The organism is Sphingomonas sp. BL-S-30 (assembly GCF_055521475.1).
Genome location: NZ_CM145481.1, coordinates 4,959,675 through 5,070,177, shown reverse-complemented (window position 1 = coordinate 5,070,177; position 110,503 = coordinate 4,959,675). Strand labels below are relative to the sequence as shown.

Sequence of the window (110,503 nt, the reverse complement as noted above, 5' to 3'; positions counted from 1 at the left end):
CCGTAAAGGCGAACCGTGTGGTCCGTCGCTGCGGTGGAGCTCATTTAGGTGGGGGGTCCCGGACCGTCAACGGCTTTTTGCAATTTTCTTACAACGGCCAGCGAAAACCACGGATTTCCGCGGGTTTGCGGCGGCGCATGAGCCCGGGAACCGGTGCCTGCTCCGATCGAATCGCCCGCCAACCGCTCGAATCGCCCCGCTGAGTCGCGCCCGAAGCAGGTCGGGAGGGCCGATTCACGGCACCCGGCGGGAATCGCCCGGAGTCGTTTCAGAGACACGGCGCCGGCCCGTTCCCGCAACGCCGCCAATTTCAGGCCGACTGGATATAGCTCCGCATCGCCTCGGCATCGGCCTCGATCCGGTCGATGCGGTATTTGACGAGGTCGCCGATCGAGACGACCCCGATCACCCGGCCGCCCTCGACCACCGGGAGATGGCGGATGCGCCGCCGGGTCATCAGCGAGAGCGCCCCGATTGCCGCCTCGGACGGGCTGACCGTGATCGCGGGCGAGGTCATCACATCGCCCACCTTGCGATCGAGCGCGCCTGCGCCATGGCTGCTCAGCGCGTGGATCACATCGCGTTCCGAAAAGATGCCGACCACTTGCTGACCGTCCATCACCGGTACCGCGCCGATTCGCCGGTCGGCGAGCAGCGTCACCGCCTCGCCCAGGCTTTGATGCGCGGTGATCGAGATCACGTCGCGTCCCTTGCCGGCCAGGATCGCTGCTATCGTCATCATCCATACTCCCCATGCACGACCCGGTTGCTCCCGAGTCTCTGAGGCGCTTGAGGATTCCACGTTTGCGGCCATATGGGAAGCATGAGCGAACACGCCTCAGGACTTGATGACCCCGAACAGGCGGCATTTGCCTGGCGCCGCTATCGCCGGATGCTCGGCTGGATGAGCCTGTTCTCGCTTGCATGCGGGCTGGTCGCGGCATTCGGGCTGCAGCAACTCTATGGGCCGCTGTCCTGGGTCGCGGTCGCCGCGGCGATCGGCGGCATCGGCGGATCGGTGCTGATGGCATCGGCGCTGATGGGGCTGGTGTTCCTCAGCTCGGGCACCGGCCATGACGAATCGGTCGATGCGCGGGATCCCGAAGGCCCCGCCGGTCCGCGGCACGACCGGCCCTAGCTTTCCGGCTCCAGTTTCAGCGCGAAGTCCAGCTTCGCCTCGCCATTCGCCGGGACGATGACGCGCCAGGTCTTCACCCCCTTGCGCTCGATCAGCTTCTCGCTGGATGAGCCGACCTTATAGGGAATCTCCAGCTCGAAAAGCTCCGGCGTGGCGCGCGCATTGGTGACGCGGACCCTATAGGGTTTGCGCCGTTCCGATCCCGGGCGCGCGACGACCGTGTAACGCAGATCGGGGCTCTGCCCGGCGCCGATCTCGACCTCGTCGCCGACCGCGCGGTCGGCAAGCCTGCTTTCGGCGACCAGGATCGGGGCGCCGTCCACTGGCTCGAACAGGGCGACGCCGCCTGCCGGCAAGGGCAGGCCAAGCCCGTTCGTCGCGCGATTCTCGGTGCGCAGCACGACCTCGGCCGGTGCGCTCTCGGGCTCGTCGTCCTTGTCGTAATCGAATTCCTCGAACGCGCCTTTATGGATCCGTTCGAACCGTATGTTCGGCTGATCGATCATCGCGACCTGCTTGCTGCTCTTCGCGGCGACGGTGACGCGTTCGGGAATACGGTAGAGCTTCAGGTCGCCCAGTTCCTCCAGCTTCGCCTTCATCACCACACTGATCGCCATCGGCACCTCGTATAGGCCCTGGCGTCGTCGCTGGGCCGTCACGACGATATCCTCATAGGATTCAGCCGCGACTTCCGATGGCGGCTCAGGCGGAGCAGGCCGATCGATATTCCAGCGCGCATGGGTACTGGTGATGTCCATCGGCCAGCATTGCAGGCGCAGCTCGGGTGGTGGCCCCTTGGGCAGCGCCGCATTGGCTTCCCTGTTCGGCGCGCCGGCGACGGCCTGGGTATGGGCGTCGGCAAAGCCCTGGCTCCCGCCATTGGCGATGGTCATCCAGGCGAACAGGTCGAGCGTCTTCCCGTCCCCACTCAGCCGCGCGACATAATTGGCCGACCAGTCGAAGCCCTGGGACAGATAGGAAAGCTGCACCGTCGCCGTCGCCGCCACCGCGCTGTCGGTGACGACCGACAGAGTCGGTTTCGCGGAGAGATCGGCCGGCACCCCCGAATAGGAGAGCGCTTCGGGGAGCCCCGAGCAGGACAGAGCCTCGACGCCTTCCGGCGTAGTGAGCAGCACCCCGCCGCCGGGGCCCGACTGGATGATCGCCTCGCCCGTCGTCGTCAGGCCGGTGCGGCGATTGGTACGGCGGAGCGTGACACGGCGCTTGAGATAGGCGTCGACCAGTGCCGCGGGCGAGAGGAGCCGGGCATCGCGATTCTTCTCTTTCACGCCGCGCGGCAGGCCGGTGACGATCGCGCTTTCGGGCAGCATGCCCTCCGACACGTCCTCGAACCGGATCACCGACCGGCCGGCGGGCACGCGGATCGTGCGTGTCTCGGCGATCAACGCATAGCCGCCGGGCCAGCCATTCTGCGCCGCGCGCTCGCCGCGATAGAGCGTAACCGACACTGAATCGACATGGTCCGAGGCGATGATGGCCTGGGCCCCGGCCGAACCAGCGGCGAGCAGGGCGACCGGCGCGAACAGGATGGCCACGCCGCGCATGGTCAGGATTTGAGGTCGAACGTCACGTTCAGCTCTACGGCGCCATTGGCGGGCACGACGACGCGCCACACCTTGCCACCCTTGCGCTCGATCATCGTGTCGCTGGCCGATCTGATCTTGAGCGGCAGGGGGAGCTCGAACGTCTCGGGCGTCGACCGCGCGTTGGTGACACGCACGGTGAAAGGCGCCGTGTCCTTCGTCCGCGGCAGGCTGGTCGTGACATAGCGGACGTCCGGGCTTGCGCCCCCGCCCAGCTCGACCTCCTCGCCGACCGCGCGATCCTTCAGGTTGCTTTCCCCGACGAGCAGCGAAGCGCCGCCGCCCTTCTCGAACACCGCCACGCTGCCCGCCGGCAGCGGCAGGCCGAGGCCATTCGCCTCGAGATTCTCGGTGCGCAGGGTCAGCCCGGCGGGCTGGCTCGGCATGGCGAAGGCCAGCCCATAGAACGAGCCGTTGAAAGTGCCGGTATAGATACGCTCGAAGCTCACGCCCTTGCGATCGATCATCGCGACCTGCTTGCGGCTGAGCGCGGCGACGGTGACGGGTTCGGGGATGCGATAAAGCTTGAGGTCGCCCAGATCCTCCTGCTGCGCCATCATGGGCGGCGGCGCGGGGGGCGGTGGCGCGGGTACCATCATCATGGGCAAGGGCATGGACATCACCTCCATGAGGACGCCGTCCCTTGCTTCTTCCTCCATCACCATCTCCGGTGGCGGTGGCCGGTCGATTTCCCAGGCCGGATACGTGCTGGTGATGTCCATCGGCCAGCATTGCAGGGTCAGCCTGGGCGGGAGGCCCTGAGGCAATTGCGCCGCCGCCTCTCGGTGAAGGCCGCCGGCGACCGCCTGGGTCTTGGCGCGGGCAAAACCCTGGCTGCCGCCGTTCGCGACGGTAAGCCAGGCGAACAGATCGAGCGTCTTCCCGTCATCGGCGACACGCGCGACGTAGTTGGCCGACCAGTCGAAGCCCTGGGACAGATAGGAAAGCTGCACCGTCGCGGTCGTTGCCCTGGCCGTGTCGGTGACGATCGACAAAGTCGGCTTGGCGGACAGATCGTCGGGCACGCCGCGATAGCGCAGCGATTCGGGCAGGCCGGAACAGGAGAGCGCCTCGACGCCCGCCTCGGTGGTCAGCAGCACGCCGCCGCGCGGGCCCGACTGGATGATCGCTTCCTCGGTCCTGGCCTTGCCCGTCGCGCGGCTGGTGCGGGTGATCATCACCCGGCGCTTGAGATAGGCGTCGACCAAGGCGGCCGGCGACAGCAGCCGGGCATCGCGATTCTTCTCGTTCACCGGCCGCGGCAGGCCGGTGACGATCGCGCTTTCGGGGAGCATGCCTTCCGCCACGCCCTCGAACCGGATGATCGAACGGCCGGCGGGCACGCGGATCGTGCGCGTCTCGGTAACCAGGGCATAGCCGCCGGGCCAGCCGGGCCGGATCGCCCCTTCGCCCCGGCCCGGCTCGCGGTAAAGCGTCACCGACACCGCATCGATCCGGTCGGATTGCACGATCGACTGCCCCGCCGCGGGCAAGGCAGCGAGAAGCGCCATCGGGAAGGCGAGACGCCGCACCGTCAGTACCGCGTGTCGAACACCACGTTCAGCGACGCCTTGCCATTGGCCGGCACCGGCACCTTCCATTCCATCCGGTCGGCGGAGATGCGTTCGCCGGTGATGGTCTGATCGGTCACGCGCACGTCACCCCACAGCCCGTCCTGCGCCAGATCGACCGTTACCGGTTCGGGCCGGGCATTGGTGAAGTCGTAGCGCATCGTCGTGCGCCAGCGGCTCGACGACAGGCGCTTGCGCTCGACGATCACCGCCGCACCCTTCACGTCGAACGCGTCGCCGGTGCGGATCGACATCTGCGATCCCATCGGTGTCGCCGGGATGCGGTTCTCGCCGATGAACTGCGGGTCGCCGCGCGCATCGCGCATATAGACGCGGATCGTGCCGGCCGGGAGCTGATCGCCGAGCCCGCCGCTCTTCGAGGTCGAGAATTTCAGCACGGTCGAGGCGCTGCGCGGGTCGGCCGTGGTGCCGAGCCAGCCATTGATCCATTCATAGGCCTTGCGCGCCGGCGCGCCCTTCACGTCGAGGAAGCTGACCTGCTTCTGCTGGGCATTGGCGATCGTGGTGCGATCGCTCAGCGGGTAGAGATAATAGTCGCCGAGCCGCTCGCGCGTGCCCGTCTCAGTGCCGGCCTGGTCGATCGCGCCGCCCCCGAGCCGCTCGAAGCTGCCGGGGTTGCGATTGGGGTTGCCGGCGACGAGCAGCACATCAGCATTGCTGTAGGTCGTGCCGGTGCTGTTCGTCAGCGTGACCCAGCCCTGCACGTCGATCGCCCCCTTGGGCTCGTCGAACAGCATGACATAATCGCTGGTCCAGCCGAGCCCGGGCGTCAGGTAGGATAGCGTGGCGGGGATCCGCCCGGCGCGCGCGACCTGGAGGGTGACCGACAGAGTCGGCCGGGCGCGCAGATTCTCCGGCACCTTGTCGAACACCACGCGCACCGGCAGCCCGTCGTCACGCAGCACCTCGATGCGGTTGCCGATCTGCAGGACGATTCCTCCATTCGCCGCCAGCACTTTCGCCTGCTCGCGCGTCTCGGCGCCGGTCGCGGGATTGGTACGGACGATGGTAACGACCGATCCGACCGCCTTTTCCATCAGCTTGTCGGGCGAGAGCAGGTCGAAATCGAAATTCTGCTCGACGATGCCGATGCCCGGCCCGCCGAGCGTGACCGTTTCCGACCGGATCTGCGCCGAGACATCGGGGAATTCCTGGCGGGTCCGGCCGGCGGGCAGATCGAGCTGGCGCACGTCCTGCACCAGCGACTGGCCGTTCTGATAGATGGTGACCGACAGGTCGCCCTGGGCGCTGGGGCCCGTCGGCAAGGTCGGTGTCGTTTGCGCCGCAGCCGCCGAGGGCAGCGCCGTCAGCGCCAGCAAGGTCCAGAACCGCATCCCCGTCCTCCCAGTGTTATGAAATATCATCTTAGCCGGGCGCTGCCCGGCGTCAACCGCGGATCCATGGTCTCGAACGCCCTCAGCGGCGGATGCTGCTGGGAGGATATTATTCCACCGTCTGTTCGATCACCCCGAAGATCGGGTGGTGCTTGTCGTCCTCCACCCAGATGCGGACGGTGTCGCCCTTTTTCAGGAATGGCGTCGCCGCGGCGCCGCCCGTGATCGTCTCGACCATGCGCACCTCGGCGATGCAGCTATACCCCACGCCGCCACCGGCGACCGGCTTGCCCGGGCCGCCGCCCGAATCGCGATTGGAGACGGTGCCCGAACCGATGATCGTCCCCGCCCCCAGCGCCCGCGTCTTCGCCGCATGCGCGATCAGCGTGCCGAAATCGAAGGTCATGTCCTCCGCGGCTTCGGCCCGGCCGAATGCCTTGCCGTTGAGATCGACCATCAGCCGACGGTGGAGCTTCCCGTCCTTCCACCATTCGCCAAGCGACTCGGGCGTGACGAACACCGGCGAGAAGGCGCTGGCCGGTTTCGACTGGAAGAAGCCGAAGCCCTTGGCCAGCTCACCGGGAATCAGGTTGCGCAGCGACACGTCGTTGGTCAGGCCGACCAGCAGCACCGCCTCGAGCGCCTGCTCGCGGCTCGCGCCGAGCGGCACGTCGCCGGTGACGACCACCACTTCGGCTTCCATGTCGCAACCCCAGCTTTCGTCCGCCAGCGGGATCGGGTCGCGCGGCCCGAGAAAACCGTCCGAGCCGCCCTGATACATCAGCGGATCGTGCCAGAAGCTCTCGGGCATCTCGGCGCCGCGCGCCTGCCGGACCAGCGCGACATGATTCACATAGGCCGAGCCGTCCGCCCATTGATAGGCGCGTGGCAAGGGCGCCGCCGCGCCATGTTCGTGGAAGCGGCGCATCGGGATCATCTCATGCTCGAGATCGGTCGCGAGGTTCCTGAGATCGGGCAGCAGCCGGTCCCAGTCGTCCAGCGCCGCCTGCAGCGTGGGGGCGATGTGCCCCGCATCGGCATACCAGGCCAGATCGTTCGAAACGACGACAAGCTTGCCGTCGCGTCCATGCTTTAGGCTGGCCAGTTTCATGCACTCTCCTGTGTTTGCGCCGAGCATAGTCCGATCGCTCGGGCTGTCGAGCGCCAGCGAGCTTGACGTTCGCGTAAACTGCCCGCAACCTCTCCCGAAACAGACCAGGAGAGAAGAATGTCCCTCGACACCGTGCAAGGCCGCTTTGCCTATACCGAGGATCACGAAGCGTTCCGCCAAAGCGTGCGCAGCTTCCTGCAAAAGGAAGCCGTTCCCCATGTCGCCGCGTGGGAAGAGGCGGGAATCGTCGACAAGTCGATCTGGACCAAGGCCGGCGCGATCGGGATGCTCTGCCCCACGGTGCCCGAGGCCTATGGCGGGCTGGGCCTGGATTTCGGCTATAACGCGATCATCGACGAGGAGATCAGCTATGCCGGGACGCCGCTCGGCTTCTCGCTCCAGTCCGATATCGTCTGCGACTATATCGTCCAGTATGGCTCCGAGGAGCAGAAGAAGCAGTGGCTGCCGCGCCTCGTCTCGGGCGAGACGATCACCGCGATCGCGATGACCGAGCCGGGCACTGGATCCGACCTGCAGGGCATCCGCACCAGCGCAAAGAAGGACGGCAATCATTATGTCGTCAACGGATCCAAGACCTATATCACCAACGGGCAGAATGCCGACCTGATCCTGGTCGTCGCCAAGACCGATCCCGACGCCAAGCCGGCGTACAAGGGCATGTCGATCATCCTGGTGGAAAGCGACCGGGAAGGCTTCAAGCGTGGACGCAACCTCGACAAGATCGGCCAGGACGCGGCCGATACCTCGGAGCTGTTTTTCGAGGATGTGCGCGTGCCGATGACCAATTGCCTGGGCGAAGAAGGCAAGGGCTTCATCTATCTGATGAGCCAGTTGCCGCAGGAACGGCTGTCGATCGCGGTCGGCGTACAGGCGTCGGCGCAAAAGGCGTTCGACGAGACGGTCGCCTTCACCAAGGAGCGCAAGGCCTTCGCCGGCGTGGTGTTCGATTTCCAGAACACGCGTTTCGTCCTCGCCGATCTGAAGGCGAAGCTGCAGGTCGGCTGGGCGCATCTCGACTGGGCGATCAAGCGGCACCTCACCGGCGAGCTGACCCCGACCGAGGGCGCTGCGGCCAAGCTATGGCATAGCGAGCTGCAATGGGAGGTGATGGACAAATGCCTCCAGCTCCATGGCGGCGCCGGATACATGAACGAATATCCGATCGCGCGGGCCTGGCGGGGCGCGCGGGTCAGCCGGATCTATGGGGGGACGAACGAGATCATGAAGGAGCTGATCGGGCGATCGCTCTGAGGCGTCAGCGCGGCGCGACCGCCCGGAATGCCTCGCGCACCCTGGCATCGACCATCGGCTTGCCCAGCACGATCGCCGGTGGGCCGCAGGTCGTGCAGGCTTCGGGCGTGGCGGTGATGAAGATCACCGGGAGCGGTCCCATCTCGTCCTGGATCAGCTCCACCGCATGCGGCCCGGTGCCCTCGCGCAGCATCACGTCCGACATGATCACATCGGGCCGATGCGCGCGGGCGGCATCGAGTGCCTCGCGCTCGGTTTCGGCAAAGGAAAAGGTGGTCGCCCCCGCCAGCTCCAGCATCTCCTGAAGATCGAGCGCGATCAGCGCTTCGTCCTCGATGATCAGCACATGGCACACGGGCGGTCTCCCAGACCCATGGTAACGTACCACATCGACAAACGGGTACGGGCCGGGAGCGGTATTTTCAGGCGAGCGGCATCAGGAAGGTGAAACAGGTCTGCATCGGCGACGACGCGACACGGAGCGATCCGCCATGCGCCCGGGCGATTTCCGACGCGATATAAAGGCCGAGACCGAGACCTGCCTGGTCAGGCCGCACCGCACCGCGCGCGAAGGGCTGGAACAGGCGTTCGATCGCGGCGGGCGGGATTTCCTCGCCGGCATTGCTGACCGACAGCTCGAAGGCGGCGCCGCGCATCACGGCGCGCACCAATACGGGCCGATCGGCGGCGCCATGAGTCAGCGCGTTGCCGAGCAGGTTGGACAGGAGCTGCGCGATCCTGCCCCGGTCGCAATCGACCTCGGCATCGAGCTCGATCACTGCTTCGACCTGCTGGTCCGGATGGCTGGAGCCCAGCTCATCGATCACCTGGCGCAGCACGGGTTCGAGTTGCACCGGTGCGCGCTGAAGCGTGAGTCCGCCGCCGAGCCGCCCGCGCGCCAGATCGAGCACATTGTCGATCAGCCCGGCCATGCGCACCACGCTGCTCTGCATCAGCGCCAGCACCATTGCTGCCTTTTCGGGCGACGGGTCGCGCGCGAGAAGCCGCGTGCCCGCGTCGATCGAGGCGAGCGGATTGCGCAGGTCATGGCCAAGCACCGCGATGAACTGCTCGCGCAACTCGGCGGTCTTGCGCTCGTCGAGCAGGATCGCCGCGCTCCGCTCGATCTGGGCCTGGGCGTCGAGATGGAAGGCGATCATGTCGGCGAACATGCGGAACATGCCGATCGTCTCGGGATTGTTGAGCCGCGCGGGGCGCGGGTCGATCGCGCACAGCGTGCCGAAGAAGCGGCCGTCGGGCAGCAGGATCGGCATCGAGATATAGCTCTGGAAGCCGTAGGTCGCCGGGGTGTGGTGATGGCGGAATTCGGGATGCTCGGCGACGTGATCGATCACCACCGGCTCGCGGCTGTCGCGGATTTCGTTGCAGATCGTCGTCTCGACCTTCAGCTCGCCGCCCGGCGTCAGCCCGAAGGCGATGTCGTCGCGCACGCTGCAGGCGATCCAGCGATCCTCGGTGACACGCGCGACCGCGGCGAAGCCCATGCCGGTGGTGCGGCACACGACGTCGAGGATCGTCGGAACGGCCTCGATCCGCTCGATCGCCGCGATATCGAGCTCGAACGCCGTCGGCTGAGCAAGGTCCCCCGTCTGCACCGCGCCAGCCTAGGCGCGATCAGGCGCCGCGTCACCCCGCACCATGATGATCCGGATCAAGCGGTTCGCGGCACCGTCGTTTTCGCCACCGATCTTGACTTTTTGCACCGCAACATGCATATGCCGCCCATCGAGGCGTCATGCAGCGTGATCGGATCTTAGGGTCCAAGCTCCGCCTCGGTCGTTTTTAACGGGCTTCCCTTTTCACGCGGGGTGTCATTCTCCCCCGCCACTCGTGCGTCCGCCGGACTCGCGAGCCCGGCTAATATTGGACTATAATTCTCATGTCTTTCGCACATCTCGGCCTTGCCGAGCCGCTCGTCCGCGCGCTCGAAGCCAAGGGCTACACCACTCCCACCCCGATTCAGAAGCAGTCGATCCCGACCCTGCTCGACGGCCGCGACCTGCTCGGCATCGCGCAGACCGGCACCGGCAAGACCGCCGCGTTCGTCCTTCCCTCGATCCAGCGCCTCGTCAACGCGCCCAAGAACGTGCTGCCGACGCATTGCCGCATGCTCGTCCTGGCGCCGACGCGCGAGCTGGCCAGCCAGATCGCCGACAGCGCCCGCGATTACGGCAAGTTCTCCAAGATGTCGGTCGCGACCGTGTTCGGCGGCACCAGCATCAACAAGAACCGCCAGGACATGGCGCGCGGCATCGATATCCTCGTCGCCACCCCGGGCCGCCTGCTCGATCTGATCGAGCAGCGCTTCGTCAGCCTGGCCACGCTGGAGATCCTCGTCCTCGACGAGGCCGACCAGATGCTCGACCTCGGCTTCATCCACGCGCTCCGCAAGATCGTGAAGATGGTGCCGCGCGATCGCCAGACTCTGTTCTTCTCGGCGACCATGCCCAACGCGATCCGCGAGCTGGCCGACCAGTTCCTGAAGGACCCGGCGACCGTGAAGGTCGCGCCGGTGTCGACCACTGCGGAGCGCGTCGAGCAATACGCGACGCTCGTCAACCAGTCGGAAAAGCAGGCGCTGCTCACCATCCATCTCCGCAACCCGGAGATCGAGCGCTGCCTCGTGTTCACCCGCACCAAGCACGGCGCCGACCGCGTCGTGAAGCTGCTCGGCCATGCCGGCATCGCCGCCAACGCGATTCACGGCAACAAGAGCCAGCCGCAGCGCGAACGCGCGCTGGGCGAGTTCAAGTCGGGCAAGGTCAAGGTGCTGATCGCGACCGATATCGCCGCGCGCGGCATCGACGTGTCGGGCGTGAGCCATGTCTTCAACTTCGAGCTGCCCAACGTACCCGAGCAATATGTCCACCGCATCGGCCGCACCGCGCGTGCCGGCGCATCGGGCGTCGCAATCAGCTTCGTGGCGGATGACGAGCGCGCCTATCTGCGCGACATCGAGAAGCTCACGCGCGTGAAGCCGACCCCGATGCCGCTCCCCGAGGGCTTCACTGCCGAGGCGGCGAAGATCAAGGCACAGCGCCCGGCCGGATCGGACGACGATCGTCGCCGCGACGATTCGGGCCGCCACCGTGCGCCGCCGCGCGCGACTCACGCTGCGCGCCCGACCGGCGCCCGCCCCGAGGGCCAGGCTCGCCCGCAGGGCGCGCGTCCCGAAGGTGCCGGCCGTCCCCAGGGCGCTCGCCCCGAGGGTGGTCGTCCCTACAATGCAGGTCGCCCCAATGGCGGCGGCCGTCCGGGCGGCCAGGGCCGTCCCGGTGGCGGCGGTCGCCCCGGCGGCCAGGGCCGCAACCATTCGGGCGGCGGTCGCCGTTCGCCCGCGGCGGGCTGAAGGATATAGCGACGGCGGGACAGATGTTCCGCGCTCCAAGCCCCTCCCCCACCCGCTGAAGAAGCGGGTGGTCCCCCTCCCCGAGCAAGCTCGGGGAGGAACTAAGAGCTGCGCCGCTCCAGGCTTACCGACAGCGCCAGGATCGCCAGCCCGCCCAGCGCGAGCGCGCAGCCGACCCAGCCGGTCGACGTCCAGCCGAACCCCGCCGCGATCGCCAGCCCGCCGAGCCACGGACCCAAGGCATTCGCCACGTTGAACGCGGAATGGTTCAGCGCCGCCGCCAGCGCCTGCGCGTCGCCCGACACGTCCATCAGCCGGGTCTGCAGCACCGTGCCCAGCGCGCCGCCGCATCCGATCGCGCAGACGTCGATCAGCATCGTCCAGAAATTCTGCGCCGCGAGCGGATAGAGCGCCAGCGCCACGAGACTCCACACCAGCAGCGCCGCCGCGGTCGGCATCAGGGCGCGGTCGGCGAAGCGCGGGATCACCAGATTGCCCGCCGTCATGCCCACACCGAACACCATCAGCGCGACCGGCACCATCAGCGGCGACACGCCGGTGACCTCGGTCAGGGTCGAAGCGAGATAGGTATAGACCGCGAACAGCCCGCCGAATCCGATCGCGCCGATCCCGAGCGTCAGCCACACCTGTCCACGCTTCAGCGCATCCAGCTCGGCGAGCGGGCTACGCGTCCGGTCGGGCAGATCGCGCGGGGCGTAGATCGCGACAAGCGCCGCGGTCAGCAGCGCCAGCGCGCCGACAATGGCGAAGCTCCAGCGCCAGCCGATCGTCTGGCCGAGGAAATTGGCCAGTGGCACCCCGGCGATCGTCGCCACCGTCAGCCCGAGCAGCACGCGCGCCACCGCCTGGGTGCGCTTGCCCGGCGGTACCAGCGACGCCGCGACCAGGGTCGCGATCCCGAAATAGGCGCCGTGCGGCAGGCCGCTGAGGAAGCGCAGCCCCATCATCATCGTATAGCTCGGCGACAGCGCGGTCAGGACGTTGGCGACCGCGTAGAAGCTCATCAGCAGGATCAGCAGGGTACGGCGCGACATGCGCGCGGCGAGCACCGCGATGGTCGGCGCCCCCACCACCACGCCCAGAGCATAGGCGCTGATGACATGGCCGGCGGTCGGCGCGTCGATGTGCAGATCGCGCGCGAAATCGGGAACGAGACTCATCGTCGCGAATTCGGTCGTGCCGATCGCGAAGCCGCCGACCGCGAGCGCGAGATGCGTCAGGCCGACACGGTGGGCCGGGGCGGCGGGTTCGGCGAGCAGCGCCGGCGCGGTCGGATCAAGCATCGGCCACAGGTGGCGATGCTGCAGTGCAGCGTCAATTGCAGAGTTGGGACTACGGCAGGCATTGGGCGCAATCGCCTCAATTCCTCCCCGGAACGGGGAGAGGGACCAGGAAGTGGTAGAGGGGCTTGGAGCGCAAGATGCGAACCCTTTGCGCCGGCTTTGCGAATTGCGATGGAGAGTTCCGGGCACGCACGCCGCGCTCCAAGCCCCTCCACCGCGCAAGCGCGGTCCCCCTCCCCGCTGTGCGGGGAGGAATAGAGGGAGGATCAGGTGTGTACCGCCAGCCATTCCTCTTCCGGCGCCCGCGCGGTGCGCAACCGGTTCGCCGGTTCCTTCTCATCCTCATGGCCGATCGCCATGCCGCAAAAGAGCATCCGCTCCGCCGGCGTGCCGAGGAAGCCGGTGATCGTCTCGGGATAGACCGCCCAGCATTCCTGCGCGCAGGTCGCGAGACCCGCCTCCACCGCCAGCAGCATCACATTCTGCAGATACATGCCGAGATCGGCCCATTGCGGCGGACCCATCTGGCGGTCGACGGTGCAGAACAGGGCGGCCGGAGCACCGAAGAACTGGAAGTTGCGTGCGAACCACATCCGCCGCGCCGCCTTGTCCTCGCGCGGGATGCCGATCTCGGCATACATCGCCTCCCCCACCGCGAAGCGCCGGTCGCGATAGGGCGCGGTCAGGTGCGGCGGATAGATCGCATAGGCATGCTCCTCGGTCTCGCCCGCGATCAGCTTCGCCATCATCAACGCCTTGAGGCTGGCCAGCGACTCGCCGCTCACCAGATCGATATGCCAGGGCTGGAGATTGCCGCCGGTTGCCGCCCGCGCTGCCTTCGTCACGATCTCTTTCAGGATTGCGCCGTCGACCGGCTTTTCCAGAAATCCGCGTACAGAGCGGCGTGCCGCTACGGCTTCCGTCACATTCATCGCGCAGCTCCATGTTTCGACGATCGGGTATGGCTTGTCACCCTTGCCCACCCGCCGGGATTGGGCAAGTATGGGTTGCAAATAGGAACTTTATGGAGAGTCGAGCATGGCTGAGGCCTATATCGTGGAAGCGGTGCGCACCGCGGGCGGCAAGCGTGGCGGCAAGCTCGCCGGATGGCACCCGGCGGATATGGGCGGCGCGGTGCTCGACGCGATCGTCGACCGCTCCGGGATCGATCCTGCCGCGATCGAGGATGTCATCATGGGCTGTGTCAGCCAGGGCGGCGAACAGGGCTTCCAGGTCGGGCGCGGCGCGGTGCTCGCGTCGAAACTGCCCGAGAGCGTGCCCGCCGTGTCGATCGACCGGCAATGCGGCAGCTCGCAACAGGCGATCCAGTTCGCGGCGCAGGCAGTGCTCTCCGGCACGCAGGACGTGGTGATCGCCTCCGGCGTCGAGAGCATGACGCGAGTCCCGATGGGTTCCACCGGCATGTTGTTCGCGCAGGCCGGCCTCGGCAAATCCAAGTCGCCGCGCCAGGAAGCGCGCTATCCCGGCGTTCAGTTCAGCCAGTTCCTCGGTGCGCAGATGATCGCCGACAAATATGGCTTCGATCGCGACCAGCTCGACCGTTATGCGCTGGAGAGCCATCGCCGCGCTGCCGCCGCGACCGAGCGGGGTGATTTCAGGGACGAGATCGTCGGACTCGAGATCGTCACCCCCGAAGGCGAGGCCTGCCATCTGGTCGACGAAGGCATCCGTTTCGACGCTACCTTCGAGGGCATCCACTCGGTCAAGCTGTTGCAGGACGGCGGGGTGATCTCCGCCGCCAATGCCAGCCAGATCTGCGACGGCGCGAGTGCGGTGCTGGTGGTGAGCGAACGCGCGCTGAAGGAGCATGGCCTGACCCCGCTGGCGCGCATCCACAACCTCACCGTCACCGGTGGCGATCCCGTCATCATGCTGGAGGAGCCGCTGTTCGCGACCGACAAGGCGCTGAAGCGCGCGGGCATGAAGATCGAGGATATCGACCTCTACGAGGTTAACGAAGCGTTCGCGCCGGTGCCGCTCGCCTGGCTGAAGCATGTCGGTGGCGATCCCGAGCGGCTGAACGTCAATGGCGGCGCGATCGCGCTCGGCCATCCGCTCGGCGCCTCGGGCACCAAGCTGATGGCCACCCTGGTACACGCGCTGCACACGCGCGGGCTTCGTTACGGATTGCAGACGATGTGCGAGGGCGGGGGCATCGCCAACGTCACCATCGTCGAGCGGGTTTGACATATTTGTGTCCCCGCGAAGGCGGGGACCCAGTCTGGGCTCCCGCCTTCGCGGGAGCACAAGGAGAATGGAATGAAACTCGACACCAATATCGCCGCCGTCGTGACCGGCGGCTCTTCCGGCCTTGGCGAAGCGACTGCGCGGGCGCTGGCGGCGAAGGGCGTGAAGGTCGCCATCTTCGATCTCCAGGCGGAGAAAGGCGAGAAGGTCGCGGCCGAGATCGGCGGCATCTTCTGCGAAGTGAACGTGACGTCGGACGAGAGTGTCGATGCCGGCTTCGCCAGGGCCCGCGCCACGAACGGGCAGGAGAGCATCCTGGTCTGCTGCGCCGGCACCGGCAATGCGATGAAGACGGCGAGCCGGTCGCGGGAAGATGGCAGCATCAGGCATTTCTCGCTGGAGGCGTTCAACTGGCTCATCCAGATCAACCTGGTCGGCACGTTCCGCTGCGTCGCGAAATCCGCCGCCGGCATGCTGACGCTGGAACCGGGCGAGGATGGCGAGCGCGGCGCGATCGTGATGACCGCGAGCGTGGCTGCCGAGGACGGGCAGGTCGGCCAGGCCGCCTATTCGGCGTCGAAGGGCGGCGTGGTCGGCATGACCCTGCCGATCGCGCGCGACCTGATGGGCGAGGGCATCCGGGTCAACACGATCCTGCCCGGCATCTTCAACACGCCGCTGATGCAGGGCGCGCCGCAACAGGTGAAGGACAATCTCGCCGCTTCGGTGCCTTTTCCGAAGCGGCTGGGGAACGCACCGGAATATGCGCAGTTGGCATTGGCGATGATCGAGAACAGCTATTTCAACGGCGAGGACGTCCGCCTCGACGGTGCCATCCGGATGGCGCCGCGGTAACCGCTTCCCTCCCCTTTCGGGAGGGGCTTGAGAGAAGGAACGATGGCCCGACCCGATCCATCCCGGCTGAACCCGGCGGCCTATCCGCACAGCGAGACGATCCAGACGCGATTCCAGGATCTGGATCCGCTCGGTCATATCAACAATGTCGCGATGGCGGCCTTGTTCGAAAGCGGGCGGGTGCGGTTCAACCAGGCGATGGAACTGTCGGGCTGGGCGGGGCATCGCTGGCTGGTCGCGCGGATCGAGATCAATTACCTCGCCGAGGGCAGTTTCCCGGCGGATGTCGAGATCGCGACCGGCATTGGCGAGATCGGCACCAGAAGCTGGCAGATCGTGTCCGCGGCCTTTCAGCAGGGGTTCGCGATCGCGACCTGCGACGCCTTGCTGGTGATGAGCGCCGCCTCGGGCGCGACCCGGCTGCCCGACGATTTCCGTGCCGGGCTGGAGAAATACCAGTTGCTGGTCGGCGCGCCCCTCCCCAATCTCTGAAGCGCCTCAATCTTTGAAGCGGGGCGCGCGCTTTTCCATATTGGCCATCACTGCTTCGACCTGATTGGGCTGGCGGATCACGCGCAACTGCTCGACCGTTTCGGCGTCGAGAATCGCCTTGGGATCGGCATCGGCGGCGAGGTTGAACAGCCGCTTCGACCCGCGCACCGCATGCGGGCTGCGCCCCGCGATCTCGTGCGCCAGCGCCATCGCGGCTTCGTGCGGATCGTCCGCAAGACGCGTGACAAAGCCATAGCCCAGGGCTTCCTCGGCGGTGAATTCGCGCGCGGTATAGGTCAGCTCGCGCAACACATCGTCGCGCGCCAGCGTCCGCCACAGCGCGATGCCACCCATGTCCGGCACCAGCCCCCAATGCCCCTCGCGGATCGACATGCGCGTGCCGGGCGCGGCGATGCGGATATCGGCACCCGACATGATCTGGAACCCGCCGCCCAGCGCCACGCCGTGCACCGCCGCGATCACCGGCATGGGCAGCATGCGCCAGCCCCAGGACACCTGCTGCACCAGATTGGCGCCGTCCGGCCGCCGGCTGCCGAGATCGATGCCCGATCCACCGCCCGCCATGCTCTGCATGTCGAGCCCGGCGCAGAAAGCGCGCCCTTCGCCCGACAGCACGACGACGCGGACATTGGCCATGCCGTTCAGCTGGTCGATCGCAGCGGCGATGCCCTTGAACATCGCCGGATCGATCGCGTTCATCTTGTCGGCGCGAGTCAGGCGGACATCGGCGACATGGTCGGCAACGGTGATCGAGACGCGGTCGTTCATGGTCTTGTCCTTAATCCTCGCTCCCTCTGCCGTTCGTGTCGAGCGAAGTCGAGACACCGTTTTCCCAGAAAGGCGTCCCGACTTCGCTCGAAGCGAACGGCTGGCGGAAACCTAAACAATCCGGCCCCCGCCGACACCCCAATAGCGATCGCGCAGCAGGCGTTTGTAGAGCTTGCCCGTCGCGTGGCGCGGCAGTTCCCCGGTGAAATCGATCTGGCGCGGCGTCTTCACCCCCGAAAGCTCGGCGCGGCACCATGCCGTCAGCTCCTCCGCCAGTGCCGGGCCGGCCTCCGCCATGTCGACTGGCTGGACCACTGCCACCACCCGCTCCCCCATTTCCGGGCACGGCCCGCCGATCACGGCGACGTCCGCAACCCTGGGATGAGTGATCAGCCGGTTCTCGATCTCCTGCGGATAGATGTTCACCCCGCCCGAGATGATCATGAAGCTCTTGCGGTCGGTCAGGTAGAGATAGCCCTCCGCGTCGATCCGCCCGATATCGCCGAGCGTGGTCCAGCCCCGCGCGTTGCGCGCCTCGGCGGTCTTGTCCGGATCATTGTGATATTCGAACTGGCCCCCGCCCTCGAAATAGACCAGCCCCTCCTCGTCCGGCCCGAGCGCCTCCCCCGCTTCGTTGCAGATGTGCAGCACGCCGTATGCCGCCTTGCCGACCGACCCCTTGTGCGCCAGCCACTCCTCCGAGTTGATCGTGGTCAGGCCGTTCCCTTCCGATCCGGCATAATATTCGTAGAGCACCGGCCCCCACCAGGCGATCATCGCTTCCTTGATCGGGATCGGGCAGGGCGCAGCGGCGTGGATCGCCACCTTCAGGCTCGACAGGTCGAAGCGGCTGCGATCCTCCTCGCTCAGCTTCAGCATGCGCACGAAATGCGTCGGGACCCATTGGCTGGCCGTCGCGCCATAGGTCTCGATCGCGGCGAGCGCGGTCAGCGGCGAGAAATGCTGCATCATCACCACGGTGCCACCGAGCCGCAGCACCGTCATCGACCAGCGCAAGGGCGCCGCATGATAGAGCGGTGCCGGGCTGAGATAGATCGTATCCGGCCCGAGCCCATAGAGCCCGCGCGCGAGCATCATCAGCACGTTCGGCGCGGCGATCGCCGGATCCTCGGGTAGCGCGACACGAACGCCCTTGGGCCGGCCGGTCGTGCCGGAGGAATAAAGCATGTCGATCCCGGCGCGTTCGTCGGCGATCGGCGAGTCCGGCATCGCCGCGACCGCGTCCTCCCAGCGCGACCAGCCCGGTACCGCGCCACCGATCGTATAGCGCGCGACCCCGGCCAGTTCCGCGGCGAGCGGCCCGGCGACGTCAAGCCCGGCCGAGGCGACGACCAGCTTCGCGCCGCTGTCGCGGACGATATAGGCGACTTCGGGCGCGGTCAGCTTGGTCGAGATGCAGACATAGAACAGCCCGCTGCGCTGTGCCCCCCAGGCGACATCGTAGAATTCCGGCACATTCTCCAGGAACAGCGCAACCGTATCGCCGACGGCCAGCCCGACAGAGCGGAACAGGTGCGCCGCGCGGTTCGATCGCCGGTCGAGCTCGCCGAAGCTCACCGTCTCGCCGGTCTCCGCCACAATCAGCGCAGGCTTGTCCGGCGTCTCCGCGCCATGGATGCTGGGGTGCATCCGCCTCTCCTATCCGTTGTTCTTTGCAACCGAAGCTATACGGCGCCGGCCACCCCTGCAATCGCCCAAATAAGTCGATCGTGCGGACGGCTTTGCGGTTCACGCTGCACTGCGGTAGGGATTGTCGGATGACGATAATCGACGCCTTTCGTTTCGACCCCGAACGCTTCCTGCGCAACGGCGCCGGAGGCCATGGCAGGCGGCTGGGCCTCGACTATCATGCGCATGGTGCGGATTGGGTCGAGCTCGCACTCCCCTATAGCGAGGAGCAGATCGGCGAATCCGAAACCGGGGTGATCGCCTCCGGCCCGATCCTGTCGATGATGGACATGGCGACCAGCATGGCGGTGTGGCTGAAGCTCAACGCGTTCCGGCCGCACGCGACCTTGGACCTGCGCGTCGATTATCTCCGGCCGGCAACGCCGGGCAGGACGGTGATCGGGCACGGCGAATGCTATCGCATCACCCGCTCGATCGCGTTCGTGCGCGGCCAGGCGCATGATGGCGATCCCGACGATCCGCTGGCGCATGTCGCGGGTACGTTCATGGCGCCGGAGGGCTATTTGTGACCTTGCCCCCCTATGCCGACCTGCTCGGGCTGAGCATCGATCCCGATGACGATAGCATCTTGATCATGCCGTTCGAGGACGGGGTGCTGGGGCGTCCCGGTTTCCTGCACGGCGGCGCGATCAGCGGGCTGATGGAGATGGCGGCGATCGTCGCGGTGCAGCAGGCGCTTGCCGAGGAAGGCGGCGGCCGGATCAAGCCGATCAACGTCACGGTCGATTTCATGCGCGGCGGGCGCGACAAGCCGACCCGGGCGCAGGGCGTGGTGACCCGGCTGGGTACGCGTGTCGCCAATGTCGAGGCGACCGCCTGGCAGGACGATCGCACCAGGCCGATCGCGGCGGCGCGGCTCAACTATCTGATCGCGCGGCCATGAGCGACGCGCGGGCACAGGCCGAGACCTATGCCCGCGAGGCGCAACGCCTGCGCGATGCCGGCGATCATCATGAGGCCTTGAGCCGCCAGCGCCGCGCGGTGGTGCTGTGGCGCGATGTCGGCGACGTCGCCACATTGGCTCATGCCGTCCGCCATGTCGCCGACATCCTGATCGAAGCCGGGCGCGGCGAGGAAGCCGGCGCCGCGATCACCGAAATGCTCGCGCTCTACCGAGCCGCGGCCGACGTCCCACCGCTCGACGTCGCCAATGCGCTGCGCAGCGCGGCGCTCCAGGCCGAGGCGATCCAGGACAGCGACACCGCCTGGATCTTCTGGATCCAGGCCCGGGCGCGCTACAAGGAGCTCGACGCGCTATTCGAGGAAATGACCGGGACGCCGGGCAATCCGGGCGTCGCGGAGGCGGACGCGCATCTCGCGCGGTTGCGGGGCTAGATCGGCCGACGACCGATGTTTGAAGGTACCCCTCTCCACCGTTCGCCTTGAGCCTGTCGCAAGGCTGTTCTTCCTCGTCCAACCGGCGAATGGAAGAACAGTGCTTCGACAAGCTCAGCACTAAATGGGGGTCCGCCTGCTTCAGCGCGGCGTCAGCCGCATCAGATGCCCGCCGCTGCCGCGGCCGTCCTGCAACAGCCAGATCGCCCCATCGGGCGCCTGCGCGACATCGCGGATGCGCATGCCCATGTTCCACTGATCGGCCTTGGCCGCCTTGTCGCCCTCCAGCGAGACGCGGATCAGCGCCTGGCCGGACAGCGCGGCGATGAACGCCGAACCCTGCCAGGCCGGAAACATCTTGCCCGAATAGATCATCAGCCCGCCCGGCGAGATCGAGGGATTCCACCAGATTTTGGGCGGCTCGAACCCGTCGCCCGGCGCGTGATCGGGGATCGGCGTGTCGTCGTAATTGCTGCCGTTCGACGCCTTGGGCCAGCCGTAATTCTTGCCGGGCTGGATCAGATTGACTTCGTCGCCGCCCTTCGGCCCCATCTCGATCTCCCAGAGCCGGCCATCCTTGTCGAAGGACAGGCCATAGGGATTGCGATGGCCGATCGACCAGGTTTCCGCGCGGGCGCCGCCGGCGGCATAACTGGGATTGCCCGGCGCCGGCTTGCCATCGAGCGTCAGGCGCAGGATCTTGCCGATCGCCTGATCGGGGTCCTGCGACGGGGTGAAGCGCTGACGCTCGCCGGTCGAGAGATAGAGCAGCCGGTGGTCGGGCGAGAAGGCGATGTTGCCGCCGAACTGTTCGCCCGTACCGTCCGAGCCGGCACGGAAGATCACCTGCAGCCCCTGGAGGCTCGGCGCGGCGCCGTCCTTCAGGGTCGCGCGGGCGAGCGCCAGGCTCCGGCCGTTCGGGCGCGGCTCCGAATAGGACAGGTAGATCGTTCGGCTCTTCGCGAAATCGGGCGCGAGCGCGACGTCGAGCATGCCGCCCTGCCCGCCCGGCGCCACGGCCGGTACGCCGGCCACCTCCTTCACCCCGCCATCGGTCGCCCGCAGCTTCAGCTTGCCGGCCTTCTCGGTGACGAGGATTCGGCCATCGGGCAGGAAGGCGAGCGCGAAGGGCGTGTCGAACTTGCCCTGTTCGCTCACCGCGAAGGGCAGACCGTCCGGCACCTTGAAGGCGGCAGGGGCGTCCTGCGCAACGCTGGCGGTAGTAGCGCCGGCCAGGGCGAGAAAAGGCAAGGCGTACAAGGAGAATCGAGTCATGCCGGGCGAACTTTCATCGGGAGGTGTCGGCGCAACGATCCGATGGGCGGATCGCTGCATTCCGTTATACTATTGTCAGGCGTTGGCCGGCGTAAGCCTGATCAGACGCCCGGCGGCGCCGCGTGTGCCATCCTCGATCAGCCAGATCGCCCCGTCCGGGCCCTGCTCCGCCTCGCGGATGCGGTTGCCCATCGGCCATTGATCGCCCTTCCTCGCGCTGGTGCCGTCCAGGTCGATGCGCAGCAGCGACTGGCTGGAAAGCCCCCCGATGAACGCATCACCCTTCCAGGCCGGGAACATGTCGCCCGAATAGATCATCATGCCGCCGGGCGAGATCGACGGGTTCCACCAGACCTTTGGCGCTTCGAAGCCGTCGCCCGCCGCGTGATCGGGAATATCCCGGCCGTCATAATGGCTGCCGTTCGACGCCTTGGGATAGCCGTAATTCCTGCCAGGCTGGATGAGGTTGACCTCGTCGCCGCCCTTCGGCCCCATCTCCTGCTCCCACAGATTGCCCTGCGCGTCGAACGCAATGCCGAGCAGGTTGCGGTGACCATAGGACCAGATTTCCGGTTGTGCGCCGGCCTGCCCGGCGAAGGGATTGCCGGGCGCCGGCTTGCCGTCCGGGGTGAGGCGCAGCACCTTGCCGAGCGTCATGCTCAGATCCTGCGCCGGATCGAACTTCTGGCGCTCGCCATTGGTGAAGAACAGGTGTTGGCCGTCGGGCGAGAAGGCGATGCGGCCCGAATAATGGCCATTGCCTTCAACCGCGTGGCTGGCGCGGAAAATGACCGAGACATCGGCCAATGCCGGTGCCGCGCCCTTTTCGTCGAGCCGCCCGCGCGCGAGCGCCACTGCCTTGCCGCCGTCACGTGCCTCCGAATAGCTGAAATAGACCAGGCGATCCTTCGCGAAGCCGGGCGAGAGCACCACGTCCATCAGGCCGCCCTGGCCGGCGCTGTCGACGCCGGGGATCGTCGCAAGCGTCGCGACCTGCTTCGCATCGGCGGAGACGATCAGCAGCTTGCCGGCCTTTTCGGTGACCAGCAGCCGGCCGTCGGGCAGGAAGGTCATCGCCCAGGGCGACTCGAAATCCGCCATCACGGTTTCGGTGAAGGGCTTAGCGGCCGCCGCTGCATCCTGCGCCGGCGCGGTCGACGCTGAGCATGCGGTGGCGATGACCGCGGAGAGCGCCAGGATTGCATAGGAGGAGAATCGCGTCATGCAGGCAGCCTCTCGGTTCTTGAACCAGTCGCGGGCGAGTCGCGCACGTCCGCGAGCGGCGAGTTGCCGTATAGCCTATAGGATCATATCGCAGGATCAAGGCAGTCGGGCTGTCACTTTCGCCTCGTTGCGGGGGGCCTTGCCGCGCGGGCCATCCCGCCGTATATCGCCCTCACATTCTCTACATCGTTGTTGGTGAAGAGGTCGGGGCCACACGGTCCCGGCGACGAGAAGGCATGTTTCGAACCTGATGACGGACACCACGAAGCTGGCACAACTGATCGAGCCCGAGGCGAACGCCCTGGGATTCGATCTCGTGCGCGTGAAAATGTTCGGCAACCGGGACGACCTGACCCTGCAGGTGATGGCCGAGCGGCCCGACACCCGCCAGCTGACGATCGACGATTGCGCGGAACTGTCGCGTCGCATCTCCGACCTGTTCGACGAGAAGGACCCGATCCAGGAGGCGTACCGTCTCGAGGTCAGCTCGCCGGGGATCGACCGTCCGCTGACTCGGCTCGCCGATTTCCAGGATTGGGCGGGTCATGAGGCGCGCATCCATCTCACCGCGCCGGTCGATGGCCGCAAACAGCTCACCGGCTTCTTGAAGGGCGTCGAGGACGGGCGCATCACCATCGACGTGAACAAGCATGAGCCGATGACGATCGGCTTCGATCAGGTCGCGAACGCCAAGCTGCTGCTGACCGACGCGCTGATCGCCTCCACCCGCCCGCTGTCGCTGGACGGTGTCGAGGAAGAAGAATTCGAAGACCTAGAAGAGGCGCCGGAAGGCGCCGAAAGCAACCCGGATGATATCATGAACGAAGGGCAAGACTGATGGCCACCGCCGTTTCCGCCAACAAGGCCGAGCTGATCGCGATCGCGAATGCCGTCGCCGCCGAGAAGATGATCGACAAGGGCATCGTGATCGAGGCGATGGAGGACGCTATCCAGCGCGCCGCCCGTGCCCGCTACGGCGCCGAGAACGACATTCGCGCGAAGCTCGATCCGACCTCGGGCGATCTGCGCCTGTGGCGCGTCGTCGAAGTGGTCGAAGCGGTCGACGATTATTTCAAGCAGGTGAACCTGAAAGAAGCCCAGAAGCTCCAGGCTGGCGCTGTCGTCGGCGACTATATCGTCGATCCGCTGCCCCCGATCGAGTTCGGCCGCATCGCCGCACAGGCAGCGAAGCAGGTGATCTTCCAGAAGGTTCGCGATGCCGAGCGCGAGCGGCAATATGAAGAATTCAAGGACCGCATGGGCGAGATCATCACTGGCGTGGTGAAGCGCGTCGAGTTCGGTCACGTCGTGGTCGATCTGGGCCGCGCGGAAGGCGTCATCCGCCGCGACGCGCAGATTCCACGCGAGATCGTGCGCGTCAACGACCGCATCCGTGCGCTGATCCTCAACGTGCGCCGCGAGAATCGCGGGCCGCAGATCTTCCTCAGCCGCGCGCACCCCGACTTCATGAAGAAGCTGTTCGCGCAGGAAGTTCCCGAAATCTACGACGGCATCATCGAGATCAAGGCTGCCGCCCGCGACCCGGGCAGCCGCGCCAAGATCGGCGTGATCAGCCATGACAGCTCGATCGATCCGGTCGGTGCGTGCGTCGGCATGAAGGGCAGCCGCGTGCAGGCCGTCGTGCAGGAAATGCAGGGCGAGAAGATCGACATCATCCCCTGGTCGCCCGACACCGCGACCTTCGTCGTCAACGCGCTGCAACCGGCCTCGGTCAGCCGTGTCGTGATCGACGAGGAAGAGGACCGCATCGAAGTCGTCGTGCCCGACGATCAGCTGTCGCTCGCCATCGGCCGCCGCGGCCAGAATGTCCGCCTCGCCAGCCAGCTGACCGGCAAGGCGATCGACATCCTGACCGAGGCCGACGCGTCCGAGAAGCGCCAGAAGGAATTCCTCGAGCGCACCGAGATGTTCCAGACCGAGCTCGACGTCGACGAGACGCTGGCCCAGCTGCTGGTCGCCGAAGGCTTCGGCGCGCTGGAAGAAGTCGCTTATGTCGAGGCCGACGAAATCGCCTCGATTGAGGGTTTCGACGAGGATCTCGCCGCCGAGTTGCAGAGCCGCGCGACCGAGGCGCTCGAGCGCCGCGAGGAAGCCAACCGTACGCTTCGCCGCGAGCTTGGCGTGTCGGACGATCTCGCCGCGATGCCGTACATCACCGAGGCGATGCTGGTGACGCTCGGCAAGGCGGGCATCAAGACGCTCGACGATCTCGCCGATCTCGCGACCGACGAGCTGGTGCAGAAGAAGCGCCAGGAACCGCGCCGCCGCAACGAGGACGCCCCCAAGCGCCCCGAGGACAAGGGTGGCGTGCTCGGCGAATATGGTCTGAGCGAAGAGCAGGGCAACGAGATCATCATGGCTGCCCGCGCGCACTGGTTCGAGGATGAGGAGGCACCCGCCGCCGAACCCGCGACCACGGACGAGGAAGCGTAAGCGCAGATGCCGTTCGTCAGCATCCGGATCGCGGGCACCGCGACGCACGACCAGAAAGCGGGGATCGTCGCTGACGTGACGCGTTCGCTGGTCGACCGTCTCGGCAAGCCCGCGGGCGCGGTGCAAATCGTGATCGAGGAAATCTCCACGGAGAATTACGGCGCTGGCGGTCTGCTTCTGGCCGACCGCGATGCGCCGAAGAGGGAGGACGCGCATGCGGTTCCCTCACAATGACGCGCTAGGGCTTCAGACAGGTACTGGCTCCCTTTCCTACTCCTCCCTTTCAAGGGAGGGGCAAGGGGTGGGTGAGCACCGCGCCGGGCTCGATGCCCGGCGCGGTGCTTCGCCGCGAGCGCTGAAGATTCTTTTGGGCGCGCAGACGCGCGCACCCACCCCCGTCCCCTCCCTTGCAGGGAGGGGCGAAGAACAATGACTGCCGCTGACCCCATCCGCCGCTGCATCCTGATCGGCGACCGCGCGCCGCGCGCCGCGCTGGTGCGCCTCGCGCTGTCGCCCGACGGCCATGTCCTGCCCGATGTCCGCGCCAAGGCTCCTGGCCGCGGGGCGTGGATCGGCGTGACCAGGGCCGAGCTCGAAACCGCGATGACCAAGGGCAAGCTCAAGGGCGCCCTCGCCCGCGCGTTCAAGACCGGCCCGGTGCTCATCCCCGACGACCTGCCCGCGCTGATCGAGGCCGCGCTCGAACGCGCTGCGCTCGACCGGCTCGGCCTCGAATCCCGCTCCGGCGGGCTGCTGATCGGCACCGAAAGGATCGAGACCGCCGCCCGTTCCGGCAAGCTTCACCTGCTGCTCCACGCCGCCGATGCGGGCGAGGACGGCAACCGCAAGCTCGACCAGGCCTGGCGCGTCGGAAAGGACGAGGAAGGCAGCGGGCTCAGGGGGTTGGCGCTGCCGGTATCACGCACCATATTGGCCGTGGCACTAGGACGGCAGAATGTGGTACATGTCGGCCTGACTGATCCCGATGCGGCGAAGCGGGTGGGCGAAGCGCTCCATCGCTGGCTGCATTTTATCGGCCCTGACCCGAGTACAGCGCCTTGCGAAACGGTCTCGCAGGGCGCAACGCCGTTTGAAACACAGCCGACGGATGGTGGCGCGTCCGATACGGCCGAAGATTGATCTACGAGGAATTTGAGTGAGCGATACCGACAACGAAAAGCCGAAACTGGGCATGCGCGCGCCGCTGGGGCTGAAGCGCACGGTCGAGACGGGCAAGGTGAAGCAGAGCTTCAGCCATGGCCGTTCCAACACCGTGGTCGTGGAAGTGAAGAGCCGGCGTGTCCTGCGGCGCCCCGGCGAGCCGGAAGCGCCCGTGGTCGAGGAAGCACCGGCGCCAGCGCCCGTCGCCGCCGCCCCGGTGCGCGCGCCCGAGCCGCCACGTCCGGCGCCCGTCTCGCCCGCCAATTCGCTGCTGTCGCGCCAGGAGTTGCAGACCAAGCTGCTCCGCGAGGCCGACGAGGCGCGGATGAACGCGCTCGAGGAAACCCGCCGCCGCGAAGAGCGTGATCGTCTCGAGGCAGCCGAGGAAGAGCGCCGCCGCGCCGAGGAAAATCGCCGCGCCGGCGACGCTCCGGATTCGCCCGCCGCCCCCGAGCAGCCTGCCCCTGCGCCCGCACCGGCCCCTGTCGAAGCAGCGGCACCCGAAGCGACCGCAGCGCCCGTAGCGGCAGCGGCACCTGCCGCGGCGCCTCCGGCCCCCGCGCCCGTTGCACCCGCAGCGCCGCCGCAGCCAATCACCGTTTCGCTCGATCCGAGTATGCCAGCGCCGCGCCGCTTCACGCCGGTTGCGCGCCCCGAGCGTCCGCGCCCGGCGCCTGCTCCCGTGGCGGCAGCACCCGCCGCGACGACCGCAACGCCAGCCGCCTCACCTGCCGGCGCGCCAAAGCGCCCCGGTCCGGTCAGCGCCGCGCCGAGCAATGACGGCCCTGGCCGTCCGCAGCAGCGCGACCGCAAGGGCGATGACCGCCGAACCGCCGGCAAGCTGACCGTCAACCGCGCCCTGGGCGACGGCGACGGCGCGCGTGCCCGTTCGCTCGCGGCGCTCAAGCGCGCCCGCGAGAAGGAACATCGCCGGATGGGTGGCCCGCGCGAGGCGCAGGCCAAGCAGATCCGCGACGTCGTCGTTCCCGAGGCGATCACCGTCCAGGAACTCGCCAACCGCATGGCGGAAAAGGGTGCCGACCTGGTCAAGGCGCTGTTCAAGATGGGCATGCCCGTCACGATCAACGCGACGATCGACCAGGACACCGCCGAGCTGCTGGTGACCGAATTCGGCCACAACATCACGCGCGTCAGCGATTCGGACATCGATCTCGCGAACGACACGCATGAGGAAGAGGACGGCGCCGCCGTGCCGCGCCCTCCGGTCGTGACGATCATGGGCCATGTCGATCACGGCAAGACCTCGCTGCTCGACGCGCTCCGCGGCACCGACGTGGTGAAGGGCGAAGCCGGCGGCATCACCCAGCATATCGGCGCCTATCAGGTCACCCTGAAGGACAAGTCGAAGATCACCTTCCTCGACACGCCGGGCCATGAGGCGTTCACCGAAATGCGCGCACGCGGCGCCAACGTCACGGATATCGTGGTATTGGTCGTGGCGGCGGATGACGGCCTGAAGCCCCAGACGATCGAGGCGATCAACCACACCAAGGCGGCCGGCGTGCCGATGATCGTGGCGATCAACAAGGTCGACAAGCCCGACGCCAATCCGCAAAAGGTCCGCGAGGCACTGCTGCAGTATGAAGTCGTGGTCGAGGAGATGTCGGGCGACGTCCAGGACGTCGAAGTCTCGGCGCTCAAGAAGACCGGTCTCGACGAGCTGATCGAGAAGATCCAGCTCCAGGCCGAACTGCTCGAGCTGAAGGCGAATCCGGACCGCGATGCCGAGGGCACCGTGATCGAGGCGAAGCTCGACAAGGGCCGCGGCCCGGTCGCGACCGTCCTCGTCAACCGCGGCACGCTCAAGGTCGGCGACGTGTTCGTCGTCGGCGCCGAGAGCGGCAAGGTCCGCGCGATGACCAACGACAAGGGCCAGCAGATCAAGGAAGCCGGCCCGTCCATGCCGGTCGAAGTGCTCGGCCTGTCCGGCGTGCCGCGCGCGGGCGATCAGCTGACGGTGGTCGAGAACGAGGCGCGTGCCCGCGAAGTCGCGGAATATCGCCAGAGCGTGATTACCAGCAAGCGCACGACCTCCGCGCCCGCCAGCCTGGAGAGCATGTTCTCCGCGCTGAAGGACAAGCAGGCGATCGAATATCCGCTCGTCGTCAAGGCCGATACGCAAGGCTCGGTCGAAGCGATCGTCAGCTCGATCAACAAGATCTCCACGGACGACATCAAGGCCCGGGTGCTGCACTCGGGTGTCGGCGGCATCACCGAGAGCGACGTCACCCTGGCGGGTGCGTCGGGCGCGCCGATCATCGGCTTCAACGTCCGCGCCAATGCCAAGGCACGCGAGATCGCCGAGCGTCAGAAAGTCGCGTTGAAATATTATGACGTGATCTACGACCTGATCGACGACATCCGCGCCGGCATGGCGGGCGAGCTTGGCCCCGAGGCGTTCGAAACGGTCGTCGGCCGCGCCGAAATCCGCGAGGTCTTCTCGGCGGGCAAGCATGGGCGCGCCGCCGGTCTGCTGGTGGTCGAGGGCTATATCCGCAAGGCGCTCAAGGCCCGCATCACGCGCGACGACGTCATCATCTACAATGGCGAGATCGCGTCGCTGCGGCGCTTCAAGGACGACGTGGCCGAAGTTCGTGCGGGTCTGGAGTGCGGCGTGACCTTCGCCAGTCACACCGACATCAAGCCCGGCGACTTCCTCGAAACCTATGAAGTCGAGCTGCGCGAACGGACGCTGTAAGATGCGAATGATGCAGACCGGCACGGCGCTGGCCCTCGGGCTCGCGCTGGCCGGCTGCGGCGAGCCGACGATCGAATGGCAGCGCGCGATATCGCGCGACGGCCAGTATATCGCGACCGCCGAATATGATGCGCCGGTGCTCGACCGGAAGGACACTTATGTGTTCCTGCAATCGGGCCGGCCGTTCACGCGCGAGGCGGTGTATCAGAGCCCTCAGCACGATTGCGTCGTGCTGCGCTGGACGGGGCCGCGCGCACTGACGATCAGCCATCTGTCCGGCGTGCCGACACTGCGCAAGCCGGAATGGAAACCGCGCTGGGGCGGTGAGCCGGTCAAGATCAGCTACCGCGATTTCAGCCTGATCGGGCTGGCGCTGCCCCCCGAATGTATGGTGATGAAATGAGACCCGCCGAAACCCCCGAGACACGCTCCGTCCGCCTCCTCCGCGTCGGCGAGCAGGTGCGCCATACGCTGGCCGATATCCTCGCGCGCGGCGACGTACATGACGAGACCCTGGCGAAGCATGTCGTGACCGTCACCGAGGTCCGCATGTCGCCCGACCTGCGCCACGCCACCGTCTTCATCAAGCCGTTGCTCGGCAAGGACGAGGAAGCGGTGCTGAAGGCACTGCGCACCAACACCGCCTATCTCCAGCGCGAGGTCGCGGCGCGGGTGAACACGCGCTACGCGGCCAAGCTGAAATTCATCGCCGACGAAAGCTTCGACGAGGGCAGCCATATCGACAAGCTGCTGCGCGACCCGCATGTCGCCCGAGATCTCGAGCAGGACGAGGGCGAGGCCTGATCAGATCGCCGGCCGGTCTTTGGCCTGACGGATCAGCAGCGTACAGCTGAGCCACAGGATCGCGGCCGCCGAGAGGCCGACCACGCCCATGCGCTCATTCCCGGGTAGCACGAGCGCGCCCAGGCCGAGAACGATCAGCGCGGCGCCGGTCGCATAATAAAGAGGCACCGGGATACCGCGCGCCAGGGGCAGGAAATGCAGCCCGACGATGATGGCGATCACCGGCACGACAGCATCGCGCGCGCCGATATTCTGACAAATGGTGACCGCAACGAAGATCGCCACGCCTTCAACCGCGCTCCAGATCCCGACGAGCCGCCCGACATGGCCGCCCTGCGCGGCGGGCTCGCCGGCAGCGCGACGTCCCCACACGAGCAGCGTGCCGGAAATCGCCGCGGGAATCACCAGCGCCGCCCAGGGCAGGCCTTCTCCCGCCGCGCCCACAACGAACCAGATCGCAGCAAAGATTGTGAGAACCCAGATACCGCCGCGCATCGAAAACGCTCCTGAATTAGGGGCGCCAGTCTAGCATCCGGTGCCGCACCGTCCATCGGGATCGACGGTATTCGTTGCCGTCTACATGCCCGGCGCTATATTCTGATCCATGAAGGCCCAAATTCGTCTCTCTTCTCGGGGTAGAATCACGATTCCCAAGACCAATCGAGAGGAGCTTGGCTGGGCCGCCGGCACGAAAGTGATGTGGATCCGTCACCCCGACGGCTCGATCGAAGCGCGACACGCAGGGCTTTCGGGAAGCGGTGCATGACCGACCTGCGGTGGGCCTGCTAGATGGCGAAGCTCTATTTCTACTACGCCTCGATGAATGCCGGGAAATCGACCACTCTGCTCCAGGCCGATTTCAACTATCGCGAGCGCGGCATGCGCACCCTGCTGTTCACCGCGGCGATCGATGATCGGTTCGCGGCGGGAACGGTCACCTCGCGGATCGGGCTGGGGGCGGATGCCATCGCGTTCGACCGCGACACGGATCTCGCCGCGATCGTGGTGCGTGACGGCAAGGCGCCGCCCGCCTGCGTGCTGGTCGACGAGGCACAATTCCTCACCGCGGCGCAGGTCGACCAGCTCGCCAGTCTTGCCGATTTCCACGGGGTGCCGGTGCTCGCTTACGGCCTGCGCACCGATTTCCAGGGGCAATTGTTCGAAGGGTCGGCGCGGCTGCTCGCGATCGCGGATTCGCTGATCGAGATAAAGTCGGTCTGCGCCTGCGGGCGCAAGGCAACGATGAACATGCGCGTCGATGCGGAGGGGAATGCGATCCGCGAGGGCGCGCAGACCGAGATCGGCGGCAATGACCGTTATGTCGCGATGTGCCGGCGACACTTCATCGAGCGTACAGCCGGACTGGCGTAAACAACGCCCACTCCGGGTCCCGAGTCGAGGAATCGCCATGTTCAACCGCACCCTGCTTGCCCTGCCCCTTGCGGCGCTGTGTGCCGCCGCTGCGGTTGCGCAAACCACGCCGCCCGAGACCGGCAAGCCCGCCTCAATTCCGTTCGTGCAGTTCGATGGAATCCAGGACTTCCAGCCAGACGGCGACCGCGCGATCTATCTCCAGGATCGCGGCCGCAAATGGTATCATGCGACCATTCTCGGCCCCTGCCTCGGCCTGTCCTTCGCAACCAGGATCGGGGTGAAGACCAGCGGATCGAACTCGCTCGATCGCTATGGCTCGCTGCTGGTCGATGGCCGGGAATGCCGGATCGACGAGCTGGCGATGAGCGGCCCGCCGCCGAAAAAGGCGAAGAAGCCTAAGAAGGGCTGAGGGCCACGCTGGCGCATATCCGGTCGCATCCCTAGATGCAGGCAATGGACATTCCCAACATCCTCTATTCGGCCGCGGTCTGGATCATCCCCCTGACCATCGCGATCGTGCTGCACGAGGTATCGCATGGCTGGGTCGCCAATGCGCTCGGCGATCCGACCGCGAAACGGCTCGGGCGCCTGTCGATCAACCCGGTCACGCATGTCGATCCGGTCGGCACGATCCTGCTGCCGCTGTCGCTCGCCATCGCCAACCTGCCGGTGTTCGGCTGGGCGAAGCCGGTGCCGGTGGTGGCGAGCCGGTTGCGCAATCCGCGCATCCACATGATGCTGGTCGCGCTGGCCGGTCCAGGCATGAATATCGCGCTCGCGCTACTCGGTACCGTCGCCATCGCGATCTTCATGGCATTCTGGCCGGGCGGTACGCCAACCGGTGCGAGCGCCTTTCTGTCCGAGAATCTGATCAATTTCGTGATGATCAACGTGTTCCTGGCGATCTTCAACCTGCTGCCGATCCCGCCATTCGATGGCGGTCACGTCGTGCAGGGCCTGCTGCCCCGCCCCCTCGCGGCGCAGTATGCGCGGATCGGCCGTTATGGCTTCCTGCTGCTGATCTTCCTGCTCGTCATCCTGCCGATGATCGCGCCGAACGCGAATATCGTCGGGCGCCTGATCGGCCCGCCGGCCTGGGCGGTGATCAGTTTTTTGCTCGGGTCCGCCGGCCTGTCGGTCTGATCCGGTGCATGGCTGGATCATTCTCGACAAACCGCTCGGGCTCGGCTCGACTCAGGGCGTGTCGGCGGTCAAGCGCGCGCTTCGCGCCGGCGGCTATGGCAAGCTGAAGGTCGGCCATGGCGGCACGCTCGACCCGTTGGCGACGGGGGTGCTGCCGATCGCGATCGGCGAAGCGACCAAGCTCGCCGGGCGCATGCTCGACAGCGACAAGGTTTATGACTTCACGATTCGCTTCGGGGTGCAGACTGACACGCTCGACCTGGAGGGCGCGGAGATCGCCTGGTCGGACGTACGGCCGACACTGGCGGCGCTCGAGGCAGTGCTGCCCCGCTTCACCGGCCCGATCGAACAGGTGCCGCCGGCCTATTCGGCGCTGAAGGTCGACGGGCAGCGTGCCTATGATCTGGCGCGGGCGGGCGAGGAGGTGGTGCTGGCGAGCCGGTCAGTGACGATCCACAGTCTAAGCTCCTCCGGGGAGGAGCCAAGGGAGGAAGTTGAAGAGGCCACCCTCACCGCCCATGTCTCGAAGGGCACCTATATCCGCAGCCTCGCGCGCGACATCGCGCTGGCGCTCGGCACGGTCGGGCATGTCACCATGCTCCGCCGCGTGAAGGCCGGCCCGTTCACCCTGGCGGACTCGATATCGCTGGACAAACTGGACGAACTCGGCCATGGGCGCGCCCTTGAAGACAAACTCCTGCCCTTGAGGGCGGGGCTGGACGACATCCCGGCTCTCTCCCTCACCCCCGATCAGGCAGGGCTGCTCCGACAGGGGCGGGTGTTGATCGGGATCGCCGCAGACGATGGCCTCCACTTCGCGATATCGGACGATGTTCCGGTCGCTCTGGTGGAAGTTCTGGACCGCGAGGTCCGCGTCGTTCGCGGTTTCAACCTCTAAGCGAAAGGATCACGATGTCGATCACTCAGGAGCGCAAGGAAGCGCTCGTCAAGGACCATGCCCGCGCCGAAGGCGATACGGGTTCCCCCGAAGTTCAGGTCGCGATCCTCACGGAGCGAATCCGCAACCTGACCGAGCACTTCAAGGACCACAAGAAGGACAATCATTCGCGCCGCGGGCTGCTGATGATGGTCAACAAGCGTCGGTCGCTGCTCGACTATCTCCGTCACAAGGACGGTCAGCGTTACACCGATCTCATCGCGAAGCTCGGCCTTCGCAAGTAAGAAACCGGCGCCCTCGGGCGCCGTTTTCATATTCCAGATAAACCCCGCCATGCGCGGGGCCGCCAGCTCATCGACGAGACTGGACCCCATCAAGGGGACACAGGACAGGATGCAATTCGGCTGATTGTCCAGAGGCCGTGAAAGACCTCAAACCGCGCGGGCCGGTCAAGCCCGCACATAGGCCCCGGCACGCATTTGGCGGCCGGAGTTGAAGGAAATAAAATGTTCGATACCAAAACCGTAAGCATCCAGTGGGGCGGCAAGACCCTCACGCTGGAAACGGGCCGCGTTGCCCGCCAGGCCAATGGCGCCGTCATCGCGACGCTCGGCGAAACCGTCGTGTTGTGCGCGGTCACCGCCGCACGCTCCGTCAAGGAAGGGCAGGATTTCTTCCCGCTCACCGTCCACTACCAGGAAAAATTCTCGGCTTCGGGCCGCATCCCCGGCGGCTTCTTCAAGCGTGAGCGCGGCGCCACCGAAAAGGAGACGCTGACCAGCCGCCTGATCGATCGCCCGATCCGTCCGCTGTTCCCGGAAGGCTTTTACAACGAGATCAACGTCATCGCCCAGGTGCTGAGCTATGACGGCGAGAACGAGCCGGACATCCTCGCGATGGTCGCCGCCTCGGCCGCCCTCACCATCTCCGGCGTGCCCTTCATGGGCCCGATCGGCGCGGCCCGCGTCGGTTATGTCGATGGCGAGTATATCCTGAACCCGACCCTCGAGCAGACCAAGGAAGGCGATCTCGACCTGGTCGTCGCCGCCACCGGCGGCGCCGTGATGATGGTCGAATCCGAAGCCAAGGAGCTGTCGGAAGACGTGATGCTCGGTGCGGTGCAGTTCGCCCACAAGGCGTGCCGCGAAGCCGTCAACGCGATCATCGATCTCGCCGAGCAGGCCGCCAAGGAGCCTTGGGAGATGGCCGAGCAGGCCGACCTGACGGCCGCCAAGGACAAGCTGAAGAAGCTGATCGGCAAGGACATCGCCGCCGCCTACAAGGTGACCGACAAGTCCAAGCGTTCGGACCTGCTGAACGAGGCCCGCGCCAAGGGCAAGGCGGCGTTCGCCGACGCGGCCCCGCAGGACCAGATGGCCGCCGGCAAGCTGATGAAGAAGCTGGAAGCCGAGATCGTCCGCGGCGCCATCCTCAAGGACGGCCAGCGCATCGACGGCCGCACCACCACCCAGATCCGTCCGATCGAGGCGATGGTGCACTTCCTCCCGCGCACGCACGGCTCGGCCCTGTTCACGCGCGGCGAGACTCAGTCGATCTGCACCACCACGCTCGGCACGCGCGACGCCGAGCAGATGATCGACGGCCTGACCGGCCTGTCCTACGAGCATTTCATGCTGCACTATAACTTCCCGCCCTATTCGGTCGGTGAAGTCGGCCGCTTCGGCGCGCCGGGCCGCCGCGAAGTCGGCCATGGCAAGCTCGCCTGGCGCGCGCTGCATCCGGTGCTGCCGTCGAAGGAAGAATTCCCGTACACGATCCGCGTCCTCTCCGACATCACCGAGTCGAACGGCTCGTCGTCGATGGCGACGGTGTGCGGCGGTTCGCTGTCGATGATGGACGCAGGCGTGCCGCTGAAGCGCCCTGTCTCGGGCATCGCGATGGGCCTGATCCTGGAAGGCAAGGACTTCGCGGTCCTGTCCGACATCCTGGGCGACGAGGATCACCTCGGCGACATGGATTTCAAGGTGGCTGGCACGTCCGAGGGCATCACCACGATGCAGATGGACATCAAGATCGCCGGCATCACCGAAGAGATCATGCGCGTCGCGCTGAACCAGGCCAAGGAAGGCCGCGCGCATATCCTGGGCGAAATGGCCAAGGCGCTCGACCATACCCGTGAGGAACTGTCGGCGCACGCACCGCGCATCGAGACGATCACGATCGACAAGTCGAAGATCCGTGACGTCATCGGCACCGGCGGCAAGGTGATCCGCGAGATCGTCGCCACCACCGGCGCGAAGGTCGACATCGACGATGAGGGCGTGATCAAGGTCAGCTCGTCGGATTCGGCGCAGATCGACGCCGCGATCGCCTGGATCAAGGGCATCGTCGAGGAAGCCGAGGTCGGCAAGATCTATGACGGCAAGGTCGTCAACCTGGTCGATTTCGGTGCGTTCGTGAACTTCATGGGCGGCAAGGACGGTCTCGTCCACGTCTCGGAAATCAAGAACGAGCGCGTCGAGAAGGTTGCCGACGTTCTCAGCGAAGGCCAGGCCGTGAAGGTCAAGGTTCTCGAGATCGATCCGCGCGGCAAGGTCCGCCTGTCGATGCGCGTCGTCGATCAGGAGACCGGTGCCGAGCTGGAAGACACCCGTCCCGCCCGCGAGCCCCGCGAAGGCGGTGATCGCGGCGATCGTGGCCCCCGCGGCCCGCGCCGTGATGGCGACGGCGGTCGTGGCCCGCGTGGCGATGGCGGCGGTCGTGGCGATCGTGGCCCGCGCCGCGATGGTGACGGCGGCCGTGGTCCCCGTCGCGATGGCGGCGGTGCCCGGGACGAGGGCCGCGGCCCGCGCCGCGAGCGCAGCGAAGGCGGCAATGATGACGGCCCCGCGCCGGAGTTCGCACCCGCCTTTCTGACCGGCGACCGCGACTAAGCGATCCCGGTTCCGCAAGGACAAATGAAGAGGGGCCCGGGAAACCGGGCCTTTTTTTCTTTGATGAAGGATGGCGCCAGCCCACCCACAACCGTCACCCCGGACTCGTTCCGGGGTCCATCGTTCCGCAAGCGCACCCTATTCGACGCAATGCTGCGCCCGGCCGCAGAACGGATGCCGGAACAAGTCGGCATGACGGTGTGGCTTAAACCATCACCATCGCCCGCACCGGCCTCGGCCGCCGGTCCTGCCCCACGGCCACGAACGCGAACGCCGCCTCGGTCACCTTGTTCGCCTCTTCCGAATGCCGGTCGCGAGCCCAGGCTTCGACCCGGACCCGCATCGACGTCCGCCCGACCTTGATCAGCCGGGCGAACACCGACACCTCGTCGCCGACGAAGACCGGGCGGTGGAAGGCCATGCCCTCCACCGCGATCGTCACTGCCCGGCCGCCCGCGTGACGCGAGGCGACCGAGGAAGCGGCGAGGTCCATCTGGCTCATCAGCCAGCCGCCGAAGATATCGCCATAGACATTGGCGTCGGCCGGCACCGCCGTCACGCGCACGGCGGGCTGCTCGTCCGGCATCGTTTCGAGCGGGGTCTCAGGCCGCGTCATAGGCACCCCGCACGCGCATGCGCTGCGCCGCCGCGACCATCGCGATCAGCGCCGGGCGAACTTCCTCCCATTTGCGCGTCTTGAGCCCGCAATCGGGGTTCACCCATAGCTGCTCGGCCGGCAGGCGCTTGCCCGCGAGCGTCAGCAGCCCCGTCATCTCCGCTTCGGCGGGGATGCGCGGTGCATGGATGTCGTACACCCCCGGCCCGATCTCGTTGGGATAGGCATAATCGGCAAAGGCATCGAGCAGCTCCATCTGCGACCGGGCGGTCTCGATCGAGATGACGTCGGCGTCCATCGCGCCGATCGAGGGCAGGATGTCGTTGAACTCCGAATAGCACATATGGGTGTGGATCTGGGTGTCGTCGCGCACGCCCGACGCGGTCAGGCGGAAGCATTCGACCGCCCAGTCGAGATAGGCCTGCCAGTCGGCGCGGCGCAGCGGCAGCCCTTCGCGCAGGGCCGCCTCGTCGATCTGGATCACCGCCGCGCCAGCCGCCTCCAGGTCGATCACCTCGTCGCGGATCGCCAGCGCGATCTCGCGGCAGCTCTGCGAGCGTGGCTGGTCGTCGCGCACGAACGACCAGTTGAGGATCGTGACCGGCCCGGTCAGCATGCCCTTCATCGGCTTGCTCGTCAGCGACTGGGCATAACGCCACCACTCGACCGTCATCGGCTTCGGCCGCGCGACATCGCCGTACAAGATCGGCGGCCGCACGCAGCGCGAGCCATAGCTCTGCACCCAGGCGCTGCGGGTGAAGGCGAAGCCGGATAGCTGCTCGCCGAAATACTGCACCATATCGTTGCGCTCGAACTCGCCATGCACCAGCACGTCGAGGCCGATCTTTTCCTGCCACTCGACCGTCGTGGCGGTCTCGACGCGCAGGAACTGCTCATAGGCCAGGTCGTCGATCTCGCCCTTGATGTGCGCGGCACGCGCCTTGCGCACTTCCGGCGTCTGCGGGAAGGACCCGATCGTCGTGGTCGGGAAGCTCGGCAGGCCCAGCCGCCCCTGTTGCGCCACGCGGCGATCCGCGAAGGGCGACGTCCGCCTGGTCATGTCGAGATCGACCGCCGCCAGCCGCGCCGCGACGGCGGGATTGTGGATCAGCGGCGACGTCTTGCGCGACTCGACCGCCGCCCGGGCCAGCGCCAGCGGCGCGGCAACCGTCTCGGCGCCCTGGTTCAGCGCCTGTGCCAGCACTGACAATTCGCCGATCTTCTGCACGGCAAAGGCAAGCCACTGCTTCACCTCAGAGTCGAGCGCGGTCTCGATCGTGAGATCGACCGGCACGTGCAGCAGCGAGCAGGACGGCGCGAGCACCAGGTTGCGCTCGGCCGCGACGGGCGCAATCCGCGCGATCAGCGCATCGAGATCGGCCCGCCAGACGTTCCGCCCGTCGATCACGCCGAGCGACAGCAGCAGGTCGGGCCGGGCACGCTGCCACACCGGCTCGAGCTGCTCCGGCGCACGGACCAGATCGATATGCAGCCCGTGCACCGGCAGGTCGGTCGCCAGTTCCAGATTGTCGCCGAGCGCGCCGAAATAGGTCGCGAGCATCACCTTCGGCCCGTTCACTGACAGGCGCCTGTACGCTTGCTTCAGCGCCGCGCGCTGATCGTCGTCGAGGTCGAGCACCAGGCAGGGTTCGTCGATCTGGACCCAGTCGGCACCCGCCTGTGCAAGCTGCGCCAGCACTTCCTCATAGACCGGCAGCACTGCCTCGAGCAGCGACAGCGGGGCGACGTCCTTGCCCTTGGCCAGCGTCAGCCAGGTCACCGGCCCGAGCAGCACCGGCCGCGTATGGTATCCGAGTGCCTTGGCCTCGAGAAATTCGTCGACTGCCTTGCTCGTCGACAGCGCGAATTGCTGTCCTGCGCTCAGTTCCGGCACCATGTAATGATAGTTGGTGTCGAACCATTTGGTCATTTCCTGCGCGGTGCTGTCCAGCCCATGCGCGCAGCCTTCATGCCTCTTCGCGCTCTGCGTCCCACGCGCCATGGCGAAATAAGTGTCGAGGCCGACCTTGCCGCCGTTCCAGCCATAGCGCGCCGGCACCGCGCCGAGCATCGCGGAGGTATCGAGCACATGGTCGTAGAGCGAGAAGTCGCCGCTGGGGATGATGTCGGCGCCCAACGCCCTTTGCCGCGCCCAGGCAGCGGCGCGCAAGCCCTGTGCCGCGAGCGACAGAGCGTCGGCATCCGATTTGCCCGACCAGAAGCTTTCGAGCGCGAACTTCAGCTCGCGGCGCGGGCCGATACGGGGGAAACCGAGGGTTGCGACTGAGATGGTCATCGTCTTGGCCTTGCGTTGGGCAAGGTGAAGGCCGGACGCACGGCAACGGGCACACGCCCTAATGACAAGCCGGGGCGCGGTGTTGCACGCGGCCTGACCGGGCACCCCGCCGGAGGACGTTATCTGACGAGGCAGGTCTCCTGGCTCGCGGGTCAATGCGACGATCCGGCCTTCCCGGTCCCTTGTCCGGACCAGTGACGCAAAATGGACCGCCGCTCACCGCTCACAGTTGCGGGGGCAGCGCCGGAATAAGCCCAAGGGCCGCACCGGCTTCCCGTCTTAGCTCCGACCGGGCAACCGGGCGAAGAACCTCGACCATCACAGGATAGAGGTTACGACGGGCGCGTCAAGCATCATATAAAGAATTCTTTATATGATGCTTTCAATACCGAACGGCACATGGACGCGACCATGACGAGCCTCCATAAGCCCCGCAACGTCAGCCGGAGCCAGAACCCATGTCCTTCTCCCTTTACGATGCCGTCGTACCGTCCAACCTCCAGATCCTGGGCGCGGTCGATGCGCTGGTCGACAAGGCGGCGGCATTCTGCGCCGAACAGGGCAGGACGGAAGCGGAGCTGATCGACACCCGCCTCGCACCGGACATGCTGCCCTTCGGCTATCAGGTGAAATCCTGCGCCGCCCATTCGGTCGGCGGAATCGAGGGGGTCCGGGCCGGCAGCTTCTCGCCCGACCGATCGGCCTGGCCGACCGACTTTGCCGGCCTGCACGGCATCCTGCAGACGGCGGTCACCAGCCTGAAAGCGCTCGATCGCGACGCGTTCGACGCCCTGGCGGACTGCGATACGCAGTTCGCCTTCGGGGAAACCATCATGCCCTTCACGGGCGCGAACTTCCTGCTCTCCTTCTCGCAGCCGAACTTCTATTTCCACGCGACAACGGCCTATGCGATCCTGCGCGCGCAAGGCGTGAAGCTGGGCAAACGCGATTTCATGGGAACGCCGCGTATCAAGCGGTAGGGCGTGACGAAGGTCTGGCCCGACCTCGTCGTTATCGGCGTCTCGCGCTTTATGCGTCGAGGTGGCGCAGATCACCGCCGCGCGTCTCGCGCCCGAACCAGGCGACCAGGCCAAGCGCGACCACCGCCGGCGCCATGATGATGACCGCCGCCAGTCCCATGGACGGGATCAGCGCGGCGATGCTCAGTCCTTGCGCAAACAGCCCGCCGGCCTTGGTGCAGGCGGCGACCCATCCGGTCGCCCGGCCGCGCACACGTAACGGGAAGCTTTCGGCGGTATAGGGCAGCAGGATGGCGAGGATGCCGTTCGAGCCGACGATCAGCAGCGCGACCGGCAGCACCGGGCTGCCCGTTCCCGCCAGCTCCAGCCTGAGCACGCCGAGCAAGCCGGCAAGCGTCACGCCGATCATGGTGACGAGCAACCATTTGGTGCTCCAGCGGCTGTACATGAGCGCCGCCAGAAACACGGTCGGAAAAGCAATCAGCGAGCTTTCCGCCAGCAGCCGGCTCGACACCGCGACTGAATAGCCCTTGGCGACGAGATCGGCCGGCAGCCACAGCAACAGGCCGAAATTGATCAGGCCCCAGGTCAGTGCGGCCACGGTCAGCGCGGTGAGCTTGCCGATCATCCGCCTGCCCGTCAGCGGCCCGTGGTTGACCCCGGTCGTCGTTGGCGGGGGCCCGCGCCGCACAGTTGCCCCGAAGCGCCGCATCACTGCTTCCGCTTCCACCTTGCGCCCCCGGGCGAGGAGGAACTTGGCCGATTCAGGGATGAGCGCGCCCAGCAGAATGAGGCTGAGCCCGGTCGGCAGGTTTGCCAGCCACAATATGCGCCAGCCGAAGATCGGCTGCAGCACCGCCGAGAGCCCGCTCGCCGCGAAATAGCCGCCGACCGCGCCGAGCCCGCCGACCAGCACCAGGCTCCAGCCGCGATGCCGGTTGGGCATCATCTCCGCGAGCAACGCGTATGTCACCGGCAACATGCCGCCCGCCGCCGCGCCCATCATGAAACACATGCCGATATTCCAGGCGAGCGACGGCATCGCGCCGCAGATCGAGGTGCCGACGAACATCACCGCCGAGAGCAGGATCGAGGCCTTGCGCCCATAGATATCGGCGATCACGCCCCACACGACCGACCCGACCACGGTGCCCATCAGCGCGAAGAACGGCACCAGCGACACGGTCGATCGCGGCACATGATATTCGCCGATCATGCCGGGCACGGTGAAGCCGAGCGAGGCCGGCTTCATCACATCGATGATCAGCGCGACGACCAGCACGATCATCAGCCGCCAATGCGCCCAGCCGAGCGCGGCATCCTCGGGCGCGGCGATGGTGATGTCCTCGGCCGCCGCGCGCTGTGCCGCGAGATTGCGCGGCAGCAGGCCATAGGCCGCGACGATCACGCCCCCGACGATCAGGAACATGCCGAAGATCATGCCCGAATCCATCGGCATGCCGGCGAGGTGATAGCCCATGTCCTTCGCCATCAGGAACATCGGGATGTGGAGCACTACCCCCGCCGTGACGGCCGCGCAGCCGAGAATGAACGCCCACAAGGCCTGGCGATCGGACAGACTGTTCATACGTGTTGCCATGCGACATCCCCACTTCGCCGCTTGTCGTCGCGGCGCCCCGGGCAATCGATACCGCTATCATCGCGGGCTGGCCATGCCCGACACGACGGGCGTCAGCCCTCGTCGCGCACGCGCTCGTGATGACGGATTACTTCGTCGATGATGAAGCGCAGGAATTTCTCGGAGAAATCGGGATCGAGATCGGCCTGTTTGGCCAGCCCGCGCAGCCGCGTGATCTGCGCATCCTCGCGGCTCGGGTCCGCAGGCGGGAGCCCGGCGGTCGCCTTGTAGCGGCCGACCGCCTGAGTCACCTTGAACCGCTCGGCAAGCAGGAAGACCAGAGCCGCGTCGATATTGTCGATGCTCTGGCGATAGCCGCTGAGCGTTTCGTCGGTCACCTTGCCGTCCTCACCAGTTCGCCCGGCCTTTTGCGGACGTCGCGCACGACGCGCAACCCCGAAAGGCGGGCGTTAACCCCGCAAAGGCTTGCCTTTACCCGGTCATACGGCCACATCGCACGCACCATGAGCGCCACGATCCACCGCCTCGATGCCCAGCGCCAGCCGTCGCTAGAACCGATGGTGCAGCTTGTCGCCGGCGATCTCAATCTCGTCAACGCGGTGATCCTGTCGCGGATGCAGTCCGAGATCCCGTTGATTCCGGAGCTGGCCGGGCATCTCATCGCCGGCGGCGGCAAGCGTATGCGCCCGATGCTGACGCTCGCGAGCGCGCGCCTGCTGGGCTATACCGGCGCGCGGCACCACCGCCTCGCCGCGGCGGTCGAGTTCATCCACACCGCCACCTTGCTGCACGACGATGTGGTCGACGGGTCCGATCTGCGCCGCGGCAAGCGCACCGCCAATCTGATCTGGGGCAATCCGGCGAGCGTCTTGGTCGGCGACTTCCTGTTCAGCCGCTCGTTCGAGCTGATGGTCGAGGACGGCAGCCTCAAGGTGCTGAAGATTCTGTCGGGCGCCAGCGCGATCATCGCCGAGGGCGAAGTCAATCAGCTCACCGCCGCGCGCCGCATCGATATCGGCGAGGAGCGCTATCTCGACATCATCGGCGCGAAGACCGCCGCCCTGTTCGCCGCCGCCTGCCGCATCGCGGCCGTGGTGGCCGAACGGCCCGAGGCCGAGGAAATGGCGCTGGACGCTTATGGCCGCAATCTCGGCATCGCCTTCCAGCTGGTCGACGACGCGATCGACTATGTCTCGGACGCGGGCACGATGGGCAAGGACGCCGGCGACGATTTCCGCGAGGGCAAATCCACCTTGCCCGTCATCCTCGCTTATGCGCGCGGCAGCGCCGAGGACCGCATATTCTGGAAAGCGGCGATCGAGGGGCATCGCTCCAGCGACGAGGATTTCGCGCACGCCGTCTCGCTGATCCGCTCGACGCGCGCGGTCGACGACACGCTCGCCCGGGCGCGCCACTATGGCCAGCGCGCGATCGACGCGATCGGCGGCTTCGCGCCGAGCCAGGCCAAGGCGGCGATGGTCGAAGCGGTCGAATTCGCGGTGGCGCGGGCCTACTGAGACGGCGGATTGCCCACACGCCGTTCGTGTCGAGAGAGACCGGGCTTGTCGAGGGCTCGTATCGAGACGTGGTTGGAGCGCGTGACGCCTGTCCCTCGATACGCCATCTCGACAAGCTGGATGGCACTCGGGACGAACGGCAGCGGGAACCGGCCTGAATCAGTGCCGGTACGTTTCCACCGCGGGCGCGCAGGGCAGCGGATCGCTTTCGCTGCCGATGATCTCCACCTGCAGCGTCGCGTGGCCGATGTCGAAGCGATGCTTCAGCATGTCCTGCGCCTCGCCCAGAAACGCGTCGCCGGGGTGACCATCGGGCATCACCAGATGCGCGGTCAGGACCGTCTCGGTCGTGCTCATCGGCCAGATATGGACGTGATGGACCCGCGCTACGCCGGGCAAGGTGCGTAGCGACATGCGCACCTTGTCGTAATCGATCCCGCGCGGCACCGCGCCGAGCGACATCTCGACTGATTCGCGCAGCAGACCCCAGGTCTGCCAGAAGATCAACGCAGCGATCGCGATGCTGACGATCGGGTCGATCCACAACTCGCCCGTCCACAGGATGGCGAGCCCGGCCAATACCACGCCCGCCGAAACCGCAGCGTCCGCCGCCATGTGCAGGAAGGCGCCGCGGATGTTGATGTCGTTCTTGCTTCCCCGCACGAACAGCAAGGCGGTCGCGACGTTCACCACGATGCCGATCGCGGCGACGATCGCGACGGTGCCGCCCTCGACCGGTGCCGGCGCCGCCATGCGCTGCGCCGCCGCCAGCACGATCGCGCCGAGCGCGACGAGCAGCAACAGTGCGTTGGTCAGCGCGGCGAGGATCGTCGTGCCCTTGAGCCCATAGGTGAAGCGCTTCGTCGCTGCCTTGCGGCCCAGCGCCACCGCGCCCCAGGCGACCGCCAGCCCGAGCACGTCGGACAGATTGTGACCGGCATCCGCGAGCAGCGCGACCGAGTCGGCGACGAAACCGAACGCTGCCTCGGTGACGACGAAACCCAGATTGAGTGCGATACCGATCGCAAAGGCGCGGTCATGGCCCGAAGCGGGCGCATGGGAATGGCCATGATGCCCATGACCATGACCATGACCATGACTGTGGCCCTGTCCATGGGAGTGCCCGTGCGAATGGCCGTGATGATGGCTATGATCGGCCACGCGATTCTCCGTCTATTGTCAGGGGCGTACCATCGCTTGCCCGCGATATGCTAGGACATCGAGAATGAGCGACGAGATCGAGACAGTCACCTTGTGGCGCCCTGTCGGGCCGCATGAGCTCGCCCTGATCGAGGAAACGGGTTTCAGGGCTTTTCCTCCGCGCCTGCCCGAACAGCCGATCTTCTATCCGGTGCTGACCGAAGCCTATGCCGTGAAGATCGCGCGCGACTGGAACGTCAAGGCGAGCGGATCGGGCTATGTCACGCGTTTCGAGGTGCGGAAGGACTATCTCGACGCGCATGCCGCGCAGGAAGCGGGCGGTCGCGCGCATCTGGAATATTGGATTCCAGCCGAAGATTTGCCCGCGTTCAATGCCGCGATCGTCGGTGAGATCGTCGTGACGCAGGAATTCCGCTGATTTCCCTCCCTATCCACGCCGTACTGCCCGACCTGCTCGCCGCGTTGCAGGTCGGGTCGAACGCCGTGCTCGTCGCGCCCCCCGGCGCGGGCAAGACGACGGCGGTGGCGCCTGCCTTGCTCGGCGAGGACTGGTGCACCGGCGAGATCCTCCTGCTGTCGCCGCGCCGCCTGGCCGCGCGCGCGGCGGGCGAGCGCATGGCGATGCTGGCGGGCGAGCCGGTCGGCAGGACCTTCGGCTACGCCACCCGGATGGATTCGAAGCGGTCGGCGGAGACGCGCGTCACGGTCGTCACCGAGGGAATCTTCGTCAACCGCATCCAGGCCGATCCCGAACTGGCCGGCGTCTCGGCGGTGCTGTTCGACGAGGTGCACGAGCGCAGCCTCGACAGCGATTTCGGCCTCGCGCTGGCGCTCGACGCACAAGGCGCGCTCCGGCCCGACCTGCGCATCGTCGCGATGTCGGCGACGCTCGACGGCGCACGCTTCTCCGTATTGATGGGCGGCGCGCCGGTGATCGAGAGCGAAGGGCGCAGCCATCCCCTCACGCTCCGCCATATCGGCCGCGCGGCCGAAGCGCGGATCGAGGATTCGGTCGCGGGCGCGATCAGGCTGGCGTTGCGCGAGGAGACCGGCGGCATCCTCGCCTTCCTGCCCGGTGTGGCGGAGATCGAGCGCACCGCTGAACGCATCGAGGGGCTCGGTGACGATATCGTCCTGCACCGGCTGCACGGCAGTCTCGACCCAGCCGCCCAGCGTGCCGCGATCGCGCCCGATCCGCAGGGACGGCGCAAGATCGTGCTCGCCACCTCGATCGCCGAGACGAGCCTGACGCTCGACGGCATCTCCGTGGTGGTCGATTCAGGGCTCGCCCGCCGCCCGCGATACGACCGCGCGGCGGGCATGACGCGACTCGTCACCGAGCGCGCAAGCCAGGCCGCCGTGACTCAGCGCGCCGGCCGCGCCGCGCGGCAGATGCCGGGCGTGGCCTATCGGCTGTGGGAGGAAGCGGCGACCGCCGGCCTGCCGCGCTTCGATCCACCCGAGATATTGGAGGCCGATCTGTCGGCGCTGACGCTCGACTGCGCGCTGTGGGGCGTGGCCGATCCGCGCACCCTCGCCTGGCTCGATCCGCCACCCGCCGCCGCGATCGACGAGGCGCGCAGCCGCCTGACCGTGCTGGAGGCGATCGATCCGGACGGCAGGCCGACGCCGCACGGCAAGGCGATCGCCCGGCTGCCGCTGCCGCCAAGGCTCGGCCACATGCTGGTGCGCGCGGGCGAGATTGGGCTGGCGGCAACCGCCGCTGATGTCGCGGTGCTGCTCGGCGAGCGTGGACTCGGCGGGAACGATGTGGACCTGGAGAGCCGCCTCAGGCGCTGGCGAACGGAACGTGGGCCACGGGCGGAGGGCGGACGCAAACTGGCAAAACGCTGGGCCTCTCTTGCTCCCCTCCCGCTTGCGGGAGGGGATGGGGGTGGGCACCCGACCTCCACGACCGCACCGCTGCCGGATCGCGGTACGGGAGACGAAGTCGCAGTCGCCATCGCCCTCGCCTTCCCCGATCGCATCGCCAAGCGCCGCGACGCCAGCGGCGAGACCTGGGCCTCGGCCGGGGGTCGCGGGTTCAAGCTCGACCCCACCTCCTCGCTCGCCCGCAACGAATGGCTCGCCGTCGCCGAGACCCAGGGCATGGCCTCGGGGGCGCGTATCCTCTCCGCCGCGCCGATCGACCTCGCCACAGTCGAATCGCTGTTCGGCAAGCGCATCGAAACAAGGCGCAGCGTGCGCTTCGATGCGGCGACCGGCGGCGTGCAGGCGCTGCGTGAGCGCCGGCTCGGCGCCATCCGCCTGTCGAGCGGGCCCGACGCCAACGCCGATCCGGAAGAAATCGCCACAGCCCTGTTGGAAGGCGTACGGACTGTCGGCCTGTCGCTCCTGCCCTGGAGTGAAGCGGCGCAGGCCCTGCTCGACCGCATCGCCTTCATCCGAGAGGCGGGCGCCCCGGTGGACGAGATTGACGAAGCGCATCTGCTCGCCCGCGCCGACGAGTGGCTCACGCCATTGCTCGTCGGGAAACGCCGCCTCGACGCGCTCGACGCTGGCGCGCTGGCCGAATCGCTGCGCGCGGTGATCGGCTGGGATACGCTCCGCACCCTCGACTCCCTGGCGCCGACGCATTTCCATTCGCCCGCCGGCACCAGCCACCCGATCGACTATGCCGCTGAGGGCGGCCCCCGGGTCGAGCTCCGCCCTCAGCAATTGTTCGGCCTCGCCACTCACCCGACCGTGGCGGGCGGCCGCGTGCCGCTGGTGCTGAGCCTCACATCGCCCGCCGGTCGGCCGATCCAGACGACGCGCGACCTGCCCGGCTTCTGGTCCGGAAGCTGGGCCGCGGTCGCCAGGGAGATGCGCGGGCGCTACCCCCGCCATCCCTGGCCCGACGATCCTGCCGGGGCCGCCCCCACCACGCGGACGAAAAATGCGGATGCACGCCGCGCGCAACCGCGATAGAGGGCGCAGGAGAGTTTCGAGGACAAGACCATGGCCACCGCCCGCATCTACCAGCGCCCCAAGAACGCGATGCAGTCGGGCCGCGCGCGCACTGACGCGTGGCTGCTCGAATTCGCGCCCGCCGAGGCGAAGCGTCCCGACCCGCTGACGGGCTGGGCCGGTTCCGGCGACACGCGCGAACAGGTGCGGCTCGGCTTCCCGACTCAGGAAGCGGCGATCGCCTATGCCGAGCGGGAGGGCCTGGCCTTCACCCTGATCGCGGCACCCGAGCGCAAGCTCAAGCTTCAGGCCTATGCCGACAATTTTCGGTGACGCCCAAATCGGTGGTGCGGCGCTGGATCGCCGCCTTCAATAATGCCGATGTCGACGCGCTGGCCGCCCTTTACCGGCCGGATGCGACCAACCACCAGGTGGCGCTGGAGCCCGTCCATGGCCGCGACGCGATACGCGCGATGTTCGACCGCGAATTCGCCACCGCGACGATGGAATGCATCCCCGAGAATCTGTTCGAGGATGGCGAATGGGCGATCCTCGAATGGCGCGACCCGAACGGCCTGCGCGGCTGCGGCTTCTTCCATGTGATCGACGGCCATATAGCGCTCCAGCGCGGCTATTGGGATCGGCTGAGCTTCGAGGCGGCGCAGAGGAAGGGCTGACACCCCTCCTTCCCGGCACGCTCACCCCAGGATCGACGGACTCAGCAGCAGCAGCAGGCGCACGTCGATCGCCACGCCCTCGGCACGTTTGGCCGCGACGAAATCAACTATACCGTCAAGCGGCACGCGGTGGACGGTGATGTCCTCGTCGGCCTGGCCGCCGCCGTCGCTCACCCTGGTCAGATCGGTGGCCCGCACCAGGGTAAAGCCTTCCGAGACCATGCCGGGCGAGGACTGGAAATAGCCGATCGTCTCGACTTGGGCCGGACGATAGCCGGTTTCCTCCTCCAGCTCGCGCGCGGCAGACGCCTCGGGCGCTTCGCCTTCCTCCTCGTCGCCGACCAGACCGGCGGGGAGCTCCAGGCTGCGCCTGCCGAGCGGCACGCGGTATTGCTCGACCAGGATCACCTCGCCGTCATCGATCGCCAGGATCACCGCCGCCTGGATACCACGCGCCCGGGAAACATATTCCCAGGTGCCCTCCTTCTTCACGACGATATATTTGCCTGCCCAGACCGTTTCGGCGGGTTCCGTCATAGTTCGATCAGCCTGTCCGGGAGTTCGTTGCGGTCGGTTTCGGTCTTGGGGAAATTCTCGGACAGGATCACGCCGATCTGCGCGACCGCCGCCGCCATGCCCAGGGCCGGTCGCCCGAGCCGCACTTCGTCGACCAGCGCCGCCATCGCGTCGCCCCAGCGTTCGGCCGGGACGGCATGGTGGATCGCCTCGTCAGCGACGATCTCGGCCATGCGCTCGTCGAGCGACAGATAGAGCAGGATACCGACTCGCGCCTGCGTGCGGCGTTCCGCACCGACCTTGAAATACTGGATCGCCCGCCGCCGCACCCGCCGCGCGCGCGTCGCACGCGGCGTGAGCGCGAGGCGGAGCGGGACCCAGGCCAGCGCGAAACGGAAGACCAGGAAGGCGATCGTCTGGGCGATCAGCACCGCGAAGAGCAGGCCGCGCGGGTCGGACTCGGCGCCCCAGCCGTTCGACGACCAGCCGAGCTTCGCCTCCAGCGCGACGGGGTTGATCGCGGCGAGCGCGACCACGAACAGCGTCGCCGCGATGGCATAATGCAGCGCGACGTCGTGATACTGGTCGGACCGTTCGCTGACGATCGTCACGATCTCGCCATCGGTGCCATCCTCCGCGCGCGACACCGCTTCGCCGACGAGCGCGTGATCCGCCGCGCTGAGTTGCGTGACCCGCGCCATCACCAGCCCCCCGAGGCGCCACCGCCCCCAAAGGAGCCGCCACCGCCGGAAAAGCCGCCACCGCCGCCACCGCCGCCCCAGCTGGAGCCGCCGCCGCTGCTCCACCCGCTACCCCAGCTGCTTCCCGATCCGCCGCCAAGGCCGGGGCCCCACAGAATGACCGGCGCGTGACCGCGGCGATACCGCTTGCCGCCCGCCCCGCGCCGAAGGCGGGACAGGACGATGAAGGCAACGACGATGATCCAGAAGATCACCACGAAGGGAATGCCGACATCCTTTGACGGCTTGGGCTTGGTGGTGACGAGCGACGCGCCCCGTGCCTCCGCGGCTTCGAGCGGGAGCTTCATCTGCTCGGCGATGGCATCCGCCCCGGCGATGATGCCGCCCGGCATGTCGCCCGCCTTGAACTTCGGCAGGATCGTGTCGTTGATGATCAGGCTCGACAGCGCGTCGGTCATGATCGGCTCCAGGCCGTACCCGACCTCGATCCGCACCTTGCGCTCCTGGGGCGCGACCAGCAGGATGATGCCGTTATTGGCCCCTCCCTGCCCGATCTTCCAGGCACGGCCGAGCCGATAGCCGAAATCCTCGATCGGATAGCCCTGGAGATCGGGAACGGTCGCCACGACGAACTGTCGCGACGACGTTTTTTCGATCCCTTCGGCCAATTGCGTGAGCTGGGCCTCCTGCTCCGGCGAGAGCAGGTCGGCGGCATCGACCACCCGGCCCGACAGCGGCGGGAAGGTCTGGGCCTGGGCGGCCTGAACGCCGCACAGCATCAGCCCCATGACGAGCATCAAACGAAGGAAATTCACGCTGCCAACCTTTCAGGAGGCGAGATTTCGCGGATCACGCCGTCGACTCCGCCGGCGATGCCGCGCGGATAATCGCCGGCACGAAAGGCCGGCAGGATGGCGGTGCCGATGATCGCCTTCGCTTCCTCGTCGCGCAGCGCCTTTTCGAGGCCGTAGCCGACCTCGATCCGTACCCTGCGCTCCGTGGGCGCGACGATCAGCAACACGCCGTCATTGATGTTCTTGCGCCCGATGCCCCATGTCCGCCCGAGCGTGACGCCATAATCCTCAATCGGATGACCGCCGAGGTCAGGGACGGTCACGACCACGAACTGATGGTGAGTCCGTGTCTCGAGCGCCACCAGCTTCTCGTTGATCGCCGTACGCGACGCCGGCGGCAGCAGATGCGCCGCATCGACGACGCGACCGGACAGCGCCGGAAAATCATATCCGGCTGGGGCGACCTGACTGGCCGGAGCGGCGGCACCGCACCCGGCCAGCATCAGCAACGGGGCGACGGGTCTGATCAGTTGGTGTTGCCGAAATTAACCGAGGGCGCGGTCTCCGCCCCTGGGCTGGTCGCCTGGAAGGGGGCCATCGGCTTGGAGCCGTAGAACACCTTCGCGCCGATCGCGTCGGGGAAGGTGCGAATGCGTGTGTTATAGGCCTGCACCGCGTCGTTATAATCCTTGCGCGCGATGGTAATGCGGTTCTCGGTGCCTTCCAGCTGGCTCATCAGCGTGGTGTAATTGCCCTGGCTCTTCAGCTCGGGATAGGCCTCCTGCAGACGCTGGAGATTCAGCGTCACGCCGGCTTGCGCCCGCTCATAGGCCGCGACCTTGGCCGGATCGGTGAGATCGTCGCCCGTAACCTTGACCTGGGATGCCGCGGCACGGGCCTGGGTCACCTGGACCAGAATGTCCTTTTCCTGCGCGCCGGCGGCCTTCACCGTGGCGACGAGATTGGGGATGAGATCGGCCCGGCGCTGATAGTTGTTCTGCACATCGGCCCAACGCGCCTTGGCGTTCTCCTCGGCCGTGGGGACGCTGTTCAGGCCGCAGGCGGACAGCGCGATGGCGGACATCAGCGCGAAGACGGCACGGTATTTCATAGACAATCCCTCCAACCCTTGCATGCGCATGATAGGCGAGTAGCGTGGGCACGCGGAAGCGAAATCGGATGGAGAGGTTCCATGTTCAAGGAGTTCAAGGCATTCATCGCCCGGGGCAACGTGCTCGATCTCGCGGTTGCGGTGATCATCGGCGCGGCTTTCGGCAAGATCGTGACCTCGCTGACGGACGATGTGCTGATGCCCGTGATCGGCAAGATCTTTGGCGGGCTCGACTTCTCCAGCTATTTCGTGGTGCTGGGCAAGGTGCCCGAGGCGCTGGCCGGATCGACCGATTATGCGGCGCTGAAAAAGGCCGGCGTGCCGGTGTTCGGCTATGGCGCCTTCATCACCCAGGCCGTCAATTTCGTGATCCTGGCCTTTATCATCTTCCTGATCGTGCGCGCCGCGAACAGGTTGATCGCGAAGCCGGAAGAAGCGCCCGCGGCCGAACCCGCCGATGTCACGCTGCTGCGCGAAATCCGGGACGAGCTGAAGAAACGCTGAGACAATCCCTCTCCCTCTCGGGGGAGGGAAGGATTCAGGCCGCAGCCAGATCCTCGGCGCGGGAATCGGCCAGGCTGGTCCCGTCGAGGATTCGCGCGGTCTCGTCGCGCACGCGCGCCATGGCGTGGCGGATCGCGCAGCTCGCCTCGTCCTTGCAGTCGCGGCACGGGCGATAGGCGGTGCGGCTGACGCAAGGGACCAGCGCCAGCGGTCCCTCGATCACCCGAATGATCTCGCCGAGCGAGATCAGGTGAGTCGGGCGCGACAGGCAATAGCCGCCCATCTTGCCGCGGTGGCTGTGCAGGAAGCCGGCCTCGCGCAGATCGGCCAGGATCAGCTCCAGGAACTTGCGCGGCACATTGGCCTCTGCGGCGATCCGGTTCATCGGGATGGGGGGGCCGCCCGCGGGCGCCTCAGCCAGGAAGATCATCGCGCGGAGCGCGTAACGGGAACGCTGTGTCAACATAGCATGACCGATATGGACTCATATTGTGGCGAGCGAAAGGCGGGCTTTTCATTAAGTTCGCAATCCCTATATTGGGGACGCCGCCGGTTCGCCGTCGGCTATGGTGATAAATTGCGGCGTACAATAGATGCAGCGGACCCGGGGGCAGTACCCGGCGACTCCACCACAACCGGCCCTTCGGGACCGGTCATGACGGGGTCGAACCAGGATCGACGTGTATTGAAAAGCGCTGTTTTTGCCCGGGCTGAGTAACCTGTAAAAGGCTCAAAACCACAAGTGCTAACGATAACGAAGCACTCGCGATTGCCGCGTAAACCGGACCTAACGGTCTAGTTTACTAAGGACGAAAGCGCGGTCCGGGCCGCACCGGGCAACAGAAGCGGACACCGGCGGTCCGGGGAGCACCGAGCAACAGAAGCTCCCCACTTTCTTTTACTGACCGCCACCCCGGTTCCGGGATCCATCGCGGCCAGCGAAGCGCTTATTTTCAGCACGTTGCGCCTGCAGCCCGATGATGCCGGAACGAGTCCGGCATGACGGAGGGGCTTATAGCCGCTCCCTCACTGCCTTCAAATCCGCCACGAATCGCTCGAACTCCAGCTCCGCCGCGTCGCGATCCGGCAGCCGCAGCAGAAAGCTCGGATGCACCGTGATCCATCCCTCGCTCCCATCGGGCAGCGCGTGCGGCCGGCCGCGCTCCTTGACGATCGTCATGACCTTGCCGAACAGCGATCGGGCCGCGGTCGCGCCGAGCGCCACCGTCACCTTCGGCTTCACCAGCAGCCTTTCCTGCTCGATCCACCAGCGGCACGCCGTAATCTCACCCGCATCGGGCTTCTGATGGATGCGGCGCTTGCCGCGCTGCTCGAACTTGAAATGCTTCACCGCATTGGTGACGTACACGCCCGAGCGATCGATCCCCGCCGCTGCGACGGCGCGGTCGAACACCTGGCCCGCCGGCCCGACAAAGGGCCTGCCCGCCAGGTCCTCCTGATCGCCCGGCTGCTCGCCAACAAACATCAGCGCCGCGTCCACCGGCCCTTCCCCGAACACCGTCTGAGTCGCGTGCCTGTGGAGATGGCAGCGCGTGCACCCCATGGCCTCGTCGCGCAGCGCCTCCCACGCGCCTTCGATATTGCCGTTGGGCCGTTCCTTCGCCCGTGCGATCATGCCGCTCTCCCGCGCCTGCGCGCTTGCGATCAGTCCAGGCACCAACGCGGTCTCGGGCATGTTTTTCCAATATTTGCGCGGCATTTCCTTCAGCATCGCGCCGACCTTCATCCGGGCCGGATTGAAGATCGAAGCGTAATAGGTCTTCCACACCGCCTCGATCGGGTCGCCGGAGGGCGCATCGCCCCGCGCCGCGCCGGGGCCTTCGCTCAGAATCTTGCCGTCCCAGTGCAGCGACACCTCCGGCGTCAGGATCGACCAGCGCATGCTGGCGAAGCGATCAACGAAGAAACCGGCATTGGCGCGCACGATATGATGATCGGGCTCGAACCAGGCGACGAAGCGCGCGCCCGCCCCATCCTCGACTTCACGGAAGCGTAGGAAAGCCCGCATCTTGTGGATGTCGCGGCGCACTTCCCTCGCCAGGCCCTCCAGCCGCCGGACGAGAGGATCGGCGGCATCCTCCGTCAGCGTCGGCTCGGCCCGCAGCCGAGTGAGCAGCGCGTAGAGCAGGGCAAAACGTTCGGGCTCGCGGTGCAGGATCGCCTTGCGCGCAAGATCGATAAAGGCGCGCGGTACGGCAAATCCCGGCGCGGGCGGCGGCGGCGGCGCGGCATCCAGCGCGAACAGGTCAGTCGCAGCATCGCCGACCTGCCACACCACCTCGCTCGCGGGCACATCCTCGCCGATCAGGCCCCGCGCCGCATTCCGCCAGCTGTCAAAATCGTCCGGCGTGCTCAGGCGGACGACACGCGCTCTCACTCCCGCTCGTCGCCTCCCGCAGGTGTCGCTTCGGCGCGCGCGAGCTCCTTCGGCTTGCGCCGCTCGAACACCTGGGCCAGCCGCGCCTCCTCCTCGCTCGACAGCTTTTCGCTGGCGGCGGGAAACATCTCTTCCTCTTCCTCGTCGATATGATGCTCATAACGATGGCGCAGCTTGCCGAAGGTCTCGGTCCATTCGGCCGACGCCGAATCAAGGTCGGCCAGGTCGCCGAGGAAATCGTCGATTTCCTTGTGCTCCGACACTGAATGGCGCGCATCGTCGCGCAGATCCGGATTGGCCAGCATGGTCGCGTAGAGCGATTCCTCCTCGGCCGCCGCATGCGCCGTCACCTCGACCCGGAACGCCTCGAACAAGTCGCGCCGCTCCGAACCGTCGGCCGGGGCATTGCCGATCTTTTCCAGCAACTTGCGATGGCGGTCATGATCGGCCTTGAGATCGGCGAAAATTCGGGCGTCGGCCATATGAATACTCCTGTGGTTCCCTGCCTGAACCAGCCAGAGCGGCGCTTGTTTCTCTTGCGAATCGCTCTCAGCACCATCGCCTGCCGGACACCCAGCAGTTTGGCTCAACCGGCCGTCATTCTGGCGCAAGCCTATTGCCCACCGGCACAGTAGGAATAGCGTCGTGCATGGGGGCGCAGTCGAGTCGGCACGCTCAAAAAGGCGGCCGCGGCTACGCCCGACAACGGGAGAGCTGTCATGGACCTCGATTCGTCTGCCGACCGTCCGCTTCCAATCCTGATCGTGGCGCGCGGCGATCCTGTGCTTGCCCTGCCCGTTCAGACGGTCGAACTCGACCTCACGAAATTCCATAGCGGCCGCTGGGCGCAGCAGCTCGACACGGCGATGACCCGCTCGCGCGAGCCGATCGTCCTGCTGGCCCAGGGCGTGGCGTGCCTGGCCGTGGCATGGTGGGCGCAGCTCTCGCCGCGCAGCTATCTCGAACATATCCGTGGCGCGGTGTTCCTGTCCCCGCTCAGCATCGGCTTCGGCCAGGCGGCGATCGCGGCCAAGGCGCGGGTGAGCCCCGCGACCAAATTGCCCTTCCCCTCGGTCGTCGCGAGCGACCCTTCGCCAATGATCGAGCAGGTCCTGGCCCTGGCGGACCATTGGGGCAGCCGCTTCGTCGATGCCGGCGCAGTCCAGGGATCGCACCCGAGCAACCGCCGCGGCGGCGGAACGGCGGCCGAGGATCGGCTGTTGCAGCTGCTCGGCCTGTTCGACGCCGGGGAGATCGGCGGCGGCAAGGCGCCCGATATGGCGGTGGTGGCCCGGCTCGAAAGCATCCGCTAGCCGAACAGTTCGAGCTGCTCGCGTTTCGGCGCGACCAGAGGACGTAGGTTCGCCCGGTCGCTCAGCGCGACCGGGCGCCAGTCCTCGGCGATCAGAAATGGCCGCACCTTGGCGATCGACGCGGTCAGCCGCCCGACATCGGCAAGATGCAACCGCCGCCAGCGCCGCGCGGCGAGGATCGCGCCGACCGCCTTCACGCCCAGCCCCGGCACACGCAGCAGCATCTCGCGCGGCGAGCGGTTGACGTCGACCGGAAAGCGGTCGCGGAACTTCAGCGCCCAGGCGAGCTTCGGGTCGATGTCGAGCGGCAACATACCGGTCGCGTCGTCTGCTGCGGCAACGACCTCGCCCGGCGTATAGTCGTAGAAGCGCATCAGCCAGTCCGACTGGTAAAGCCGGTGCTCGCGCATCAGCGGCGGACGCTGCAGCGGCAGCACCGTGCTCGCATCCGGGATCGGGCTGAAGGCGGAATAATAGACGCGGCGCAGGCCGAAGCGGCCATAGAGCGACGAGGCCTTGCGCACGATATCGCCGTCCGTCGCGGCATCGGCCCCGACGATCATCTGAGTCGACTGGCCGGCCGGCGCGAATTTGGGGGCTGACTTGAAGCGTTTCGTCGCATCGCCGGTGTCGAGGATCGCCGTCTTCATGCCCTTCATCGCGCCTTCGATACGCGATTCGGACTTTTCCGGCGCCAGCCGTTTCAGGCCACTCGCCGTGGGCAGCTCGACATTGATCGAGATGCGATCGGCATACAGCCCCGCCTGGTGCACCAGCTCCGGGTCGGCATCGGGAATGGTCTTCAGATGGATATAGCCGCGGAAATGATGATCTTCGCGCAAGCTCCGCGCGACCTCGACGATCTGCTCCATCGTATAGTTGGAAGAGCGGATGATGCCGGAGGAGAGAAACAGCCCCTCGATATAGTTGCGCCGGTAGAAGGCGAGCGTCAGCTTCACCACTTCCTGCGCGGTGAAGCGGGCGCGGCGGACGTTCGAGCTCTTGCGATTGATGCAATAATGGCAGTCGAAGATGCAGCTGTTGGTCAGCAGGATCTTGAGCAGCGAGATGCAGCGCCCGTCAGGCGCATAGGCATGGCAGATGCCCATGCCGCCATCGGTCGAGCCGATTCCCTTGCCGTCGCGCGACGTGCGCTTGACGCTGCCCGAGGATGCGCAGGACGCGTCGTATTTGGCCGCATCCGCGAGGATTTCGAGCTTTTGCTGAACGTCGAGCTGCGCCATATGTTCTTCATATGTTCACGTCGCTCAGCAGTAAATAGCTGATTTTAAGGGATCGGTTTGGACCTCATTTGCCCTCGCCGACGCCCTGATGCATGCCGAGCAGTTCATCCATCGCGCGCGCGACATTCTCAAGCGTATAGGGCTTCTGCACCACCGTTCGCCCGCGATGGTCCTCGGGAAGCTGGGCCTGCTCGCCATAGCCGGTCGCGAACAGGAAGGGTACGCCCAGGTCCATCAGCCGGTCGGCGATGGCGAAGCTGGTGCGGTCGCCCAGATTGATGTCGAGCATCGCGACGCTCGGCCGGCTGGCCTCGATACTGTCGAGCGCCGCCTCGACCGTCGCCGCCGTCGCAACACTCTGCGCGCCGAGCCGGCCTGCGATATCCTCCGCATCGAGCGCGATGATCAGGCTGTCTTCGACCAGCAACAGGTCCTGCCCGGCGAGCACGCGGTGCGGCGGCACCTGCGGATGGCCGACCGCCGGGCGCGGGAATTTGATCGCGGGGCCGGCAAAGGTCTTGGGCTCCGACACGTGGCGCGCCGGGATACGAAAAACCGCCTCCACGCCGTCCGGCCGGTAATCGATCTTCGCCGCGCCACCGAGATCGTACGGCACCGACCTGTCGATGATCGTCGTGCCGAACCCCCTGCGCGTCGGCGCCTGGACCCGGGGCCCACCGGATTCGGACCATGTGAGGATGAGATCGCCCGCCTTGTTGCGGTCCCAGCTGATCTTCACTTCGCCGCCCGGCACGGAGAGGCTGCCATATTTGGTCGAGTTGGTGACGAGCTCGTGCACCACCAGCGCCATGGTCGAATACGCCTGGGGATTGAGCAGCACCGGGTCGCCTTCCGACACCACCCGCTCGCGCTCGTCGACGAAGGCGGCGGCCTCGGCGTCGATCAGCGCCTGCATCGGCGCGGGCCCCCAATGGTCGTCGGTGATCTGGTTGTGCGCGCGGGCCAGCGCATGGATGCGTCCGTCGACCACGCCGACAAAATCCTTCACGGCGGCGTCGGTCGGCTGGGACTGGCGGATCAGCCCGCGAATCACGCCCAGGATGTTGCGCACGCGGTGGTTGAGCTCGGCGATCAGCAATTCCTGCCGCGCGCCGGCCTGCTGGCGTTCGGCCGACGCTTCGTCGGCGAGACGCAGCACCACTTCGATCAGGGTCGCGCGCAACGTCTCCGCCACACGCAATTCCGACGCAGTGAAGGGCTGCGAGCGACCCTCGACCAGTTCCTTCCACTCGGCGAAGCTTTCGCGCGGCGTCAGGCGTGGCCCATTGGGGCCATAGTCGACCGGCTTGTGCGGATCGCCCGCCCAGCGCACCGAGCGGACCAGTTCCGACCGGAACAGCACGACATAATCGCGCGGCGCACGCGAAATCGGGATCGCCAGCATGCCGGCCGCGGCGGACGCGAACTCCTCGGCGCCCGGCACGATCGAGGCAATGCGATCGGTCGCATAGACCTTACCCGCGGCAGTGCCGTTCAGCGCGCGGATGATCTTGCGGAACGCCTCGGTCGGCGGTGTCGTGCCGGAAAAGGCGTAATTGCCGGAGATCCACACACCCACGCCGTCCGCCGGGATCGCGTTGGTCAGGATGTCGCCGAGCCAGTCCGGGTCCTTGAGCAGGGTCTCGTCCGACGCGACCGCGCCGAGCAGCTGGTCGGATATGTCGCGCGCGCGGCGTTCGAACTCGACCGTCTCCTGCCGCTCGCGGCTTTCCAGGCGCATCGAGAACATCTGGGCGAACAGCTCGCTGACCGATCGCCGCTCGAAGCTTGGGCAGCGCGCCGAATAATGATGACAGGCGAACAGGCCCCAGAGCCGCCCCTCGACGATGATCGAGATCGACATCGAGGCGCCGACGCCCATGTTCTTCAGATATTCGATATGGATCGGCGAGACCGATCGCAGCACCGAAAGCGACAGGTCGAGCGGCCTGCCCGCTTCGTCGAGCGCCGGGACGATCGGCACCGGCACCGCGTTCACGTCGGTGATCACGCGCAGCAGGTTGCGCTTGTACAACGCCCGCGCCTGCACCGGGATGTCGCTCGCCGGATAGCGCAGGCCGAGGAACTTGCCGATACCGGGCTTGCACGCCTCGGCCACCACTTCGCCCGAATCGTCGGGGGCGAAGCGATAAACCATGACCCGGTCGAATCCGATCAGCGCGCGCACCTGCCGCGCGCCTTCGCGGAAGAAGCTCATCGAATCCGGCGTCTGGTCGAGCCGGGTGATCATCGACCGGACCATGCCGGTGGCATCGCCATGCTCGCCTGACGCAGGCTCCGCCTCGACCACGATCTGGCCGCCGGACAGGTGCACCGCGAAGTCGAAGCGCTGGGCGCCGGGCACGATGGTGCAATCGAACAGCCGCTCGACCGCGTCGGGGCCGCGCAGCATCGCGGTGCGGTTGCGCAGCTCGTGCACGGTTTCGGCCGGGAAGAGGTCGCGCAATGGCCTGCCGATCACGTCGTCCGGAGTCCGGCCGATAAAGTCGGCGGTGTTGGCGGAGGCGCGCGCGACCATCCAGTCGGCGGTCAGCGCGAGCAGGAAACCGATGGGCTGGATCGCGCCCAGGATGTGGATGGGTTCCCGATCGCAATTGGTGAGATCGACCCGTTCGACGCCGTCAGCCAAATCAGCTCACCTTCATAAAATGCTGCCCACTGCGTTCGAACTGCCCGAAGACGGCGCGGGCCGCATTGATCGCGATCTGGATTTCACCCTTATCACGAAGCCGGGTACCCAGCAGTTCCAGCAGGCCGCGCCACGCGCGGGAATCATTCGCCCCGAGAAAGCTGGCGGGAAAGCGCGACGGCACCGACTTGCGCAGCATCGCGCCGCCCAGCCGCGACCCCTCCAGCACATAGACCGCGCCGAGAATGGCGGCTTCGCCGACGAATTCGGGTTCGGTGCCGGTAGCAGGCTCCGCCACACCCATCGCGGCCAGATCGTCGAGCAGCAGATGCGCCCGCCGCCGATCCGCCCAGTCGTGCAGCACCTCGGCGGCGCCGCCCCGGTCGAGCGCCCGCTCGACCGGAATATGCGCCGCCGCCTGGGCGGAAAGGAAGCGGCGATAGTCGCCGTCTTCCGCCAGATTCATCGCCGAAAAGATCGAATCGACTCGCTGGTGATGGTCCGCCGTCGCTGCGCGCAGGGCGGTCCTGATGTCGTTATGGCCAGTCATTGGGGGAAAGAATGCCGCAGCGGCGACAAAGTTCAATCGTGACGTTCGCGCATCGAAAACCGCCTGCTCAAATCGAGGACTCCTTTTCGCCGCAAGCGGCGCGGGACGACATCGCGACGACCGGATGGTTCAAAACCCGATCGTCGCCATGCCGCCCGGCTTCACCGCCAGTTCCGCCTCGAGCCGCGCGAGCAAGTCGCCCGCGGGAAGCGGCCCGGTCACCTTCAGCTGCCGCGCGACGACCGCGAAGTCGCCGGGCGTCAGCGTGCGCAGACGAGCCAGCCCGGCCGGCGCAGCGCAGCCGAAGAAGCGCTCGAACGCGCGCGCCGCCGATGCCGCCGACAGAGGCTGCAGCGCCAGCTTGAAGGTGAAGCGCCGGAGCGCCGCCGGATCGAGCCGCGCCTGGTCGTTGGTGGCGGCGAACACCGGCAGCGGGTGGCGATCGAGCCAGGTGAGCAGCTCGTTGACCTGAGTCACCTCCCAGCTTGCCCGCGCCGTCTGCCGGTCGAACAGCAGCGAATCCGCTTCGTCGAAGAACAGCACGCTGCCCTCCGCCGCCGCCTCGCGAAAGGCCGCCGCGATATTCGCCTCGGTCTCGCCGACCCATTTCGACAGCAGGTCGGATGCGCGCCGCGTAGCGAGCGGGCGGCCGAGTCGTTCCGCCACGTCACCGGCAAGCTGGGTCTTGCCCGTGCCTGGCGGCCCCGCCAGCAGCACCGAAAAGGCGAGCGCGGCACCCGGCCGGGTCAGCTGCTCGACCAGCCCCGCAACCGGCGTGTCGCATTCGAACAGCGACAGATCGACTTTCCCCGGCGCTTCGGCCACCGTCACCGCCTGACCGCGCAGCGAGCCGACCAGCGCCCGCGCCACGCGCTCCTCGTCGCCCGACGCGGCCCCGGCGATCCGGGCGGCCCGCATCGCGACCCGCGCCACGCTGGGCGTCTCCGGCGCCTGCCGCGCGAGTATGGCGAGGTCATCGCCGATCGCGCACGCCTCCATCGCCGCCATGCGCGCCAGCACCCGCTCACGCTCGGCGCCGCGTGGATGATCGAGCTTCAGCACGAAGCTCATCCGGCGCAGATAGGCCGAATCGACATTGTCGATCGCATTGCTGGTCCAGATGACCGGCACGCCGTTCGTCTCCAGCATGCGGTTGACGAAGATCTTCGACCCTGCCCGGTTGGCGAAGCGCGTGCCGCCATCGACCTTGTTCGCGTCGCCGATCAGATCCTCCAGCTCGTCGAACAGCAGCAGCACGCGTTCGTCGCGCTGGAGCGCCCGCTGCGCGCGAAGCAACGCCGCGACGCGCTCGTGCCGGCGCGGCTCGGTGCCGTCGCTATCGGCCTCACCAACCGCGAACAAAGCCGCGCCGACATGCGCCGCGAGCGCACGCGCCAGCTCGGTCTTGCCGACGCCGGGCGGACCATGGAGCAATATGTTGATGCCCGGCGCCCGCGACTCCACCGCGCCGGCGAGCAGCCGCGCGACGAACGCCACATCGCCCTGCATCGCGGGGAAATCGGCGAGCGCGAGCGCCGCCTGCTGGCGCTTGCCCGCCAGCGCCTCGATCAGCCGCTCGGGATCGTGCCCGCCGCGCGCGAGCAGCGTTTCGAACCACCAGCTCACATCGAGCGACACCCCGCCGCCCCGCGACATGTCGATCTCGAACAGGCCGAGCTCGACCACCAGGCTGGTACGCGCGACCGTGCCGGCACGGATCGCATCGGCGCCCGCCAGCATGCCGACGATTCGCGCCATGTCCTCATGCGCCACCTCCAGCGACCAGCGCAGCCGCGCGATCCGGGGGTGGAAGGAGAGCGCGAGCCCAGCCTCCAGCACCGCGCGGTCCTGATCGGTCAGGCTCAGCACCGTCGCGATATTCTCCGCGGCCTCGGCCAGCTCGGGCGGCAACGGGTCCTCCGCCATGTCGCCGAGCATTGTCGCCAGCTTCGCCCAGCTGATCTTGCGCACCGCTTGTTTCGCCGCCGCATTCCTGACGCGCGGCTTCGGCCCCGGCCAGAAGACCGATCTGTTCTCTTCCACCCATGCGAGCAGCGCCTGACCGGCCCGCCCATCCTTCGTCAAAGTCGCGCGCAGCATCGTTGCCAGGCGCCGCGACGTCACCGTCGTGCCCATTGTCTCATCCATGTGCCGCAAACGGACGCATGGCGCCGGCTTGCAAGCTTTAAGTTCTGGGATTGAACATGCCGGGTCCAACGACCCGGCCGGGCGCGACTAGCGCTTCGGCGAGGTCCGGACGGCGGCGGGCTCAAGCCCGAATATGATTGCCGTGGCGAACATGTCAGCCTTCCTGCACCCCGATATTGGGGCGGGTGGCGCACTAGGCGCGCGCGCGGGTTTCGTCAAGATCGTAACGGATGCGACCAGTTGCATGGGCTCAATCGGGCTCGCGTTTCGCCCCGTCCAGGGTGCGGTCGATGCGCGCCTGTTCCTCGCGTGCGACGCGCTTCTCATCCCTGGTCTGCCCGAACGAACGACGATTGGCGGACGCCGCCGCGTCCTTGTCAGCGCGGGCGCGGGCCTTGCGGGCGGTGCGCAGGTTGATGATCTCGGCCATGGCGAGAACCTATCAGTCGGGCAGCTGGTGCCAAGAGGGCGCGGCTTTACTCGGCCGCCAGCAGCGATTCCGCCCCGCCCAGATCGACCGATACCAGACGGCTCACCCCCTGTTCGATCATCGTCACGCCGAACAGCCGGTGCATGCGGCTCATCGTCACCGCGTTGTGCGTGACGATCAGATAGCGGGTCGCGGTTTCCTGCGTCATCGCGTCGAGCAGGTCGCAGAAGCGCTCGATATTGGCGTCGTCGAGCGGGGCGTCGACTTCGTCGAGCACGCAGATCGGCGCGGGGTTGGTCAGGAACAGACCGAAGATCAGCGCGACCGCGGTCAGCGCCTGCTCGCCGCCCGAGAGCAGGGTGAGCGACTGGAGCTTCTTGCCCGGCGGCTGCGCCATGATCTCGAGCCCGGCTTCGAGCGGATCGTCCGAATCGACCAGTTCGAGATGCGCCTGCCCGCCATTGAACAGCGTCGTGAACAGCCGGCGGAAATGCCCGTCGACTGCCTCGAACGCGGCGAGCAGGCGCTGGCGCCCCTCGCGGTTCAGCGTGCCGATCGAGCCGCGCAGCCGGTTGACCGCGAGGCCCAGTTCCTCGCGCTCGGCGGCATTGCCGACACTGGCGGCTTCCAGCTCGGCCAGTTCGGTTTCCGCGACGAGATTGACCGGGCCGATCCGCTCGCGATCGATCAGCAGCTTGTCGTGCGCGGTCGATTCATCCTGGGGCTCGCCGACCTTATCCGCCTCGAAGCCGATCCGTTCCGGCAACAGCACCGACGGACAATGGAAACGCTCGCCCGACAGGCGGTTCATCTCGAGTCGCCGGGCTTCCTGATTGTCCGCGCGCGCCGCGGCGCCGGCCCGGGCCTCGCGCGCTTCGGCCAGGGTCTCGGCCGCGGCGCGTGCCGCCTCTTCGGTCAGGCGCAGCGCCACCTCCGCCTCGCGCTCGGCGGCCATCGCCGTCTCCGCTTCGGCGCGCAGCGTGCCATGCGCCTGCTCCAGCCCGGCGATCTCCGCGGCGAGCTGGGCCGGCTTGTCGGCCAGCGTCTCCGCTTCGGCCGCCAGGTCGGCATCGCGCCTGTCCATTTCGGCGATGCGCCGCGCCGCCTCGCCCGCGCGGTTCTTCCAGCCCTTGCTCTCGGCATTGCCCGCCGCGAGCCGCTCACGGTCCTGCCCGATCGCGCGCTCCAGCGCGCCGCGATCGGCCCGGGCCGTGGCGACGATGGTGCGCTTGGCCTCGGCCTCGCCCGACAGGATCTGCACGCGCTCGCGTGTCGCGCTGCCATCGGGGAGCGCCGCCTTTACCGCCGCCGCGCGCGTTACCTCGCCCTGTGATTCCTCATGCTCGGCGACGATGCGCTGGCGGCGCGTGTCGAGATCGGCGCGCTGCGCTTCGATCCGTTCGATCTGGGCAGCGGCACGGTCCTCGGCACGGGCGGCATCGCGGGCATTGGTCTCCGCCCCTTCGAGCAGCCGCCGCGCATCGACTGCCGCACGGCGCGCCTCGGCGATCGCTTCGTCGATCCGGGTCAGCTCGGCATCGCAGGCATCGACCGCGCGTACCGCCGCAGGCCGCGCCGCCTCGATCGCGCGCAACCGGTTCATCCGCTCCAGCCGCGCCGCCGCCTCCGCCCCGCCTGACCTGGCGACATAGCCGTCCCAGCGCCGCAACAGCCCGGCCATGGTCACCAGCCTTTGCCCGACCGCCAGCGCCTGCCCGCCATCGCTGTCGGCGACGAAGACCTGCGCCAGTCGCCGAGCGAGGGCCGCCGGGGCGTTGACATGAGTCGCCAGGGCGACCGTACCCGAAGGCGCCGAAGGATCGCCCGGTTCGGGCGCGGCCCCGGCCCAATAGCGTTCCGCCTTCGCATCGAGCCCGGCTTCGAGATCGTCGCCCAGCGCCGCCGCCAGCGCGCGCTCATAGCCCGGCGCGGCGCGGAGTTGGTCGAGCAGCCGGTCCTTGCCGTCGCGTCGCGTCGCCTTGGCCAGCGCCGCCGCTTCGCTGTCGAGCGCGCTCAGCTCGGCATGCGCCCCGGCGCGCGCCGATTGCGCGCGGTCGCGCGATCCGATCGCTTCGCGCTCGCTCGCATCCGCCCGGGCCAGCGCGGTGCGCGCCGATTCGATGTGGCGCAGCGCCTGGGCGCGTGTTTCCGCCGCCTTGTTCTTCTCGGCGACCAACGGCGCGGGATCGCCCAGCGCCTTGGCCTCCGCCGTCACCCGGGCGAGATCGCGCTCGCTGCGCTCGGCCCGGGTCCGCGCCGACGCCAGCGCTGCCTCGGCCACCCGCGCATCCGCCGCTTCGCTCGCCTGCGCCGCCAGCGCCTGGGCCAGCGCCACCTCGGCATCGCGCGCGGCGCGCTCGGCCTCGGCCAGCGCGGCATCGAGTTGGGGCGAGCGCGTCGCTGCCTCGGCGATGCGCGACTCCAGCACCTTCGCTTCATCGGCCAGTCGGGCGATCGCCTCGGCCGCGTCACTGGCGAGTGAGCCTTCGCGTGCCCGGTCCTCGGTCAGCCGGGTACGACTGTCGCGCAGCTCGGCCAGGCGGCGTTCGGCCGCGGCATGTTCGGTGCGCAGCGCCGCGAGCCGGTGGCCCGCATCGCTCGCCCGGTCGCGCGCGCCCTGCGCTTCGGCTCGGGCCGCGGCGAGCTTTTCCGTCGCGTCGGCCTGATAGGCCGCGGCGCCGCGCTGCGCCTCGGCCGCGTCGGCGACGCGCGTCCCCGCCGACGCAGCTTCCGCCTTGGCCGCATCCGCCGCCGACGAGGCGTCGCGCCAGCGCGCGAAGATCGTCCGTGCCTCGGCCACCCGGATCTGGTCGGAAAGCTGGCGATAGCGCTCGGCCTGGCGCGCCTGGCGTTTCAGCGCGGCGGCGCGTGCGTCCTGGTCGGCGATCACTTCGTCGAGCCGGGTCAGGTTGGCTTCGGTCGCGCGCAGCTTCTGTTCGGCATCCTTGCGGCGAACGTGCAGGCCGGCGATGCCCGCCGCCTCTTCCAGCATCGCGCGGCGCTCGGCCGGCTTGGCGGCGATCACCGCGCTGATCTTGCCCTGGCTGACCAGGGCCGGGCTGTGCGCGCCGGTCGCCGCGTCGGCGAACATCAGGGCGACGTCCTTGGCGCGCACGTCGCGCCCGTCGATGCGATAGGCGGAGCCCGCCCCGCGCTCGATCCGGCGGACGACCTCGGTCTCCTCGCCGGTGATCTCGGTCAGGATCGAGACTTCGGCGAAGTCGCGCGCCGGCCGGGTCGAGGTACCGGCGAAGATGACGTCATCCATGCCCGCGCCGCGCAGCGACCGGGCCGAGGTCTCGCCCATCGTCCAGCGCAACGCCTCGAGCAGATTCGATTTGCCGCAGCCATTCGGCCCGACAATGCCGGTCAGCCCGGGTTCGATGCGCAAGTCAGCCGGGTCGACGAAGCTCTTGAAGCCAGTCAGCCTGAGCCGCTTGATCTGCACCGGGCTGACCCCGCCCCGCCGTTACAGCGCGCCCGCTGCCTTGAGCGACGGCTGAAGTCCCTTCCAGTCGGCCACGTTCGGCACGACATCGCCATTGACGATGAAGGTCGGCGTGCCCTGGATTTTGTATTGCTGGTTCGCCGCGTCGGTGTTCTTCGCGACATCCTCCAGCATCTTCGGATCGGCCAGGCACTGGCGCGCCTTGGCGTCGGGCACACCGCGCTGCTTCACGAAATCGAGATAGCCGTAGAATTGCGCGAGATAGGTTACCACCTGCGCCGGCGGCGCATTCTGCAACCGGGCCTGGTCGGCCTCGGGGATCTTATCGGTCTTGCCGATCAGCTGCTGCTGCGAGATCATCATCTGCTCGAGCATCGGGAAAAACTGATTGGGCTCGACGCAGTGGCCGAGCAGCATCGGGCCGATATCGGCCTCGGCATGGATCGGATAGTCGCGGAATTCATAGGAGAGCTTGCCCGAGGCGATCGGGCCGCTCTTCAAAGCGGGAAACCCTTCCGCGTCGAACGCCGCGCAATGCGGGCAGGTGCGCGAGCCATATTCGATCAGCTTCACCGCGGCATTGGGGTTGCCCATGCGATAGCCGCCCTCGGGCGTCTTCTCGACCACATCGGCCCAGGCCTTGCCGGCCGGCGCCGGAACGGCCGCGACAGGCGCGGCGGCGGGGGCGCTGCTGTTGCCGCCGGTCCCGCCCGAACCGCAGCCGGCGAGGATCAGGGCCGGCAGGACGGCATAGGCAATGCGGAATTTCATGGGGAGTCTCCGTTGTGAAATCTTGGATTATTTAGCGCCGACCGCGCGCAGGCTCTTCTCCAGCACGGACCATTCGGTCGTGTCGACGGTCTTGCCGTTGACCTCGAACGCCGGCGTGCCGTGGATCTTCGCCCAAGAGGCATCGGTGTTCTTCACCACCACCGCCATCTCGGCGTCATTGGCCAGGCAGGCGGCGATCGTCGCATCGGTCATGCCCCGCGCCCGCACGATGTCGCTCAGCCCAGATCCGTCGGCCAGCGCCTGGAGCTGCGCCGGCTGCGGCCGGGTCGCCAGGCGCGCGGCATTGGTCGCCTCGAAGCGCGATCCGCGCGTGACCCAATCCTCCTGCGCGGCGAACATCGCATCGGTCGTCTCGAAGAAGCGCCGCTGCCCCGTGCACCGCGCGAGCAGCGCGGCGGTCAGGTCGAGCCTGTCGCGCACGGCGTTGCGCAGCTCGACACTGGTCGATCCGGACTTCACCATCTGCCCGCGCAGGCCAGCCGCCGATTCGGCGATGAAATGGCCGCAATGCGGGCAGGTATAGCTGACATATTCGACCAGCTTCACCTTCGCGTTGGGATTGCCGATGACATAGCTGCCGTTCGCCGACTTCGTCACGGTGGCCCGCCAGTCGCGCGCCTGGGCCAGGGCGACGGTTCCGAACCCGAGCAGCGCGATCAGCGCGAGCAACATGCGTAGATGCTTCATCATTCCTCCGGCTGGCCGACCACCGGCGCTCCGCGCGTCGCGGCGACACCCGCCGCCAGCGCTTCGAGCACCGCCTTCAATTCAGGATCCGCAATGGTGCGCAGGCTCGCCCCCAGCTCGACCGGGATCGGCTTGAGCGACGGCGGTGCGGCGCGCGGGCGCGGTGCCGCGACATCGCCCTGGCGGATATTCACTCGCGACACCGCGCCATAGCCGAAGAAGCGATTGACCCGCTCGACGATCTCCGGCGCGATATGCTGCATCATCGTGGCATGCGCGCCGCGCACCACCAGGTTGAGCGTGCCTTCCGTGCGTTGCCCTTGCGGGAACTTGATTGATTCGGGTGCCGAGACGCCAGCATAACGGCTGCCGACGATTTCCGGCCAGCGACTGACGATCGCGCTCTGCACGAAGCCGAACTTGCGGAACGCGGCGCGCCCGACATCGGGCAGCAGCTCGGAGACCGCGCGCGCACGACCGCCGCGCGGCTTTTCCGCTTTAGGTTCGGGCCTGGGAGCGGGGACGCGCTTGCTCATTATCCTGTCCATGCCATAGCGATGCCGTGCCCGCCAAGCTTCCTTCCGACATCGCCGACATGCTGCTTGCCTGGTACGACCTGAACGCACGCCGTCTGCCATGGCGCAGCCCGCCCGGAACGCCCCGCGCCGACCCCTATCGAGTGTGGCTGTCCGAGATCATGCTGCAGCAGACGACGGTGGCGACGGTCCGCCCGCGTTTCGAGGAATTCGTCGCGCGCTGGCCCGATGTCGAGTCGCTGGCCAGCGCGAGCGACGCCGACCTGATGGCGGCCTGGGCCGGGCTCGGCTATTATGCCCGCGCCCGCAACCTGATCGCCTGCGCTCGGGCCGTCGTCGCAGGGGGCGGCCAGTTTCCGGCCACGGAAGACGGCCTGCGCGGCCTCCCCGGTGTCGGCGCCTATACCGCCGCCGCGATCGCCGCCATCGCCTTCGGAGAACGCGCGGTGGTGGTCGACGCCAATGTCGCCCGCGTCGTCGCCCGCCTGTTCGCGATCAGCGCGCCCCTGCCCGGCGCCATGCCCGAAGTTCGCGCCGCCGCCGACTCGATCACGCCCGACGCCCGCGCCGGCGATTTCGCCCAGGCGATGATGGATCTCGGCTCGGCGATCTGCACCCCGCGCGGGCCCCACTGCCTGATCTGCCCGCTTGCCCCCTCCTGCCGCGCCTTCGCTTCGGGCGAGCCGGAGCGTTTCCCGGACAAGAAGGCCAAGGCAGCCAAGCCGCAACGTTACGGCACGATCTTCTGGGCCGAGCGCGACGGCCAGGTCCTGCTGGTGCGCCGCCCACCCAGGGGCCTGCTCGGCGGCATGCGCGCGCTCCCGACCGGACCCTGGTCCCCCGCCCCGCCCGGGTTGGAGGAACCGCCGATCGCCGCCGACTGGGCGATGCGGAATGAGACGGTCGTTCATGTCTTCACGCATTTTCGCCTCGAACTCGCGCTTGCGGTCGCGCGGCTCCCGGCGCATTCGAGCAGCGGTGACAATTGGGGCGAGTGGTGGCCGATAGCCGATATCGAATCGGCGGGGTTGCCAACCGTCTTCGCCAAGGCAGCGGACGCGATCAGGAGAGCGGCATGAGATTTCGGGCATTGGTATCCGGCAGCATATTGATCGCACTCCTGGCCGGCGGGGCCTTCGCCTATGAGGCGGCACCCCAGGCCCAGCTTGCCGCGCCGGCCAGCCAGTCCGCCCTTCCCGCCACGCAGGCGCTGTTCGATTCCTATGTCGCGACCGGCAAGATACCCGGCATCGTCGGCGCGTTCGGCGCGGGCGACCTGCCGACCGTGTTCGTCAGCGCGGGGAAGATCTCCGACTACCCGAATGCCGCTGCGGCCGGCCCCGACAGCCTGTGGCGCGTCTATTCGATGACCAAGCCGATCACCGCCATGGCCGCGATGATCCTGCTCGAGGAAGGCAAGATCCGGCTCGACCAGCCGGTCAGCGACTTCATTCCCGCCTTCAAGACGATGCGCGTGCAGATCAGCCCGGATTCGCTCGCGAGCCGCCCCGCCGCCCGCCCGATCACCATCCGTAACCTGCTGACTCACACCGCCGGCCTCGGCTATTCGATCATCACCAAGGGGCCGCTGCTCGACGAATATAACCGGCTCGGCCTCACCCCCGGCGCGCTCAGCGTGTCGCTCGACCTCGCCGCGCGGAAAACCCGCCCGCCCACGCTCGAGGCCTTTGCCGACCGAGTCGCCGAGGCCCCGCTGATCGCCGATCCCGGCACGAAATGGAGCTATTCGATCGGGCTGGACGTGATGGGCCGGGTGATCGAGGTCGCGGGCGGCATGCCCTTCGACAGTTTCGTGCAGAAACGCATCTTCGATCCGCTGAAGATGACCTCCAGCTACTGGACCGTCCCGCAAAGCGAGGTCGGGCGCTTCGCCACCAACTACATCTTCCAGCGCGAGGCGATGAAACAGCTTTCAGCCGGCCGCCCGGTCGATGTGTCGCGGATCGACGAAAAGGCCCGCCTGCCGATCGATCCGGCGGCCAGCTCGGTCTGGCTCTCCCCGCCGAGCTGGCCTTATGGCGGCGCCGGGCTGGTCATGTCGGCGCGCGATTATGATCGCTTCCTCCACGCGCTGCAGGACGGCGGCACACTCGACGGGGTGCGCGTGCTGAAGCCGGAGACCGCCGCGCTGATGATGTCGAACCTACTGCCCCCGGGCGTCACCTACACGCCGACCCCGGACGGCACCGGCCCCGCGCCGCTGACCGGCTATGGCGCGGGTGGCTCCGTCTATCTCGCGGACAAGCCCGGCGGCCCGGGCAAGGGCACCTATGGCTGGGGCGGCGCCGCCGGCACGACCGGCTGGGTCGACCCCGCGCGGCACATGCGCGGGACGATCATGGTCAATTATTTCCCGGCCGAGCAATGGCCGGTACGCAGGGAAACCGTGGCCGCCCTGATGACCGATTTCGCCCGCTACAAATGAGCTTCATCCCATGATCGCACCAGGCTTCACCGGCGGCACACTCGACCGGGCCGATCCGCTTCGCCAAGACCCGGAGGCGCTTGCCGCCGCGACGGGCGACTGGCGCGCCCGACTGCTCGTGCTCAACGATTTCGAGCCCGAGCTGGACGGCGAGGGCCGGCTGGTGTGGACCAACCTGGCCGATGCGCCCGAGGGATCGGACCTGCTGCTGCTCGGCCTCGACAACGGCAAGCCCCATTTTGCCGCGCTGACCCCGGGCATGAAACCGCCCGCTGGCCGCCCGATGCGCATGTTCGGCCTGCTCGACCGCATCGCGCCGGGCGAGGCGGCAACCTATGCCGCCGCGCGCAGCCTGCTTGACTGGCACACGCGCCACCGCTTCTGCGCCAATTGCGGTACCCCGACCGAGATCTACCGCGCCGGCTGGGGCCGCAAATGCCCCAATTGCCATGCCGAGCATTTCCCCCGCGTCGACCCGGTGGTGATCATGATCGCCGAGCATGACGGCCGCGCGTTGCTCGGCCGCCAGCCCGGCTGGCCGGCGGGACGCTATTCGGCGCTGGCCGGATTCCTGGAGCCGGGCGAATCGATCGAGGAAGCCGTCGCGCGCGAGACCCTGGAAGAAGCGGGCGTGCGCGTGACCGACATCCGCTACATCGCCAGCCAGCCCTGGCCCTTCCCGTCATCGCTGATGATCGCCTGTATCGGCATGGCCGAGGACGATGCGCTGACGATCGACAAGCACGAGCTGGAGGACGCGATCTGGGTGTCGCGCGAGGAAGTGCTCAGGGTGCTGGCCGGCGGCGAAGGCGCGTTCCTGCCGCCACCGCCTTATGCCATCGCGTTCACGCTGCTGACGGAGTGGGCGAACAGTTGATCCTCGCCGGCACGGGGAGGGTCAAGATTACCCGCGCGCCCGAGCCTGCCGGTACGTCCCCAGCACCCGCACCCATTTCGCATGGAAACCCAGCTCGGCCAGCGCATTGTCCAGCCCCGGGTCGCCCGGCTTGCCCTCGACATCGGCATAGAATTCGGTCGCCGCGAAGGTGCCGCCGCGCTGATAGCTTTCCAGCTTGGTCATGTTGACGCCGTTGGTCGCGAAGCCTCCCATCGCCTTGTACAGCGCGGCGGGCACGTTCTTCACTTCGAAGATCAGCGTCGTCATGAACGGCCCGTCGCCGATCGGCGCATGGCCGGCGCGCGCCAGCACCAGGAAGCGCGTCGTGTTGTGGTCGGCATCGGCAATGCCGTCGCACAGCACGTCCAGGCCATAGATCGGCGCGGCCATCGGCGGGGCGAGCGCGGCCAGATGGGGGTCGCCCTTCTCCGCGACCAGCGCCGCGGCGCCCGCGGTATCGGGATAGGCGATCGGCACGATGTTCCGCTCGCGCAGCCAGTGGCGGCACTGGCCGAGCGCCTGGGGATGGCTCGTCGCCTCGCGCACATCCTCCAGCCTGCCCGATCCCATCAGCGCATAGTGAATCGGCAGGAAATGCTCGCCGGTGATGACCAGGCCCGATTCGGGCAGCAGGAAATGCATGTCGGCGACGCGGCCGTGCAGCGAATTCTCGATGGGGATGATCGCGCAATCGGCGCGGCCGTCGCGCACCGCGTCGATCGCGTCGGCGAAGTCGAAACAGGGCAAGGGCAGGCAATCCGGGAAGGCCTGCAGGGCGGCGATATGGGAATTGGCGCCGGGGGCGCCCTGAAAGGCGACGGCGCGCTCGGGGTGCGCCGCGGCTTCGTCGATCATGCGCGCGACGATGGGCCGCGCGGGGGCTGCGAAATTGTCCATGGAGCGGCGCGCTTACCGGCGCGTTTGTTCTTGCACAAGCGCGGCTTGCGGTGACGCTCCACCGAATCTAAAGGGAGCCGACTTTCCGACAGGGGCAACTTGGCAATGGACAATCGGACGAACACGATCGCGGGCTGGGTGCTCGGCGCATGCGGCGTGGCGCTGGGGCTTTCGATCGTGGGCGGCATGGTGTTCCAGCCGCATCATCTCGAGAAGATGGGCTACCCGATCGAGGGTGTCGCCGAAGAGGACGCCGGCGGCGGCGCGGCCGCCGTGCCGATCGCGACGCTGATGGCGACCGCCGATCCGGCGAAGGGCGCCGAGGTGTTCAAGAAGTGCGCCGCCTGCCACACGATCAACCAGGGCGGCCCGAACGGTGTCGGTCCGAATCTCTACGCCACGCTGGGTGAGGCGATCGCGCAGGGCAAGGGCGGCTTCGCCTTCTCCGACGCGCTGAAGGCCAAAGGCGGCAAGTGGGATTTCGAGGCGATGAACACCTGGCTGACCAGCCCGCGCGCCTTCGCCTCGGGCACCAAGATGACCTTTGCCGGCCTCGGCAACCCGCAGGACCGCGCGAATGTGATCGCCTATCTCAACCAGCAGGGCTCGAACCTGCCGCTCCCGGCGGCACCCGCCGCGGGTGCCGCGCCCGCCCCAGCCGAAGGCGCGGACGCCAATGCCGCCGCCCCGGCCGCCGCGAATCTCTCGGAAGGTGCCGCACCGGCCACCGGCGCGCCGTCGGTCGATCCGAACGCCGCGATCCAGGCCGAAAAGAAGAAGTAAGCCGCTTCTTCGGCGCGCGCCGGAGTTCGGATACGAAAAAAGGCCGTGCCGAGGGGCGCGGCCTTTTTTGTTTTTGCCGGAAGCTTCGATCAGACGAAGACGGTGCGCAAAAACCCATCCGTTCGTCCTGAGTAGCGGCTGAGCTCGTCGAAGACGCGTATCGAAGGACAGTTGGAGCACGTAACACCTGTCCTTCGATACGCCATTTCGACAAGCTCAATGGCTACTCAGGACGAACGGAGGGCATGTCACTCCGCCTCGTCCGCCGGCTCCTGATAGAAGTCCTGCACGACCTTCCACGCCTCTTCCGCCGTCTCGACGAAGGTGAAGATGTTGAGGTCGCGCGCGGAGATCACGCCTTCCTCGACCAGCGCCTCGAAATTGACCACGCGGTTCCAGAAGTCGCGGCCGAACAGCAGCACGGGGATCGGCTTGATCTTGCCGGTCTGGATCAGCGTCAGCAGCTCGAACAGCTCGTCGAACGTGCCGAATCCGCCCGGAAAGGCGGCGAGCGCGCGGGCGTGCAGCAGGAAGTGCATCTTCCTGAGCGCGAAATAGTGGAACTGCATGCTCAGCGACGGCGTCACATAGGGGTTCGGCGCCTGCTCGTGCGGCAGCACGATGTTGAGCCCGATCGATTCGTGGCCGGCCTCCGCCGCGCCGCGATTCGCCGCTTCCATGATCGACGGACCGCCGCCCGAGCACACCACGAAGTGGCGCTTGCCTTCCTCGTCGCGCGGGCAGGCGCTGGCGAGCTGGGCGAGCTCATAGGCGACATCGTAATATTTCGACTTGGCGACCAGGCTCTTTGCGATGCGGATCGCGTCCTCGCCCTGGGCCAGCTCGAGCAGCGCCCTGGCCTTGGCCGGCTCGGGGATGCGCGCGGAACCGTACATCACGAAGGTGGAGGCGATGTTCGCCTCGGCCAGGATCAGCTCGGGCTTGAGCAGTTCGAGCTGGAAGCGGACGGGCCGCAGATCCTCGCGCAGCAGGAAGTCCATGTCCTGGAAGGCGAGGCGATAGGCCGGGTTTTCGGTCTGGGGGGTGCTGATCCCGGCATTGGCGGTTTCGGCATCCTGGCGAGCGCGCGGAAAGACCCGCGACGGTACATGTGTCTCTGTCATTTGATCAGGCCCTAGCGGAAAAACGCCCGAAGATGAAGCTTAGCGGCAGAAACGCGCGCGGTCGTTTTCGAGATGCAGATGGTTGGCGTGCGCCGCGTTGTAATCCGGGCTCAGCACCGTGCCGAAGCGCTTGCAGGCGGAATTGTGAATCGCCTGCAGGAAGTCGCGGACGCGCGAGTCGTCGGATCGCCAGCCGCTCAGCACCGTGATGCGCCGCCCGTCCTGCAGCACGAAGCCGGAGATATCGACCGCGTTGGCGATGGCATGGCCCGACAGCCGCGCGGCATTGGCGGGGGAGCCGACCACGTTGCGGCAGGCATAGCTGCCCATGCTCTCGACCCGCACTAGGTCGCTACCCAGGATCTGCCGCGCGGCGGGCGCGACCGCGTCGCGTGTCCAGCCGATGAAGGTCCGCGCCAGGCCGCAGCGCATGCCCTTCAGATTGGTCACCGGAACGCCGATGTCGATCAGCTGCACCGCGCCGATCACCTGGCACCCCCCGCCGAAATCGCGGTCGGGCAAGGGGCTGAAGCGGACCTCCTCGCGCGACAGATCGGCGAAGCACGCCTGAGTCTCGCGCGAGGTCGGCAGGTTGAGCGTCACCGGCCGCGCGCCCACCGGCCGCGGCGGCGGCGGACGATCGTCCCCGCGCCCGCACCCGGCGAGCGCCAGGGTTATCGCAATTATCGCTGTCATACGCCCGTGTCGGACCGCGCTACGGGCTTCTCCAGCTGCGCCGTGTGCCCAAAGCGCCCGGCAGAATATTGGATGCACCATATCGACAAACTCCGCACCGCCGCGCCGAGGATTATAGCGCCGACCAGCGAAGGCAATGCAACGCCTGTCGGCATGCGGCGACCAGGTACTTACATTGTCCCGGCGCGCGCGCTTGCCGCAACGCAGCAGAATGAAGATTGACGTAGCGGCGTAAATCGCTAGGGCCGTCAACGGGCCACGCGGTCCCAACGCCGCGCGTGCTCTCTGTAAGGAGAGACTACATGACTGAATACCTTGCGCCTCCGGCGACGAAGCCGACGCGTCCTTATTTCTCTTCCGGTCCCTGCGCTAAGCCGCCGGGCTGGACCCCCGAAAAGCTCCAGACGGAAGTGCTCGGCCGGTCGCACCGCTCGAAGCTCGGCAAGACGCGTCTGCAATACGCGATCGACCTGATGCGCGAGATGCTCCAGCTCCCCGACACCCACCGCATCGGCATCGTCCCCGGTTCGGACACCGGCGCGTTCGAGATGGCGATGTGGACGATGCTGGGCGCCAAGCCGGTCACCGCGATCGCCTGGGAAAGCTTCGGCGAGGGCTGGGTTACCGATGCGGTCAAGCAGCTTGGCCTCGATCCGACCATCCTCCGTGCCGATTACGGCCAGCTTCCCGACCTGACTCAGGTCGACTGGTCGAACGACGTGCTGTTCACCTGGAACGGCACGACCTCGGGCGTGCGCGTGCCGAACGGCGACTGGATCCCGGACGATCGCGAGGGCCTCAGCTTCGCCGATGCGACCAGCGCGGTGTTCGCGTACGATATCCCGTGGGACAAGATCGATGTCGCGACCTTCTCGTGGCAGAAAGTGCTGGGCGGCGAAGGCGGCCACGGCGTGCTGATCCTCGGTCCCCGCGCGGTCGAGCGGCTCGAAAGCTACACGCCGAAATGGCCGCTGCCCAAGGTGTTCCGGCTCGTCTCCAAGGGCAAGCTGACTGAAGGCGTGTTCAAGGGCGAGACGATCAACACCCCGTCGATGCTCGCCGTCGAGGACGCGATCTTCGCGCTCGAATGGGCCAAGGGTCTTGGCGGGCTGCAGGGCCTTATCGCCCGCAGCGACGCCAATGCCGCCGCGCTCGACAGGATCGTCGCCGATCGCCCCTGGCTAGGCCATCTCGCGCTGGACGAGGCCTCGCGGTCGAAGACCAGCGTGTGCCTGACGGTCGAGGGCGCCGACGAAGCGCTGATCAAGAAGCTCGCCGGCCTGCTCGAAGCCGAGCATGCCGCCTATGACATTGCGGGTTACCGCGATGCCCCGGCGGGCCTGCGCATCTGGTGCGGCGCGACCGTCGACGCCGCCGATATCGAAGCGCTCGGTCCCTGGCTCGACTGGGCCTACGCCTCGGTCACCGTCGTCGCCTGACCTTCTTGTGTCCCCGCGAAGGCGGGGACCCAGTCTGGGCTCTCGCCTTCGCGGGAGCACAACCTTCCTGCGATCATGAAAGGCATCACCATGCCCAAAGTCCTCATTTCCGACAAAATGGATCCCAAGGCCGCCCAGATCTTCCGCGAGCGCGGGGTCGAGGTCGACGAGATCACCGGCAAGACGCCCGACGAGCTGAAGGCGATCATCGGCCAGTATGACGGCCTCGCCATCCGCAGCTCGACCAAGGTGACCAAGGATATCCTGGCCCATGCGACCAACCTGAAGGTCGTCGGCCGCGCCGGCATCGGCGTCGACAATGTCGATATCCCGGCGGCCTCCGCCCAGGGCGTGGTCGTGATGAACACCCCGTTCGGCAACTCCATCACCACCGCCGAGCATGCGATCGCGCTGATGTTCGCGCTCGCCCGCCAGCTGCCCGAGGCCGATGCCTCGACCCAGGCGGGCAAGTGGGAGAAGAACCGCTTCATGGGCGTCGAGCTGACCTCGAAGACGCTCGGCCTGATCGGCGCCGGCAATATCGGCTCGATCGTCGCCGATCGCGCCCGCGGCCTGAAGATGAAAGTGATCGCCTATGATCCCTTCCTCACCCCCGAGCGCGCAATCGAGACCGGCGTCGAAAAGGTCACGCTCGAGGACTTGCTCGCCCGTGCCGACTTCATCACGCTGCACACCCCGTTGACCGACCAGACCCGCAACATCCTGTCGGCCGAGAATCTCGCCAAGACCAAGAAGGGCGTGCGCATCATCAACTGTGCGCGCGGCGGGCTGATCGACGAGGTCGCGCTGAAGGCCGGGCTCGATTCGGGCCACATCGCCGGCGCCGCGCTCGACGTGTTCGTGACCGAACCGGCGACCGATTCGCCGCTGTTCGGCACGGCTAACTTCGTCTCCACCCCGCATCTCGGCGCTTCCACCTCGGAAGCCCAGGTCAATGTCGCGATCCAGGTCGCCGAGCAGATGGCCGATTATCTCGTCTCAGGCGGCGTCACCAACGCGCTCAACGTGCCGAGCCTGTCGGCCGAGGAAGCGCCGAAGCTGAAGCCGTACATGGCGCTGGCGGAGAAGCTCGGTTCGCTGATCGGTCAGCTGGCGCACGGCGCGCTGTCGGGCATCAACATCGAGGTCGAGGGTGCGGCCGCGGCGCTCAACCAGAAGCCGATCACCAGCGCAGTGCTGGCCGGCCTGATGCGGGTGCATTCGGACACGGTGAACATGGTCAACGCGCCGTTCCTCGCCAAGGAGCGCGGCATCGACGTGCGTGAGGTCCGTCACGACCGCGAGGGCGATTACCACACGCTGCTGCGCGTGACGGTGAAGACCGATGCCGGCGACCGCTCGGTCGCGGGCACCTTGTTCGGTGACGCGGCGCCACGCCTGGTCGAGCTGTTCGGCATCAAGGTCGAGGCCGATCTGGTCGGGCATATGCTCTATGTCGTCAACGAGGACGCGCCCGGTTTCATCGGCCGGCTCGGCTCGCTGCTCGGCGAGGAGGGCGTCAACATCGGCACCTTCCATCTCGGCCGCCGTTCGGCCGGTGGCGAGGCAGTGCTGCTGCTCTCGGTCGACGAGCCGGTGACGCCCGAGCTGATCGCCAAGGTCCGCGCGCTGGCCGGCGTGAAGACCGTGATGGGGCTGTCGTTCTGAACCAAAACCTCCCCGTTCGTCCCGAGCCTGTCGAAGGACTGTTCTTTCTTCCCCGGAAGGAAGTACAGGGCTTCGACAAGCTCAGCCCGAACGGGCGTTTTGGATCTCTTTCCCGGCCATGACTCATGCCCTGCTCCCCGAAGGTTTCCGCGACCGGTTGCCCCCGTTCGGCGATGCCGCCGCGCGTCTCGAAGCGGCAGTGCTGGGAGCGGCCTATGCGCATGGCTATGAGCGGGCCGACCCCGCCCTGGCCGAGTTCGAGGCAGGCTTGGCTGGCCGACTGAAGGCGGCACGCGCGCAGGACGCGGTACGCTTCGTCGATCCGGTGTCGCAGGCGACGCTCGCCATCCGGCCCGACATGACCGCGCAGATCGGCCGAATCGCCGCGACGCGCATGGGGCATCATCCGCGCCCGGTGCGCCTGTCCTATGCCGGCCCGGTGCTGAAGCTGCGCGCCTCGCAGCTCAGCCCGGAGCGCGAGCTGCGCCAGATCGGCTGCGAGCTGATCGGCCTCGACACCGTTGCCGCCGCGAAGGAAATCGTCGGTGTCGCGGTCGAAGCGCTGGAAGCGGCCGGCGTGCGCGGCATTTCGATCGATTTCACGCTGCCCGACCTCGTCCCGATCCTGGCGGATGGTCCGCTGCCGGTCGAACCCTGGCTGATCGAGCAGCTCCGCGACCGGCTCGACGCCAAGGATGCCGGCGGCGTCGCCGAAATCGCACCGGCCTATCTCCCGCTGATCGAGGCGGCGGGCCCGTTCGAGACGGCGCATGACCGGCTGTGCGCCTTCGATGTCGGCGGCGCACTGCGCTCGCGGCTCGATGGGCTGTGGCAGATCGCCTCCGGCCTCAAGGGCCGCACCGCGCTCACGCTCGACCCGACCGAGCGGCACGGCTTCGAATATCAAACCTGGCTCGGCTTCTCGATCTTCGCTGACGGCGTGCGCGGCGAGATCGGGCGTGGCGGCAGCTACACCATCGTCCATGAAGACGGCAGCGAAGAGGCCGCGACCGGTTTCTCGCTCTATGCCGATGCCATCGTGGCGGCCGGGCTGGCCGATGTCGACCGGCGGCGCCTGTTCGTGCCGCTGTATACCGACCCCGCCGTCCCGGCCGCGATGCGGGCGCAAGGCTGGGTCACCGTCGCCGCGCTCGAAGCAGGCGATACGCCCGAGGCACAGCTCTGCACGCATATTTTGGTGGAAGGCGCGGCGCGCGCGCTCTAGGCGCCGCACCGTCCCGATCGAAGGAACTCAGTTTTGGCAAATGTCGCAGTAATCGGCGCCCAATGGGGCGATGAGGGCAAGGGCAAGATCGTCGACTGGCTCGCCGAGCGCGCCGACATGGTCGTGCGCTTCCAGGGCGGTCACAATGCCGGCCACACGCTGGTCGTCGGCGAAAAGGTCTACAAGCTGTCGCTGCTGCCTTCGGGCATCGTGCGCGGTACGCCTTCGGTGATCGGCAATGGCGTGGTGCTCGATCCCTGGGCACTCAAGGCCGAGGTCGAGAAACTGGCCGGCCAGGGCGTGACGATCACCCCCGAGACATTGATGATCGCCGACAATTGCGCGCTGATCCTGCCCTTCCACCGCGATCTCGATTCGCTGCGCGAGGATGCCAGCGGCGCGGGCAAGATCGGCACCACGCGGCGCGGCATCGGCCCGGCCTATGAGGACAAGGTCGGTCGCCGAGCGATCCGCGTGTGCGACCTCGCGCATCTCGACGCGCTCGATTCGCAGCTCGACCGGCTGACCGCGCATCACGACGCGCTCCGCGCCGGTTTCGGCGAGCCGCCGATCGACCGCGCCGCGCTGGTCGAGGAGCTGCGCGCGATCGCCGATTTCGTGCTGTCCTTCGCCAGGCCGGCCTGGCGCGACCTCAACCAGGCGCGTGCGCGCGGTCGCCGCATCCTGTTCGAAGGCGCGCAGGGCGTGCTGCTCGACGTCGATCACGGCACCTATCCCTTCGTTACCTCGTCCAACACCATTTCGGGTACCGCAGCCGGCGGGTCCGGCCTCGGGCCGAGCGCGGTCGGTTTCGTGCTGGGCATCGCCAAGGCCTATACGACCCGCGTCGGCTCCGGCCCCTTCCCGACCGAGCTCGAGGACGCCACCGGCGAGCGGCTGGGCGAGCGTGGGCATGAATTCGGCACCGTCACCGGGCGCAAGCGCCGCTGCGGCTGGTTCGACTCCGTTCTGGTGCGGCAATCGGCCGCGGTCGGCGGCATCACCGGCATCGCGCTGACCAAGATCGACGTGCTCGACGGCTTTGACGAAGTGAAGATCTGCGTCGGCTACACGCTGCGCGGCGAGACGCTCGACTATTTCCCCTCGCATGCCGCCGATCAGGCAGCGGTCGAGCCGATCTACGAGACGATGCCGGGCTGGCAGGAATCGACCGCCGGCGCGCGGAGCTGGGCCGATCTGCCCGCTCAGGCGATCAAATATATCCGCCGCATCGAGGAGTTGATCCATTGCCCGGTGGCACTGGTGTCGACCAGCCCCGAGCGTGAGGACACCATCCTCGTGCGGGATCCCTTCGCGGATTGATCGGCAAGGACCGGGCGCTCAGCGCCCGGTCTGGGCCCGGTGCAGCAGTTTCTGGTCGGCCAGGACGAGCGCGACCATCGCCTCAACCACCGGTGCGCCGCGGATACCGACACAGGGGTCATGGCGGCCCTTGGTCATGATCTCGGTCGCTTCGCCGCTACGGGTGATGGTTTCGACCGGGGTCAGGATCGAGCTGGTCGGCTTGAACGCGACGCGGACGCGGATCGGCTGGCCTGTGGCGATGCCGCCGGCAATGCCACCTGCGTGATTCGCCAGGAATTCGGGGCCGTCGACACCCGGCCGCATCGCATCGGCATTCTCTTCGCCGCGAAACGTCGCCGCTTCGAAGCCGTCACCGATCTCGATACCCTTCACGGCGTTGATGCTCATACAGGCCGAGGCGAGTTCCGCGTCGAGCTTGGCGTAAAGCGGGGCGCCCCAGCCGGCCGGCACGCCGGTCGCCTCGCACGCGATGACAGCGCCGAGCGAGGAGCCCGCCTTGCGCGCGCCGTCGACCAGCGCCTCCCAGCGCGCAGCCGCTTGGGCATCGGGGCAGAAGAATGGATTCGCGTCGATCTGGTCGGGATCGAAATTGGCCGGATCGATCCGGTCGCCGCCGATCGCCTCGACCCAGGCGCGGATGCGCACCTCGGGGATGACCAGCCGCGCCACTGCACCCGCTGCCACCCGTGAAGCGGTTTCGCGGGCGGAGGACCGCCCGCCGCCGCGATAGTCGCGAAAGCCGTATTTGGCGTCATAGGCATAATCGGCATGGCCTGGGCGATAGGCCTCAGCGACCTCCGAATAGTCCTTGGAGCGCTGGTCGACATTCTCGATCATCAGGCTGATCGGCGTGCCGGTCGTCTTCCCTTCGAACACGCCGGACAGGATGCGGACCTGGTCGGGCTCCTGCCGCTGCGTGGTGAAGCGCGAGGTACCGGGGCGGCGCTTGTCGAGGAACGGCTGGAGATCGGCTTCTGAGATGATCAGCCCGGGCGGGCAGCCATCAACGACGGCGCCAATGGCCGGGCCATGCGACTCGCCCCAGGTGGTGAAGCGGAAGACGTGACCGAAGCTGTTGAGACTCATTCCAAACCCTCTCCCGGCGGGAGAGGGAGGGGCCCATGCGAAGCATGGGAGGGTGAGGGTGACCCGCTCGACCCGACATGCTCGACCATGGACCGGTCGCCCTCACCCTTCCCACCGCTGCGCGGCGGGCCCCTTCCCTCTCCCGCAGGGAGAGGGAGACCATTCACACCAAAGCGATGTCCGGCGCGTCTTCGGCCTTCATGCCGATCACGTGATAACCGGCATCGACATGGTGCGTCTCGCCGGTCACGCCGCTGGCGAGATCGCTCAGCAGGTACAGGCCAGCGCCGCCGACATCCTCGATCGTCACGTTGCGCTTGAGCGGCGAGTTCAGCTCGTTCCACTTCAGGATCAGGCGGAAATCGCCGATGCCCGAGGCGGCAAGCGTCTTGATCGGCCCCGCCGAGATCGCGTTGACGCGGATATTGTCGCGGCCGAGATCGACCGCGAGATATTGCACGCTCGTCTCCAGCGCCGCCTTGGCCACACCCATGACGTTATAATGCGGGATGACCTTTTCCGCGCCGTAATAGCTGAGCGTCAGCAGCGACCCGCCATCGGGCATCATCGCCGCCGCGCGCTGCGCCACCGCGACGAAGCTGTAGACCGAGATGTTCATGGTCGTCAGGAAATTGTCGAGGCTGGTGTCCATGAACCGGCCACGCAGCTCGTTCTTGTCGGAAAAGCCGATCGCGTGGACGACGAAGTCGATCGTCGGCCACACTTTCGCCAGATCCTCGAACGCCGTGTCGAGCGCTGTCATGTCGGAGACGTCGCAGTCGATCAGCAGGGTCGAGCCGAGCTGCTCGGCGAGCGGCCTTACCCGCTTTTCGAGCGCTTCACCCTGATAGGAGAAGGCGAGCTCAGCACCCGCTTCGCTGAGCTTCTTGGCGATTCCCCAGGCGAGCGACCGATCATTGGCCAGGCCCATGATCAATCCGCGTTTGCCCTGCATCAATCCCGTCACGCTGCTGCCGCCTCCTGTTTGTTGCTGCCGCCGAGGTCCTCTACTCCCTCATCATCGGATTCCGCCAGTGCCGCGTTCAATTCGGCGCCAACGACCAGGCCGAGCCCGACGAAGAAGAAGAAGATAAGCGCGATCATCACGCCTGCCAGGCTGCCATAGGTAAGATCATAGCTGCCGAGCAATCCGAGGATGAGCGGCAGGAGCGCGGTGACCAGCAGCCACCACGCCGCGGTGAACAATGCGCCCGGCCATTTCGGGCATTTGCTCTCGCGATATTTGCGCGGGGTGAGCGAGTAGAACACCATGTAGAGCGCCGCGAACAGCGCGAGGCCCGGGGCGAGCCGGCTGAACGACACGATCGTGGCAGCATCCGCCGCGAAGGGCAGCACGCGCAGGATGAACTGTTCGACCGCGAGCAGCATGATCTGGAAGGCGAAGGCGACTAGGATCAGGATCATCGCGGTGAGGATCAGGCCGATCGACCAGAGCCGATACTGCCAGAAGGGCCGGATCGATTTCACGCCGTACGCGCGGCGGAGGATATCGCGAATCGTCTCGATGAAGCTCGCCGTGGTCCACAGGCCGACGATCGCGCCGAACCAGAGCAGCGAACCAGAGCGCGCCGTAAGCACATCGGTGATCGGGGTCTGCAGCACCTGCGCGACGCCAGGCGGGACGGTGCGCAGGAATGCCTCGACCGCGTGGAGGCCCTCGCCGGTCTGCCCGAACAGCCGCGCAACGGCGGCCGCGACGATGAAGAAGGGGAAGAGCGTGACCAGCGACAGATAGGCGAGATTGCCGGCATGAACGAAGCCGTCGCTATAGACGCCGACAAAGACGCGCTTGAGCACCTCGCGGGCGTAGCTGCCCGGCCGCATAAAGGCCATGCGCCGGCTGAGCCTGGTCTGCCCTTCACCCGGCCTCTTGCGGCGTTCCTCGGGCGATTGGGGCGAAACTTCCTGCATCGGGCGATTAAACGCCCATGGCCGCGCGCGGGTTGCTCTTGTCGCGATCCTTCCATCCCTCGACGAACTCGGTCAGTGCCTCATCCTTGGCGGGAAGATCGACCATCAGGGTCACCAGCTGATCGCCGCGCGTGCCGCCTTTCTTGTGGAAGCCGCGCCCGCGCAGGCGGAGCACCTTGCCCGAGGTGGAACCGGCCGGAACCGTCAGCATCACGGCGCCCTCCACGGTCGGCACACGCACCGACGCGCCGAGCACGGCTTCGGACAGGGTGATCGGCAGGTCGAGCCTCACGTCATCGCCATCGCGGGTAAAGAAGCGATGCGGCTGGACGCTGATCGTGACGATCCCGTCGCCGGCGCCGCCCGGCCCGGGCTGGCCCTTGCCGGCAAGGCGCATCTGGAAGCCGCTTTCCAGGCCGGCGGGCAGCTTGAGGTCGATCGTCTTGCCGTCCGCCAGCGCAATGCGCTGAGCGGCGAGCGTCGCGGCATCCGTGAAGGAGACGTTGAGCTTGTAGGCGACATTGGCGCCCTTGGGCTGGGGCTTGCGGCCGAAACCGCCAAAGCCGCCGCCGAAACCGCCGCCGCCGCGCCCGCCGAACATGCCCTCGAAGATATCGCTGATATCCGGCCCGTCGGCCTCGAACGGTGATCCGCCGCCCGGTGCCGGGCGGAAGCCGCCCTGGCCGGCGCCGCCGAAGCCGAAGGGCGAGGCGGGATTGCCGTCGCCGTCGATCTCGCCGCGATCGAACCGGGCGCGCTTGTCCTTGTCGGTCAGCAGGTCATAGGCATTGGTGACCTGGCTGAATCGCTCGGTCGCCTGTTTATTGTCCTTGTTGCGATCGGGATGGAGCTCCTTTGCGAGCTTCCGATACGCCTTCTTGATGTCGGCCTCGCTGGCGGTGCGCGGCACGCCAAGCGTTGCATATGGATCGGCCACTTTTGCCCTCTGTTTCTATTCTGGCGCCTATTTGGGGGATCGATGCCGGAAGCGCAAACCCCGAGCGTCAAGCAACCGCCTCAAGCACCGGCGCGACGTCGACCGATACGTTCATCTTCTGGGCGCCGGACCCCAGCACCACGCCGTCGATCGGCGCGATCTCACCATAATCCCGACCGATCGCCATGATGATATGGTCGCCCGCCATCCAGATGCCGTTGGTCGGATCGACCCCGACCCAGCCAAGATCCGGCCCGCACCACAGCAGCACCCAGGCATGAGTCGCATCCGCGCCGACCAGCCGCGGCTGGCCGGGCGGCGGGATGGTGCGGATATAGCCCGAGGCATAGGCAGCGGGCAGGCCCGCGGCGCGCAGGCCGGTGATCATGATCTGCGCGAAATCCTGGCAGACGCCACCGCGCTTGGCGAAGGCCTCGTGCGGGACGGTGTCGACCAGGGTCGCTTCGGGATCGAAATCGAACTCGTTCTGGATGCGCCGCGCGAGGGCGATAGCGGCCTCGAGCGACGGGCGGTCGGGGTCCAGATCCTGCGCGCACCAGTCGGCGATGTCGCGGTCGAGCGGGATCAGCGGCGAGGGGAAGAGGTAATTGGCCGGCCCGGCGGGCGAGGCATCGCGGCTGGCGCGCGCGGCGATCGCGACCTGGGCCAGCGTCGGGTCGCTGTCCGACGGCATCGGCACCTGCCGGTCGACCAGGATGCGCGACACGCTTTCGATGACGAGATGGCGCACCGGCTCCTCGACCACCAGCCGCATGACATTGGCTAGCCCGGCCTCGGCACGCGCCGGCGCGGTGCGGCCCGAAGGGCTGATCGACAGGCGATAGTCGCGCAGTTCCTGGCCCGACCAGTGGATCGGCTTCAGCCGCAGGTTGCAGCGCGCGAACTTGACCGAGGCGCCGTAATCGAAGCGCGTCACGTGACGGATATCGTAGATCATGCCAGCGTCAGCCCGCCGGCCCTTAGCGGCTCCGCGCCCTGCAGGAAGTAGCGCCGCGCGACCGCGTCCGACAGCGCGAACAGCCGCCGTTCGAGATCGCCCAATATGGTCTCGTCCAGGGTCGCCGCGGTCGCCGTGGAGACGATCGAGACCAGCACCGTGGCGACCGCCTGTTGCGGCTCGTCCATGCCGTCGTCGCCAAGCACCGGCAGCGCGCGCATATGCTCGCAGATGCGATCGACCTGGAACGCGAGCGAGCGCGGATTGCCCGGGTCGAGCGCCACCAGATCGACCACCGGCACCCGGGCGATGCCGGTCAGATACCGCTGGCGGTAGCTGATCTGGCTGTCGGCGAGATCGAGCAGAGTCGACAGATCGTCGACCGTCCCATTGGCCATGCCGAACATGCGCACCGCGCGCGTCACGGTCAGCGCGCGTTCGAGCCGACGCCCGAGGTCGTGGAAGCGCCACGCCGCGGTCCGCCCCATATGCTCGGCCGACAGGCCGGACAGTGCGGCGTAGCGGCGCTGGAGCGTCCCCGCCTTGTCGAGCATGCCGCCCTTGGTCGGGAAGGGCGCGTCGAGCAGTTTCACCATGTCCGCGGCCAGCCGGTCGCGCGAGCCGCGCCCGATACCGCGGGCGAGCCGGTTGATGGCGCGCACGCTGTGCCAAGCGCCTTCGCCCGATTCCATCGCGGTGCGGGCAAACAAGGTCAGGTCGGCGCGGCGCAGGCTCGCCGGGTGCGGTGCGGCCCCGATATTGACCGCCATGCCGACCAGCCGACCGACCGTATCCGGCCCCAGCGCGGCGCCGGCATCGGCGTCGATCGAATTGCCCAGCATGACGCGAATCACGCCGAGCAGCGCCTCGCCGCGTTCGAGATAGCGGCCGAGCCAGAAGAAATTGTCGGCGACGCGGCTCGGCAGGGTGCCGGGGTTGCGGCGGACATGAATCGAATCGCTCGGCGGCAACAGCGAGACCGGCGCGACCGGTTCCGGCCCGTGCACCGCGACATCGGCCGACCAATTGCCCTCGCCCATCACGACGGCGCGCGGATCCTTGTGCTCGCCAATGCGGGCGAAGCCGCCGGGCATGACCGCCCAGCTGCCGTCCGCGCCGCGCGCCGCGAAGACGCGCAGGGTGAAGGGCCGTGCCGCGAGCCCCGTGTCGGTGACGACCGGCATGGTCGACAGCCGGATGATCTCCTGCCCGACATAATCCTGAGGCCGGCTGGTCATGTCGTCGAGCAATGCCGTGCGCGCCGCGCCGACTATCTCCGCCCCCGGACGCGGCATGACGCCATCGAGGCCGAGCGGCTGGACGCCGAACGCCGGGCCGACCAGCAGCTGATCGAGATCCTCGATCACGCGCGCGCGCTCCCTGTCCTGTCCGCACCACCAGGTGGCGATATTGGGAAGGAGCAGATCCCGGCCAGTAAGCCGGGTCGCGAGCATCGGCAGGAAGGCGGCAAAGGCCGCGGATTCGAGCACGCCCGCGCCGGGCACGTTCGAGATGACGACATTGCCCGCCGCCATCGCGTCGATCAGCCCGGGCACGCCGATGCTCGAATGCGAATCGAAGGCGAGCGGATCGAGCAGCCGCGGATCGAGCCGGTTCCAGATCGCATCGACTCGCTTCAACCCGCCGATGGTGCGGACATAGAGCTTGTCCTCGAGCGCGGCGAGATCGGCACCCTCGACCAGCAGCAGCCCGAGATAGCGGGCGAGATGCGCCTGTTCGGCATAGCTCGGATTGTAGCGGCCGGGGGTCAGCAGGCCGATGCGCGGGTCCGAGCGGCGACAGGCAGCGGCGAGGCCATCGCGATAGGCAGCGAAGAAGGGCGCGTGGCGCTTGACGTTCAGCCGGCCCTGCAACCCGCCCAGGGTGCGCGAGATCGCCAGCCGGTTCTCCAGCGCATAGCCGGCGCCGGCGGGCGCGCGCAGATGATCGGCCAGCACGCGCCATTCGCCGGTCGGCCCGCGGCCGAGATCGATCGCGATGAAATGGAGGTGATGCCCGCCCGGCGGCACCAGCCCCGCCATCGGCCGCAGGAAGAAGGGGCTGCCCGCGACCAAGGCAGCAGGGATCAGTCCACGCTCGACCAGCTTCGCGTCGCCATAGAGATCGGCGAGGATCGTCTCGAGCAGTTCGGCGCGCTGGGCGACACCGGCCTCGATCCCGGCCCATTCATCGGCCTCGATCAGCAGCGGGACGGGGGACAGCGGCCAGGCGCGCTCCTCGCTCTCGCCGATGATGCGAAAGCCGGTGCCGATATCGGCGGCGTGGCGCTGCACCCGGTCCCGCGCCTGGGCGAGGTCGTCGCCGGCGACGGCGGCCAGTTCCTCGAACATCGCGGTCCAGGCCGGGTCGCCCTGGCCCGCGCAGAGCACATCGCCCGCCTTCTCCCGGGCGCAATAATCAGCGACCCAGCGCAATGCGTGGATCGATGGATCGAGCAGAGAGGGCGCTGCGAGCGTGGCCATGGCGATTTGAGGCGTTCCCCTAGAACCCGACGACTCGACCACAATCCCTTCGCGCGTGCAACAAGGATCAGAGATCGGGCAGCACCTGATCGGCAAATCCCCAACCCGCGAGTTCGCGCGAATTGGCGCGTTCGAGCAACTCGGCGCCATCGCGCACGCCCCAGCGATGGGCATTCTCGATGTCGCGCAGCTCGGTCCAGGTGACGGGCGCGGCGACCGGCGCGCCGGACCGCGCCCTTGCGACATAAGGCAGGACCGCGGTCGAGCCGCGCTGGTTGCGCAGATAGTCGAGGAAGATGCGGCCCTTGCGCTTGGCCTTCGCCATGTTGGCGACATAGCGTTCCGGCTCGGCCTCGGCGAGCGCGCGGCAGAAGCGTTCGGCGAAGTCCTTCACCGCCGGCCATTCGGCCTGGGGCTTCAACGGCACCACGACATGCACGCCCTTGCCGCCCGACAGCATCGCGAAGCTGACCAGCCCGATTTCGGCGAGCTGGTTCTTGATGTCCTCCGCGGCCTTCTTGACCACATCGAAGCCGAGTTCCTCGTCGGGATCGAGATCGAACACCATGCGGTCGGGCTGTTCGAGCGTTGCGACCGACGATCCCCAGCCATGGAACTCGATCGTGCCCATCTGCACGCACATCACCAGGCCATCGACGTCGTCTATATAGAGATAGTCCTCGACCGACCCGTCCTTCTCGCGGATCGGCACTTGATGGACATGCTCGCCAAAGGTGCCGGCATCGTGCTTCTGGAAGAAGCAGCGCTTGGCGCGACCCTGGGGACAGCGCACCAGGCTGATCGGCCGATTGGCCGCCCAGGGCAGCACGGCGGGCGCAAGGCGCGCGTAATAATCGGCGAGATCGCCCTTGGTGACGTCCGAATCGGGGAAGATCAGCCGGTCACGGCTGCTGACCTTCACATGCACCTCCGGGACCGGCGTGGCATCGACGGGGATCGGCTTCTCCGCGACGACATCCTTGGCCGCCTTGTCCTCACGCAGGCCGAGGAAGCTGGAGTGGCGCAGCACCCCATCGGGCGTGGTCTCGGCAAAGGCGATCTCGGCGACCAGCTTCGGCTCGACCCAATGCGCGCCGCGCACGGCGGCACGCGGCGCTTCGACGGTCGGCTTCTTGACCTCGAGCTTCGCCAGCTTCGCACTCAGATCGAGCATCGTGTCGGTGTCGAACCCGGTGCCGACCTTGCCGGCATAGATGAAGCCGTCCGGCCCGTTGAGACCGAGCAGCAGCGCGCGGAAGCCGCGCGACTTGTCGGACGGCGTCCAGCCAACGATCACGAATTCCTGGCGCCTGATGCACTTCACCTTGAGCCAGTTCTTGCTGCGCTGGCCGCGATAGGGCGCATCGGCCAGCTTCGAGATGATGCCTTCATACCCTTCGCGGCACATCGTCTCGAACAATTGCTCGCCCGAGCCGAGGATGTGCTCGGCGAATTGCAGGCGAGCGTCGGTGCCCTGGATCAGGGGGCGCAGGCGTTCCTTGCGCTGGATGTTGGGCAGGGCGGCGATATCCTCGCCGTCCAATGCGAGCAGGTCGAAGGCGAACAGGGTCATGTCACCGCCCTTGGCGATCGCGTCCTGCAGGGCAGAGAAACTGGGCTTGCCGTCCTTGAAGGCGACCACTTCCCCGTCGATCAGCGCGTTGCCGAGGTTCAGGGTCGCCGCGGCTTCGGCGATGCCGGGGAATTTCTCGGTCCAGTCGAGGCCGGAGCGGCTGTAGATCTTCACCTTCGTGCCGGCGATCGCGAGCAGTACGCGGTAACCGTCGTACTTCACCTCGTGCAGCCAGCGGCTGCCGGTTGGGACGCTGTCGACCAAAGTGGCGAGCTGGAAGTCGCGAAAGGCTGGCAAGGTGCCGGAAGCCGGCTTGCCACCGCTGGCGCGTTTGGGGCGGCCCCCTCCACCAGCTTCGCTGGTCCCCCTCCCCCGCTTCGCGGGGGAGGATTTGGGTTTGGCGCCTTCGGCGATCTCGACCATGGTGCGGCCGGTCGCGACGCTGGTGAGGGCGGTTTCCACGAGCGTGTCGGTGCCGCCGGCCTCCGCATCGTCGATCTTGCGCAGCAGCCAGTTCTCGCTCTTTTCCTTGCCGCGCGGCTTCAGGCGGATCAGCAGCCATTCGCCTTTCATGCGCTCGCCATCGAGCACGAAATGGAGGTGGCCTTTCTCCAAGTCCTTGGCGCTCTTGCCCTTGATCGGGGACCAGGTGCCGCGATCCCACAGCATCACCGTGCCGCCGCCATATTGCCCTTTTGGGATGGTGCCCTCGAAAGTGGCGTAAGAGAGGGGATGATCCTCGGTGCGGACGGCGAGGCGTTTCTCGTTCGGGTCGAGGCTGGGGCCGCGGGTGACGGCCCAGCTCTTCAGGACGCCGTCGATCTCCAGCCGGAAATCCCAGTGGAGGCGCGAGGCGTCGTGCTTCTGCACCATGAAGCTGTTGCCATGGCCGGGCGCGAGCGTGCCCGCCGGTTCCGCGGTCTGAGCGAAATCACGCTTGGCGTTGTAGAGCGCCAGCGGGTCGGTCGCGCGTACCATCAATTGTGCTCCCGCGAAGGCGGGAGCCCAGTCTGGACCCCCGCCTTCGCGGGGGTACAAAGGTCGGCGCTATGCACGTTTCTTCGCCGCCGGTTTCTTTGCAGGCGCTGCAGTTGCTTTCTTCACTGCGGGCTTCTTGCTGGCTGCGGCCGGCTTCGACGAAGGCGACGCACCCGGCCGTTCCATCGACTTCTTGAGCGCGGCCATCAGGTCGACCACATTCGAGCCCGAGCGGCCGGTCGGCTCGTCGCTGGTGTCTTCCAGGATCTTGCGGCCCTTGGCCTTGCGCTTGCGCTCGATCAGGCCCTTCAGCGCCTCGACATAATGATCGTGGAAATCCTTCGGATCGAACGCGCCGGTCTTCTTTTCGATCAGCGCCTCGGCCAGTTCGAGCAGATCCTCGTCGGGTTTCGAATCGGGAATGTCGCGGAAATAGCCCTGCGCCTTGTTGACCTCGTCCGCATAGCGCAGCGTCTCCAGCACCATGCCGCGCCCGCAGGGTTTGAGGCTGACGACATATTCGCGGCCGCGCATGGCGAGCTGGCCGAGCCCGACCTTCTTCGTCCGTCGGAGCGCCTCACGCAGCACGATGAACGCTTCCTCGGCAAGGTCGTCGGCCGGCACCACGAAATAGGGCTTTTCGTAATAGAGCACGTCGATCTCGCTCGCATCGACGAACTGGGTGAGTTCCAGCGTCTTCTTCGATTCGAGCTTCACCGCATCGATCTCGTCCTGCTCCAGCAGGACGAACTCGCCCTTCTCATATTCGAAGCCCTTCATGATCTCGTCAGTGTCGACCGGGCCGATGCCCGTCACGACCTTCTCATAGTGGATCGGCTTGCCGGTCGGTTCATGGATCTGCTTGAAGCTGACCTGCGCGCCGGATTTGGTCGCGGTGTAGATCTCGACCGGAATCGAGACGAGCGCGAGCCTGATCTGTCCCTGCCAATAGGCGCGTGCGGCCATTTTCCGGTTCCTTCGTTGCCCCGATTGCCTTGGGGCCGATTCAATCGATAAGCGACGGTTCCGTTCCTCGACACCCGTCCATGGCGGCCGTAAAGCGCGACCATGGTACAGGATCCCTTCCAACTGTTCGACCTCTGGTACACCGAAGCGCGCGAAACGGAGCCGAACGATTCGAACGCGATGGCGCTGGCCACCGCGGACGCGGAGGGCCGCCCTTCGGTGCGCATGGTGCTGCTCAAGGGCCATGGGCCCGACGGCTTCGTCTTCTACACCAACCGCGAGAGCCGCAAGGCAGCGGACATCGCCGCCAATCCGCAGGCCGCCCTGCTGTTCCACTGGAAGTCGCGGCGCCGGCAGATCCGCATCGAGGGGCCGCTGAGCCGGGTGACCGACGCCGAATCCGACGCCTATTTCGCCAGCCGGCACCGCGATTCGCAGCTCGGCGCCTGGGCGTCCGACCAGTCGCGCCCGCTCGATTCCCGCGCGACCTTCGAGGCGCGGTTCGCCGAGGTGCAGGCGCGCTTCGAGAGCGGCCCGGTGCCGCGGCCGCCGCATTGGGGCGGGTACCGGCTGACGCCGGACCGGATCGAATTCTGGCAGGACCGCGCGCACCGGCTTCACGAGCGCCGCCTGTTCGTGCGTGACGGAGATGGCTGGAGCGAAGGGCTGCTGTTCCCATGACCGAGGACCAGCGCCGCGCCATTCCCTATGTCGTGCGCGCCGCCCTTGCCAGCGTGGCGATGGCATTGTTCCTGCTCGGGCTGAAGGGCTTTGCGGCCTGGCATACCGGATCGGTCGCGATGCTCGGGTCGCTGGCCGATACCGCGCTCGACCTGCTTGCCTCGCTCGTCACGCTCTACGGCGTCCGGCTCGCCGCGACGCCGGCCGATCACGACCATCGTTTCGGCCATGGCAAGGCCGAGGCGCTGGCCGCGCTGTTCCAGGTCATGCTGATCACGGCGTCGGCCGCGGGTATCGCCTGGCGCGCGATCATGGCGTTCAGCGAGACCGATCCGACGCATGACGCCGAGTTCGGCATCGGCGTGTCGGTGATCGCGATCCTCGCGACCATGATGCTGCTGGTCTATCAGCGCAGCATCATCCGGCGCACCGGATCGGTCGCGATCATGGCCGACAACATGCATTACCAGTCCGACGTCCTGCTCAACGGATCGGTCATCGTCGCCTTGGTGCTCGACCAGTATCTCGGCTGGAGCGGCGCGGATCCGCTGTTCGGCATCGTCATCGCCGCCTGGCTGGCGTTCGGCGCGTTTCGCGCGTCGAGCAACGCGATCGACCAGCTGATGGACAAGGAATGGCCCGAGGAGGAACGCAAGCGCTTCATCGAGGCGGCGGCGCAGCATCCCGAGCTGCGCGGCATCCATGATTTCCGCACGCGCCGGTCGGGCAGCCATGATTTCGCGCAGTTCCACATGTATGTCGCGGCGGAGATGACGGTGGCCGACGCGCATGTCGTGATGGATGCGGTCGAGGCGAAGATCCGCAAGCAATTCCCCAAGGTCGAGGTGCTGATCCATCTCGATCCCGACGGGCATGTCGACACCGACAATCCGCTGATCGAGGCGGACGTCACCCCCCATTGGTTCGGGAAGCGCATATGAGGATTCCGTTCGTCCAGATCGACGCGTTCGCCGCCAATCCGTTCGAGGGCAATCCCGCGGCGGTGATGCCGCTGAGCAGCTGGCTGGACGATGCGACGCTGCAGGCGATCGCGGCGGAGAACAACCTCGCCGAGACCGCCTTCATCCTGCCCGACACGAGCGGAGCGGCGGATTTCGAGCTGCGCTGGTTCACGCCGACGGTCGAGGTCGCCCTGTGCGGCCATGCGACGCTGGCGAGCGGGCATTTCGTGCTGTCGAGCGATTCGACGATCGACAGGGTGACGTTCCGCACGCGCACATCGGGCGTGCTCGAGGTCGCGCGCGCCGGCGACGGATATGAACTGGCGCTGCCGGCCTGGGCACCCGAGCCCGGGCCGCTGCCGGAGATCGTCGCGGCGCTGGGGCTGGACGGCACCGTCGAGACCTTGTGGCGGACCGGGGGATATGCCCTGATCGTACTGGAGAACGAGGCGCAGATACGCGCGCTGAAACCCGATTTCCGCAAGCTCGCGGCCGAGGGCGATGTGCTCACCATCGTGACTGCGCCGGGCGACGAGACCGATGTGGTCAGCCGCGTGTTCGCGCCCGGCGCGGGCATCGACGAGGACCCGGTGACGGGCTCCGCCCATGCCGTGTCGGTGCCCTATTGGGCGAAGCGACTGGGCCGCGACAGCTTCACCGCCTTCCAGGCGAGCGCGCGCGGCGGCCGGCTGGCCTGCCGTCTCGACGGCGACCGGGTGATCCTGGGCGGGACCTGCGTGACGGTGATCGAGGGGACGTTCTTCCTCTAGGTCCAAGGCGTCCCGGAAGTAATATGCCACTATTCTGGGTGCCATGAAGCGTATTGGCGCGAGCGGCGCTTGGGCGAAACAGTCATCACCGGGGTCGCCCCCGCACTCCGCGCAACTATTCGGGCATTTTTGCCAGCCAACGTCGACCCGAAAATTCCGAAGCCTTTTCTCGGTTCGATGTCTCGTGTTGGACGCGATCATTCCGGCAGTTGGACATCTCCAACGACAATAGCTCATGACGCGCGAAATATAGCCTGAATCGCGTGGCCTTTTACTTGACGAATTATGAGAATTGGTCGGATATAGCCTGACCTTTACTTGCCCGACCCGGTTCGCCTGAATCATCGTCATTCCCCGCAGCCCGCCACGCGGCGGACCGATCGCAAAGGGTAGGGGATGATCCTCCCAGCTTGAATCGAAGCGTCTCGTCGTCCCCGATTGACCCGCCTGGGCAGGGATCGGCCAGCCCTTTACCGGGCCTGGTCCGTCGCAAGCTGCCGGGCGCACAACCCCTGAGGGTGCCAGTCGTGAGTCAGGGTGGTGGGCGGCTGGCCGGCATCGTGGAGGATCAGCGCGAAGCCCTGGCGTGGCGCGGTTCCGATGGCCATCAGCAGCATCGGCGGCCCCGCCCTGATCGTCAGGCTGTTGCCGGGACCGCGAGCGATCCGAAGACCGTCCGGCGTCTCGAGGCAGGTATCGCCGCTGACCGCGTAAAAGGCCTCCGGACCGGAATGCGTGTGGAGGGGGGCGGTCGCGCCGGGAACGAAGATCGAGCGGAGATACTCGGCCGCATAGGTCGAGGCCGGCTCCACCGCGAGCGGGCCGATTTCGGCAACATGCCTGCCTCCCCTGGGCCGCCACCCGGCATGCTCAAGGGTGAAGAGCCAGGTCGATCCGAACGCCTCGACGACGACGCTCGTTGCGATGGCGGCCTTTTCGGCGGCCTGTTTCGAGGGAAACCGGTCGAGTAGCCAGAAGGTCTGTCCGGCCGGAAGAGCGGGGAGTTCCTTGCGGGCGAGCAGGCAGGCCGGGCCCGGCTCCTCGGCCGCGCCACATTGACGCGTGGTCGCCTGGCTCCATGCGGGCGAAGACCATGCCAGAGCGGCCAGCAGGGCCAGACGAACGAAGGTGCTTCGCATGGCGTTTCCTCACCGAGATCCGGTTGCGAGCATGTCTGCTTTCGGGGTGCGCCTCAAGCGTCGCGAAGAGTGCGCCCCGGGGGCCGAGCCGCCCAGGACCAAAAATCACTCTGACCCCTTTTCCGCGACGGGGGTGGTGCCGGGCAGGGGCGCCCCCTGCGCGTAGAGAAGGGGAAAGACGGCCTCCAGCGGCCTGGTGTCGGGCAGGACATAGACATAACCACCCTTTTTCCGGAACAGCGGCGCTATGGTCTTGCCGTAAAGGGCGAGCGGTACGTTGATGCAGCCGAAGGTGATGCGGTTGTCGTCGGACGTCGGCGACAGCATGCGCTCGCGGCGGCGTTCCTTCCGGCTGGCGCCGGGCGGGATCGGGTGAAGCGCCACCGAGGTCGCGTAATCGACCCACAGCACTTTCTGCCGCCCGGCGGCGAGGCCGAATTTGGCGAGGAAGCGCCCGGCGGGCGTGGTCTTCTCGGCCGGGCCGATCTCGGCGAGATTCTTGCTGCCGATGCCGGGGGTGGCATCGTCGCCGACAGCGACGCCGATCAGGACCGGCCCGTTGCCGAGCGGTGTCCCATCCGCACCGAACAGGAACAGCGACGCCTGCTGCTTGTCGATGACGATGTACGGCAGCGACCCGTTGTCGCCGGACGCCGCGATCCAGTCGGCAACGCGCTTCGCGGCCGCCGACTGGATCGGCTCTTCCGCTGCCGGACGTTCCGGCCGCGACGATTCGGGCGCGGCGGACTTGGCCGCCTGTTCCGCCCGCGAGGGTACGGTAACGGTCAGGGCAAGCCCGGCCAGCGCCAGGAGGTGAATCGCTCGAACAGGACCGGTCGCCGCTCCGCGGGAGCGGCGGACGCGGGCCATCACGACATGGTCAGCATATGCTGGCGAGCGTCGTCAGTTACGCGGCCGCTTGCGCTGCGCTTCCTGCAGCCTCTGCTCGATGCCGTCGACACGGGCATTGAGCTGATCGATGCGCTGACCGTTATTCTGGGCCTGGCCGGATGCGGCCTGGGCCTGCGCCAGCGCCGACTTGGCGGTGCTGGCGGTTTCCTGCAGTCTCGACTCGAGCGCGTCGACGCGCTGGCTGACGGGCGCGATCTGATCCCGCACATATCCCTTGGTGGCGCAGCCACCCAGACCCATCGCACCCACAAGAACCAGGGCCGCGGGGGCCAATTTCGTCACGGACGGCAACATCGCATACTCCCAAATGATCAGCGAACTGCGCGAACAGCAGCCAATCAATCGGGTTCCATCCTTTCGGATCGGCCGTGCCTCCGGTCCGGTGAACCGACGGAAAACGGCAGTTTGGCGGTAAGGGTGGCACGATCGCGCCTCCTGCTTGACCGGCGCTTCATCTCACTGTACTAAGTCACATAGTACACACAGACAGCGAGTCGTCCTTTGGCCCGAACCGTCCCCATCGCCATTGCGATCGTCACTGGCGACAGCCGATCGATCAGCCGCCAGATCGTCGACGCGATCCGCATGCAGGTCACCACGGGCGATCTGGCGCAGGGCGCGCAGGTGCCGAGCGTTCGGGGGCTGGCGCAGCAGCTCGGCATCAACCCCAATACCGTGGCCAAGGCCTATACGATCCTGACCTCCGAGGGCTGGCTCGAATCGCGCCAGGGGCTGGGGCTGTTCGTCGCGGCGCGGCGGCAGCAGTTCAGCGCGGAGGAGCGCGAGCGGCGCTTCGACGATGCGCTCGGGCGGTTCGTCAATGAAGTGGTGGCGATCCAGTACCCGCATGACGTTGCGATCACGCGAGTCGGGGATGCGCTCGACCAGGTCGCGCCGAGGAAGATCGCGTGAGCGATCTCGCGATCGAGACGCGCGCGCTGACGCGGCGGCATGGCAGGAAGGTAGCGATCGACCGGCTCGATCTCGCACTGCCGCGCGGAGGCATCCACGCGGTGGTCGGCGCCAATGGCGCGGGCAAGTCGACCTTGTTCCGGCTGCTGCTCGGCTTCATCACCGTGGATTCGGGCGACGCGTTCATCCTCGGCCGCGACAGCCGCGCGCTGACGCCGAAGGATCGCGGGCGGATCGGCTTCGTCAACGAGGAGCATATTCTGCCGGGCTGGATGACGGTATCCGCCGTGGCGGAGATGCAGCGGCGCCACCATAGCGCGCGCTGGGACGAGCGGGCGTTCCATAATGTCATCGGCAGTTTCGACCTGCTGGCGCAGCAGCGCGTGTCGCAGCTGTCGCGCGGCGAGCGGGCGGGGCTCAACCTCGCCATGGCGCTGGGGCAGAATCCCGAGCTGCTGATCCTGGACGAGCCTACGCTGGGGCTCGACGTGGTCGCCAAGCGCCGCGTGCTCGATGCGCTGATCGACGGCGTCGCGGCAGAGGGGCGCACGATCCTCTATTGCTCGCACCAGATCGAGGAGGTCGAGCGGCTGGCCGACAATCTGATCGTGCTGGAGCGCGGGCGGCTGCGCAATGTCTCGGCGCCCGACGATTTCTGCGAACGCATCCGGCTGTGGGTGACCGACATCCCGTTCAAGGGGCCCGAGCCGGGGGGCGTGCCGGGGCTGCTCCAGCATCGCCGGATCGACGGGGTGCATCATTATACCGTGATCGACCAGGGAGATGCGTTTGCCGACTTCCTGCGCGGGCACGGCGCGAAGACCATCCAGAGCCAGGCAGTGCCGCTCGACCGCGCAGTCGACGCCTTCCTGACTCGTCATCACGCCGGCCCCACGGGCTGAGGAGTTTTTCATGGTCGAACTGTTCAAGGCCGAGTGCCGCCGCTTCCGCTGGCTGGCGCTCGGTGCCGCCGGCCTGCATGCCGGGGTGCTGCTGTTCTTCGACCGGGTGGTCGATGCGATCCAGCAGCCGCTGATGGTCTATCAGCTCGTCGCGGGCATTTACGCCGTCGCGGGCATATTGTTCGGCCTGTACCAGGCGGGCACGTACCGGCGCACCAACCAGTGGATCATGCTGCTGCACCGGCCGCTGGCGCCGGGGCGAATCCTGCTCGCGGTGGCGGGCGCGGGTGCGGCGATGCTGGCGGTGGCGGCGGCGCTGCCGGTGCTGGTGCTGCTGACCAGCCACGGCGCGATCGGCGCGCGTTTCGTCGATGCACGGCACTGGCTGTTGCCGGTCGCGGCGTTGCTGATCGCGCTGATCGGCTATCTCGCCGGCATCTATGCGATGCTCGGCCCGCGGCGCTACGCCTGGCTGGCGCTGGTGCCCGCCTTGCTGCCGACGATGAGCGCTGCCTCGGGATGGGGCGCGATCACGGTGCAGGCGATGGTCGCGGCGCTGCTGGCGGCCCTGGTCGCGAGCGTGTTCAAGCCCGACCTGGAGGAGACGCCGCGCGGTGGCGCACTGGCCGGGACCGCGCTGAGCGTGGCGATGGGCGCTTATGTCGTGGCGGTGGTGGCGGGGGACATCGTCTTCCAGATCCTGTGGATCGCCACGGGCACGCATCCGCTGAACAGCGTGCCGCCCAAAGGCGGTGTGGTCGAAGCCGTGCGCGCCGAGGGTGGAGCTTTGATCGAAGCGGGGCTCGCCGGCCGGCGTGACCGCGAGGCCGATCTGTGGCGCGAGCAGGTGAAGCTCTCCGAAGTTTTCTATCTGCCGCCGCAGGCCGCGCGGCTGCCCGCGCGGGGCGGTCTGACCAATGTCGTGCCGATCGAGTTCGACGACGAACGCAGGGGCACGCGCTGGACCTTCAGCCATGACGATATGCGCTTTCACGGCGTACGGCTGGCGACGCTCGAGCGGGCCGGGGTGCTCGGCCTCGATGGCGGCGCGGCGTTCCGGACGCCGCCTTTGCCGGTCGCCGGCGGGCAGCTGATGGCGGCATCGCAGATCGCTGCGTTCAACGAGGATGACGGGCGGCTCCATACGCGCATCACGCTGCCCGCGGCCGAGACGATCGCGAACGGACCGACGAAGATGGGCGATGCGATCGGGCTGGTGAGCGACCGGGCGCTGCGGATTTACGATGCGCGGGTGCTCGACGAGGGCGACCGGCTTCATCCGGCGCTGGCGACGATCCCCCTGCCCGCGCCGATCGGCGGCATGTCGCGGATCGATGCGATCGAGTTGCTCGACGGTTATCTGATCTCCTTCACCTATGGGCATGGTGCGATCGACGGGCCGGGCCGGGCGTGGCAGCAGATCGTGCGAGTCGACGGGGCGGGACATGCGGCTGCGGTTGCCGAGCGGACGCTCAACCCGGATTTCCCGGCAGTGTCGCGCTATGCGCCTTACTGGTTGTCGCTGCCATTGAAGGTCGTGCGCGATGCGGCCGAGGGGCTGTTCGGCGAGCATGAGCCGCTTGAGGTGCGCATGCCGGTGGTGTTGCCGGTCGGGGTGATCGTGAGGATGACGGTGCTGCATCTGCTCTCAGCGGTGATCGCCTGGCTGCTGGCGCGACGGCGGGGGCTGGTTGCACGGGCGCAGGCGGTGTGGAGCGTCGCGACCTTGATCCTGGGGGTGCCGATGCTGGTCGCCTTCGCGCTGATCCGGCCCAAGCCGCAACGCTGAATTCTGGAGACGGACGATGACTGATGATCGGCGGCTGCGCCTCGTCGCGGCCGGGGTGATGATGCTTGCCTTAAGTGGGGCGGCAGGCGCATCGAACATGATGCGAAGCTCTCCCGGGCTGACTAGTCTCTCACCGTTCGGGCTGAGCTTGTCGAAGCCTTGTCCTTCCTTCTGCGGAAGAAAAGTACAGCCCTTCGACAAGCTCAGGGCGAACGGAGGGGGTGGATCTCTGTTATCTGTTCTGAGAGCGAATCTCGCCGCCGAACGGGCTCGGCCGGTGCCGGCGCAGATCCTGCGCGATGCGTTTCTGGTGGAACCGACGATCAGCGCGGTCACGATCGCGCCCGATGGCGGGCATGTCGCGTGGCTGCGCAAGGTCGGCGAGGAGACGAGTCTGTGGCTGAAGCCGCGCGGAGGCCCCGCGCGCAAACTGCTTCGGCGCGCCGATGCGGACGAAACCTTCTGGTCGCATGACGGGCGCTGGCTGTTCCTAGTGTCGAGCCGCGCGCTGCGGCGGATCGCGGTGTCGGGCGATCTCGGGTCGGGGCTGGTGGCGCAGATCGGCGGGTCGACCGGGCTGCGCTTTGCCGGGATCGATCCCTGGCGTCCCGCCGCCGCGATCCTCAAGGAAGAACTGCGGGTCGACGGGCAGCGTGCCCCGGTCGGCTATCGGCTATGGCGCGTCGAGCACGGCGGCACACGCCAGCTGATCGCCTTTGGCCGCCGCGATCCGGTCGATTTTGCCATGGCTCCTGACGGCCGCGTCGCGTTCGCCAAGCTGGTCGAAGGAGATCACCATGTCATCCAGGCGCGCCGCGCCGACGGGCGATACCGAATCCTCGCGCTGTGCGTGCAGCTCGAGCGCTGCGATCTGGCCGGCACCACGGCCGATGGGCGCGGCCTGTATCTCGCGAGCGATCTTGGCGGCGATCTGCGCGGGGTGATGCGCATCGACGCCAATGGGCGCCGCACGATCCTGCACCGCGATCCGTCGGGCGAGCGCGATCTCGATTCACTGGCGATCGATCCGCGATCGGGCGTGCCGCTCATCGCCGGTTATCGCGGCGGCACTCCGGCAAGCCACGGCCTGACCGACGATTCGCGGCAGGCCATGGCGCTGCTGGCGAAACGCCTGTCCGGCGACATCACCGTGTCCCCCACTTCGGGCCAGTGGCTGGTGCGCGAGCGCGGGGCGCGGTTGCAAGGCCAGCGCTGGTTCCTGTTCGATCCGCGGACCGGCCGGCTGGACCCGATGCTCGACGATTCGGGCAAAAGGCCGCGCGTGCCGGAAGCGGCGCTCGCAGCAACGGTGCCGGTCAGCTTTCCCGCTTCCGACGGCATGCTGATCCATGGCCTGCTCACCGTCCCGGCGGGCCGCGACCTGCGGCACGTGGCGCTGATCGCCGCCGTGCATGGCGGCCCGTGGTCGCACGACGAGCCCGATTACAGCACGACCACCCAGCTTCTCGCCAATCGCGGCTATGCGGTGTTTCGTCCGCAGTTCCGCGGATCGACCGGCTATGGGCGCGCCTATATGCTCAGCGCACGCGGCGATTTCGGCGATGGCCGGGTCCAGCGCGATATCGAGGAAGGCGTGCGCTGGCTGCTGGCGCGCGGGATCGGCGATCCGAAACGGGTCGGCATCGCCGGCGCCTCGTTCGGGGGTTATTCCACCTTGCAGGCACTGTCGAACGGATCGGGCCTGTTCCGCGTCGGGGTCGCGATCGTACCGCCGGCCGATTTCGGTTGGGTGTCGCGCCAGGTGGTCGATCGGGGGACTATCGGCTCGAGCGGCGGCATCGCCTTCGCGACGACCCTGCGCCTGCTTGGCCTCGACGCGGGCGACCCGGCGATCGCCCGGCGGCTGACCGCGCAATCGCCCTATGCGCGCGTGGCGGCGATGCGCACGCCGCTGCTCATCATCGCCGCCGGCCGGGACGAGCGCGTGCCGATCCGCAGCGTGATCGATTATGCCGCGCGCCTCAGGCAGCTCGGCCGAAACGCCGAGGTGATCGTCGCGCGCAAGCAGCCGCACGCACCCGACGACCCCATGGCCCGGCGCGCCTATCTCTATCTCATGGAGACGATGCTCGCGCAGTACCTCAGCGGCCCAGCCGCCGCGCCGCCCGCCGAGGATCTGCGCCAATGGATCGGCGCGAACCTCGACGCGTATCCGGCACGCGAACCACCGCGCCCGGCCGGATGAGAAGCCGGCCGGGAGGCGTCGCGTCCTTTGCCTAGTGAGCGGCGCGGCCGACCGTCTTCATGTCGCTGAAAAAGGCGGCGCGGCTCGGGCGGAGGTTGGACAGTTCGAGCGGACCGGGCACGCCCCAGGCGCCTTCGGGACGGATCGTCACCATCGGATCGTCGCCGATGCCGATCGGATGCTCGTCCGCCTCGCCATCCAACTCCATCTCGCGATAGTCGACATCGGCGAATTTGAACAACGGGCGCTCCGCCATTTCGCGGAAGCCGAACATCGCCCAGAACGGCACCAGATCGAGCCGGGCATGGCCGTAGAAACGGCGAAAACCCTTGTGCCGCGCCAGCGCCAGCGCCTCGCGCACCAGCTTGAACGCCAGCCGGCTGCGACGATATTCGCGGCGTACCGCCAGCCGCTCGACCTTCACGAAATCGCCGAAATAGCGCATGCGGATGCACCCCGCCGGATCGCCGTCGATGAAGCCGATCAGGTGAGTCGCGCAGAAGTCGTTGCCGTCGAATTCCTCGGAGTAGAGGCAGAATTGCTCGCTGATGTAGGTCGAGGAGCGCACGGCGAAGATCATCGCCATGTCCTCGAACGAGCGGACCGGGCGCACCTCGATCTTCGGGGCCTGGCGCGCCGGCGCCGTCATCCGCGTCGGGATCGGCGCCATCTCCGCCCGGGGCAGGACGACCAGCAACCAGTCGGGCGCGCCCGGATAGACCCGATTGGCCTGCTCGAAGCCCATCGCGGCGTTGAGTCGCGCGGCATGATCGGTCACGGCGCGGGAGAAGAGCGGACAGCCATCGGGCACCAGCTCGGAAAAGATCCGTGCCATGCCGGGAAGCGCGCGGGCCAGCCGACCGGGCGTCCAGGTCATCCAGATATAGACCGCGGTCGGAATCTCATGCTCGGCGACGATCCATTCCGGCTTCGGCTCGCGGCCGTTGAGGGTGCCGGCGAGCAGATGCTCCGCGCCCTCGGCGGACAGCGGCAGATAGGCGATCATGGTGGGGTCGTCCGCGTCGCTCAGCCCCTCGATGACGCGGACGATGGCGGGATTGCGCTTGCGCATCCGGTCGATCGCGCTGAACGGCGCGACCGGGAAAAGGCGTCCGGCCTTGTCGAGCACGGCCTGGATCTCGGCGTCGCTGGCAGGCCGCGATACGGGCGGCGATTCGGTCCGCGACAGGGTGCGCTCGACCTTTTCGGAGAAGCGAAGCCTGCCGAAACTGTCGGAATTCCGTTTGTGCGGCTCTGCTCGCATTTTGTCGCTCCCACTGTTAAGTTAGCCTCGGACAGGAGTGTAATGGCGAGCAAGCAACCGGCCGCGATCCAAAATCCGGACCATGGTGTTCCCAGGTGGAACGCCACGCACGTTCGCACGCTCGTTCGGGACCTGGACTGGGACGATCTTCGCGCGCTCCTGCTCGTCACCGAACATCATAGTTTTCGTGCTGCGGCAGACAGTTCCAGGCTGTCCCTCAATACTTTGCGCCGCCGGATCGAGCGGCTGGAGGACCGGATCGGCACCAAATTGCTGGGTCGGTCGAGAAGCGGCGTCGTGCCGACCGATATCGGCCTGATGCTGGCCCGCGCCGCGCGCGAGATGGCGGGCGCCGCCCTGTCGGCCGAGTCGGAGGGTGATGGCGAGGCCAATGTCCTGATCAATCCCGGTGAACTGACCATCGGTTGTACCGAAGGGCTGGGCAGCCTGTGGCTGACGCCGCGCCTGAACGACCTGTCGCCCGCATTGTCCAACCTGACCGTTTCGCTGCAGCTCGATTACGACGTCGCGCGCGACCGCAGCGACGTCGTCGATGTCGGCGTCGCGTTCAGCGAGCCGCACCGGCGCGATCTGGTCCGGGCCAAGCTGGCGACGGTGCATTACATGCTGTTCGCGTCCGAAGCCTATATCCGCCGCAATGGCGCGATGACGTCGCTCGATCAGTTCCGCGAACACCAGTTCGTCGAGCAGAGCGGGCCGGGCCTCAACCCCGGACTGATCAAATATCTGGTCGGATCGGACTGGCCGGCGAGCTTCATGCCGATCCGGTCGAACTCGGCGCTGTCCGTCTATTGGGCGGTGGTCAATGGCGCCGGCATCGCCGCGCTGCCGACCTATGCCCGGGCAGTGTCGAAGCATCTGATCCCGCTCGACGTGCCGTTGCCGCTGCGGTTCGACCTCTGGTATTATTTCCATGCCGAAGCGCGGCATTCGCCGGCGGTGCGTGCGACGATCGACTGGCTGAAGACGGCGTTCGACTCGGACCTCTATCCCTGGTTCGCCGATCAGTTCGTGCATCCGCGCGATTTCGAGAAGAACCGTACCGGCAAGGTCATCCGGCTGTTCGAAGGGCTGCTCGACCCAAGAAAATAGTCAGGCCGGCCGCGTCCAGGCGCAGCGGCCGGCGACATAGGTTCGGGCGATCGCGCGGTCATCGCCCAATATCTGGAGCGCGAACAGCTTGTCCGCGAGGCCCGCCCCGGCGGTGCGCCGTGCTAGCAACGGCGTGGCCGCAGGATCGAGCACCACGAAATCGGCCTCCTGCCCGGGCTGAAGCCCCCCGATCCGGTCGGCGAGACCGAGCGCCCGGGCGCCACCGGCCGTAGCGAGATGGAGCGCGCGGAACGGATCGAGCGGCGTGCCGCGCATCTGCCCGATCTTATAGGCCTCGCCCAGGGTCGCGAGCAGCGAGAAGCTGGTGCCCGCGCCGACATCCGTGCCGATCCCGATCTTCACGCCGTGGCGATCGGCGCGCGCCAGATCGAACAGGCCGGAGCCGAGGAACAGGTTGCTGGTCGGGCAGAAGGCGATGCTGGACCCGGCGTCGCGCAGCCGGGCAAGCGCGCGATCCTCCAGATGGACACAGTGCGCGAACACCGATCGCGGGCCGACCAGCCCGAAGCGATCATACACGTCGAGATAATCCAGCGCCGTCGGGAAGCGGCCGGCAACCGCGGCGATCTCGCCCCTGTTCTCCGCGAGATGGGTGTGCATCAGCACCTCGGCGTGCGCGGCGACCAGATCGCCCGCCCCGGCAAGCTGCGCATCCGAGGAGGTAAGCGCGAAGCGCGGCGTCACCGCGTAACCGAGCCGCCCGCGCCCGTGCCACCGCGCGATCAACGCCTCGCTGTCGGCCCGGCCGGTCTCGACCGAATCGCGCAGGGTCTCGGGGCCGAGATCCATCAGCACCTTGCCCGAGACGATCCGCATGTTCCGCGCGAGCGCTGCCTCGAACAGGGCATCGACGGAATGGGCATGGACCGTCGCGAAGACCAGGGCGCTGGTGGTGCCGTTGCGCAGCAGTTCGTCGAGGAAGAAGGCCGCGACCGCATCGGCGTGAGCGCGATCGGCAAAGGCGGCTTCGGCCGGGAAGATATGGCGTTCGAGCCATTCGAGCAGCTGGCCGCCATAAGCGGCGATGCTGTCGGTCTGCGGATAATGGATATGCGTGTCGACGAAGCCGGGGACGAGCAGTCCCGACAGGCGTTCGACGGGCATGCCGGGGAAGCGCGGGGCGAGATCGGCGTAGTCGCCGAACGCCACGACCAGGCCGTCCTCGATGACGAGCAGCCCGTCTTCATGGTGGCGGATCGTGCCGCCTTGCGCCGGATCTTCCGGAACGCTCAGCAGTTCGGCGCGGAAGCCCTGGGCGGTCATGCCGCGTGCCGGGCGAGCGAGAGGATCTGGGCAAGCGCCGCGATGGCGATCACCGCCGGTTCCTTGCCGGTCACGCCGGGCAGGCCGATCGGGCAGGTGAGGCGCGACACATCGATCCCCTCGTTCGAGAGCCGGGAGAGGAAGCGTGCGCGCTTGGTGGCCGAGCCGATCAGGCCGACATAGGCTGCGGTTCCGGCGAGCGCCGCGGCGGTGAGGCGGTAGTCGAGGGCGTGATCGTGGGTGACGATCAGGATCGCGGCATCGGCGGGAGCGGTACGGGCGCAGTCGACCATGGCCTCTTCGTCGACCTGCATGACGCCGGGATAGTCGGCGGCGTCCTCGCGGCTGTCGAACCAGGCGAGGTGGAGGGGCAGCCCGGGCGAACGATCGGCGATGGCGCGGCCGACATGGCCTGCGCCGAAGAGGATGAGGGGGGTGCCCGGGGTTTCGGTAGGTTCTACAAAGCGGATGCCGGCGACGGGAAGCGGGCCGCGAGCGAGAAGCAGGACCGTTCCCCCGCGAAGGCGGGGGTCCAGAGTCGCAGACATCGACGCTTTTGGCTCTGGACCCCCGCCTTCGCGGGGGAACAGCTCGCGCTCGATGCGATCCTCGAGCAGGCTAACGACGGTAGGTCGACCCTGATCCAGAATCTCGATCACGCTCTCGTCCAGCCGCTCGACCAGCACCCTTACCCGCCCGCCACAGCATTGCCCGAGCAGCGGCCCGAGCGGATAATCCTGCACGCGCCAGCTCCCCGCCGGCAGCGCCAGGATCGCACGCGCCTGTTCGGTCACCCGCCATTCGAGCGCGCCGCCCCCGATCGTGCCGTGGAGCGCATCCGCCGTCACCACCATGCGTGCGCCGGGCCCGCGCGGGGCGGAGCCTTTGGTTGCGAGGATCGTCACCAGCGCGGTTGGGCCCTGCGCCAGCGCCGCGCGCGCCGCTTCGGCCCATTCAGCCATGACGGCCCCGCAGGCGATCGATCGCGGCGAGGATTCGTTCGGGTGTCGCCGGCGCGTCGAGATCGGGCAGGCCCTTGCCCGGGGCGGCCGCCGCGATGGCCTGAGTCAGCGCGGAGAAGACCGAGATCGCCAGCATGAATGGCGGTTCGCCGACGGCCTTGGAGCGGTGGATGGTCGGTTCGGCATTGCGGCCGCGTTCCCATAGCCGGATGTCCATGCGGCGCGGGCGGTCGCTGGCGGTCGGGATCTTGTAGGTCGACGGCGCATGAGTCAGCAGCCGGCCGCGATCGTCATAGACCAGCTCCTCGGTGGTCAGCCAGCCCATGCCCTGGACGAAGCCGCCCTCGACCTGGCCGAGATCGATCGCCGGATTGAGCGAGCGGCCGACGTCATGGAGGATATCGACCGCCAGCACCTTGTGCTCGCCGGTGAGCGTGTCGATCACCACCTCGGACAGGGCAGCACCATAAGCGAAATAGAGGAAGGGCCGGCCGCGGTGCGTGGCGCGGTCGTATTGGATGCTGGGCGTGGCGTAGAAGCCGGTCGAGGACAGCGAGATGCGGCCGAGATGGGCCAGCCGGCAGAGCGTATCGAACGGCACGGTCTCGCCGCCCGCGACGACGCCGTCGCGGGTAAAACGCACGGCCTCGGCCGAGCCGCCGAACCTGCCCGCCGCGAACTCGGCGAGGCGCGCGCGGATAGTCTCCGCTGCATTGAATGCCGCCATGCCGTTGAGGTCGGCGCCCGACGAGGCAGCGGTCGCGGAGGTGTTGGGCACCTTGTCCGTCCGGGTCGCGGAGATGCGCACGCGGTCGACCGGGACGGCGAAGACGTCGGCGACGATTTGCGCCACCTTGACCATCAGCCCCTGCCCCATCTCGGTGCCGCCATGGTTCAGATGGATCGAACCGTCGGCATAGACATGCACGAGCGCGCCGGCCTGGTTGAGATGCGTGGTGGTAAAGCTGATGCCGAACTTCACCGGGGTCAGCGCGAGGCCCTTTTTCAGCACCTTGTGGCTGGCGTTGAACGCCTCGACCGCGGCGCGGCGCGCGTCATAACCGGTGCGCGCTGCCAGCTCGGCGATCAGTTCGGGCGCGACATTGTCCTCGACCTTCATGTGATAGGGCGTGACATCGCGGCCCGGCGCGTAGAGATTGATCCGGCGCACGGCGAGCGGATCGAGCCCGCGGGCGGCGGCGATGGCGTCCATCACCCGCTCGATCGCCATCATGCCCTGCGGCCCGCCGAACCCGCGAAAGGCGGTGTTGGAGACGGTGTGCGTCTTCAGGCGGTGGCTGACGATCTCGACCGCGGGCAGCCAGTAGCAATTATCGGCGTGGAACATCGCGCGGTCGTTGATCGCGGGCGACAGATCGGCGGTGGCGCCGCAGCGCGAGGCAAGCTCGAGGCGGATGCCCTGGATCCGACCTTCGTCATCGAAGCCGACGTCATAGCCGATCTCGAATTCATGGCGCTTGCCGGTCATCACCATGTCGTCGTCGCGGTCGGCACGGATCTTGGCCGGGCGGCCGGTCTTCGCCGCGACCAGCCCGCAGGCAGCGGCATAGGCGGCGGCTTGTGTTTCCTTGCCGCCGAACGCGCCGCCCATGCGCCGGACCTCGACCGTGACATCGGCATGGCTGCGCGCCAGCACCTTGGCGATGAGGTGCTGCACTTCGCTTGGATGCTGGGTGGAGGACAGCACATGGACGTGCCCCCCCTCGCCCGGCGTGGCGAGCGCAGCCTGGCCTTCGAGGTAGAAATGCTCCTGCCCGCCCATCTCCAGCCGGCCCGACAGGCGGTGCGGCGCTGCGGCGAGCGCGGCATCGGCGTCGCCGCGGGCCATGCGCTGGCTGGGCTCGATCAGCGATCCTTCGGCCAGCGCCTGGGCGATGGTGACGAGCGCGGGGAGTGGTTCGACGATGGCGTTACCCAAGCGCGCGGCGCGGCGGGCGGCGGCGGCGCTCGTCGCGGCGACGACAAACAAAGGCTGGCCGGGATAGAGGATTTCATCCTCGGCGAAGAGCTTGTCGTCGCCCGCGACCGGGCTGACATCGTTCTTGCCGGGAATATCCGCCGCGGTGAGCACCGCGACCACGCCAGGGGCTGCGCGGACGGCGTCGAGATCCAGCGCGGCGAGCCGGCCATGCCCCTCGACTGCCAGCCCGAAGGCGAGGTGCAAGGTGCCGGGCGCTTCCGCGACATCGTCGACATAGAGCGCGCGGCCGGCGACATGCGCCTCGGCGCTGTCGTGACGCAGCGGCCGATGGACCGCGCCGGGAGGAAGCTCGGTATCAGCCATCGGCCAGCACGCTGGTGACGTCGCCCGACTGCTCGGCCCAGAGGCGGCGCAGCAGGTTCGCGGCGACGGTCAGGCGATAGGCGCTGGAACCGCGCGCATCGGTGAGCGGGGTATAGTCGCGGGCGAGCGCCTGGGCGGCAGCTTCGATCGTTTCCTCGGACCAGGGCTGGCCGGTCAGTGCCGCTTCGCAGGCGAGCGCCCGTGCGGGCGTGCCGGCCATGCCACCAAAGGCGATGCGCGCCGCCGTCACCCGGCCCTGCTCGACGGTGATGGCGAAGGCGCCGCACACTGCGGAAATGTCGCTGTCGAAGCGCTTCGACAGCTTGACGATGCGGACAATCGTCCCGGCCGACGGGTGCGGTACATGGACGCTTTCGACGAACTCGTCGGGCGCACGGTCCTGCACGCCGTAACGGAGGAAGAAGCTTTCCAGCGGGATCGTCCGCCGCGCATCGCCGCGCCGGAGCGTCAGGGTCGCGCCGAGCGCGATCAACGCGGGCGGCATGTCGCCGATCGGCGAGCCATTGGCGATATTGCCGCCGATCGTGCCCGAATTGCGCACCTGTAGCCCGCCGATCCGCCGCGCCAGCTCGCCCAGATCGGGGTGAAGCCGCGCCAGCGCCGCCTTCGCCTCGGTATAGCGGACGCCCGCGCCGAGGGTGAGGCCGTCCGCGTCCTCGGCAATGGTGCGCAGATCGGCGACATCGCCGATGAAGATCGCGGTGCCGAGATCGCGATATTGCTTGGTCACCCAGAGCCCGACATCGGTCGCGCCGGCGACGATCCGCGCGCCGGGGTGCGCGACCAGCAGGGCGGCGAGTTCGTCGGCAGTCTGCGGGGCGAACCAGCCAGTGCCCGAGTCCTGGCGGGCGATCCCGCGCAGCAGCGCTGCGATATCGGCGTCGTCGGACTCGCCCGGCGGCACTGCCTCGCCGGCGTCGAGGATCGGGCCGTAGCCGGTGCAGCGGCAGAGATTGCCGGCGATGACGTCCGCCACCGGCTCACCCTTTGTACCCGCCGCGCCGATGCTGCGGCCATAGAGCGACATCACGAAACCGGGTGTGCAGAAGCCGCATTGCGAGCCGTGCCGCTCCACCATCTCGCGCTGAACCGGGTGGAGTTCGCCGTCCGGCGACAGGCTCTCGACCGTGCGGAGCGCCTTGCCGTCGAGCATCGGCACGAACAGGATACAGGCGTTGACCGCGCGCCATGCCACGACGTCATCGTCCAGCTCGCCGAGCAGCACGGTGCAGGCGCCGCAATCGCCCTCGGCGCAGCCTTCCTTGGTGCCGGTGCGGCGGAGCTTGTAGCGGAGCAGGTCGAGCACGCTGTCGGTGGCGGTCGCCTTGACCTCCATCACCGCGCCGTCGAGGACGAAACGGACGGTGCCGGTCATGGTACGGCCTGACTTACTTCAAGCCCCTCCCCTTCAGGGGAGGGGTTGGGGGTGGGGCAGTGCGGCAAGAACTGGCGCCTGCATATGCGGGACTGCCCCACCCCAACCCCGCACCGGGTGAAGAGCGCCCCGCGCTCTTCAGGCCATGCCGGGGGCATGGCCGACCCGGTGCGCCTGAAGGGGAGGGGCTTTAGAAAAGATTGCCGCGCCCTCATCTCGGTGCCCCGGCAGCGATCCAGGTGCCGAGTTTCTGGCGCTCGAGCTTCGTCATGTCGGTGGCGTTGCCGAGCGGCATGACCTCGGAATCGACCGCCACCTTACGGATGCGCGCCGACAGGGCGCGGACGTGACCATAATTGTCCATCACCACGCCGAGCGGCGGGGCGGTGAAGGCGGGGTTGGTCGGGTGCACGCTGTGGCAACCCACACAATGCTTCGTCAGGATCGGCTCGATATCGGCGAACACGACAGGCGCGGACGGTGCCGGCTGCTCGCCCGCATCGGCAGGCGCCGCCGACACCGCGGCGCTCTTCTCCATCGAAACATAGGTCACGCTTGCAAAAGCAAGCACCGCCGCCACGACCAACGCCGCCCCGGTCGGCTGCGCGCGGTGGCGCAGGTTGAAGACATGGCGAACCGCGACGCCGGTCAGGCCGAGCAGCGCCAGCACCAGCCAGGGCCGCTGCGCGCCATAGGTCATCGGATAGTGATGGCTGATCATGATGAACAGCACCGGCAGGGTCATGTAGTTGTTGTGCAGCGAGCGTTGCTTGGCCGCTTTGCCCAGCGCGGGATCGGGCGTGCGCCCGGCGACCAGATCGGCGACGACCTTGCGCTGGTTGGGGATGATGA

General features: G+C 67.4%; 103 protein-coding genes, 1 other RNA gene and 1 riboswitch (1 of these 105 running past the window's edge). Of the genes, 48 read left to right on the top strand and 56 right to left on the bottom strand.

What is annotated here, in order from left to right; all coding sequences use genetic code 11:
• Positions 1 to 310 precede the first annotated feature (310 nt).
• Complete coding sequence (locus ACZ1I5_RS23820) at positions 311 to 739, bottom strand: CBS domain-containing protein (protein ID WP_465171699.1); 429 nt, start codon at positions 737 to 739, stop codon at positions 311 to 313.
• An 84-nt stretch (positions 740 to 823) separates the two neighbouring features.
• On the opposite strand from ACZ1I5_RS23820, the gene ACZ1I5_RS23815 reads away from it, so the two are divergent.
• A complete protein-coding gene (locus ACZ1I5_RS23815) occupies positions 824 to 1,138 on the top strand; it encodes a hypothetical protein (protein WP_465171698.1) in 315 nt (104 codons plus the stop codon).
• Here the strand turns inward: ACZ1I5_RS23815 and ACZ1I5_RS23810 are convergent.
• The 4 genes from ACZ1I5_RS23810 to ACZ1I5_RS23795 form a co-directional block, all read right to left on the bottom strand.
• Positions 1,135 to 2,703, bottom strand: a complete 1,569-nt coding sequence (locus ACZ1I5_RS23810) for a DUF4139 domain-containing protein (RefSeq protein WP_465171697.1) — start codon at positions 2,701 to 2,703, stop codon at positions 1,135 to 1,137. The two genes, ACZ1I5_RS23815 and ACZ1I5_RS23810, sit on opposite strands and share 4 nt — an antisense overlap.
• 2 nt (positions 2,704 to 2,705) lie before the next feature.
• On the bottom strand, positions 2,706 to 4,253 hold the full coding sequence (locus ACZ1I5_RS23805) for a DUF4139 domain-containing protein (protein WP_465171696.1): 1,548 nt from the start codon (positions 4,251 to 4,253) through the stop codon (positions 2,706 to 2,708).
• Between the two features lie 23 nt (positions 4,254 to 4,276).
• Complete coding sequence (locus ACZ1I5_RS23800; RefSeq protein ID WP_465171695.1) at positions 4,277 to 5,668, bottom strand: DUF4139 domain-containing protein; 1,392 nt, start codon at positions 5,666 to 5,668, stop codon at positions 4,277 to 4,279.
• A gap of 109 nt (positions 5,669 to 5,777) precedes the next feature.
• Positions 5,778 to 6,779 (bottom strand): fumarylacetoacetate hydrolase family protein, encoded by a 1,002-nt coding sequence (locus tag ACZ1I5_RS23795; RefSeq protein ID WP_465171694.1) that lies wholly within the window; start codon positions 6,777 to 6,779, stop codon positions 5,778 to 5,780.
• A gap of 117 nt (positions 6,780 to 6,896) precedes the next feature.
• Between ACZ1I5_RS23795 and ACZ1I5_RS23790 the strand changes: the two genes are divergently transcribed.
• Positions 6,897 to 8,051: an acyl-CoA dehydrogenase family protein gene (locus tag ACZ1I5_RS23790; protein WP_465171693.1), complete on the top strand. Its 1,155-nt coding sequence runs from the start codon at positions 6,897 to 6,899 to the stop codon at positions 8,049 to 8,051.
• A 4-nt stretch (positions 8,052 to 8,055) separates the two neighbouring features.
• Here ACZ1I5_RS23790 and ACZ1I5_RS23785 read toward each other — a convergent pair whose 3' ends face one another.
• On the bottom strand, positions 8,056 to 8,406 hold the full coding sequence (locus ACZ1I5_RS23785) for a response regulator (RefSeq protein WP_465171692.1): 351 nt from the start codon (positions 8,404 to 8,406) through the stop codon (positions 8,056 to 8,058).
• A gap of 67 nt (positions 8,407 to 8,473) precedes the next feature.
• Positions 8,474 to 9,667, bottom strand: a complete 1,194-nt coding sequence (locus ACZ1I5_RS23780; RefSeq protein WP_465171691.1) for a GAF domain-containing sensor histidine kinase — start codon at positions 9,665 to 9,667, stop codon at positions 8,474 to 8,476.
• Between the two features lie 284 nt (positions 9,668 to 9,951).
• Here ACZ1I5_RS23780 and ACZ1I5_RS23775 point away from each other — a divergent pair, with 284 nt between their 5' ends.
• Complete coding sequence (locus ACZ1I5_RS23775) at positions 9,952 to 11,421, top strand: DEAD/DEAH box helicase (protein ID WP_465171690.1); 1,470 nt, start codon at positions 9,952 to 9,954, stop codon at positions 11,419 to 11,421.
• Between the two features lie 101 nt (positions 11,422 to 11,522).
• Here the strand turns inward: ACZ1I5_RS23775 and ACZ1I5_RS23770 are convergent, their stop codons facing one another.
• Both ACZ1I5_RS23770 and ACZ1I5_RS23765 read right to left on the bottom strand, forming a co-directional pair.
• Complete coding sequence (locus ACZ1I5_RS23770) at positions 11,523 to 12,725, bottom strand: MFS transporter (protein WP_465171689.1); 1,203 nt, start codon at positions 12,723 to 12,725, stop codon at positions 11,523 to 11,525.
• 266 nt (positions 12,726 to 12,991) lie between these two features.
• On the bottom strand, positions 12,992 to 13,657 hold the full coding sequence (locus ACZ1I5_RS23765; protein ID WP_465171688.1) for a nitroreductase: 666 nt from the start codon (positions 13,655 to 13,657) through the stop codon (positions 12,992 to 12,994).
• Between the two features lie 106 nt (positions 13,658 to 13,763).
• Here ACZ1I5_RS23765 and ACZ1I5_RS23760 point away from each other — a divergent pair, with 106 nt between their 5' ends.
• The 3 genes from ACZ1I5_RS23760 (at position 13,764) to ACZ1I5_RS23750 (ending at position 16,280) form a co-directional block, all read left to right on the top strand.
• A complete protein-coding gene (locus ACZ1I5_RS23760; RefSeq protein WP_465171687.1) occupies positions 13,764 to 14,933 on the top strand; it encodes an acetyl-CoA C-acetyltransferase in 1,170 nt (389 codons plus the stop codon).
• Positions 14,934 to 15,005: 72 nt separating this feature from the next.
• Entirely contained in the window at positions 15,006 to 15,788 is a 783-nt protein-coding gene (locus ACZ1I5_RS23755) for an SDR family NAD(P)-dependent oxidoreductase (protein WP_465171686.1), read from the top strand.
• A gap of 42 nt (positions 15,789 to 15,830) precedes the next feature.
• A complete protein-coding gene (locus ACZ1I5_RS23750; RefSeq protein WP_465171685.1) occupies positions 15,831 to 16,280 on the top strand; it encodes an acyl-CoA thioesterase in 450 nt (149 codons plus the stop codon).
• Positions 16,281 to 16,286: 6 nt separating this feature from the next.
• Here the strand turns inward: ACZ1I5_RS23750 and ACZ1I5_RS23745 are convergent, their stop codons facing one another.
• Together ACZ1I5_RS23745 and ACZ1I5_RS23740 are read right to left on the bottom strand one after the other, a co-directional pair.
• Positions 16,287 to 17,069: a crotonase/enoyl-CoA hydratase family protein gene (locus ACZ1I5_RS23745; RefSeq protein WP_465171684.1), complete on the bottom strand. Its 783-nt coding sequence runs from the start codon at positions 17,067 to 17,069 to the stop codon at positions 16,287 to 16,289.
• Between the two features lie 111 nt (positions 17,070 to 17,180).
• Entirely contained in the window at positions 17,181 to 18,719 is a 1,539-nt protein-coding gene (locus ACZ1I5_RS23740; RefSeq protein WP_465171683.1) for an acyl-CoA synthetase, read from the bottom strand.
• A 128-nt stretch (positions 18,720 to 18,847) separates the two neighbouring features.
• Between ACZ1I5_RS23740 and ACZ1I5_RS23735 the strand changes: the two genes are divergently transcribed.
• The 3 genes from ACZ1I5_RS23735 to ACZ1I5_RS23725 are packed head-to-tail and all read left to right on the top strand — an operon-like array spanning position 18,848 to position 20,114.
• Complete coding sequence (locus ACZ1I5_RS23735) at positions 18,848 to 19,288, top strand: PaaI family thioesterase (RefSeq protein ID WP_465171682.1); 441 nt, start codon at positions 18,848 to 18,850, stop codon at positions 19,286 to 19,288.
• Positions 19,285 to 19,662: a PaaI family thioesterase gene (locus tag ACZ1I5_RS23730; protein WP_465171681.1), complete on the top strand. Its 378-nt coding sequence runs from the start codon at positions 19,285 to 19,287 to the stop codon at positions 19,660 to 19,662. The genes ACZ1I5_RS23735 and ACZ1I5_RS23730 overlap by 4 nt, the downstream gene beginning before the upstream one ends.
• Positions 19,659 to 20,114, top strand: a complete 456-nt coding sequence (locus ACZ1I5_RS23725) for a hypothetical protein (protein ID WP_465171680.1) — start codon at positions 19,659 to 19,661, stop codon at positions 20,112 to 20,114. The genes ACZ1I5_RS23730 and ACZ1I5_RS23725 overlap by 4 nt, the downstream gene beginning before the upstream one ends.
• 141 nt (positions 20,115 to 20,255) lie before the next feature.
• Here ACZ1I5_RS23725 and ACZ1I5_RS23720 read toward each other — a convergent pair whose 3' ends face one another.
• A complete protein-coding gene (locus ACZ1I5_RS23720) occupies positions 20,256 to 21,389 on the bottom strand; it encodes a PQQ-dependent sugar dehydrogenase (RefSeq protein ID WP_465171679.1) in 1,134 nt (377 codons plus the stop codon).
• A 75-nt stretch (positions 21,390 to 21,464) separates the two neighbouring features.
• Entirely contained in the window at positions 21,465 to 22,613 is a 1,149-nt protein-coding gene (locus ACZ1I5_RS23715; protein ID WP_465171678.1) for a PQQ-dependent sugar dehydrogenase, read from the bottom strand.
• 250 nt (positions 22,614 to 22,863) lie between these two features.
• On the opposite strand from ACZ1I5_RS23715, the gene rimP reads away from it, so the two are divergent.
• From rimP to rbfA, 7 genes are all read left to right on the top strand, one after another.
• Positions 22,864 to 23,451, top strand: a complete 588-nt coding sequence (gene rimP, locus ACZ1I5_RS23710; protein ID WP_465171677.1) for a ribosome maturation protein RimP — start codon at positions 22,864 to 22,866, stop codon at positions 23,449 to 23,451.
• The gene (nusA, locus tag ACZ1I5_RS23705; RefSeq protein ID WP_465171676.1) at positions 23,451 to 25,067 is read left to right on the top strand and encodes a transcription termination factor NusA; all 1,617 of its coding nucleotides are present in this window, start codon (positions 23,451 to 23,453) and stop codon (positions 25,065 to 25,067) included. The genes rimP and nusA overlap by 1 nt, the downstream gene beginning before the upstream one ends.
• A gap of 6 nt (positions 25,068 to 25,073) precedes the next feature.
• Positions 25,074 to 25,301 (top strand): tautomerase family protein, encoded by a 228-nt coding sequence (locus ACZ1I5_RS23700; protein ID WP_465171675.1) that lies wholly within the window; start codon positions 25,074 to 25,076, stop codon positions 25,299 to 25,301.
• Positions 25,302 to 25,496: 195 nt separating this feature from the next.
• Entirely contained in the window at positions 25,497 to 26,207 is a 711-nt protein-coding gene (locus tag ACZ1I5_RS23695) for a DUF448 domain-containing protein (protein WP_465171674.1), read from the top strand.
• Positions 26,208 to 26,223: 16 nt separating this feature from the next.
• On the top strand, positions 26,224 to 28,947 hold the full coding sequence (gene infB / locus ACZ1I5_RS23690; protein WP_465171673.1) for a translation initiation factor IF-2: 2,724 nt from the start codon (positions 26,224 to 26,226) through the stop codon (positions 28,945 to 28,947).
• Between the two features lies 1 nt (position 28,948).
• Positions 28,949 to 29,350 (top strand): hypothetical protein, encoded by a 402-nt coding sequence (locus tag ACZ1I5_RS23685; protein ID WP_465171672.1) that lies wholly within the window; start codon positions 28,949 to 28,951, stop codon positions 29,348 to 29,350.
• The gene (rbfA, locus tag ACZ1I5_RS23680) at positions 29,347 to 29,751 is read left to right on the top strand and encodes a 30S ribosome-binding factor RbfA (protein WP_465171671.1); all 405 of its coding nucleotides are present in this window, start codon (positions 29,347 to 29,349) and stop codon (positions 29,749 to 29,751) included. The genes ACZ1I5_RS23685 and rbfA overlap by 4 nt, the downstream gene beginning before the upstream one ends.
• On the opposite strand, the gene ACZ1I5_RS23675 is transcribed toward rbfA, so the two are convergent.
• On the bottom strand, positions 29,752 to 30,246 hold the full coding sequence (locus tag ACZ1I5_RS23675; RefSeq protein ID WP_465171670.1) for a DUF7010 family protein: 495 nt from the start codon (positions 30,244 to 30,246) through the stop codon (positions 29,752 to 29,754).
• A gap of 109 nt (positions 30,247 to 30,355) precedes the next feature.
• Between ACZ1I5_RS23675 and ACZ1I5_RS23670 the strand changes: the two genes are divergently transcribed.
• The 7 genes from ACZ1I5_RS23670 (at position 30,356) to pnp (ending at position 36,060) form a co-directional block, all read left to right on the top strand.
• On the top strand, positions 30,356 to 30,517 hold the full coding sequence (locus ACZ1I5_RS23670; RefSeq protein WP_465171669.1) for an AbrB/MazE/SpoVT family DNA-binding domain-containing protein: 162 nt from the start codon (positions 30,356 to 30,358) through the stop codon (positions 30,515 to 30,517).
• Between the two features lie 23 nt (positions 30,518 to 30,540).
• Positions 30,541 to 31,122: a thymidine kinase gene (locus ACZ1I5_RS23665; protein ID WP_465171668.1), complete on the top strand. Its 582-nt coding sequence runs from the start codon at positions 30,541 to 30,543 to the stop codon at positions 31,120 to 31,122.
• Positions 31,123 to 31,159: 37 nt separating this feature from the next.
• A complete protein-coding gene (locus tag ACZ1I5_RS23660) occupies positions 31,160 to 31,534 on the top strand; it encodes a DUF6491 family protein (protein ID WP_465171667.1) in 375 nt (124 codons plus the stop codon).
• Between the two features lie 44 nt (positions 31,535 to 31,578).
• On the top strand, positions 31,579 to 32,268 hold the full coding sequence (locus ACZ1I5_RS23655; RefSeq protein WP_465171666.1) for a site-2 protease family protein: 690 nt from the start codon (positions 31,579 to 31,581) through the stop codon (positions 32,266 to 32,268).
• Positions 32,269 to 32,272: 4 nt separating this feature from the next.
• Entirely contained in the window at positions 32,273 to 33,166 is an 894-nt protein-coding gene (gene truB, locus ACZ1I5_RS23650) for a tRNA pseudouridine(55) synthase TruB (protein ID WP_465171665.1), read from the top strand.
• Positions 33,167 to 33,180: 14 nt separating this feature from the next.
• Positions 33,181 to 33,450, top strand: coding sequence for a 30S ribosomal protein S15 (gene rpsO, locus ACZ1I5_RS23645; protein ID WP_465171664.1), 270 nt, complete (start codon positions 33,181 to 33,183; stop codon positions 33,448 to 33,450).
• 222 nt (positions 33,451 to 33,672) lie between these two features.
• Positions 33,673 to 36,060, top strand: coding sequence for a polyribonucleotide nucleotidyltransferase (gene pnp, locus ACZ1I5_RS23640; RefSeq protein WP_465171663.1), 2,388 nt, complete (start codon positions 33,673 to 33,675; stop codon positions 36,058 to 36,060).
• Positions 36,061 to 36,265: 205 nt separating this feature from the next.
• Here the strand turns inward: pnp and ACZ1I5_RS23635 are convergent, their stop codons facing one another.
• Positions 36,266 to 36,676: an acyl-CoA thioesterase gene (locus ACZ1I5_RS23635; RefSeq protein ID WP_465171662.1), complete on the bottom strand. Its 411-nt coding sequence runs from the start codon at positions 36,674 to 36,676 to the stop codon at positions 36,266 to 36,268.
• On the bottom strand, positions 36,663 to 38,972 hold the full coding sequence (gene metE / locus ACZ1I5_RS23630) for a 5-methyltetrahydropteroyltriglutamate--homocysteine S-methyltransferase (protein ID WP_465171661.1): 2,310 nt from the start codon (positions 38,970 to 38,972) through the stop codon (positions 36,663 to 36,665). Before metE ends, ACZ1I5_RS23635 begins: the two co-directional genes overlap by 14 nt.
• 113 nt (positions 38,973 to 39,085) lie before the next feature.
• A riboswitch (cobalamin riboswitch) is annotated at positions 39,086 to 39,301 on the bottom strand.
• Between the two features lie 129 nt (positions 39,302 to 39,430).
• Between metE and ACZ1I5_RS23625 the strand changes: the two genes are divergently transcribed.
• The gene (locus tag ACZ1I5_RS23625; RefSeq protein WP_465171660.1) at positions 39,431 to 39,952 is read left to right on the top strand and encodes a DUF1993 domain-containing protein; all 522 of its coding nucleotides are present in this window, start codon (positions 39,431 to 39,433) and stop codon (positions 39,950 to 39,952) included.
• A 49-nt stretch (positions 39,953 to 40,001) separates the two neighbouring features.
• Here ACZ1I5_RS23625 and ACZ1I5_RS23620 read toward each other — a convergent pair whose 3' ends face one another.
• Together ACZ1I5_RS23620 and ACZ1I5_RS23615 are read right to left on the bottom strand one after the other, a co-directional pair.
• Positions 40,002 to 41,552, bottom strand: coding sequence for an MFS transporter (locus ACZ1I5_RS23620; RefSeq protein ID WP_465171659.1), 1,551 nt, complete (start codon positions 41,550 to 41,552; stop codon positions 40,002 to 40,004).
• Positions 41,553 to 41,644: 92 nt separating this feature from the next.
• Entirely contained in the window at positions 41,645 to 41,929 is a 285-nt protein-coding gene (locus tag ACZ1I5_RS23615; RefSeq protein ID WP_465171658.1) for a chorismate mutase, read from the bottom strand.
• A gap of 126 nt (positions 41,930 to 42,055) precedes the next feature.
• Here ACZ1I5_RS23615 and ACZ1I5_RS23610 point away from each other — a divergent pair, with 126 nt between their 5' ends.
• Positions 42,056 to 43,069: a polyprenyl synthetase family protein gene (locus ACZ1I5_RS23610; RefSeq protein WP_465171657.1), complete on the top strand. Its 1,014-nt coding sequence runs from the start codon at positions 42,056 to 42,058 to the stop codon at positions 43,067 to 43,069.
• A 159-nt stretch (positions 43,070 to 43,228) separates the two neighbouring features.
• Here ACZ1I5_RS23610 and ACZ1I5_RS23605 read toward each other — a convergent pair whose 3' ends face one another.
• Positions 43,229 to 44,230: a cation diffusion facilitator family transporter gene (locus ACZ1I5_RS23605; RefSeq protein ID WP_465171656.1), complete on the bottom strand. Its 1,002-nt coding sequence runs from the start codon at positions 44,228 to 44,230 to the stop codon at positions 43,229 to 43,231.
• 64 nt (positions 44,231 to 44,294) lie between these two features.
• Here ACZ1I5_RS23605 and ACZ1I5_RS23600 point away from each other — a divergent pair, with 64 nt between their 5' ends.
• From ACZ1I5_RS23600 to ACZ1I5_RS23585, 4 genes are read left to right on the top strand one after another with little or no spacing between them, the layout of a single operon-like run.
• On the top strand, positions 44,295 to 44,648 hold the full coding sequence (locus tag ACZ1I5_RS23600) for a hypothetical protein (protein ID WP_465171655.1): 354 nt from the start codon (positions 44,295 to 44,297) through the stop codon (positions 44,646 to 44,648).
• Positions 44,645 to 47,161, top strand: a complete 2,517-nt coding sequence (gene hrpB, locus ACZ1I5_RS23595; protein ID WP_465174039.1) for an ATP-dependent helicase HrpB — start codon at positions 44,645 to 44,647, stop codon at positions 47,159 to 47,161. Before ACZ1I5_RS23600 ends, hrpB begins: the two co-directional genes overlap by 4 nt.
• A gap of 30 nt (positions 47,162 to 47,191) precedes the next feature.
• Positions 47,192 to 47,473: an ETC complex I subunit gene (locus ACZ1I5_RS23590; protein WP_465171654.1), complete on the top strand. Its 282-nt coding sequence runs from the start codon at positions 47,192 to 47,194 to the stop codon at positions 47,471 to 47,473.
• Entirely contained in the window at positions 47,470 to 47,817 is a 348-nt protein-coding gene (locus ACZ1I5_RS23585) for a nuclear transport factor 2 family protein (RefSeq protein ID WP_465171653.1), read from the top strand. The genes ACZ1I5_RS23590 and ACZ1I5_RS23585 overlap by 4 nt, the downstream gene beginning before the upstream one ends.
• A gap of 21 nt (positions 47,818 to 47,838) precedes the next feature.
• Here the strand turns inward: ACZ1I5_RS23585 and ACZ1I5_RS23580 are convergent, their stop codons facing one another.
• The 5 genes from ACZ1I5_RS23580 to ACZ1I5_RS23560 are packed head-to-tail and all read right to left on the bottom strand — an operon-like array spanning position 47,839 to position 50,939.
• On the bottom strand, positions 47,839 to 48,354 hold the full coding sequence (locus ACZ1I5_RS23580; RefSeq protein ID WP_465171652.1) for an NUDIX hydrolase: 516 nt from the start codon (positions 48,352 to 48,354) through the stop codon (positions 47,839 to 47,841).
• Positions 48,351 to 49,034 (bottom strand): TPM domain-containing protein, encoded by a 684-nt coding sequence (locus tag ACZ1I5_RS23575; RefSeq protein ID WP_465171651.1) that lies wholly within the window; start codon positions 49,032 to 49,034, stop codon positions 48,351 to 48,353. Before ACZ1I5_RS23575 ends, ACZ1I5_RS23580 begins: the two co-directional genes overlap by 4 nt.
• Positions 49,034 to 49,831 (bottom strand): TPM domain-containing protein, encoded by a 798-nt coding sequence (locus ACZ1I5_RS23570; RefSeq protein ID WP_465174038.1) that lies wholly within the window; start codon positions 49,829 to 49,831, stop codon positions 49,034 to 49,036. Before ACZ1I5_RS23570 ends, ACZ1I5_RS23575 begins: the two co-directional genes overlap by 1 nt.
• 14 nt (positions 49,832 to 49,845) lie before the next feature.
• Entirely contained in the window at positions 49,846 to 50,331 is a 486-nt protein-coding gene (locus ACZ1I5_RS23565; protein WP_465174037.1) for a TPM domain-containing protein, read from the bottom strand.
• Between the two features lie 23 nt (positions 50,332 to 50,354).
• Positions 50,355 to 50,939 (bottom strand): LemA family protein, encoded by a 585-nt coding sequence (locus tag ACZ1I5_RS23560; RefSeq protein WP_465171650.1) that lies wholly within the window; start codon positions 50,937 to 50,939, stop codon positions 50,355 to 50,357.
• A gap of 81 nt (positions 50,940 to 51,020) precedes the next feature.
• Here ACZ1I5_RS23560 and mscL point away from each other — a divergent pair, with 81 nt between their 5' ends.
• Positions 51,021 to 51,443, top strand: a complete 423-nt coding sequence (mscL, locus tag ACZ1I5_RS23555) for a large conductance mechanosensitive channel protein MscL (protein WP_465171649.1) — start codon at positions 51,021 to 51,023, stop codon at positions 51,441 to 51,443.
• 34 nt (positions 51,444 to 51,477) lie between these two features.
• Here mscL and ACZ1I5_RS23550 read toward each other — a convergent pair whose 3' ends face one another.
• Positions 51,478 to 51,909 carry an RrF2 family transcriptional regulator gene (locus ACZ1I5_RS23550; protein ID WP_372855684.1) on the bottom strand — a complete coding sequence of 144 codons (432 nt, stop codon included), beginning with the start codon at positions 51,907 to 51,909 and terminating at the stop codon, positions 51,478 to 51,480.
• 41 nt (positions 51,910 to 51,950) lie between these two features.
• Between ACZ1I5_RS23550 and ssrA the strand changes: the two genes are divergently transcribed.
• Positions 51,951 to 52,297, top strand: a transfer-messenger RNA (tmRNA) gene (gene ssrA, locus ACZ1I5_RS23545).
• Between the two features lie 158 nt (positions 52,298 to 52,455).
• Here the strand turns inward: ssrA and ACZ1I5_RS23540 are convergent.
• Both ACZ1I5_RS23540 and ACZ1I5_RS23535 read right to left on the bottom strand, forming a co-directional pair.
• A complete protein-coding gene (locus ACZ1I5_RS23540) occupies positions 52,456 to 53,841 on the bottom strand; it encodes a UdgX family uracil-DNA binding protein (RefSeq protein ID WP_465171648.1) in 1,386 nt (461 codons plus the stop codon).
• Positions 53,838 to 54,323 carry a hemerythrin domain-containing protein gene (locus ACZ1I5_RS23535; protein WP_465174036.1) on the bottom strand — a complete coding sequence of 162 codons (486 nt, stop codon included), beginning with the start codon at positions 54,321 to 54,323 and terminating at the stop codon, positions 53,838 to 53,840. The genes ACZ1I5_RS23540 and ACZ1I5_RS23535 overlap by 4 nt, the downstream gene beginning before the upstream one ends.
• Positions 54,324 to 54,560: 237 nt before the next feature.
• Between ACZ1I5_RS23535 and ACZ1I5_RS23530 the strand changes: the two genes are divergently transcribed.
• On the top strand, positions 54,561 to 55,154 hold the full coding sequence (locus ACZ1I5_RS23530) for an alpha/beta hydrolase (protein WP_465171647.1): 594 nt from the start codon (positions 54,561 to 54,563) through the stop codon (positions 55,152 to 55,154).
• On the opposite strand, the gene ACZ1I5_RS23525 is transcribed toward ACZ1I5_RS23530, so the two are convergent.
• The 9 genes from ACZ1I5_RS23525 to ACZ1I5_RS23485 form a co-directional block, all read right to left on the bottom strand.
• Positions 55,151 to 56,398, bottom strand: a complete 1,248-nt coding sequence (locus ACZ1I5_RS23525; protein WP_465171646.1) for a putative DNA modification/repair radical SAM protein — start codon at positions 56,396 to 56,398, stop codon at positions 55,151 to 55,153. The genes ACZ1I5_RS23530 and ACZ1I5_RS23525 overlap by 4 nt on opposite strands.
• A gap of 64 nt (positions 56,399 to 56,462) precedes the next feature.
• Positions 56,463 to 59,048: an HWE histidine kinase domain-containing protein gene (locus ACZ1I5_RS23520; RefSeq protein WP_465171645.1), complete on the bottom strand. Its 2,586-nt coding sequence runs from the start codon at positions 59,046 to 59,048 to the stop codon at positions 56,463 to 56,465.
• Between the two features lies 1 nt (position 59,049).
• On the bottom strand, positions 59,050 to 59,598 hold the full coding sequence (locus ACZ1I5_RS23515; RefSeq protein WP_465171644.1) for a biliverdin-producing heme oxygenase: 549 nt from the start codon (positions 59,596 to 59,598) through the stop codon (positions 59,050 to 59,052).
• Positions 59,599 to 59,727: 129 nt separating this feature from the next.
• Positions 59,728 to 61,746: an AAA family ATPase gene (locus tag ACZ1I5_RS23510; RefSeq protein WP_465171643.1), complete on the bottom strand. Its 2,019-nt coding sequence runs from the start codon at positions 61,744 to 61,746 to the stop codon at positions 59,728 to 59,730.
• A 250-nt stretch (positions 61,747 to 61,996) separates the two neighbouring features.
• A complete protein-coding gene (locus ACZ1I5_RS23505) occupies positions 61,997 to 62,176 on the bottom strand; it encodes a DUF4169 family protein (protein WP_465171642.1) in 180 nt (59 codons plus the stop codon).
• Positions 62,177 to 62,222: 46 nt separating this feature from the next.
• Positions 62,223 to 65,624, bottom strand: a complete 3,402-nt coding sequence (gene smc, locus ACZ1I5_RS23500) for a chromosome segregation protein SMC (protein ID WP_465171641.1) — start codon at positions 65,622 to 65,624, stop codon at positions 62,223 to 62,225.
• Positions 65,625 to 65,645: 21 nt separating this feature from the next.
• The gene (locus ACZ1I5_RS23495; RefSeq protein ID WP_465171640.1) at positions 65,646 to 66,395 is read right to left on the bottom strand and encodes a thioredoxin domain-containing protein; all 750 of its coding nucleotides are present in this window, start codon (positions 66,393 to 66,395) and stop codon (positions 65,646 to 65,648) included.
• 27 nt (positions 66,396 to 66,422) lie between these two features.
• Positions 66,423 to 67,103 (bottom strand): thioredoxin domain-containing protein, encoded by a 681-nt coding sequence (locus ACZ1I5_RS23490; protein ID WP_465171639.1) that lies wholly within the window; start codon positions 67,101 to 67,103, stop codon positions 66,423 to 66,425.
• A complete protein-coding gene (locus tag ACZ1I5_RS23485; RefSeq protein ID WP_465171638.1) occupies positions 67,103 to 67,651 on the bottom strand; it encodes a DUF721 domain-containing protein in 549 nt (182 codons plus the stop codon). The genes ACZ1I5_RS23490 and ACZ1I5_RS23485 overlap by 1 nt, the downstream gene beginning before the upstream one ends.
• A gap of 47 nt (positions 67,652 to 67,698) precedes the next feature.
• Between ACZ1I5_RS23485 and ACZ1I5_RS23480 the strand changes: the two genes are divergently transcribed.
• From ACZ1I5_RS23480 to nudC, 3 genes are read left to right on the top strand one after another with little or no spacing between them, the layout of a single operon-like run.
• Entirely contained in the window at positions 67,699 to 68,718 is a 1,020-nt protein-coding gene (locus ACZ1I5_RS23480; protein WP_465174035.1) for an A/G-specific adenine glycosylase, read from the top strand.
• Positions 68,715 to 70,085, top strand: a complete 1,371-nt coding sequence (locus tag ACZ1I5_RS23475) for a serine hydrolase domain-containing protein (protein ID WP_465171637.1) — start codon at positions 68,715 to 68,717, stop codon at positions 70,083 to 70,085. Before ACZ1I5_RS23480 ends, ACZ1I5_RS23475 begins: the two co-directional genes overlap by 4 nt.
• A gap of 10 nt (positions 70,086 to 70,095) precedes the next feature.
• On the top strand, positions 70,096 to 70,962 hold the full coding sequence (gene nudC, locus ACZ1I5_RS23470) for an NAD(+) diphosphatase (RefSeq protein WP_465171636.1): 867 nt from the start codon (positions 70,096 to 70,098) through the stop codon (positions 70,960 to 70,962).
• 27 nt (positions 70,963 to 70,989) lie between these two features.
• On the opposite strand, the gene ACZ1I5_RS23465 is transcribed toward nudC, so the two are convergent.
• The gene (locus ACZ1I5_RS23465; RefSeq protein ID WP_465171635.1) at positions 70,990 to 71,880 is read right to left on the bottom strand and encodes a prephenate dehydratase; all 891 of its coding nucleotides are present in this window, start codon (positions 71,878 to 71,880) and stop codon (positions 70,990 to 70,992) included.
• Between the two features lie 105 nt (positions 71,881 to 71,985).
• Between ACZ1I5_RS23465 and ACZ1I5_RS23460 the strand changes: the two genes are divergently transcribed.
• Positions 71,986 to 72,663: a c-type cytochrome gene (locus tag ACZ1I5_RS23460; protein WP_465171634.1), complete on the top strand. Its 678-nt coding sequence runs from the start codon at positions 71,986 to 71,988 to the stop codon at positions 72,661 to 72,663.
• Between the two features lie 248 nt (positions 72,664 to 72,911).
• On the opposite strand, the gene ACZ1I5_RS23455 is transcribed toward ACZ1I5_RS23460, so the two are convergent.
• Positions 72,912 to 73,787, bottom strand: coding sequence for an LOG family protein (locus ACZ1I5_RS23455; RefSeq protein WP_465171633.1), 876 nt, complete (start codon positions 73,785 to 73,787; stop codon positions 72,912 to 72,914).
• Positions 73,788 to 73,826: 39 nt separating this feature from the next.
• Positions 73,827 to 74,483 carry an extensin family protein gene (locus tag ACZ1I5_RS23450; RefSeq protein ID WP_465171632.1) on the bottom strand — a complete coding sequence of 219 codons (657 nt, stop codon included), beginning with the start codon at positions 74,481 to 74,483 and terminating at the stop codon, positions 73,827 to 73,829.
• Between the two features lie 302 nt (positions 74,484 to 74,785).
• Here ACZ1I5_RS23450 and ACZ1I5_RS23445 point away from each other — a divergent pair, with 302 nt between their 5' ends.
• The 4 genes from ACZ1I5_RS23445 (at position 74,786) to ACZ1I5_RS23430 (ending at position 80,138) form a co-directional block, all read left to right on the top strand.
• On the top strand, positions 74,786 to 75,922 hold the full coding sequence (locus ACZ1I5_RS23445) for a phosphoserine transaminase (RefSeq protein ID WP_465171631.1): 1,137 nt from the start codon (positions 74,786 to 74,788) through the stop codon (positions 75,920 to 75,922).
• A gap of 90 nt (positions 75,923 to 76,012) precedes the next feature.
• Positions 76,013 to 77,590 carry a phosphoglycerate dehydrogenase gene (gene serA, locus ACZ1I5_RS23440; RefSeq protein WP_465171630.1) on the top strand — a complete coding sequence of 526 codons (1,578 nt, stop codon included), beginning with the start codon at positions 76,013 to 76,015 and terminating at the stop codon, positions 77,588 to 77,590.
• A gap of 118 nt (positions 77,591 to 77,708) precedes the next feature.
• Positions 77,709 to 78,815, top strand: coding sequence for an ATP phosphoribosyltransferase regulatory subunit (locus ACZ1I5_RS23435; RefSeq protein ID WP_465171629.1), 1,107 nt, complete (start codon positions 77,709 to 77,711; stop codon positions 78,813 to 78,815).
• A gap of 33 nt (positions 78,816 to 78,848) precedes the next feature.
• Positions 78,849 to 80,138 carry an adenylosuccinate synthase gene (locus ACZ1I5_RS23430; protein ID WP_465171628.1) on the top strand — a complete coding sequence of 430 codons (1,290 nt, stop codon included), beginning with the start codon at positions 78,849 to 78,851 and terminating at the stop codon, positions 80,136 to 80,138.
• Positions 80,139 to 80,156: 18 nt separating this feature from the next.
• Here ACZ1I5_RS23430 and aroC read toward each other — a convergent pair whose 3' ends face one another.
• From aroC to ku, 8 genes are all read right to left on the bottom strand, one after another.
• Positions 80,157 to 81,227 carry a chorismate synthase gene (aroC, locus tag ACZ1I5_RS23425; protein WP_465171627.1) on the bottom strand — a complete coding sequence of 357 codons (1,071 nt, stop codon included), beginning with the start codon at positions 81,225 to 81,227 and terminating at the stop codon, positions 80,157 to 80,159.
• Positions 81,228 to 81,390: 163 nt separating this feature from the next.
• Entirely contained in the window at positions 81,391 to 82,194 is an 804-nt protein-coding gene (fabI, locus tag ACZ1I5_RS23420; RefSeq protein ID WP_465171626.1) for an enoyl-ACP reductase FabI, read from the bottom strand.
• Positions 82,191 to 83,159: a YihY/virulence factor BrkB family protein gene (locus ACZ1I5_RS23415; RefSeq protein WP_465171625.1), complete on the bottom strand. Its 969-nt coding sequence runs from the start codon at positions 83,157 to 83,159 to the stop codon at positions 82,191 to 82,193. The genes fabI and ACZ1I5_RS23415 overlap by 4 nt, the downstream gene beginning before the upstream one ends.
• Positions 83,160 to 83,166: 7 nt before the next feature.
• On the bottom strand, positions 83,167 to 84,096 hold the full coding sequence (locus ACZ1I5_RS23410) for a DnaJ C-terminal domain-containing protein (RefSeq protein ID WP_465171624.1): 930 nt from the start codon (positions 84,094 to 84,096) through the stop codon (positions 83,167 to 83,169).
• A gap of 67 nt (positions 84,097 to 84,163) precedes the next feature.
• Positions 84,164 to 85,054 carry a transglutaminase family protein gene (locus ACZ1I5_RS23405; protein ID WP_465171623.1) on the bottom strand — a complete coding sequence of 297 codons (891 nt, stop codon included), beginning with the start codon at positions 85,052 to 85,054 and terminating at the stop codon, positions 84,164 to 84,166.
• Positions 85,051 to 87,537 carry a circularly permuted type 2 ATP-grasp protein gene (locus ACZ1I5_RS23400; RefSeq protein WP_465171622.1) on the bottom strand — a complete coding sequence of 829 codons (2,487 nt, stop codon included), beginning with the start codon at positions 87,535 to 87,537 and terminating at the stop codon, positions 85,051 to 85,053. Before ACZ1I5_RS23400 ends, ACZ1I5_RS23405 begins: the two co-directional genes overlap by 4 nt.
• A gap of 67 nt (positions 87,538 to 87,604) precedes the next feature.
• Positions 87,605 to 90,088: a DNA ligase D gene (ligD, locus tag ACZ1I5_RS23395; protein WP_465171621.1), complete on the bottom strand. Its 2,484-nt coding sequence runs from the start codon at positions 90,086 to 90,088 to the stop codon at positions 87,605 to 87,607.
• 69 nt (positions 90,089 to 90,157) lie between these two features.
• Entirely contained in the window at positions 90,158 to 91,054 is an 897-nt protein-coding gene (gene ku, locus ACZ1I5_RS23390) for a non-homologous end joining protein Ku (RefSeq protein WP_465171620.1), read from the bottom strand.
• 102 nt (positions 91,055 to 91,156) lie between these two features.
• Here ku and pdxH point away from each other — a divergent pair, with 102 nt between their 5' ends.
• From pdxH to ACZ1I5_RS23375, 3 genes are read left to right on the top strand one after another with little or no spacing between them, the layout of a single operon-like run.
• Positions 91,157 to 91,735 carry a pyridoxamine 5'-phosphate oxidase gene (gene pdxH / locus ACZ1I5_RS23385; protein ID WP_465171619.1) on the top strand — a complete coding sequence of 193 codons (579 nt, stop codon included), beginning with the start codon at positions 91,157 to 91,159 and terminating at the stop codon, positions 91,733 to 91,735.
• A complete protein-coding gene (locus tag ACZ1I5_RS23380; RefSeq protein WP_465171618.1) occupies positions 91,732 to 92,676 on the top strand; it encodes a cation diffusion facilitator family transporter in 945 nt (314 codons plus the stop codon). Before pdxH ends, ACZ1I5_RS23380 begins: the two co-directional genes overlap by 4 nt.
• Positions 92,673 to 93,467, top strand: coding sequence for a PhzF family phenazine biosynthesis protein (locus ACZ1I5_RS23375; protein WP_465171617.1), 795 nt, complete (start codon positions 92,673 to 92,675; stop codon positions 93,465 to 93,467). The genes ACZ1I5_RS23380 and ACZ1I5_RS23375 overlap by 4 nt, the downstream gene beginning before the upstream one ends.
• Before the next feature lie 470 nt (positions 93,468 to 93,937).
• Here ACZ1I5_RS23375 and ACZ1I5_RS23370 read toward each other — a convergent pair whose 3' ends face one another.
• From ACZ1I5_RS23370 to ACZ1I5_RS23360, 3 genes are all read right to left on the bottom strand, one after another.
• On the bottom strand, positions 93,938 to 94,606 hold the full coding sequence (locus tag ACZ1I5_RS23370) for a hypothetical protein (RefSeq protein WP_465171616.1): 669 nt from the start codon (positions 94,604 to 94,606) through the stop codon (positions 93,938 to 93,940).
• 105 nt (positions 94,607 to 94,711) lie between these two features.
• Positions 94,712 to 95,476 carry a hypothetical protein gene (locus ACZ1I5_RS23365; protein ID WP_465171615.1) on the bottom strand — a complete coding sequence of 255 codons (765 nt, stop codon included), beginning with the start codon at positions 95,474 to 95,476 and terminating at the stop codon, positions 94,712 to 94,714.
• 33 nt (positions 95,477 to 95,509) lie between these two features.
• A complete protein-coding gene (locus ACZ1I5_RS23360) occupies positions 95,510 to 95,812 on the bottom strand; it encodes a hypothetical protein (RefSeq protein ID WP_465171614.1) in 303 nt (100 codons plus the stop codon).
• Positions 95,813 to 96,019: 207 nt separating this feature from the next.
• On the opposite strand from ACZ1I5_RS23360, the gene ACZ1I5_RS23355 reads away from it, so the two are divergent.
• From ACZ1I5_RS23355 to ACZ1I5_RS23340, 4 genes are all read left to right on the top strand, one after another.
• A complete protein-coding gene (locus tag ACZ1I5_RS23355) occupies positions 96,020 to 96,430 on the top strand; it encodes a GntR family transcriptional regulator (protein ID WP_465171613.1) in 411 nt (136 codons plus the stop codon).
• Complete coding sequence (locus ACZ1I5_RS23350) at positions 96,427 to 97,332, top strand: ABC transporter ATP-binding protein (RefSeq protein ID WP_465171612.1); 906 nt, start codon at positions 96,427 to 96,429, stop codon at positions 97,330 to 97,332. Before ACZ1I5_RS23355 ends, ACZ1I5_RS23350 begins: the two co-directional genes overlap by 4 nt.
• A gap of 10 nt (positions 97,333 to 97,342) precedes the next feature.
• The gene (locus ACZ1I5_RS23345) at positions 97,343 to 99,121 is read left to right on the top strand and encodes a TMEM254 family protein (RefSeq protein WP_465171611.1); all 1,779 of its coding nucleotides are present in this window, start codon (positions 97,343 to 97,345) and stop codon (positions 99,119 to 99,121) included.
• A gap of 277 nt (positions 99,122 to 99,398) precedes the next feature.
• A complete protein-coding gene (locus ACZ1I5_RS23340; protein ID WP_465171610.1) occupies positions 99,399 to 101,327 on the top strand; it encodes a S9 family peptidase in 1,929 nt (642 codons plus the stop codon).
• A 31-nt stretch (positions 101,328 to 101,358) separates the two neighbouring features.
• On the opposite strand, the gene ACZ1I5_RS23335 is transcribed toward ACZ1I5_RS23340, so the two are convergent.
• On the bottom strand, positions 101,359 to 102,591 hold the full coding sequence (locus tag ACZ1I5_RS23335; protein WP_465171609.1) for a GNAT family N-acetyltransferase: 1,233 nt from the start codon (positions 102,589 to 102,591) through the stop codon (positions 101,359 to 101,361).
• A 42-nt stretch (positions 102,592 to 102,633) separates the two neighbouring features.
• On the opposite strand from ACZ1I5_RS23335, the gene ACZ1I5_RS23330 reads away from it, so the two are divergent.
• Entirely contained in the window at positions 102,634 to 103,704 is a 1,071-nt protein-coding gene (locus tag ACZ1I5_RS23330; protein ID WP_465171608.1) for a LysR family transcriptional regulator, read from the top strand.
• Here ACZ1I5_RS23330 and guaD read toward each other — a convergent pair whose 3' ends face one another.
• The 5 genes from guaD to ACZ1I5_RS23305 all read right to left on the bottom strand — a co-directional run.
• The gene (guaD, locus tag ACZ1I5_RS23325; RefSeq protein WP_465171607.1) at positions 103,705 to 104,988 is read right to left on the bottom strand and encodes a guanine deaminase; all 1,284 of its coding nucleotides are present in this window, start codon (positions 104,986 to 104,988) and stop codon (positions 103,705 to 103,707) included. It abuts the gene before it with no gap.
• Positions 104,985 to 105,950: a xanthine dehydrogenase accessory protein XdhC gene (gene xdhC, locus ACZ1I5_RS23320; protein WP_465171606.1), complete on the bottom strand. Its 966-nt coding sequence runs from the start codon at positions 105,948 to 105,950 to the stop codon at positions 104,985 to 104,987. Before xdhC ends, guaD begins: the two co-directional genes overlap by 4 nt.
• Entirely contained in the window at positions 105,943 to 108,255 is a 2,313-nt protein-coding gene (gene xdhB / locus ACZ1I5_RS23315; protein ID WP_465171605.1) for a xanthine dehydrogenase molybdopterin binding subunit, read from the bottom strand. Before xdhB ends, xdhC begins: the two co-directional genes overlap by 8 nt.
• Positions 108,248 to 109,651: a xanthine dehydrogenase small subunit gene (gene xdhA, locus ACZ1I5_RS23310; RefSeq protein WP_465171604.1), complete on the bottom strand. Its 1,404-nt coding sequence runs from the start codon at positions 109,649 to 109,651 to the stop codon at positions 108,248 to 108,250. The genes xdhB and xdhA overlap by 8 nt, the downstream gene beginning before the upstream one ends.
• 211 nt (positions 109,652 to 109,862) lie before the next feature.
• Positions 109,863 to 110,503: the 3' portion of a urate hydroxylase PuuD gene (locus ACZ1I5_RS23305; protein WP_465171603.1), read on the bottom strand. Its footprint extends 571 nt past the window's final position; only the last 641 of its 1,212 coding nucleotides appear in the window; its start codon lies off the right edge, out of view; it ends in the stop codon at positions 109,863 to 109,865.

What these genes read in the sequence shown, in the direction of transcription:
- ACZ1I5_RS23820 (WP_465171699.1), bottom strand. Translation starts at nt 739, where the DNA reads ATGACGATAGCAGCGATCCTGGCCGGCAAGGGACGCGACGTGATCTCG.
- ACZ1I5_RS23815 (WP_465171698.1), top strand. Translation starts at nt 824, where the DNA reads ATGAGCGAACACGCCTCAGGACTTGATGACCCCGAACAGGCGGCATTT.
- ACZ1I5_RS23810 (WP_465171697.1), bottom strand. Translation starts at nt 2,703, where the DNA reads ATGCGCGGCGTGGCCATCCTGTTCGCGCCGGTCGCCCTGCTCGCCGCT.
- ACZ1I5_RS23805 (WP_465171696.1), bottom strand. Translation starts at nt 4,253, where the DNA reads ATGGCGCTTCTCGCTGCCTTGCCCGCGGCGGGGCAGTCGATCGTGCAA.
- ACZ1I5_RS23800 (WP_465171695.1), bottom strand. Translation starts at nt 5,668, where the DNA reads ATGCGGTTCTGGACCTTGCTGGCGCTGACGGCGCTGCCCTCGGCGGCT.
- ACZ1I5_RS23795 (WP_465171694.1), bottom strand. Translation starts at nt 6,779, where the DNA reads ATGAAACTGGCCAGCCTAAAGCATGGACGCGACGGCAAGCTTGTCGTC.
- ACZ1I5_RS23790 (WP_465171693.1), top strand. Translation starts at nt 6,897, where the DNA reads ATGTCCCTCGACACCGTGCAAGGCCGCTTTGCCTATACCGAGGATCAC.
- ACZ1I5_RS23775 (WP_465171690.1), top strand. Translation starts at nt 9,952, where the DNA reads ATGTCTTTCGCACATCTCGGCCTTGCCGAGCCGCTCGTCCGCGCGCTC.
- ACZ1I5_RS23770 (WP_465171689.1), bottom strand. Translation starts at nt 12,725, where the DNA reads ATGCTTGATCCGACCGCGCCGGCGCTGCTCGCCGAACCCGCCGCCCCG.
- ACZ1I5_RS23765 (WP_465171688.1), bottom strand. Translation starts at nt 13,657, where the DNA reads ATGAATGTGACGGAAGCCGTAGCGGCACGCCGCTCTGTACGCGGATTT.
- ACZ1I5_RS23760 (WP_465171687.1), top strand. Translation starts at nt 13,764, where the DNA reads ATGGCTGAGGCCTATATCGTGGAAGCGGTGCGCACCGCGGGCGGCAAG.
- ACZ1I5_RS23755 (WP_465171686.1), top strand. Translation starts at nt 15,006, where the DNA reads ATGAAACTCGACACCAATATCGCCGCCGTCGTGACCGGCGGCTCTTCC.
- ACZ1I5_RS23750 (WP_465171685.1), top strand. Translation starts at nt 15,831, where the DNA reads ATGGCCCGACCCGATCCATCCCGGCTGAACCCGGCGGCCTATCCGCAC.
- ACZ1I5_RS23745 (WP_465171684.1), bottom strand. Translation starts at nt 17,069, where the DNA reads ATGAACGACCGCGTCTCGATCACCGTTGCCGACCATGTCGCCGATGTC.
- ACZ1I5_RS23740 (WP_465171683.1), bottom strand. Translation starts at nt 18,719, where the DNA reads ATGCACCCCAGCATCCATGGCGCGGAGACGCCGGACAAGCCTGCGCTG.
- ACZ1I5_RS23735 (WP_465171682.1), top strand. Translation starts at nt 18,848, where the DNA reads ATGACGATAATCGACGCCTTTCGTTTCGACCCCGAACGCTTCCTGCGC.
- ACZ1I5_RS23725 (WP_465171680.1), top strand. Translation starts at nt 19,659, where the DNA reads ATGAGCGACGCGCGGGCACAGGCCGAGACCTATGCCCGCGAGGCGCAA.
- ACZ1I5_RS23720 (WP_465171679.1), bottom strand. Translation starts at nt 21,389, where the DNA reads ATGACTCGATTCTCCTTGTACGCCTTGCCTTTTCTCGCCCTGGCCGGC.
- ACZ1I5_RS23715 (WP_465171678.1), bottom strand. Translation starts at nt 22,613, where the DNA reads ATGACGCGATTCTCCTCCTATGCAATCCTGGCGCTCTCCGCGGTCATC.
- rimP (WP_465171677.1), top strand. Translation starts at nt 22,864, where the DNA reads ATGACGGACACCACGAAGCTGGCACAACTGATCGAGCCCGAGGCGAAC.
- nusA (WP_465171676.1), top strand. Translation starts at nt 23,451, where the DNA reads ATGGCCACCGCCGTTTCCGCCAACAAGGCCGAGCTGATCGCGATCGCG.
- ACZ1I5_RS23700 (WP_465171675.1), top strand. Translation starts at nt 25,074, where the DNA reads ATGCCGTTCGTCAGCATCCGGATCGCGGGCACCGCGACGCACGACCAG.
- ACZ1I5_RS23695 (WP_465171674.1), top strand. Translation starts at nt 25,497, where the DNA reads ATGACTGCCGCTGACCCCATCCGCCGCTGCATCCTGATCGGCGACCGC.
- ACZ1I5_RS23685 (WP_465171672.1), top strand. Translation starts at nt 28,949, where the DNA reads ATGCGAATGATGCAGACCGGCACGGCGCTGGCCCTCGGGCTCGCGCTG.
- rbfA (WP_465171671.1), top strand. Translation starts at nt 29,347, where the DNA reads ATGAGACCCGCCGAAACCCCCGAGACACGCTCCGTCCGCCTCCTCCGC.
- ACZ1I5_RS23675 (WP_465171670.1), bottom strand. Translation starts at nt 30,246, where the DNA reads ATGCGCGGCGGTATCTGGGTTCTCACAATCTTTGCTGCGATCTGGTTC.
- ACZ1I5_RS23670 (WP_465171669.1), top strand. Translation starts at nt 30,356, where the DNA reads ATGAAGGCCCAAATTCGTCTCTCTTCTCGGGGTAGAATCACGATTCCC.
- ACZ1I5_RS23665 (WP_465171668.1), top strand. Translation starts at nt 30,541, where the DNA reads ATGGCGAAGCTCTATTTCTACTACGCCTCGATGAATGCCGGGAAATCG.
- ACZ1I5_RS23660 (WP_465171667.1), top strand. Translation starts at nt 31,160, where the DNA reads ATGTTCAACCGCACCCTGCTTGCCCTGCCCCTTGCGGCGCTGTGTGCC.
- ACZ1I5_RS23655 (WP_465171666.1), top strand. Translation starts at nt 31,579, where the DNA reads ATGGACATTCCCAACATCCTCTATTCGGCCGCGGTCTGGATCATCCCC.
- rpsO (WP_465171664.1), top strand. Translation starts at nt 33,181, where the DNA reads ATGTCGATCACTCAGGAGCGCAAGGAAGCGCTCGTCAAGGACCATGCC.
- pnp (WP_465171663.1), top strand. Translation starts at nt 33,673, where the DNA reads ATGTTCGATACCAAAACCGTAAGCATCCAGTGGGGCGGCAAGACCCTC.
- ACZ1I5_RS23635 (WP_465171662.1), bottom strand. Translation starts at nt 36,676, where the DNA reads ATGACGCGGCCTGAGACCCCGCTCGAAACGATGCCGGACGAGCAGCCC.
- metE (WP_465171661.1), bottom strand. Translation starts at nt 38,972, where the DNA reads ATGACCATCTCAGTCGCAACCCTCGGTTTCCCCCGTATCGGCCCGCGC.
- ACZ1I5_RS23625 (WP_465171660.1), top strand. Translation starts at nt 39,431, where the DNA reads ATGTCCTTCTCCCTTTACGATGCCGTCGTACCGTCCAACCTCCAGATC.
- ACZ1I5_RS23620 (WP_465171659.1), bottom strand. Translation starts at nt 41,552, where the DNA reads ATGGCAACACGTATGAACAGTCTGTCCGATCGCCAGGCCTTGTGGGCG.
- ACZ1I5_RS23610 (WP_465171657.1), top strand. Translation starts at nt 42,056, where the DNA reads ATGAGCGCCACGATCCACCGCCTCGATGCCCAGCGCCAGCCGTCGCTA.
- ACZ1I5_RS23600 (WP_465171655.1), top strand. Translation starts at nt 44,295, where the DNA reads ATGAGCGACGAGATCGAGACAGTCACCTTGTGGCGCCCTGTCGGGCCG.
- ACZ1I5_RS23590 (WP_465171654.1), top strand. Translation starts at nt 47,192, where the DNA reads ATGGCCACCGCCCGCATCTACCAGCGCCCCAAGAACGCGATGCAGTCG.
- ACZ1I5_RS23580 (WP_465171652.1), bottom strand. Translation starts at nt 48,354, where the DNA reads ATGACGGAACCCGCCGAAACGGTCTGGGCAGGCAAATATATCGTCGTG.
- ACZ1I5_RS23575 (WP_465171651.1), bottom strand. Translation starts at nt 49,034, where the DNA reads ATGGCGCGGGTCACGCAACTCAGCGCGGCGGATCACGCGCTCGTCGGC.
- ACZ1I5_RS23570 (WP_465174038.1), bottom strand. Translation starts at nt 49,831, where the DNA reads ATGCTCGTCATGGGGCTGATGCTGTGCGGCGTTCAGGCCGCCCAGGCC.
- ACZ1I5_RS23565 (WP_465174037.1), bottom strand. Translation starts at nt 50,331, where the DNA reads ATGCTGGCCGGGTGCGGTGCCGCCGCTCCGGCCAGTCAGGTCGCCCCA.
- ACZ1I5_RS23560 (WP_465171650.1), bottom strand. Translation starts at nt 50,939, where the DNA reads ATGAAATACCGTGCCGTCTTCGCGCTGATGTCCGCCATCGCGCTGTCC.
- mscL (WP_465171649.1), top strand. Translation starts at nt 51,021, where the DNA reads ATGTTCAAGGAGTTCAAGGCATTCATCGCCCGGGGCAACGTGCTCGAT.
- ACZ1I5_RS23550 (WP_372855684.1), bottom strand. Translation starts at nt 51,909, where the DNA reads ATGTTGACACAGCGTTCCCGTTACGCGCTCCGCGCGATGATCTTCCTG.
- ACZ1I5_RS23535 (WP_465174036.1), bottom strand. Translation starts at nt 54,323, where the DNA reads ATGGCCGACGCCCGAATTTTCGCCGATCTCAAGGCCGATCATGACCGC.
- ACZ1I5_RS23530 (WP_465171647.1), top strand. Translation starts at nt 54,561, where the DNA reads ATGGACCTCGATTCGTCTGCCGACCGTCCGCTTCCAATCCTGATCGTG.
- ACZ1I5_RS23525 (WP_465171646.1), bottom strand. Translation starts at nt 56,398, where the DNA reads ATGGCGCAGCTCGACGTTCAGCAAAAGCTCGAAATCCTCGCGGATGCG.
- ACZ1I5_RS23515 (WP_465171644.1), bottom strand. Translation starts at nt 59,598, where the DNA reads ATGACTGGCCATAACGACATCAGGACCGCCCTGCGCGCAGCGACGGCG.
- ACZ1I5_RS23510 (WP_465171643.1), bottom strand. Translation starts at nt 61,746, where the DNA reads ATGGATGAGACAATGGGCACGACGGTGACGTCGCGGCGCCTGGCAACG.
- ACZ1I5_RS23505 (WP_465171642.1), bottom strand. Translation starts at nt 62,176, where the DNA reads ATGGCCGAGATCATCAACCTGCGCACCGCCCGCAAGGCCCGCGCCCGC.
- ACZ1I5_RS23495 (WP_465171640.1), bottom strand. Translation starts at nt 66,395, where the DNA reads ATGAAATTCCGCATTGCCTATGCCGTCCTGCCGGCCCTGATCCTCGCC.
- ACZ1I5_RS23490 (WP_465171639.1), bottom strand. Translation starts at nt 67,103, where the DNA reads ATGAAGCATCTACGCATGTTGCTCGCGCTGATCGCGCTGCTCGGGTTC.
- ACZ1I5_RS23485 (WP_465171638.1), bottom strand. Translation starts at nt 67,651, where the DNA reads ATGGACAGGATAATGAGCAAGCGCGTCCCCGCTCCCAGGCCCGAACCT.
- ACZ1I5_RS23480 (WP_465174035.1), top strand. Translation starts at nt 67,699, where the DNA reads ATGCTGCTTGCCTGGTACGACCTGAACGCACGCCGTCTGCCATGGCGC.
- ACZ1I5_RS23475 (WP_465171637.1), top strand. Translation starts at nt 68,715, where the DNA reads ATGAGATTTCGGGCATTGGTATCCGGCAGCATATTGATCGCACTCCTG.
- nudC (WP_465171636.1), top strand. Translation starts at nt 70,096, where the DNA reads ATGATCGCACCAGGCTTCACCGGCGGCACACTCGACCGGGCCGATCCG.
- ACZ1I5_RS23465 (WP_465171635.1), bottom strand. Translation starts at nt 71,880, where the DNA reads ATGGACAATTTCGCAGCCCCCGCGCGGCCCATCGTCGCGCGCATGATC.
- ACZ1I5_RS23460 (WP_465171634.1), top strand. Translation starts at nt 71,986, where the DNA reads ATGGACAATCGGACGAACACGATCGCGGGCTGGGTGCTCGGCGCATGC.
- ACZ1I5_RS23455 (WP_465171633.1), bottom strand. Translation starts at nt 73,787, where the DNA reads ATGACAGAGACACATGTACCGTCGCGGGTCTTTCCGCGCGCTCGCCAG.
- ACZ1I5_RS23450 (WP_465171632.1), bottom strand. Translation starts at nt 74,483, where the DNA reads ATGACAGCGATAATTGCGATAACCCTGGCGCTCGCCGGGTGCGGGCGC.
- ACZ1I5_RS23445 (WP_465171631.1), top strand. Translation starts at nt 74,786, where the DNA reads ATGACTGAATACCTTGCGCCTCCGGCGACGAAGCCGACGCGTCCTTAT.
- serA (WP_465171630.1), top strand. Translation starts at nt 76,013, where the DNA reads ATGCCCAAAGTCCTCATTTCCGACAAAATGGATCCCAAGGCCGCCCAG.
- ACZ1I5_RS23435 (WP_465171629.1), top strand. Translation starts at nt 77,709, where the DNA reads ATGACTCATGCCCTGCTCCCCGAAGGTTTCCGCGACCGGTTGCCCCCG.
- aroC (WP_465171627.1), bottom strand. Translation starts at nt 81,227, where the DNA reads ATGAGTCTCAACAGCTTCGGTCACGTCTTCCGCTTCACCACCTGGGGC.
- ACZ1I5_RS23415 (WP_465171625.1), bottom strand. Translation starts at nt 83,159, where the DNA reads ATGCAGGAAGTTTCGCCCCAATCGCCCGAGGAACGCCGCAAGAGGCCG.
- ACZ1I5_RS23405 (WP_465171623.1), bottom strand. Translation starts at nt 85,054, where the DNA reads ATGATCTACGATATCCGTCACGTGACGCGCTTCGATTACGGCGCCTCG.
- ACZ1I5_RS23400 (WP_465171622.1), bottom strand. Translation starts at nt 87,537, where the DNA reads ATGGCCACGCTCGCAGCGCCCTCTCTGCTCGATCCATCGATCCACGCA.
- ligD (WP_465171621.1), bottom strand. Translation starts at nt 90,088, where the DNA reads ATGGTACGCGCGACCGACCCGCTGGCGCTCTACAACGCCAAGCGTGAT.
- ku (WP_465171620.1), bottom strand. Translation starts at nt 91,054, where the DNA reads ATGGCCGCACGCGCCTATTGGCAGGGACAGATCAGGCTCGCGCTCGTC.
- pdxH (WP_465171619.1), top strand. Translation starts at nt 91,157, where the DNA reads ATGGTACAGGATCCCTTCCAACTGTTCGACCTCTGGTACACCGAAGCG.
- ACZ1I5_RS23380 (WP_465171618.1), top strand. Translation starts at nt 91,732, where the DNA reads ATGACCGAGGACCAGCGCCGCGCCATTCCCTATGTCGTGCGCGCCGCC.
- ACZ1I5_RS23375 (WP_465171617.1), top strand. Translation starts at nt 92,673, where the DNA reads ATGAGGATTCCGTTCGTCCAGATCGACGCGTTCGCCGCCAATCCGTTC.
- ACZ1I5_RS23370 (WP_465171616.1), bottom strand. Translation starts at nt 94,606, where the DNA reads ATGCGAAGCACCTTCGTTCGTCTGGCCCTGCTGGCCGCTCTGGCATGG.
- ACZ1I5_RS23365 (WP_465171615.1), bottom strand. Translation starts at nt 95,476, where the DNA reads ATGGCCCGCGTCCGCCGCTCCCGCGGAGCGGCGACCGGTCCTGTTCGA.
- ACZ1I5_RS23360 (WP_465171614.1), bottom strand. Translation starts at nt 95,812, where the DNA reads ATGTTGCCGTCCGTGACGAAATTGGCCCCCGCGGCCCTGGTTCTTGTG.
- ACZ1I5_RS23345 (WP_465171611.1), top strand. Translation starts at nt 97,343, where the DNA reads ATGGTCGAACTGTTCAAGGCCGAGTGCCGCCGCTTCCGCTGGCTGGCG.
- ACZ1I5_RS23335 (WP_465171609.1), bottom strand. Translation starts at nt 102,591, where the DNA reads ATGCGAGCAGAGCCGCACAAACGGAATTCCGACAGTTTCGGCAGGCTT.
- ACZ1I5_RS23330 (WP_465171608.1), top strand. Translation starts at nt 102,634, where the DNA reads ATGGCGAGCAAGCAACCGGCCGCGATCCAAAATCCGGACCATGGTGTT.
- guaD (WP_465171607.1), bottom strand. Translation starts at nt 104,988, where the DNA reads ATGACCGCCCAGGGCTTCCGCGCCGAACTGCTGAGCGTTCCGGAAGAT.
- xdhC (WP_465171606.1), bottom strand. Translation starts at nt 105,950, where the DNA reads ATGGCTGAATGGGCCGAAGCGGCGCGCGCGGCGCTGGCGCAGGGCCCA.
- xdhB (WP_465171605.1), bottom strand. Translation starts at nt 108,255, where the DNA reads ATGGCTGATACCGAGCTTCCTCCCGGCGCGGTCCATCGGCCGCTGCGT.
- xdhA (WP_465171604.1), bottom strand. Translation starts at nt 109,651, where the DNA reads ATGACCGGCACCGTCCGTTTCGTCCTCGACGGCGCGGTGATGGAGGTC.